Here is a 115,343-nt window from a genome sequence, read left to right on the forward strand (position 1 = left end):
TGGGACTCGAACCCACGACCTCTTGACTGCCAGTCAAACGCTCTAGCCAGCTGAGCTACATCCCCGTGCTGCAATAATAGGCTATTTTCGCGACAGCGAAAAAACTAGTATCGCTTTTATATTATTCCTGTACACGCAAAATAAGCAACGGTTTTGTCGTAAAGAAATCTCTTTTCAACACCGCATTTGCTTCCCATAGTTTTTGGAAAAAACCTCGCTTTCTACGTACAACACACAACATATCTGGATTATTTGCTTGAAAATGCTCTAAAACCCCTTGATACGTCGTTGCGTTTTTTGTTAATGTATAAGAACTACTCATCTTTTTTAATTTATCACTTATCTCTAACATATCTGGCGTGGTGTTAGGCGTCTCTACTTGTAAAAGATGTACTTCACTATCAAAATGTTTTTGAAATTTGTTAAGCGGCTCTAATGACTTCCTTTTAGAAAATTTCCCGTTTTTAAAACCGATTAAAATTCTTTTAGGTACTTTAAAAACCTCATTATCAGGAACTACAAGTACTGGAATATTGGTTTCTTTTACTAATTTTCCAGAAGTTCGTCCAAGATATACCTCTTCTCTTTGTGAGTTACTGCGTGGTGACAAGACCATTAAATCTACAGGCACATGCTTGTTAAATCGCTTGACCCCTTCTAAAATATCCCCTTTAATAGGGTGTGCAATCACAGATACATCTTTCTTGTCTACCGCCTTCAATACCGAATTGATCCGATTTTCAGACTCTTCCTTCAGTAAGGTGTTTACTTTTGACATCCCCCCTACTTTAGAAAACTCTTGAAAAACAGAAATCACATATACATTGGCATCAAGTTTTTGAGCAAGATCAATGGCATATTGTAAGGTTGATGCGGCACTACTAGAGGAACCTATAGGAACAAGTATATTTTTCATGGAATAAGACTTATTTTAGCTTTCTGTAACGCAAAAATAGGCTATATCTATGATTGTACCCTCAAAAATCTCGGAAATCCCTGAAATTCTCTTGCTCACTAAGCAGTGTGCCGCAGCAATGATCGCTAAAGGGATTTACCAATGGAATGAACAGTATCCCTCAAAACAAGCGTTTGAGAACGATATAGCGCGTCAAGAACTCTATGTGTTTAAACTAGAGGACAAGATTATAGGAACGGTGGTCATTTCTACATTTATGGATGAGGAGTATATTCCTATAAACTGGCTTTCGCCAAATGAAAATAACCTTTACATCCACAGGCTTGCCGTGCATCCCTCGTTTCAAGGACAGGGCTACGCGGTTCAATTAATGGATTTTGCAGAAGCTTTCGCGAAAGCGCATAATGCCACCTCCATACGTTTGGACACCTTTAGTCAAAACACAAGAAATCAAGCGTTTTATGAGCAAAGAGGGTATCAACGCCTCGGAAACATTTATTTTCCGAAACAAAGTGAGCATCCTTTTTATTGCTACGAACTCCTCTTAAAATAGTACCTATCACTAACCCCATAAACCCACACTTCCTATCGAATCTAACGCGACCATCAATATCTCTTTTAAACGGATTCAGCAACTAGCCATTCCCGCTATCATTGCTGGAATTGCAGAGCCTGTCCTATCTAGCACCGATGCCGCTGTGGTGGGAAATATGCCTGCCTTTAGCACAGAATCACTTGCCGCTGTCGGGATTGTAGGCGCTTTTCTGTCGATGCTTATTTGGATCTTAGGGCAAACGCGAAGTGCGATTTCGGCGATTATTTCCCAAAATCTAGGCGCAGGCAAATTAGAAGATATTAAAGTACTTCCTGCACAGGCGATCTTTTTTAATATCATCCTAAGTTTTTTTGTTTTGGGAGGAACCTACTTTTTTGTAGAAGATATTTTTACATTTCTCAATGCTGAAGGCATGGTACTCGACTTAAGTATTGATTATTACAATATCCGCGTATGGGGATTTCCACTCACCTTATTCACCTTTGCTGTTTTCGGAATTTTTAGAGGCTTGCAGAATACGTTTTGGCCCATGCTTGTAGCCATTTCGGGAGCCCTTATCAATATAGGACTTGATTTTGCCCTCGTGTATGGGATTGAGGGCATCATTGTACCTTTAGGAGTGAAAGGAGCGGCTTGGGCAAGTTTACTATCACAGGCCATCATGGCCATCATGGCACTGATCTTTTTATTGGTAAAAACCAATATCTCTTTGCGATTACGTTTTCCATTACATCCTGAAATTCGTAGGCTTGTCGGGATGAGTTTAAATCTTTTTGTGCGTTCGCTCTCGCTCAATATCGCGCTTGTTCTTGCTGTAAAAGAAGCCACAGCACTTGGAACAGCTAGCGTAGCTGCACATACTATTGCGGCCAATATATGGCTGTTTACTGCCTTTTTTATAGATGGCTATGGTGCCGCAGGAAATGTGTTGGGCGGAAGATTATTAGGAGCAAAAAATTATACAGGTTTGTGGATCCTTACCAAACGTGTCAATACTTATAACCTCATTGTAGCAGCATTACTGATGATTGCCTGTACCGTTGGGTACACCATCGCTGGGGAGTTATTTTCCAATGAGGAGATGGTGCTGACTGTGTTTTATAGCGTTTTCTACATCGTTATTCTCATACAACCCCTTAACTCCATTGCATTCACACTGGATGCGATTTTTAAAGGCTTAGGCGAAATGGCATATTTGCGCAACACCCTTCTAGTGGCTACCTTTTTAGGTTTTTTACCAGCACTCTATCTTGGTAAAGAAATGAACTGGGGACTTGAAGGTATTTGGATGGCGTTTGTGGTCTGGATGTTATTTCGCGCAAGCGCACTTTGTATAAAATACTATAAGACTTATTATAAATTGGCGAAAAAAGATTGATTCTTAAGTGTGGGTTTTATCGGTTTTATGCACTGGATTCTCTCCAATTTTATTTCTTACAAAATCAATTAATTTATGGAAATTTTCAGTTCCTATTTCAGTTTCCCCTAAGATATAAGATGAGTGATTTTCAAGATCAAGGTCAATAAACAAGTTATTATCTATTACTCTAATGCTTTTGAAAGTTTTCCACTTTATTTTTATCTCAAATTTATAGTCTTTATATCTAAAATACTCATCATTAAATTCCCATATAGAATTTTCACTCGCTTCTATGTATTCTTTTTTTTCTCTTTCAATTACCTCAAAAAACGTATTCTTACTTTTTTTGTAGAATACGTAATAATCATAAAAGTTAATCAAATTATGAATTCCAATTGCAATGAATAAAAATCCAAGATTGTTTTTTCCATAAATGATCAATCCCCCCAATAAAGTCATAGGAATTGCCCAAAACAGCCTTTTTTTATTGTTTTTAAGATTCTTATTCCAAGCAGTAATGAAATTTAGAATCATTTGCTCGTTGTATAGTTGTTCTTTAAATGGAAGTTCAAATTTCATTTATGAATTCTGCTTTTAACTTATGAAGAACAATACACAAATACCTACTCTTCTTCTACCTTTTTTAAGGAACCGATCATCGGTTTTCCAAGGTATATTACTTTACTTCCCTCAAATGATTTTAAAGGAGGTGCCTCTGCAGAAGAGCTAATAATATCAATAAATCCATTCTTTTCTTTTACAAAAAGAGGAATCATCTCTTGATCGTCTAATAATGTTTGTAATAATTCTTTGTATTCTTCTTCAGAATTGATTGCTATTTCTTGAATCACAGGATATTTTCGAGCGACTTCAGTAAGATTGATGTAGTCATCTGTCGTTGAAAAAAGCCCTTCTTTAGAAATAGTTTCAGGATGATCCATTTCTCGTTTGGAGATCAATCGAAAGGATCCATTTTCTCCAAATTGCTTACTAAATCTAGAGATAGCATACTCATTAATTTCACTACTTCCAGTGAGTGCCATAAGATATCCAACATGATTCAGTTCTATATTATCCGTAATATCGTCAGAGTATATATTGGCTTCAATGGCTTCTAGTTCTTGTTCTTGTGCCAAACGCACATTATTTCCATTGCTATCTAATAGCACCACATGCCTGTCATTACGTTGTAGATATCGAGCGATTAGTCTAGAAACCTCAGAAGCTCCTATGATAAGGATTCCGTCCGATTTTTTAAGAAAAACACCTATCACTTTAGAAAAAAGGCGTGCTGTGGTGGCGTTTAATAACACGGTTCCTAATACAATCATAAAAACCAGCGGCGTAATATATTCTGCGTAGGGTTCTCCTTTTAATAGGAGTTTTGAACCGAATAAGGAAGCAATACCAGCAGCAACAATACCTCGCGGACCTACCCAACTTATAAAAATACGTTCGTTCATTTTTAAGTCAGATCCGTAGGTACTTAGAAAAACCCCAAGGGGCCTCACCACAAAAACCACCACAGCAAATAGCGCGACTGTTTCCCAACGGTATAACAAGTATAAATCCTCCATATTGATGTTTGCAGCCAACAAAATAAAGAGTATAGAGATTAGTAAAACACTCAGCGATTCCTTAAAATAAAGCAACTCTTTGATATTCGGTAAATTCATATTTCCTAACACCATTCCCATCACCACAACAGCAAGTAGCCCCGATTCATGGGCAAAAATATCAGACTCGACAAACACGAGAAGAACAACAGAAAGGGAAACCACATTTAATAAATAATGCGGAATTAATTTTTTCTTAATCGCAAAAGCAAGTCCGTGAGCAAACGTAAACCCAAAGGTGGTTCCAAAAAGCAAAATCTTTCCAAACTCAATAAGGGCTGTTTTTGTATACTGCTGCCCCTCACCGACACTGATAAACTCAAAAACCAATACGGCTACCAGTGCACCAATAGGATCAATCAAAATCCCTTCCCACTTTAATACAGAAGAAACATCTTTTTTAAGCGGAATATTTCTAAGAATAGGAGAAATTACGGTAGGCCCTGTCACAATAATCAAGGCTGAAAATAAAAACGAAATCTTAAGACTAAGCCCAAAAATAAAATAGGCAGCAGCTCCTGCAAGGAAGAAGGTTACCGCACTTCCTATCGTAATTAGTTTTGTAATCACAGGACCAATGGTTCGTATTTCAGAACGTTTCAGAGTAAGCCCGCCTTCAAAAAGGATAATACTAATGGCGAGTGAAACAAAATAGTACAATCCCTCCCCAGGAAATAATCCTTCTTCTCCATTCCAAAGAGGTTCTATCCATTTGGTTCCATCTTCAGAAAGTAAGGTGGAAATGGGTCCAACAAAAAGTCCAATAAGGATTAATGGTAAAATTGCAGGTAATTTTAATCGCCAAGCGGCCCACTGCGCAATAATTCCTAGGATAATAATTCCTGCTAACTCTAACATATATTCTTGGTTTAAAACGTAAATCTACTTCACGAATAAGGAATATACAATTCTTTGTTAAAAAGGCACTAAGAAATCTTTGTTAAAATGCCTTTTTTGTTATTTTGCAAGGATTTCAAATATGAGAAGGGTGTGGTTGTATACGCTTTCGCGAAAGCGTACTCCTTCTCAACACAACTTTTATTCTTATCTTCAAAAATATACGAGTCACTCTTATGAAAATATATCCCATAGAAGCAGGTAATTTCAAACTAGATGGCGGTGCTATGTTTGGCGTTGTTCCTAAAAGTTTATGGAACCGCACCAATCCCGCCGATGCCAATAATATGATTGATATTGCGGCTCGCTGTATGCTTATAGAAGATGGAGACCGCCTTATCTTGATTGATACAGGGATGGGAAATAAGCAATCAGATAAATTTTATAGCTATTATTATTTATGGGGTGATGATACCTTAGACAGCTCACTCGCAGCATACGGTTTTCACAGAGACGATATCACTGATGTTTTTATGACACATCTTCACTTTGATCATTGCGGGGGTTCTGTGCAATGGAATAAAGATAAAACGGGGTACGAACCTGCTTTTAAAAATGCCACATTTTGGAGCAATGAAGATCACTGGAAATGGGCTACACAACCCAACCGAAGAGAAAAAGCTTCTTTCTTAAAAGAGAATATACTCCCTATGGAAGAGAGCGGACAATTACAATTTATCTCTCGGGAGGGAACAACTTTTCAAGAGTCATCAGAGCTAGGGTTTGGAATCTTTTTTGCAGATGGACATACCGATAAGCAAATGATTCCTCACATTACCTATCAAGATAAAACCATTGTATTCATGGCAGATTTACTTCCTACCGCGGGGCATTTACCATTGCCTTTTGTGATGGGCTATGACACACGCCCCTTGTTAACCCTTGATGAAAAAGAACTATTTTTGAATACCGCAGCAGATAAAGGATATTATCTTTGGTTAGAACATGATGCGCATAACCCTATCATTACAGTACAGCACACTGAAAAAGGAGTCCGACTTAAAGATACTTTTACACTAAACGACATTATTTAAATTCATACCCCCTAACATGCATTCTATTTTAAAAAAAGCCTTACTTACCGTTTCTCTCACTTCATTGATTCTTGGATGTGAAACGCCTGCACCTCTTGTGACGGTTGCCGTGGAAAATGTAGATAATAATCCCTTAAAAATTGCACCACTTACAGAGGCTCAAGAAAAATCATGGGCTTCAAAAGATTTAATAAAAGATACGATTCCTGGAATGAGTATCGAAAAAACATATACTGAAATTCTGCCCGGAAAATCAGGGGTGCAAACCATTGTTGCTGTCATAGATAGTGGAGTTGACATCAATCACGAAGATTTAAAAAATGTGATCTGGACCAACCCAAAAGAAATTCCAAATAACGGAAAAGATGATGACAACAACGGCTATATAGATGATATACACGGCTGGAACTTCCTAGGAAATGTAGAAACAGAACAACTCGAGCTTGCTCGAATTATAGATCGCTATGACACTGAATTTAAAGGAAAGACTGTTGCTCAAGTTCCTGCTGATAAAAGAAGCTTATTTACGATGTATCAAAAAGCGAGATCTGAACGTAACGAAAAACACGAGGAACTACAAGGGGTTCAACAAGAATACACTCAAATACTTCGACAGGTAAAAATATCGCATGGTATTGTTTCAAAGAAAATAGGTAAAGAAGGCTATACACTTAAGGAATTAAAAGCGATACCAAATCCTAATGAAGAAATGCAAAATCACATCGCATTTTTGTCACAGATGTTTCAGTATGAAGATACCATTCCAACGTTTATAAAAAACATAGAAGGAGATCTGACAGAGATTGGAAGTCAATTAAAAAACTATGCATTAGGTGTAAACTATAGAGAAGTACTAGGAGACAATCCTTATGATATTACAGACATCTCCTATGGCAATAACAATGTCATAGGTCCAAAACCAGAAGGAGCTAGACATGGAACCCATGTAAGTGGAATTATCGCAGCACAACGCGGTAATGGCATTGGTATGGATGGAGTGGCAAACAATAATATTAAAATCATGGTCATCCGAGCCGTTCCCAATGGAGACGAGTATGACAAAGATATTGCTCTTGCTATTCGTTATGCAGTAGACAACGGAGCTAAAGTTATCAACACTTCGTTTGGAAAATACTATGCTCAAAATCCAGAATGGGTCTATGATGCCATTCAATATGCAGCTAAAAATGATGTGCTTATTGTCAATGCGGCAGGTAATGAAGGACTTAATCTAGATGACCCTGCTAACAGAGTATATCCCAATGATCAGTTAGATACCACCTCAGAAATGAGTGATACTTTTTTGACTATTGGAGCCCTAGATGATACCTATGGTAGTGAGGTTGTAGCCTCTTTTTCTAATTATGGGAAATCAAATGTTGACATATTTGCTCCAGGAGAGCATATATGGTCAACAACACCCAATAACACCTATGAGTTTTTAGGAGGCACCTCTATGGCTGCTCCTAATGTGGCAGGTATTGCAGCGATGTTGCGCAGCTATTACCCTAAACTCAAAGCAAAACGAATAAAACAAATTATCATCACTAGTGGCTTATCTATCACAAATGCTGTGATTGTTGCTGGTGATCCAACAAAGCGAGCAAAATTTAACGAGCTCTCTAAGTCTGGTAAAATTGCAAACATGTATAATGCCTTTAAATTGGCAGCATTAAACAACTAATTTATGATGATCAAACCAACTCTAAAATCAATTCTCTTTGCATGTGTATGTGCTTTCCTTACAGCAAATACCACTGCGCAAAACACTTCGTATTGGCAACAACATGTTGATTACAACATGGAAGTTGATATGAATGTAAACAACTATCAATATACTGGCAAACAAGAGTTAACTTATACAAACAACTCTCCCGATACGCTTACACAGGTTTTTTATCATCTGTATTTTAATGCCTTTCAACCCGGTAGTGAGATGGATGTACGATCACGTACCATTGCAGACGCAGATCCTCGAGTAGGTGATCGCATCAGTAAATTAGCCCCTGATGAAATTGGCTTTATGAAAGTAAACAGTCTAAGCCAAGATGGTAATAAACTTTCTTACAAAGTGGCAGGAACTATCCTAGAAGTAGCGTTAACTACACCTATTCTTCCTGGCCAGAAAACAACTTTCAATATGGATTTCACAGGACAAGTGCCTGTACAAATACGCCGTAGTGGACGCAATAATAAAGAAGGAGTTGCATTATCCATGGCACAGTGGTATCCTAAACTCGCCGAATATGATTTTGAAGGATGGCATGCAGATCCATACATTGGACGTGAGTTTCACGGAGTATGGGGTGACTTTGATGTAAAAATTACAATCGATGCAGATTATACTCTAGGAGGTACTGGGTATGTTCAAAATGGTAATGAAGTAGGGCACGGGTATCAAGATAAAAATGCTTCTGCAACTCCAAAAACAAAAAGAGGGAAATATACATGGCATTTTATAGCGCCAAATGTACATGATTTTACATGGGCAGCAGACCCAAATTATCTTCACGACACTTACATTGCAGAAAATGGTGTAGAGTTACATTTCTTGTATAAAAACAATCCTGAGATCATAGAAAACTGGAAAAACCTACAACCAAAAACAGCCGCTATCTTAGCGTATTTTAATAAACATATAGGCACCTATCCATACAAACAATACTCTGTGATACAAGGGGGTGATGGCGGTATGGAATATGCTATGTGTACTTTTATTACAGGCGAGCGAAGTTTTGGAAGCCTTGTTGGAGTTACCGCACATGAATTTGCACATACCTGGTTTCAATTTTTATTAGCAACTAATGAAGCAAAGCATGAATGGATGGATGAAGGATTTACGTCTTACATCTCTGCAAAAGCCATGAACGAGGTGATGGATCAAAATAAAGAAAACCCATTTACTGGATCGTATAGAGGATATTATAGACTAGTAGAAAGTGGTCATGAACAACCACAGACTACGCATGCAGATCGCTATAATAGAAATCGTGCCTATGGAGCAACTGCATACAATAAAGGGGCTGTTTTTCTTGCGCAATTAGGATATATCATCGGAGAAGAAAATCTTGCCAAAACCTTGAAAAGGTATTTCAATGATTTTGCTTTTAAACACCCAACCCCAAATGATATCAAACGCGCTGCCGAAAAAGTATCAGGCATACAACTAGACTGGTATCTTACAGACTGGACGCAAACAACAAATACGATAGACTACGCTATTACCGAAGTAGTCGCAAATGGGAATAAAACCAATATTACGCTTTCGCGAAAAGGACTCATGCCCATGCCCATAGATTTACAGATCACGACAAACAAGGAAGCGCCGATGTACTACATACCATTACGTATGATGCGTAATGAAAAACCAAATACGACAGGCTATACGCAATTAGAAGACTGGCCTTGGACCAACCCAACATACACCTTTACAGTGGATATTCCTATGTCAAAAATAAAATCAATGACGATTGACCCTAGCCGATTAATGGCTGATATACATCAGGAAGATAATGATTGGAAAAACTAATAAGCACTTCATTACCAAAACAAAAATCCCGCTTTTTCAAGCGGGATTTTTTATAAACTCTTATGTCTTTAATATTTATCTCTTTATAAATTGAGTCACTACGCGTTCGTTATTTTGAGTAATAGCGCTTATAAAATAAACCCCATTAGTATATTTACTTACATCTACAGCTCCCTGAGAAAGGTTATCTATAGTACCTTCATCTATAACTCTACCTGTATAATCTATAATTTGATATGCAGAAATACTATTGACTCCAGAAGTTCTGAAGTTTAAGATATCACTTGTAGGATTAGGAAAAACACGAAGTATGTTCTCGGTACTATTTTCTGCGAAATCCTCTATAGAAAGTGGTGTAGCTACGGTATCATACATTCCATTACCATGTGTTCCAATAAGAAGATTATTATCAGAAGGTCGATATACGAGTCCGCTTATTAAAGCCATTCCTATTTGATCTCCTCCTTCAAGTAACCAATCTATCTGAGTAGGATCAGGACTACTATATAATCCTCTTGCAGTACCCACATAATATCCAATTTGCCCATTTACTTGCGTAATTGCTGCAGAGCGTATTGAATGTGCAGAAAGATTTCGCTCTATAACCTCCCAAGTTGGGGTATCACTCGTCGCATTATTTGTAAGGAAAATATTAGTAATGTTATAATTCCCATAAACCGCCATCACGATATCTGGATTTGTAGGATGGATAGCAAACCCTGTGACAATTGTTCCATTTGTTGTTGATGCACCTGGAGGTGTTATATTAATCGCGTCAGATAAGTCTGTAGCATTTTGAGGATCGTCAAGTCTAAAAACACCCCCATTTTGTCCACCAATCAACAAATAACTTGATGCTGGATTATACGCGCCTCTAGTCGCTGCAAATTGTCTTAAGTTTTGATTTATAGGCAAATTACCCATATCCTCCCAACTTCCTGGATTTACGCCTACGGCATCAGTAGTTCTGAACATCCTTCCGCCATCTGCATAATACAGAGCATTCGTGTTATCCTGATCAAGATAGAAGTATGTTACAAAAATACTACTATTAGCTCCTGTAGGAGTTATATCTATAAATGTATTGTTAGCTTGATTAAATCTTACTATTTGTCCATTTTGTGAGCCTAAATAGAGCCTAAGAGGATTGTTACCGTCTTCTCTTCCTATACCTACGGCAACACCATCACCTCCAAAGAAAGTCCCGTGCTCTGTATTATTAGGAAGTCCAACAGAAGTTCCTCCAAAAGTAGTTCCATTATCTTGAGCCCCTCCAAAAACAAAGTCAGAGCTCTCTTCTGGATCAAGTGCTACATGATAAAATTGATATGTTTGATAATTATTGTTAAGGTTTACCCATGCAACTGTTGTCGCGGTTATATCGTCTGTTCTGTGCACTCCTCCATCTGTTCCTGTAAAAAGAATGTTTGTGTCTGTAGGATCAAAAGCAAATGCATGCACATCTGGGTGGTGGGTGTCACCTCCTCCTAAATCATATAGTGCAAAAGAAAATCTATCGCGATATCCACCTATTCTGGTAAACATATCGTCTGTCTCTATGTTTTCTATCTTATATGCATTTGAACCACCAATAACTATAAAATTTTCATCATCTGGCTTTACTTGTATTACTTGATCATACGCTATTTGATGTGTATAAGGGTCATTTCCTGGCAAGTCTCCACCTGGTTCATCGGGTAATGTAGAAGAAAAATCTGTCCATGTATCTGTACTTAGATCATAACGCCATAAGTCGGCATCTATGTCTGATGTATTACCATTTGTATACAGCGCATATAACAAGTTATCATTTGAAGGCGCTGTGCTAATGACTATACGACTAAGACTATTGGTTGTTGCATCCCAACCTGCAGGATTTCCATTTTGAGCAATGCGTGTCCAAGAACCATTTCCTGTTTCTGACGTGTGCACACCATTCATTGAAGAATTACCGTGAAATGTGGCAAATACTCTTCCCGCTCCATTTATTGCTACATCTGTAAAACCACCGTCACCAGGCTCTTCTAACTCCGTAATAATGTTAGTACCATCATATCTATGTATTCTTCCTATAGAAGCTATAAAAAGATCTCCTGTCACTGGGCTTACAGCTAATGCGTTATTAATATCAAAAGAAGAATCAAAGTTTCCAAAAACAGAATCTGTTTCAGGTATTTGTTCCCAACTGAGTCCTCCATCTTCAGATTTCCAAACACCTTGACCAAAGAAGAAACCTCCTAAAGTTGCAGAGTTTCCACGAAGTTCCCCTGTAGCGTAATACCAGATATTCTGAAAGCCATCTCGAGGATCTTGTGCAATGGCTGTTACATTATGAATCTCTCCATTTGAGGATACTTTACTCCAGCTCTGTCCTCCGTTTGTAGTTCTGAAAACACCTCCACTTACTGCTCCTGCAATCATTGTATTTCCAGAAGGATCACTTAGGTCTATGGCTAATGCTCTTGTACGTCCTCCAAGATTAGAAGGGCCTCTATTTACATACACATTATCAGAAGACCTTGTTGCATTACGATTTCGATATGATTCTAAAGATGATTGAAGCTCTGCTATTTTTTGATCTCTTGGAATTTCACCCGTTTGTGGATCTCTTTGAAAAGCCAACTCATACTCTAAACGCTCTTGAGTAAATTGTCGTTTTTGCTCAATAGGTGTTTTTTCTGTTTTCGAGAATGTTGGTGCAATTAATGTCGTTTCACTTCTTTCTGCTGTTTCATGTGCGCTCCTATTTATTAGAAAATAGGTAAACACTCCCACAGATAAGAGTGCCAAAGCATACGTAGTTTTTTTCATTTCAATTTATTTTTTAGTATTCATGTGTGTAGGGATTATAACTTACTTACGGTAGGTCGTTTCAAGCTATAATTCATTTCATTAGTCTTTCGTTTTAGGAAATACTTTTTTATTAAATACAAGAAGAATTCCAACACCTGTACTTATGGCCATATCTGCTATATTAAATATGGCGTTAAAAAATGTAAACGTTTTTCCTCCCACAAAAGGAAGCCAACTCGGGAACGTAGCATCTTTTATAAAAGGAAAATAGAGCATATCGACTACTTTTCCATATAAGGGTTTTGCATATCCCCCTGCCTCTGGCAAAAATGTGGCTACTTGATTATCATAACTAGCATCAAAAATCACACCATACAAAAGTGAATCTATGATATTACCAACAGCTCCTGCAAATATTAAAGAGACAGAGATGACAAGTAGTTTGGGTGCATTTTCTTTAACTGACTTATACAACCAATATCCAATTAATGGTGCTATAACTAGGCGAAACAAAGAAAGCGCAATCTTTCCATACTCTCCGGGTAACTGGGCGCCCCAAGCAGCACCCTCATTTTCTACAAAGTAAATCTGAAACCAATCCAATCCAAAAACCTTAATGGATTCTGTTAAATGAAAATGTGTCTTTATATATATCTTAATGCATTGATCTACAAGAAGTATTAAAAAAACAATAAGTCCAGCTTTCTTTAGTGACATAAATTTTATTTAGGATGGTAAAAATAACGCTTTTTAGTTTGATTTTATAACCGTTATATCGCCATCAATACTCTGTAAGTGTATTGTGTCTCTTCCTGTCATCCCTTCTGAAATAACGACATTTCCATTTCGAGATTGTGCTATAATTTCCGAATTTTTAGTTTCGACGGTTATATTTCCAGATATAGTGTTAATGTATACGCTTTCGCGAAAGCGGAAACTGGACAAATAACAACCTCCTCTTCCTAAATTAATACGTACTTGGTCATAACTTCCCTGTGCGTTTACACTTGCCAATGTTGAATACACATCAATAGAAAGCCCTTCTGGTAGTATGATTTCTATGACAATAGATAAGACCTTGTGTGCAGATAGTTTATCATTAAAAGGGACAAAATCTGGTGTACGACCTGTAGTGATTTTTAACACCCCTTCTACGATCTCTGTATGAAGTAGGGTACTTTCAAAAGTTTCTCCTTCTATCTGTGTATAAATGGTGATTTTATCTGTTTGAGCTGTGGTAAATTTAATTTGAAAAATATCATCACTCTCTACAAATACGGTACGGGTGTCTCTTGCATCGTACTCTTTGAATAGTTTTTTTTGTGCAGACAGGCTTCCTGAAAAGACAAGGAACAGTATAAATACGGAATAATACTTCATAAAAAAGCGTCCCGAAGGACGCTATTATATTTTTAGCTCTGCATATTCTTAGCTTCTATGCTAAGTGTGGCATGTGGAACGAGTTTTAAACGTTCAGGGTTGATTAATTTTCCTGTAACCCGACAAATCCCGTAGGTTTTATTATTAATGCGTGTAATCGCATTTTTAAGATCCCTAATGAATTTTTCCTGTCGTATAGCAAGGGCACTGTTTGCTTCTTTACTCATCGTAGCACTTCCCTCTTCAAAAGATTTGAATTGTGGAGAGGTATCGTCTGTACCATTAGTACCATCATTGAGGTAAGCACTCTTGATAAGATCTAAATCACGTTGTGCTTTTTCAATTTTGTCTTGTATGATCTTGCGAAAATCTTCTAACGCTGCATCACTGTATCTCTGTCCTTTTGTACTTTCCATACGTTACTGTTTTGATATGGTTAAATATGTTGTTATGTTATCAAAGCTTATTTCAAGCCCGTCTGTTAATTTTTCTACGACTTCTAGAGAATCTGCTAAGGTCTCTGTTTTAATGTACTCAGCATTATCTAGTACCGTTTGCTTAATAAGCGGTTCTTCTTGCAACCTAATGTCAATACGATCTGTCACTTCAAAACCAGAATCTTTTCGTAAATTCTGGATACGATTGACCAACTCTCTTGCTACTCCTTCTTTACGAAGCTCTTCTGTGATGGTAATATCTAGAGCGACAGTCATTCCATTCTGACTAGCTACTAACCACCCATCTATATCTTGAGAAGTAATCTCTACGTCACTAGATTCTAAAGTAGTCAATTTTCCATTAATTTCTAGATCAATTTTTCCATCACGCTCAATTTTTCCAATTTCATCAGGTCCAAATCCTTGTATCTCACTAGCAATCAGTTTCATGTCCTTCCCGAATCGAGGGCCTAAAACTTTAAAATTAGGCTTAATTTGCTTTACTAGAATGTCAGAATCATCACTTATAAGCTCTATCTCCTTGACATTAACCTCTGATTTTATAAGATCTGCCACCGCAAGTATTTCTTCTCTATCTGTATCTGACAATACAGGAATCATCATACGTTGTAAAGGTTGACGCACTTTAATTTTTTCTTTTGCGCGAAGCGACAACACTAAGGAACTGGCTGTTTGTGCCTTTTCCATCTTATGCTCTAACGCAGCATCTATATACTTAGTATCACTTTTTGGAAAATGTGACAGATGTATACTCTCAAATTTTTCTTTTCCTGTGATTCCATTCAAATCTTTATACAGTTTCTCCATAAAAAACGGAGCTACAGGGGCTGCTAGTTTTGCCACTTCAAGCAAGCAGGTATACAATGTTTGATAGGCGCTTATTTTATCTGTCCCGTAAGATCCTTTCCAGAATCTTCTTCGACTTAATCTTACAAACCAATTAGATAAGTTTTCTTGGACAAAAGCATCGATGGCTCTTGTGGCTTTTGTTGGCTCATATTCAGCATAAAATGTATCCACTTTCGCGATAAGCGTATGAAGTTCAGAAAGGATCCAACGATCTATTTCTGGACGCTCTTCTAGAGGGATATCTGCTTCGGCATACGTAAAATTATCCAGGTTTGCATACAGTGCAAAGAAATTATAGGTATTGTAAAGTGTCCCAAAAAACTTACGTTTTACTTCTTCGATTCCTGCAAGATCAAATTTTAGGTTATCCCAAGGATTTGCATTGCTTATCATGTACCAACGTGTGGCGTCTGGCCCATAGGTTTCTAGCGTATCAAATGGATCTACCGCATTGCCGAGACGTTTGGACATTTTCTGCCCATTCTTGTCAAGCACCAATCCATTAGACACTACATTTTTATAGGCAACATCATCAAAAATCATGGTAGCAATCGCATGCAAGGTATAAAACCATCCTCTGGTTTGATCTACGCCTTCAGCTATAAAATCTGCTTTACGCCAAGTTTCTTCTACGAGTTCTTTATTTTCAAAAGGATAGTGCCATTGCGCATACGGCATTGATCCAGAGTCAAACCACACATCAATCAGATCACTCTCTCGCGTCATGATTTGCCCAGTCCTCGAAACTAAGGTAATGCGATCTACGACATTTTTGTGAAGATCTACAAGCGCATAGTTTTCCTCGCTCATGTCACCGGTAACAAATCCTTCAAAAGGATCGCTTTTCATGACACCTGCAGCTAGTGATTTTTGAATCTCTTCTTTTAATTCTTTTACAGATCCTATAATGATTTCTTCTTTACCATCTTCGGTTCGCCAGATTGGTAACGGAATTCCCCAGAAACGACTACGAGACAGGTTCCAATCATTTGCATTAGCAAGCCAATTCCCAAAACGTCCTTCACCAGTAGCTTTCGGTTTCCAATTGATGCCAAGATTGAGTTCGTGCATACGATCTTTAAAATCGGTTACTTTGATAAACCAAGAGTCTAATGGGTAGTATAATACAGGTTTGTCTGTACGCCAGCAGTGTGGGTAACTATGCACATACTTTTCTACCTTAAAGGCTTTATTTTCTTCCTTCAAACGAATAGCAAGTTCGACATCCATCGATTTTTCTGGCGCTTCTCCGTCTGTATAATATTCGTTTTTTATATACTTATTTCCAAATTCTTTAAGCTCAGGGCGAAATTTACCTTGTAAATCAACCAGTGGAACTAAGTTGTCATTTTCGTCTTTGATTAATAAAGGGGGTATTTCTGGAGAAGCTTGTTTTGCCACCAAAGCATCATCGGCACCAAAAGTAGGTGCGGTGTGTACAATTCCTGTCCCATCTTCTGTAGTGACAAAATCTCCTGCAATCACTCGAAAAGCATCCTGAGGGTTATCATGTGGCTGCACAAAATCAAATAATTGCTCGTAACGCAATTCAAGAAGTTCTGCCCCTTTGAATTCACGAACTATTTGATAAGGTATCTTTTTACCGACGACTTGAATATCAGCATTAATGAGGAAGCCTAACTGTTTTTCTGTAAAATTAAATCGCGCATCATTTAGAGCATTTAATTTATCCTCAAAAGAATATTTCTTGTTCGTTAAGATTTTAAATATATACGGAAATTCTTGATCATTTAATTCTCTTCCAATAATTAAGTTAGCCCTGTCGTCGCCACCAATTTTAGAGTCTAAACTTGAAAAATTAATGCTTTTAGGGACTGGAAAAAAAGTCTTTTTATCAAACTGCTTTCCTACCAATGCTTTTGCCAGAATTACTTTAACAGGCTCAAACGTATATTGATTGTACGTCTCTACCAGCACATAATCTATCTTCTTGCCAACGGTCAATGCTGTATTAGAAGGGAGTGTCCAAGGGGTGGTTGTCCAAGCTAAGAAGTAGGTTTGTCCATCTGCCAATTCTTTTGCTAGTGGGTTGGCTCCTTCTGCTGTGATTTTAAACTGAGCGACCACCGTTGTATCTGTTACATCTCGGTAACAACCCGGTTGATTGAGTTCATGAGAACTTAAGCCTGTTCCTGCTTTTGGAGAATAGGGTTGTATGGTATACCCTTTGTATAATAAATCTTTGTTATATATCTGTTTGAGTAGCCACCATACCGTCTCCATATATTTGGATTTGTAGGTCACATATGGATCTGTCATATCTACCCAATACCCCATTTTTTCGGTGAGGTCATTCCAGATATCGGTATAACGCATCACCGCTTTTTTACACGCTTCGTTATACTCCTCAACCGTGATTTTTTTACCAATATCTTCTTTAGTGATTCCGAGCTCTTTCTCAACCCCTAGCTCAACGGGAAGTCCGTGGGTGTCCCATCCTGCTTTACGTTTTACCTGAAAGCCTTTCATGGTTTTGTAACGAGGAAAAATGTCTTTGATCGCACGAGCAAGTACGTGATGTACCCCTGGTAAACCATTGGCAGATGGAGGTCCTTCAAAAAAGACATAAGGAGTCGCTCCTTCTCTTGTCGTGATACTTTTTTCAAACACCTTGTTTTCCTTCCAAAATGCAAGAACCTCATCGGCTACTTGTGGAAGGTTTAATCCTTTATATTCAGTGAACTTAGCGCTCATGGTCTATGCTTTTTAATAAGGGTGCGAATTTACGGAATTTTTAAATGAAAAATAAGAGGTTTATAGACTGTTATGATGTTCCTTAAAATCTACAGTAAAACAGCCGTTATATTACATAAAAAAGCCTCCAAAACATGAATGTTTTGGAGGCAGTATATTTTAGGTGACAAACTGGTTTTCTTGTGTAAGAAGCCCTATTTATTTCTAGTTAATTTCTCTAAGCATTTGCTGAAAACCTTCGTAATCTATATTTTCTGCGGCTCTCATAGGAACATCAAAAGGATCATCAAAACTAGAGAATCCTGAACGTCCATTCCAGAACCAAATTCCTTTTTTATTCTCTACAGCACTACATACAGCCACTGGTGGATCTGCAAAATTATTGTTATGGAAACCATGATTTTCTAACATAGGGTTAGTATCAACAGCACCACTACTTTGTCCTAACCAATAGGTTAATGTAGCATTTCCTAACTGAAATGATTGATCTTGAGCCCAAAACTCATTACGTCCGTTTGGAGTGGTCATCGGGTCTTCATGTAAAAAAATAGGTGCTATAGGTCCCGAAGGGAGAAAGAAACAAGGATAATTAAATGTCTCAAAATCAGTGTCTGAATATACAATCCCCGTGTTTGTTACTGTAATAACGACTTCCGTTAATAAAGGGAAGTTAAAAGCATCTGGATTAGGTGTGCCGTCTGTTATTAAATCCCAAGTTCCTGAAATAACTCCTAAAGGAGAATCGTCATCTGACATAAACGTTCCTAGTATAGCAGCAGCACGTTGTCCTGCTCTGTCTTTTACAACAGTTACATGTGCTTCTTTATTATCTACAATTACGTTTGTTGCTACTGGACTGTTAATATCAGTCACATCAAAGTCAAAAGAACCTCTTTCTCCAACAAAAGAAAAGGTATAGCCTTCTCTACTTGTAGGGATTCCTGCAAAGCGAAATCGATCGCCTTGATTAGAAACAACAGTAGCATTGTAATGCCCGTCGTTATTGATGTTTATCCAAATTTTTGCATGAATACCAGCATCTAATGTCACAAAAACCCCGTGATAAAGACCTTCATTTGTTTCATTAAATCTACTGTCTGGTTCTGCAGTTTCAGGACTGAAGTCTATTTGCTCAATAGCTACTTCTAAATCTATACTAGCATCACTGCTGATCGTTGTTTGTTCATCACTACATGAAGCAAAAAGTACTGAAGCAAGAATACTAAAAATTAGTAATTGTTTTGTCATTGTTTTCATATTGTTTTATTTCAAAAAAATCTTCGGTAAATATAGAACTAATAGACCTTTTACATATTCAAAAGGAACAACATTTGCTCTTTTAATGCTAATGTGTATTTTGTCCGATAAATATGCCTTTTACAGGTGTTTAAAACTATATTAAGTAAGAATTACGCACCAAACATAAGGATAAATTACGTTTTTACCACACTATGTGTGAGGTTTTTTTTCATATCGCAAAGGTTTAACCTCCTAGAAACTAACAATTAGCTATAAGATAGTGTTGCTTTTTGGGTGCTATTTGAAAGTAAAAAGAGCCATAAAGAGTCTGTTTTAGGTTTCTCTTTATGGCACAAAATGTATATTCTTTATAAGATCAAATAACGCTATTACACATGCTTTCCAACTTCAAAGCCATGTTTCCCTAAGTACTGATTTCCACTATCAATAGCATCGTCTTCTAAGGTAGTTCCCATAGAATCATTCCAGCGATTGAGATATCCAAATAATGAGATCACGCCAAGCATTTCTACAATCTCTCCTTCATCCCAATGTTCGTACAACGCTGATTTAATACTCGCGTCAACCGCATTAGGCACTTGGCTTGCTGCTAGTGAAAAATCTAGGGCTGCTCGTTCTGCATCAGAAAAAGCAGAATGTGTTCTGTATTCCCAGATATTATCTAATTGTTCTTGTTCTGCTCCATAACGCTCTGCAGCTCGTATAGCATGTGCTTGGCAATACCTGCATCCCGTTGTGTTACTTGACACCCAAGCAATCATACGTTTTAAAGCAGAGGTTACTCTACCGTGATTTGCCATCACTGCTTTATTAAGGTTTATAAATGCTCGAGAAATCTCGGGACGACGCTGCATGGTAAGTACAGAATTAGGGCAAAACCCTAGGGTCTCGTTAAAAAATTCGGCAAGCTCTTTTGTTGTTTCGTCGTGTGCTGCATCTAATGGTGTTACTAATGGCATCTTTTTCTTTTATTAGCTGTGATATTTATAATCGCTTATAAATCCTCACATGTGTTATACTTCTTGTGGTATTTCGCTTTCGCGAAAGCGTATCCATGAAAACCCACAATTACAAAATTTTTATCTGTCACAAAAACAGTATTTTTACACCGCTTTTAAGACATGCGACTATTTTTTTTCGCGAAAGCAAGATAGGCATTTCCCTATCATTTTTGTACCTTCAAATATTCAAAAATCCATAAAATAATGGCATCACATACAGTTACTACTACCTATAAAAAAGAAATGCAATTTGAAACTGATAGTCCTACAGGATATAAAACACTCATCGATACATCTCCAGAAAATGGAGGAAGAAATGAAGGAATGAGCCCAAAAGCATTGATGTTGTCATCACTTGCGGGTTGTACAGGTCTTGATATTGTTTTTGTTTTAAATAAAATGCGGGTGGCTGTTCCTGAGTTTAAAATGGAAGTAAAAGGAGAACTTACCGAAGAGCATCCTAAATATTACCACAAAGTATGGCTAGATTATCATTTTTATGGAAATGATCTAGATGAAGCAAAAATTCAAAAAGCAGTCGATTTATCTGAAAGTACGTATTGCGGTGTCATGGAAATGTTTAGACGATTTGCAACATTAGAAGTAGGTGTCCACTTTCATAAAATCAACGCCTAACTAATTATAACCCCAAATCTCATGCGTCTTTTTCTTATTCCTATAAGTTTATTATTTACTATAGTTCTTTCTGCTCAAAACAGTAAAGAGTTTACAAGAGTTAATGAATTTTATATCCACGGAAACACCCAAGTTATAGGAAACAATAATGTAAGTAAGCACCAAAATAAAGCTACAGGTGATAAAAGCGGTGTTAATGACGGAACAAAAATGAAATATGTAGATATAGATGAAAATTCATCTACATTCAATTCTAGTAGTGCCAATCTTACCATTCCTGAAGATACCACATTAAAGTATGCTGCTCTGTATTGGACCGCTACCTATCCTACAGAAAAAGGAACTAAAGTAGCCAAAGGAAGACGTTATGTGTATAAAGCAAATGGAGAGCCTACAAAAGATATTCAAGAAATTCAGTTTAAAGTTCCAGGCGGTAACTACATGCCCTTGAGGGGAGAATTGGTGTATGATGGAAAACAAGGAACCGTAAAAGGAATTACCTCCAGTAGGCCTTACACTTGCTACAAAGACATTACAGATATCATTAAAAACAATCAAACGATTAATGGCACCTACACCGTTGCAAATATTCCTGTTACTCAAGGATACATTTCTGGAGGGAGTGCTGCTGGTTGGATGCTCTATGTTATTTATGAACGAGAGCAAGATCCCCTTCAATACATCACCACTTACCAAGGTTTTAATCATATTGATAAAAAAGGCGTTGACATTGATTTTGGAAATTTTAAGGCTTCAGAAAAAGCTGAAACACAAACAGCCATTACCATAAGCGCGCTTGAAGGAGATCTTACCTTAAAAAAAGACCAAATTGCTATTTATTATCCTAAGGAGAAAAAATTTGTAACGCTAGATAATGATGTGAGAGCCTCTAATAATTTTTTTAATAGTAGTATTACCATAGACAACTTCTACTTTACAGACAGGACACCCAATAGTAAAAATACTTTAGGATTTGACATTGCTAAAATCACAATTCCCAATGCCATAAATGAAAGTATCGCAACTAGTGCTAGTGGTTTTAAATTACAGTTCAAAACACGAGAAGACAGGTATTATGTCTATTTCGCCGCTTTTCAAACAACACTTAATGAAACTTTTTACCAGGATGTAACCACGACTGCAGATCTAGATGCAAATAGTAAAGAACAAGAAGTCGCAGAAGAAACTGTTCCTGAGACTGTCACAGAAACGACTCCTAAAGAAGCTGTTGAAGATACAAGACCAGTTATTGTTAAAGAAGATCTCGTTATCCAAGAAAAGCAAATAGAAGTCAAAACAACTCCAAAAAAAGAAACGGAAATCATAGACAATACGACTGCCACTATCAGTGATAAAAAACCTACAAAAACTACTGATGTACTAAAAGGATATCATATTATATCCAATGTTTTTTCTTCTGAAGAAAATGCTGAAAAATGGGTGAAAAAATTAGAGGCCAAAAACATTAAATCTATGACTTTTAAAGGGCCCAAAAACAATCTTTATTATGTCTCTATTGGAAATAATGAAAGTCTAACGGTAGTGCGAGAGGAATTAAAACAAATAAGACAGGATGAAGATCTTAAAGATGCCTGGGTATTCAAAATAAATTCAAAGTAATTCATGCGGTGGAATCTAAAACCTATACAAAACTCAGAAAACGTCCATGCGCTTTCCCAATCGTTACAAGTTGATCCAACCATTGCGCAACTTTTGCTAGCAAGAGGTATTGATAGCTTTGACAAGGCAAAACAATTTTTCCGCCCCTCTCTAGAAGATCTTCATGATCCATTTCTGATGAAGGATATGGATAAAGCGGTTTCCCGTATTGAACATGCCATTGCCCAAGGAGAAAATATTCTTATTTATGGCGATTATGATGTAGATGGCACCACAAGTGTTGCACTCGTATCGTCCTATTTAAAGACCCTCCATCCCATGATTGCCACCTATATCCCAGATCGATATGCAGAGGGATATGGCGTTTCTTATATGGGGATAGATTATGCTTCAGATAACGATATGACACTTATCATCGCCTTAGACTGTGGTATTAAAGCCATAGACAAGGTCGCTTATGCTAAGGAAAAGGGCGTGGACTTTATTATTTGTGACCACCACCGCCCTGGGCCGCAACTTCCAGATGCTGTAGCTGTATTAGATCCCAAACGTGACGATTGTGAGTATCCCTATGATGAGTTATGTGGGTGTGGCGTAGGGTTTAAATTAATAAGTGCGCTTTCGCGAAAGCGTAACCAACCCTTTTCAGAGCTTCATCCTTATTTAGATCTTGTTGCTACCGCCATAGGAGCTGATATTGTACCTATGACAGGAGAAAACAGAATCCTTGCCTACTACGGTCTTGAAGTCATCAATACCGCCCCAAGACCTGGATTTAAAGCGATCATACAACAACTCAAAAAGGACACGCTTACCATCACCGATGTTGTTTTTATCATTGCTCCTCGCATTAATGCTGCTGGACGTATGAAACACGGAAATCATGCTGTGACCTTACTCGTAGAAAATGATGCTGATGCCGCGCATCAATACGCCACTGAAATAGAGCAATACAACGCAGACCGAAAAGATGCCGATAAATCCATCACAGAAGAAGCCCTTAAACAAATCCTAAAAAACAACGAAACCAACAGAAAAACGTCTGTTGTATACCAAGAAGATTGGCATAAAGGTGTGATTGGTATTGTGGCGTCTCGACTCATAGAAACCTACTACAGACCCACTCTCGTTTTTACCAAAAGCGGGGATAAACTAGCAGCCTCTGCGAGATCTGTAAAAGGGTTTGATGTCTATAATGCCTTACATGAGTGTGAAGACTTGATAGAGCAATTTGGAGGACATAAATATGCGGCAGGACTTACCTTAAAAGAAGAAAACTACGAGGCTTTTAAGCAACGTTTTGAAGATGTAGTAAATGCTAGCTGTGAAGAACGTTTATTGATTCCTGAAATCACCATAGATGCCAAAATTGACCTTGATGATATCACCGAAAAATTTTATCGCATCATTAAACAGTTTGCTCCTTTTGGCCCTGGCAATATGAAACCTACCTTTATGACAGAAAATCTTGTAGACACAGGATATGGTAAAAGAGTAGGCGCCGATGAAACACATCTTAAGGTCACCGTGACTCAAAATAACAAAGGAAAGAGAATTGGAGGGATCGGTTTTGGAATAGGGGATGCATATGATCTTATTAGTAATAAAAAACCATTTAGCGCAGCCTACGTTTTAGATGAAAATGCATGGAATGGAGAGGTAGATCTACAACTGCGTATAAAGGATATTAAATAACTTTCATGAAAGTAAAACATATACTTGCATTGTTCCTAATCACTTTTATCATTATGACAATAGGAACGCTATTTAAGATAATGCATTGGCCTTACGGTAATGAATTCATTATTCTTGCAACTATTATAAAAGTCATTGTAGGAATCCTTGCTATCTGGAAACTCTTTACCATGCAAGGTTTTAAAGATTTCTTGAATAAATAGAGATTTACTCGATAATCGAGGTTTAAATACTCCAAGGACTGCTCGAGGTAATTTACTTGAGAAAACTCAAGATGTTCTGCACAATTTCTTGCGGTTTTTCTTCTTGTATAAAATGTTTTGCCTCTAAGATATGTACATCTTTATCTACTATCCCTAAATCTTTTTGAAGTGCTTTCTGTTGTGGTTCTAATTGTAAGAAGGTATCATTTTTACCCCAAATAATCATAGCGGGCATTTCCATTTTTTGAATCATAGGCTGATACGCTGGAAGTGCATTACAGGTTTGTGTAAAGAAGTAATACATTGCCTTGGTCTTTCCTTCTTTAAGGGGTCGTTTATACCCTTCTACATCTGTTTTATTTAAGGTGTTTTCTGTGAGTCCCTCTTTAAAAAGACCTTTCAGCATAAGGTTTGTTGTGATCCCATTACGATAGCCCCACATGGCTGTACGCGCCATAAATCCAGGTTTAAACCGTATGGGAGGATCAAAACCTTCTTCGTAAATAATCGTATTTAAAATAACTAAATGGTTGACTTTGTTAGGTGCTAACTCTAAGAACTCCCAGGTCCACAAACCTCCTGCATCATGCATTACATGTGACCAAGAATCTATGCCTAACGCATTCATTAATTCTAATAACCGTTGTGCATGCATCTCTTCAGAATAGATCTCGTAGCCTTCTGGAGAATCACTATTTCCAAAACCGAGCATATCTGGTGCAATCACCCGATAACCAGCATTTACGAGCGGATCTATCATTTTACGATATAACCATCCTGAAGTAGGCACTCCGTGTAGTAGTAGAATTACAGGACCTTGACCTTTATCTATGTATTTTATAACCCCGTCTTTTGAGGAAAATGATTGCTGCTGACTTCTAAAATTATCATACGTAATTTGTTCAGGTCTCATCGTAACAGATTCATAGGGCTTGCAGGCTGTGAAAAAAAGAAGGATAGATACAATTGTAAGACACGTACGCATGGTTTTTTGTTTTTTATTACAATTACTTTTCTTCTTTTGAAACTTCGAATTCTTTGATTTCAAAAGTCTCTCCGTCAAAAACCCCATAGGTATAATGGTGAATCCAATCGCCTATATTAAAGTACGTAGATTGCTCTGCTACTTTAATGGTCATGGGTAAATGACGATGTCCAAAAACAAAATAGTCGTAATGTTCAGTCTCAAGCTTACGTTTAGCATATGTAGCAAGCCACTCATTTTCTTCCCCTAGAAAAATATGGTCATCATTGCCTGATATCAGTTTATTTTTAACAGAAAAATACTGAGCAATACGCATTCCAATATCGGGATGTCCCCATCTAAATACCCATTGAAAAAAGCGCCCTTTGAATATTTTTTTCATTCGCTTGTATCCTTTGTCTCCAGGACCTAAACCATCTCCGTGTCCTAAGAAAAACTTCTTGTCGTTTATGGTAAACACTTTAGGCTCGTGATAGACAGGAATGCCTAGCTCATCTTCAAAATAACCACTCATCCACAGGTCGTGATTTCCTACAAAAAAATGAATTTCTATACCGCTATCTCTAAATTCGGCTAGCTTACCGAGTGTTCTTACAAAACCTTTAGGAACGACCGTGCGATACTCAAACCAAAAATCAAAAAGATCCCCTAGCAAAAAAATAGCGTGTGCATCAGGTCGTATCTCATCTAACCATCGTAAGAATTTTTGCTCTCTAGGTCTACTCTCATTGTGTGTTGGAGCACCAAGGTGGTTATCACTAGAAAAATAAATTTTCTTTCCTTCTGGGATATTCATAATAGGCTAGTTATCGCTTGCAAACCACTCTGCGTAACTGGTACGCGTTTCTTGAAGTCTTAGTGAATGAAGTTGAATATGATCTGGAAGTAAGGATTGAATTTTTTGAGCAAAATCAATCACCATCATCTCGCTGGTAGGTTGATAATCTACGAGCAATACATTATGCCCCCTGTCTGATAGTTCTTTTGCAAGTTCTACATGAGGCGTATTTTTATTAAAAACCGTGGCGTGATCAAACACATCTACAATTTCTTTATTCACTATTTTTTTTAAATCCCCAAAATCGATGACCATTCCATATTTTACATGATTTGTATCTGAAATAGGGGTTCCAATCACCGTTACACTTAATTCGTAACTGTGTCCGTGTACATTTTTACACTTTCCGTCGTAGCCATAAAGAGCATGACCCGTTTCAAATGTAAATTGTTTTGTAATGCGAATGTTTGCCATGTTATGCTTTCGCGAAAGCGTACGCTTACCGCTTTCTATTCTTAATTTTATTGTATAAAAATACGACAATTAATACGAGTGCTAATATCAGGAACAAACCGTTTCCACTTAAAAAACTCATGAAGTCCATACTAAAAGATTGATTTTAAATATAATAACATATATTGCTTTGATTGATCGTAACAAAATTCAATTAATACCCCACTTTCTTTCGAACTCTAGTTAAGACATCATTGGCTACGCGTGTCGCTTTTTCTGCGCCAAGACTAAGGGCTTTATCCACCTCATCAAGATTTGCCATATAATAGTTATAACGCTCACGTTGGGTTGCGTACTTCTCTATGATTAACTCATAAAATGCTTGTTTTGCATGACCATATCCATAATTACCTCCTTCGTAATTTGAGCGCATCGTTGCAATCTGCTCTGGTGTTGCGATAAGTTTATAGAGTGCAAATAGATTACAGGTGTCTGGATTTTTAGGTTCTTCTAGCGGTGTACTATCGGTTTGAATGCCCATAATTTGCTTGCGGAGCTTCTTATCTGGTTGAAAAATATCAATAATATTTCCTTTGGATTTACTCATTTTCCCCCCATCAGTTCCTGGGACATACATGGTATCTTCATTGTGCTTAACGGCTGGCATAACGAAGGTTTCACCACCTGTTGCTGCATGAAAACGACTCGCTACATCTCTCGTCATCTCTAAATGCTGTGCCTGATCTTTTCCTACAGGAACAATCTCTGCGTCATATAAAAGGATATCTGCAGCCATAAGCATAGGATAGGTAAACAACCCAGCATTTACATCTTCCAGACGATCTGCTTTGTCTTTAAAACTATGGGCAAGTGTCAGTCTTTGATATGGGAAGAAACAACTTAGATACCATGAAAGTTCTGTTACTTGTGGGATATCACTTTGTCTATAAAACACCGTTTTTTCTATATCAAGCCCAAAAGCTAACCAAGTAGCAGCGGTGCTATAGGTGTTCTGTCGTAACGTATCTCCATCTTTAATTTGGGTAAGTGAATGCATGTCTGCAATAAACAGAAAAGACTCATTCCCTGGAGCATTTGCCATTTGGATCGCTGGGATGATAGCTCCTAATAAATTTCCTAAGTGAGGTGTTCCTGTGCTCTGTACACCTGTTAAAATTCTTGCCATACTCATTACCTACATACGTAGGTATCTCATTATTATTAATACTTATTCTAGACATTTCTCATACGATTATGACTAGTTTTAAGCAAAGTTACTTTTTTCTAGGCATAGGCTACTACCTTTTCCCTATTTTTGAGGTAATGAACTTTTTTAGAAAAATAGGCTTAGCATTTTGGAGAATATGGTTTTATCTTCTTATGCTCATTATTATACTTGTTTTATTTCCAATTCTTATCATAAGTATATTGAAGGAATCTTGGTACCCTCTATTTTTTAGATTATCTCAAATTTGGGCAAGAGGTATCATGTTAGGAATGGGATTTTATCCTAAAGTTACAAGAGAGCAATCTTTTAAAAAAGGAGAAAGCTATATGCTGGTGTCTAATCATACCTCTATGTTAGATATTATGTTCATGCTACACATTTCAAAAAATCCTTTTGTTTTTGTGGGAAAGGCAGAACTTGCAAAAATCCCATTATTTGGTTTTTTCTATAAACGTACCTGTATTCTCGTAGATCGCGGGAATGCTAGAAGTCGTAAAGCTGTTTTTGATCAGGCTCAAAGAAGACTTGAACAAGGATTGAGTATTTGTATTTTTCCAGAAGGAGGTGTTCCTAGCGACACTTCTTTGGTATTAGATAGTTTTAAAGATGGCGCCTTTCGTCTTGCTATTGATCATCAAATAGCGATTGTTCCTATAGTTTTTTATGACAATAAAAAATTATTTCCATACCAATTTTACAAGGGAGGACCGGGAAAAATGAGAGCCCACGTTTTTTCGTTTATCCCTACAAAAGGAATGTCTCAAGATGATAAAAAAACATTGAGAGAAGAGACTCGTGAGGTAATACTAGCCGCTTTAATAAAAGACCAAAAATCTTAAAAAACAGCATGGAAAAGGCGCCGTAACCAGCGGCGCCTTCCTGTAATTATTGCATATAGCAACAACTAACCTAACCAACTAAAAACTAACCTAACGGCAAGTGTCTTTCCTAGAAGCGATAATTCACTCCTGTATAGAGTCCAACATAATAAGGCTTAAACTCTCCTACACTATTCTTGTAGGCATTGAGTTGATACTTAAGTGATGGTTCTATATTTAATTTTACTTTTTCTGTTACTTTATAATTAAGTCCTAAACCTACGTTTGTTGTAAAACTTACATCATTAAGAGCGTTTGAAGTTCCTAAGTTTGTGCGTAACCCATTAGACTCTAAAAACACCTGATTATTATTAAGTACCAAGGTACTCATCCCTCCTATAAGCTCTACACCTAATCGCTTATCAGAAAGTACGTAAATAGCTTCCAAAGGAATCTCTATATATCCTACATTTTGCTGAATTTCTCCACTAGAAAATGTGTTCCCTCCTTGTCCCAGTCCGTCTTCAGAAACTTCTGGAGCAGCAGACGAAGGATTGACTCTATCTGTGATATCTAAAAAACTAGCATTTTGAGAAAAATCGATCCCCCGTAGTGTGCGGGCACTATTACTAGGGGCAAAAGAAATATCTTGTGTATTGTAATTGAGATCTACATTACTTACTCCTGTTCGCACTTTAAACTTAGGTGTCACCGCATAACTTACTTGTACCCCATAACTCAAGTTGACATCACTTGTTTTTGCGTTATCCTTAAATTGAGGGTCAATTCCAGAACCTCCAAAGTCTCCATAATACACAGGGGCAGCGACAGCACCAACATTCCATCTACTGGCAATCGCTTCTTTTTCTTTTAGCTCTTCATCTTGTGCGTTAGCATCTATAATACGTGCTGCTTCATCAACAAGTGATTTTTTTGAGTCTTCTTCTTCTGTAGTAGCATTTTCAGAAGCAGTTGTCGTTTCTTTTTCAGTTACCGCAACAGTGGTATCATCTATGCGCTTATCTACGGTAACAGTTGGATCAATAAGGTCTGATTGTTTCTGTGATGTTGTCTCTGTTGTATTTTTAACGATAGCATTTTCTGTATTTGATATCGTAGAATTTTTAGCATCACCTACGTACTCTTGAGATGTGGTTTCTTTATTGGCACGCTGATTAGGTACTGTTATTTTATCCTGATTAGCCACCGCTCCTTGTGTATTGCTTATGCCAAAAATAGTAGTATTCTCTTTTGTTTTTTCAGATTGTGTCTCAGTTGAAGGATCATTTTCAGAAGTGCTACTGTCTGTCACAAGTTCTGATTCTGTTGACTTAGTGATAGTAGGGTTTATCTCTTTAGGAGATATTTGATCTGTTGATGTATCTGTATTTTCTTTTTGATCAGACACTACAAGTTCAGGAGTTGTATTGGTTGTATCTGAAGTACCATTCCATAAGGTATTACCTATAGTTACAAGTAATAGCAACAATGCTGCTATACCTCCTAATCGCCACCATATAGGGATTATTTTACGATCTTCTTTTTCTTTTTTTGCTGCAACAATATTCTGCCATACCTGATCACTAGGATGCGCTTCAAAGTTTTTAAATTTCTCCTGAAAAAGCCTGTCTATATTCTTTTTCTGTTTCATTGGTTTTGAGATTGACTTAAGGCATAGTCTTGACTTACCTCAATTTTATTCTTTAATATTTTGCGAGCACGAGCCAAATTAGATTTAGACGTACCCTCCGAAATTTCTAATACCTCAGAAATCTCTCTATGTGAATATCCATCTAACACATACAGATTAAATACCATTCTGTATCTATCAGGTAATTCTTGGATAATTCTAAGTAAATAATCGAGAGGCACTCTTTCTTCTTCTACCTCTACATCTACTTCACTAATATTCTCTTCATTTATCAAATTAAGTACTCCTGTCTTTCGGTATCGTTGGAGTGCTGTATTGATGGCTATTCGTTTTAACCAACCCTCAAAGGAACCTTGTCCTTTATATTGTGATACTTTATCAAAAATGGTGATGAAAGCATCCTGCAGTATGTCTTCGGCATCTGCATAGTTAGAAGCATATTTTAAGCAAACCGAAAAAAGCGAACTAGCATACCGCTTGTATAACTCTTCTTGGGCTTTTGCATGTTTCTTTTTACAATTTTCAATGAGTCGGTCTAAACTCAAAATATCTTTATTGGTTAGTTTTCTTAATCTATTCTACAATAGGCACATTAAATGTTACAAATGTAGGATCTCCTGTTGCATTATTACCTGTAAAAAAACGTAAGTTTAACTCTCCTGCTGCTTCTGGTGTAATCACCAGAGGAGCCGTTCTTAGGTCATTTTCTAAGTCAGAACATGTTGATCTTCCTTGGACTACTTTTGTTATAATGGCTATTTCTCTCACACCATCTTCATTTGAAATGTCAAATCCATTGAATGCATGACAGGTAGACGGTCTTTTATAGGTTACTTGTATCGTGTCTGTTTGACCTACTACGAGAACATCGGGTACATTACTTACTGTATCAACAGGTGTTACTTCAAAAAAGAAGAAAGGGGCGTCATCTGTGCTACATCCTACAACGAGCAGGAGAATTATGGGTATTATGCTTAACTTTTTCATATATAATGGGGGATATATTATATACTGTAGATACATAAATGTATGAATGGTTGCGTCTAGCCATAAAAAAACCTCCTAAAATTAGGAGGTTTTTGTTTGTTTATTCGTTTGATAATTTAATCGCTGCATGAATTTTTGTTTCTAGCTCCTCCATCAGATCGGGATTATCTAGCAGTAGTGCCTTTACAGCATCCCTTCCTTGCCCTAATTTTGTGTCTTGATAACTAAACCAAGAACCACTCTTTTTTATAATCTCGTAGTTCACTCCTATATCAATAATCTCTCCTACCTTAGAGACTCCTTCACCGTACATAATATCAAATTCAGCCATTCTAAAAGGAGGTGCTACTTTATTTTTAACCACCTTAACACGGGTTTTGTTACCCATCACATTAGAGTTGCTATCTTTAATTTGAGTAGAACGTCGAATATCTAAACGTACAGAAGCATAGAACTTTAAAGCATTTCCTCCTGTAGTCGTTTCTGGGTTACCAAACATCACTCCTATCTTCTCTCGCAATTGATTAATAAATATGACGGTACAATTTGTTTTACTTATCGATCCTGTGAGCTTACGTAAGGCTTGTGACATCAATCGAGCGTGTAATCCCATTTTAGAATCTCCCATCTCTCCCTCGATCTCACTCTTAGGCGTTAATGCCGCCACAGAGTCAATCACAATAATATCTATCGCACCAGAGCGTATTAAATTGTCTGCAATTTCTAATGCTTGCTCACCATTGTCAGGTTGTGATATAATAAGGTTTTCAATATCGACATTCAATTTTTCTGCATAAAAACGATCAAATGCATGCTCTGCATCAATAAAAGCAGCAATTCCTCCTGCTTTTTGAGCTTCTGCAATAGCGTGTAAAGTCAGGGTTGTTTTTCCAGAAGATTCAGGACCATATATTTCTATCACACGCCCACGAGGATATCCCCCCACTCCTAATGCTACATCTAATCCTAAAGAACCTGTAGGAATCGAGTCTACCTCAACGACAGCCTGGTCTCCCATTTTCATAACAGCTCCCTTACCGTAGGTTTTATCAAGTTTGTCTAATGTAAGTTGTAATGCCTTTAATTTTGCGTCTTTTTCACTGCTCATTTTCTTCTCTTTTTTAATTCTAAAAATTGGTAAGTAAAAGTAGGGTTTCTAATTGAAGGGGACAAGGTACGCTTTCGCGAAAGCGGAATACTTTTTAACAAAAATCAACCATCATTAAAAAAAGACGCAACCCTTTTTCTTTTTTGAAGTCTTCTTTATGAGAAGTACTATTAAAAATGAGTTTAAAACGAATTAAAAACAATAGAATCCAACTCAAAGCAAAGCGTTATTTGATGCTGACGCATTGCCGAAAGTTGGAAGGAGGCTAGTTAAACATCTATTTCTGTGCTTGTAACACAAATAGAAATAAGTCTAACAAATGAATTAGCCGTTCAAAAAAATGCCCGCAGGATCGACCTCCGGGCATTTTTTTGTGGCATACGATCTCTCTTTTTAGAAATCTTCTATCTTTGCACCAAATTAATTCTTTTAAACTTAACATAGTATAGCATGCAACTGTACAACAAATTAAGTGCAAAAGAGAGAGCAACCCTTATTGATGAAGCCGGAGACGAGCGCTTCACACTCTCTTTTTACCAATATGCACACATAGGGAATCCAGAACTTTTTAGAAATCATCTGTTTATCGCATGGGACGATATGGACGTCTTAGGTCGTATATATGTGGCTAAAGAAGGGATTAACGCACAACTATCTGTCCCCGCTACAAATTTTAATACGTTCAAGTCTTTCTTAGACGGAATTCCTTTTTTAAAAGATGTGCGCCTCAATATTGCCATAGAACAAGACAATAAATCTTTTCTCAAACTAAAGGTAAAAGTGCGTAACAAGATCGTAGCAGATGGGCTTAATGATGCTACTTTTGATGTGACCAATAAAGGGGTTCATGTAGATGCTAAAACCTTTAATAGCCTTATAGAAGATCAAGATACCGTACTCGTTGATATGCGTAATCATTACGAAAGCGAGATTGGTCATTTTAAAAATGCCGTCACTCCTGATGTTGATACATTTAGAGATTCTCTAGATATTATTGAAGATGATTTAAAAAATCACAAAGAAGACAAAAAGCTTGTGATGTACTGTACTGGAGGCATCCGATGTGAAAAAGCAAGTGCTTATTTTAAACACAAAGGTTTTAAAAATGTATTTCAGTTAGAGGGTGGTATCATAGAATATGCCCGTCAAATTGAACAACAAAAGCTGGAAAATAAATTTATGGGCAAAAACTTTGTGTTTGATCACAGAAGAGGAGAACGTATCTCTGAAGATATTATCTCCAATTGCCATCAGTGTGGAAATCCTTGTGACACCCACGTAAACTGCGCTAATGAAGCGTGTCATCTTCTTTTTATACAATGTGAGTCATGTGCTTCTCAAATGGAAAACTGTTGTTCTCAAGAATGTGTAGAAATCACGCACCTTCCTTATGAAGAGCAAAAAAAGTTGCGAAGTGGTAAAGGAAACAGTAATAAAATATTTAAAAAGGGGCGTTCAGAAAAATTAAAGTTTCAAAACAAAGCTTAATTCTCGATCCCGTCTGTTTATTTTTTTAGAACTCTTACCGTTGTTTGTGTATCAGCATCTAACCCTTGTACAGTGACAAAGTAGATTCCTGTGGTTAAACTTGAAAAATCCATTTCTATACTAATACTGTTTAGATCTAGATATTCAAGAACTGTTCTACCTAGCGCATCTCTTACAACAATTTGTTTAAAAGCCACCGGGGCTCCTATGGTTACGATGCCACTAGTTGGATTTGGAAATACTCTAACCTCATCAAATAGTTGGTCCTCTACAGAGAGTTGTCCAACATTAAAGGTATGCGTGTGGCTTTCTCCGTTATAAGTTACGACATAGATCCATTCTCCTGTTTGGTCTGTAATCGTTCTTTGCTGTCCCCACCAAGAGGCTACAAAATCATCAGTAAAGTTGGTATTCCAACTTGAATAAAGATTTCCACTAGGGTCAAATATCTGGTTTAATGAAGAGGTTCCTGTCACTTGATCTTTGTAATACCCTATAAACCAAATAGTAGCCCCTACATCAAATTGTGTGCTTTCAAAAGTTTCTTCTATACTAGGGCAGGTTCCAAAATTAGGCAGGTTTGTATGGGTAAGTGCTGCGTTAACACCTGAGTTAAGGTATTCTTTTTGATCTGCCCACCAACTTGTATCATTCAAGTCGTTGCACGGTCCTGCATAAGGATCTATCAGGCTATTGTTTTCGTCATATACTTCAAAGTGTAAGTGTGGCCCTGTAGAATTTCCAGAACTAGCAACAACACCTAGATATTCTCCTTGTGCTACCGTATCTCCCACATTTTTTGAAGTGACACTTCCGTTTTTCATATGTCCATACCAAGCAATGCTCCCATCTGAGTGCTCTATAAAAATAGCATTCCATTGTTGATTATTAAAGGAACAGTTTCTATCAAAACTTCCATCGTTCTTAAATATAATTTGCCCTGGTGCTGCTGCAATAATCTCTGTTTGTGATTCCTCTACTTGTTTCCAAGAAAAAGGCCATAAAAAAATATCAACCCCCTGATGATTGTATCCGCTTGAAGTGTCATAGGTACGTGTACCACAATTCCAATCCTGCAACCCTCCTGTGGTTTCGTCATGATCAAAGTACACAGAAATACCCCAAGTGCTATTATACTCAAAGCCATCTGCTTGTTGGACAGGCCACGCAAAAGAAACTTGTTGTTCTGAGAAGTTACTAATGTCGTTTTGATATAATCGTAACCCTTGCTGTGTAAGCATTGCTTGATTCTGTGCTACGGCAGCATGATATAATGCATAATCTTCTTCAGAAACACACTCAATCCCCTCTGGATTAAAAACGCTTTCTCCTCCTACAACTTGTGCCATACTTACTCCAAATGTGAGAAGCATGTATGATAAAATAGATACACGTAGAATTAGTTTCATAAGGTGAACTTTAAGTCTTAAATTTGTTCGATAACTTTTTCTATTGCTAAAGGAATACGTACAGAACCTTAATAAATTGGTATCTTTAAACTTTTAGCTGGTTATCAAATCTAAATAATAAGAACGAGTAAAACATTTAAATATATTAATTAAATATTTATTTTAATTGTTTTGCCTTAAGATATATATACTATGGCGTGTGGAAATTGCGGAACAGGAGCCGATGGACAACCGAAAGGTTGTAAAAATAACGGCACCTGTGGTACCGATGGATGTAACAAACTTACTGTTTTTGATTGGCTTTCAAACATGGCTATTCCAGAAGGTCAAGAAGTATTTAAGTATGTTGAAGTTCGGTTTAAAAACGGGCGTAAAGACTATTATAAAAACACAGAAAATCTTACGTTAAGTATTGGAGATATTGTGGCAACACAAGCAGCATCTGGACATGATATTGGAATGGTCACCCTTACTGGGGAGCTTGTTCGTGTGCAAATGAAGCGTAAAAAAGTACTTGAAGATAGAGAAGACACGCTTAAGATATATCGCAAAGCCTCTCAAAAAGATATAGATATCTGGACAAAAGCAAGAGAGCGTGAAGAACCTATGAAGGTAAAAGCCCGCCAAATTGCTATTCGTCTGGATCTACAAATGAAAATTTCTGATATTGAGTTTCAGGGAGACGCATCAAAAGCAACCTTTTATTACACAGCCGAAGATCGTGTAGATTTTAGACAGCTTATTAAAGAATTTGCACAAGAGTTTAGAACTCGTATAGAAATGAAACAAATTGGACTCCGACAAGAAGCTGCTCGATTAGGAGGTATTGGTTCTTGTGGTCGTGAACTTTGTTGTTCTACCTGGCTTACAGATTTTAGATCGGTGACTACTGGGGCAGCTCGTTATCAACAATTATCCCTCAATCCTCAAAAATTAGCGGGTCAGTGCGGAAAACTCAAATGTTGTCTTAATTATGAGCTAGACTCTTACCTCGATGCCTTAAAAGCATTCCCTAAAACAGATGTCAAGCTATACACCAAAAAAGGAACCGCTGTTTGTCAAAAAATAGATATTTTTCAAGGCTTTCTCTGGTATGCCTATGAAGGTGAGTGGATGAATTGGCATAAACTTGAAGCAGCACAGGCAAACGAAATCATCAGATTAAACAAAGCAAAAGAACCTGTGGCAAGTCTAGAAGAATTTGCTTCAGAATTAATTCCAGATACTAAAATTGATTTTGGAAACGTTGTAGGACAAGATAGCCTTACGCGTTTTGACAAGCCTAAAACGCCCACCAAACGTCGTAATAATCGTAGCAGAAATAAAAAACGTGCTACTACTACAACAACTAATAAACCACAAGAACAAAAGAAAACAGATCAAAAAAGAACTGCTTCAAGACCAACTCAGAAAACAGCTCAAAAGCCAGCTCAAAAATCAAAACCAAACGCAAAACGATCTAACAATAGACGTAATAGACAAAAAAACAAACCTAATAATGATGCATAAAGTAGCATTTCTTTTACTGCTTGTCATCACTGCAGTATCGTGTGATACACATCGCGTTTACGATCAATATCAAACCGTACAAAATGGATGGAATATTCATGAGCCGATCCAATTTGAGATTTCTAACGTAGATAGTATAACACCTTACAATGTGTTCATTACATTACGCAACACAAATAGCTATAAATACAGTAATTTATTTTTGATCACACGAATGGATTTCCCTAATGGAAAGCAGCTTATAGATACACTTGAGTATCCCATGGCAACTCCAGAAGGCGCTTGGTTAGGGACTGGGTTTAATGACGTAAAAGAAAATAAATTATGGTATAAAGAAGGGGTACGCTTTCGCGAAAGCGGAACCTATCATTTCTCCATAGAACATGCCGTACGTAAAAATGGTAGTATTACCGGAGATGAACGTCTGGAAGGAATTACAGAAGTAGGATTGCGTATAGAACGCCCTCAAAATCAATAACAATGGCAAAGAAGCAACTTAATAAAAAACAGGCAACCACTACGACTCAAACTCATTTTAAAAAATTTATTAAATGGTTTTGGGGATTATTTGCTGGAGGCCTTTTAGCAATCATCTTGTTATTTTTACTCGCTAGTTGGAATGTATTTGGGAAACTTCCCACCTTTGAAGAGTTGGAAAATCCAGAAAGCAACCTAGCAACCAAAATACTCTCTGCAGACGGAAAGCTTTTAGGCACCTATTTTAACGAAAACCGTACGCCTATCAAGTACGAAGATTTACCTCAACACCTTGTAGATGCTCTTGTTGCCACCGAAGATGAGCGTTATTACGATCATTCAGGGATTGATTTTAAAGGAACTGCTAGAGCTTTTGCATACCTAGGACAAAGAGGAGGTGCCAGTACCGTAACACAGCAACTATCCAAATTGTTGTTTTCTGATCCTCCTAGCTCTACGATAGAACGTTTAATTCAAAAAGTAAAAGAATATGTTATCTCAACACGCCTAGAGCGTCAATACACCAAAGAAGAGATCATTGCCATGTATCTCAATAAGCAAGATTTTTTGTTTAGAGCGATTGGTGTAAGTTCTGCTTCTCGTATTTATTTTAATAAAAACGTGAGTGATTTATCTATAGAAGAATCTGCTGTCATTGTCGCCATGCTTAAAAATCCTAGACAATTTAATCCGCACCGTGAAATCTCTAGAGATAAGTCTAAATTACGCCGCAATCAGGTCTTAAAGCAGATGGAAAAAAACGGCTTTTTGACCACACTAGAAAAAGATTCGCTACAAGCATTACCAATGATTGTAAGATTCACACCTGAAGGACATAGAGATGGGATGGCAACCTACTTTAGAGAAAATCTAAAGAAATTCTTAGCCAAATGGATTGAGGAAAACCCAAAAGGAGTTGACAAAGATGGAAACCCAGAATACTATAATATTTATAGAGATGGGCTCACCATTACCACCACTATCGATTCTAGAATGCAGCGTATGGCAGAAGACGCTGTAAAAAAGCATATGCCAAGATTACAAGCCGAGTTTGATAAACAAAATCTAAAAAATAAAACCGCCCCTTTTAGAGATATTGATGAAGATCAAATAGACGTGATCTTTAACAATGCCATGAAAAGCTCTGAGAGATGGCGTAAATTAAAAGCCGCAGGGAAAAGTGAAAGCGAGATCAGAAAGTCCTTTGATGTGAAAACAGAGATGAGTATTTTCTCTTGGCAAGGAGATATAGACACCACAATGACTCCGCGTGACTCCATTCGTTATTATAAAAAATTCCTTCGGACAGGAATGCTATCTATGGTCCCACAAACGGGAGAAGTACGTGCATGGGTAGGAGGCATTGATATGGCTCATTTTCAATATGACCATGTCCAGACTGGAAAACGCCAAGTAGGATCTACTTTCAAGCCTTTTTTATATGCCACAGCTGTGGATCAATTGCATATTTCACCTTGTGATACCCTTCCTAATACCTTGTTTAGTATTGCCGCAGGAACACACGGAAATACCAAAGATTGGGAGCCTAAAAACTCTGATGGTAAATATGGCGGTATGATGACCATGAAAGATGCGCTCGCAGGCTCTGTGAACACCATTTCTGCTAGATTAATGAATGAAGTAGGGCCACAACCTGTTATTGATCTTGTAGAAAAACTAGGTGTAGATGTAAGCAATATCCCTCCTGTGCCCTCTATTGCATTAGGAACCCCTGATTTAAGTCTATATGAAATGGTATCTGCCTATAGCGCTTTTGCAAACCAAGGCGTCTATATAGAACCACAAATTATAACAACTATAGAAGATAAAAACGGAACTATCCTTTACCAACATGTTCCAAACCCTAAAGATGTATTAAGTGAAGAAGCTGCGTATGTGACATTAAAACTTATGGAAGGTGTGACACAATCTGGTTCGGGACGTAGATTACGCTCTGGAAAATCCAATCGTGCAGATTATAAAGACGTGGTCACTGGACACCCGTATAGTTTTACAAATCCTATTGCAGGTAAAACAGGAACGACACAAAATCAAAGTGATGGTTGGTTTATGGGCATTGTTCCTAACTTGGTGACAGGTGTCTGGGTAGGAGGTGATGATAGAGCTACACATTTTGCCTCCACTCGGTATGGACAGGGTGCCACTATGGCATTACCTATTTGGGGATTGTACATGAAAGATGTGTACAGCAATAAAGACCTAAACATCTCTGATGAAAGTTTTATAAAACCTAAAGACCTATCGATTGAAGTAGATTGTGAAAAATATAAATCACAAAACACCAATAATGATGATTATGATGAGTTAGATATTTAAATAACTTGCTTAAAAAACACGCTAATAACCCTATCTTATTTGATAGGGTTTTTTTATGCTTTCGCGAAAGCGTACTCCTCTCTAATTTTCGTATTTTTATTTCAAATTAAATAACGATGATCACAAAGAAAGTTGACGATGTCCAAGAAGCCTTACAAGGAGTAAAAAGTGGTATGACGATGATGTTTGGGGGTTTTGGGCTAAGTGGTATTCCTGAAAATGCGATTGCTGAACTCGTACGTCTTGATGTAAATACACTTACCTGTATCTCTAATAATGCAGGTGTTGACGATTTTGGCCTAGGTTTATTATTACAAAAACGTCAAATCAAAAAAATGATTTCTTCCTATGTAGGAGAGAATGCAGAATTTGAACGACAAATGTTGAGTGGAGAATTAGATGTAGAGTTGATACCGCAAGGAACACTTGCTGAGCGTTGCAGAGCTGCCCAAGGAGGGTTTCCTGCTTTTTACACCCCCGCAGGATACGGAACTGAAGTAGCAGAAGGAAAAGAAGCGCGTGAATTTAATGGCAAAATGCACATCTTAGAATACGCTTTTGATGCTGATTTTGCATTTGTAAAAGCATGGAAAGGAGATGCCGCTGGAAATCTAATTTTTAAAGGAACTGCCCGTAATTTTAATCCAAATATGTGTGGTGCCGCCAAAATAACCGTGGCAGAAGTAGAAGAACTCGTCCCAGTTGGTGAATTAGATCCTAATCAAATCCATATCCCAGGTATTTTTGTTCAACGTATTTTTCAAGGAGAACGTTATGAAAAACGTATCGAACAAAGAACTGTAAGACAAAAACCGTAAGCATATAAAATTCATTTCATCATTCATTGATGATACTATTAACTCATTGTATACATGGCACTAGATAAGAATCAAATCGCACAACGCATTGCTCAAGAAGTAAAAAATGGATACTACGTAAACTTAGGTATAGGAATTCCTACATTGGTAGCAAATTATGTGCGTAACGATATAGAGGTAGAATTTCAGAGTGAGAACGGTGTCTTAGGAATGGGACCTTTCCCATTTGAAGGAGAAGAGGACGCAGATATTATTAATGCTGGAAAACAAACTATTACTACATTGCCTGGCGCTAGTTTTTTTGATAGTGCCACTAGTTTTAGTATGATCCGTGGAAAACATGTAGATCTAACTATATTAGGTGCAATGGAGGTGGCAGATAATGGAGATATTGCCAACTGGAAAATCCCTGGCAAAATGGTTAAAGGAATGGGAGGCGCCATGGATCTTGTGGCTAGCGCAGAAAATATTATTGTCGCTATGATGCATACCAACAAAGCGGGGGAGTCAAAATTATTGCCTGCGTGTAGCTTACCACTCACGGGAGTAGGTTGTGTCAAAAAGATCGTCACCAACCTAGCTGTACTAGAAGTAACTTCTAAAGGATTTTTACTTCTAGAAAGAGCTCCTGGAGTTTCTGTAGAAACGATTAAAAATGCCACAGAAGGAAAACTCATCATTCCAGATCATGTGCCAGAAATGAACCTATAATAGGGTATGACTATTTACGATCTTCAAAATAAAGCACATGTATATAGGTATTCTGAAGATCGCGATTATGAAGCCATTCCTGATCGATTTTTACGCAATTGTTCAAAAGCACTGGACTATCTATACAAAACCAATGCGCTTACCATTGCCTACCTAGATCAAGGCATCACAGAAACTGTTGATATTATTGATATTCTTATTGCAGATACTCAAAATGATATCAAAATCATCTATTCTGAAGGTAAAAACTTTTATGATCCTGTTGATAATACAATCGGTTTTTATGATACGCACGGACTTGTCTTTAGAAAAAACCACAACAAAAGATGGTTTATAAACAACAAAGGATATAATTCTCCCATGGCAGTACTCGCCCACGAACTCATTCATTGTTATAATGAGCTCTATGAAACAGAAGCCTATCTTAGGCGCAAAAGTGACCAATCCTCTAGAGGCAAAAAACTAGACCATGTAGGTCGTGATCTTTCTTTCCCGAATAAAGAAGAAGAATTTGTGATTCAAATGACAAATCAAATCGCAAAACGACTTAAAGAAGACAAGCGTTCTAATTATGGTCGTTCTTATTATAAAGTAGCAGATGTACGTAGTGTAAGAAAACACGGAGAAAATAAAAAAGGGATAATTTCTCAAATTTTTGACTAGTCCTATTTAAAAAAAACACATTTCTACTTTAGGTAAATTTTTAATTTTTATGATTTTTAACGATTAAAAACTTAAAAAATCGATGAAATACACGAATTTTTAACATTTAAATAAAAAAATTAAGATTAAAGTTTGCACAAGTGAAAATTTATATTACTTTAGCACTCCCCAAATGCAATAATTGAAACCGATAAAGTGTATGAAAAATCAGTTGAAATGATTATCTAAACTTTATCACAACCAAATAGCTTTAAAACTCATACGAGTGTTTAATGTTATGATTTGTTAGAAATCCGCGGGGGGAGCCCTGCGGATTTTGTTTTTACCCCCTAAATGAACAAACATGTCAAAAAAAGATATACTACACCCTATCAAATCATTTTTTGAAAGCCTTAAAAATGGGATTGCCTTTATGGGTAATTGTTTATACTTAGCTAAAAAAGTATTCTTATTTATGATCTAAGGTCTAAGCTCCTTTAGGAATTGCTTCTATTAAGTTTTTAGTATATTCTTTCTGAGGGTTCTTATAAATACGATCCGCCTCACCTATCTCCTCTATTTTACCTTTATTCATCACGACAAGTTGATCTGCCATGTATTTAACAACCGCAAGATCATGAGATATAAAAATGTAGGTAAACTTAAAATCTTGTTTAAGTTCATTCAATAAATTCAATACTTGAGCTTGTACAGAAATATCTAATGCACTTACAGATTCATCACATATAATTAACTTAGGCTGTACGGCAATGGTACGCGCAATTCCAATACGCTGTCGTTGTCCCCCACTAAACTCATGTGGATATCTATTAAAATGTGAGCTTTCTAAACCAACGCGATTAAGAATCTCCAGCGCCTTTTCTTTCCGCTCTTCCTTATCTGAAAACAATTTGTGAACCTCCATGGGTTCTATAATGGCTTGTCCTACCGTGAGTCGGGGATTTAAAGAAGCGTACGGATCTTGAAATATGATTTGTATCTCTTTACGTAAAGCCCTTAAAGCTTTCCCTTTAAGTTGTGTAATATCGTTCCCTCTATAAAATATCTTGCCCGCTGTCGCTTTATCTAACTGTAAGATCGCATTTCCTAAAGTAGATTTCCCACAGCCTGATTCTCCCACAAGTCCAAGGGTTTCTCCCTCATAAAGAGAGAAAGAAACATCATCTACCGCCTTCACAACTCTAGACTTCCCAAATAATCCCGATTTGGATATATATGTTTTCTCCATATTAGATACTTCCAAAATAGGCTTTGTTTCATATAAAGCTGCTAATCTTTTTGTACGCTCTTCAGGAGCTTCAATGTCTGTTTGTAATGTATCTGTTAAATAATCTTTTATCGTGGGTAGCTTATGTAATCTGTTTTCAAGAGAAGGTCTTGCGTTTAAGAGTGCTTTTGTATAGATATGCTGCGGTGTTTTAAAAAGTGTTATCGCAGTAGCCGCTTCAACTATATCTCCTTTATACATCACCAAAACCCTATCTGCAATCTCTCGTACAAGCGATAAATCATGAGATATAAAAATAATACTCATTCCCGTTTCTTTCTGGATATCTTTGAGGAGTTGTATGATTTCTTTTTGAACTGTCACGTCGAGTGCTGTCGTAGGCTCATCAGCAATGAGAATTTCTGGTTGACATGCAATAGCTATAGCAATCATAACTCGCTGCTTTTGCCCTCCGCTTATTTGATGAGGATAGGTATCAAACAACTGACTCGGATTTGGCAATTTTACTTTTTCAAAAAGAGACAGTGTTTTCTCTTTGGCTTCTTTATTTGTAAGAGAGGTATGTTGTTTTAAAATTTCAACCACTTGATACCCGCAAGTAAGAGATGGGTTTAAAGAACTCATGGGCTCTTGAAATATCATAGAGATTACCCGCCCACGTATATCTCTATAGGCTTTTTCAGAAAAAGAAAGCAAATTTTTATCTCTAAAATGAACACTCCCCGTAACCATTGCTTTTTTATCCAGCAATCCCAACGTAGCTAGTGTTGTAATAGATTTTCCAGAACCCGACTCACCTACAATAGCGAGAATTTCATTTTTATAAAGATCAAAAGAAATTTGATGTATAACTTCTTCCATTGTTTCATTTTGAGGAAATGAAATGGATAATGCTTCTATAGAAAGTATTTTTTCCTGCTCCATAGTTTCAAAATTACACATTAATTTAGGGTATTTCATGTATAACACTTGGAATTCCTTTGAACCTAAATACGGTTACTTTCAAAAAAATAGCTATTTTTTCTTTCTACGCTTTCGCGAAAGCGTACTATACTCTAATTAAAAAGGAGTATCCGTTTTTATTCAAAAATTGAGGTAAAACCATTATTCAATTGATGGTTTTTATCCAAATTTGATGTTTCTCATGGTGTTTCATCGATAAAAACGAACAAACATTTACCTATAAAAGTGTTTTTCAGACATTTGATCGAAAAGTTTTTTTCTTTCTAATTTTTTGATTGACTTTCGCTGCCGTAGTAAAAACATTGTAATGTAATTACTTACCCCGAACCATAAACAACAACCATGAAAAAAAATTACCTAAGAGTATTATCTCTAGGACTTGCATTATGTGCCACACAGATGTATGGACAAACGCCAAGCCAGATCTCACAAATCACCAAAGAAAACAATCAAGAACGACTTGCACAGCTAGAACAACAATTTCTAGAGGTAAGTACACAACAACGCCAATTTGCAACCCAATTTGCAATTCAAAAAGGAATTCCTACGCTAGTCACATTAGAAAACGGAGGAATTGCAGAGTTGCAACGTATTCTTCCTGATGGAACCCCTATTTACTACAGCACTTTTAATACAGATGCTGCAGTTTCGACTAGAACCACACACCTCAATGCGGGAGGTTCATTAGGATTAAACCTAATGGGTCAAAACATGACAGCATACGTATGGGATGGGGGTCATGCAAGAGCATCTCACCAAGAATATGATGGTGCTGGAGGAACAAATCGTTATACCGTACAAGATCAAGCGAGTGAAGGTTTACAATTGAACTATCACTCTGCACACGTAACAGGAACTGTAATGGCATCTGGAGTGCAAGCAAACGCAAAAGGAATGGCTCCACATGCGCAAGTAAATGGATACCGCTGGAATGATGACGTTGCCGAAGCCACCGCAGCTGCAAGCAATGGTATGCTTATTTCCAATCACTCATATGGGTTGTTAGGAACTAATATTCCAGACCAATGGTTTGGATCCTACTCAAGCGAATCTCAAAGCTGGGATACTATCATGTACAACGCTCCTTTTTATCTGATGGTGGCTGCCGCGGGTAATGAAGGAAATATCAATAGCTACAATGGTGCTCCACTGGGAGGAAATGCTGCCTTTGACAAGCTTACTGGAAAAGCAATTACAAAAAATAACTTAGTGGTTGCCAATGCGCAAGATGCGAGTATTGATATAGATGGATCTTTAATAAGCGTAAACATTAATAGTGGGAGTAGTGAAGGTCCTACAGACGATTTCCGTATTAAGCCAGACATTGCTGGTAATGGAACCTCTGTATATTCAACATACGATTCTAGTGATACCGCTTATAATTCTATTTCTGGAACATCTATGGCAGCTCCAAATGTAATGGGATCTCTATTATTAATACAACAACATTATAATGATGTAAATGGCGCTTTCGCGAAAGCGGCCACCTTAAAAGGTCTCGCTTTACACACTGCTGACGACGCAGGTGCTATTGGTCCTGATGCCATCTTCGGATGGGGATTATTAAATGCAAAAAGAATGGCAGAAACCATTACTGCTAACGGAACAACCTCCACTATTAATGAACTTACCTTAAATGATGGTGGATCCTACCAAACTCAGGTAACAGTTCCTGCTGGTAAGATCTTACAAGCATCTATCTCTTGGACAGATGCACCAGGAACTCCGGTAACAGGAACCAATGATCCTACACCAGTGCTTGTGAACGATCTTGACATTCGTATTACTCAAAATACAGATACCTTCTTCCCTTGGAGATTAACAGGGGTTGATTCAAATGCACAACAAGATAATGTGGTAGATCCATATGAGCGTGTAGACGTTGCCGATGCAGATGGAACCTATACCATTACAGTAACACATAAAGGAAGTTTATTTTCTGGAAGTCAAAACTTCACGCTTATTATAACAACAATAGACACTCCAGTCATTCCAGAAAATGATTGTGTAGCACAAGTAAATACATTCCCATACAGCCAAGGCTTTAATAATACGATTGGACAGTGGTCTCAAGAGACCAATGATGACTTTAACTGGACAGTTAGAACAGGAGGAACCCCTTCTAGTGGAACAGGACCTTCAGGAGCTGCAGAAGGATCTCACTATATATATATGGAGACTTCAAATCCTAATAGCCCAGCAAAAGTGGCTATCTTAAACTCTCCTTGTTTCGATTTCACAGGAATGAGTGAAGCAGAAGCTACATTTAAATATCAAATGACTGGAAATGCTGTCGGTACAATCCGATTAGAAGTGAGTACCAATAGTGGTATCACATGGACAGAAGTATGGTCTAAATCTGGAAATCAAGGAGCAAATTGGCTTGATGCTACTGTAAATCTTGATGCATACACAGGAGAAACATTGACTTTGCGTTTTAATGGAACTTCAGGAAGTTCTTGGCAAGGAGATATTGCTATCGATGATTTTATGATTTCTGAAGGAGCATTTGTAGATACTGTTACACCATCAACACCTATAAATATAAGCGCTTCAAATATTCAAGAAACAACTTTTGATGTTACTTGGGATGCCTCTACAGACAACGTAGCTGTTACGGAGTACGATGTATATATAGATAGTGTTTTCTATAACACAACAACAATAAATGCTATAAATGTATCTGGATTAACAGAGAACACGACGTATGCAATCTCTGTAAGTGCAAAAGACGCGGCTGAAAATATTTCTGCTATAAGTGCTCCTGTAAATGTAACAACATTAGTAGCAGGATCTAATCAAATACCACCGACTGGATACTGTTCTTCAAACGGAAACATTACAAGTGATGAATACATTCAAAGGGTGCAAATAGGAACTATTGATAATAGTACAGGTGCTTCAGCTGGAGGATACGGAGATTTTACAAGCCTATCTACAACGCTAAGTGCAAATAATACCATTACAATAACACCTCTCTGGACTGGAACTGTTTATAGAGAAGGATATGCTGTATTTGTAGATTGGAATAGAGATGGCGATTTTGGAGATGCTGGCGAGACAGTATATACAAGAAGTGCAACCACAGCAACACCTATCACAGCTACCTTTGCAATCCCTGCTGGTGCATCACAAGGTGCAACCCGTATGAGAGTATCAATGAAATACAATGGAATACCTACTGCATGTGAAAGTTTCCAATATGGAGAAGTAGAGGATTATATTGTTACTATTGATACGACCACTGGTAACTTCTCTGATAGCACTAGCATACATACAATACATCCAAGCACAGCTGCTACATTTGACTTTACAGTGTTCCCTAACCCAGTGACAAGAGGACAACTTTCTATTCAAGTTACAGGATCAGACATAGAGAAATATACTATTTATAACCTATTAGGTCAAATTGTAAGCGCAGGTGACTTTAGTAATACACTAGATATCTCTAGTCTTAAAGCTGGAATCTACATCATAGAGATCGCTACTGGTAACGAAACACACGCTAAACGATTTATTAAAAAGTAATACTACTTGAGCACTCTTTAAACCAGTGTTTAAAAACCCGATGTTCTAGAACATCGGGTTTTTTGTTTCTGTTTATTTGCTCACTAGTATTCATAAAATGAGTTATTTACATTTTAAAAAACAGGAACGTTAAATTGATGTATTGTGAAAATAACAGGAGAAATACTAATAATTATACTTTTTATTCATCTTTTTAAGCCTTTTTTTTGATAATTAAGCAATTATTTTAAGATTTTTTTGTGTATTTAATCGAAAAAATTTTGGTGATCAAAAACAATTCATTTTTTTTACAAAAATGTTTAATCTTTTGTATTAAATGTTCAAAAATCACTAACCAAAATTAAACAAAATGAAGAAAATGTACTTTAAGAGATTATCTCTTATAGCAATTTTCTTGGGATCAATGCATGCATTTGGGCAAACGCCAGCACAAACTCAAGAAATTATTAAAGATTACGATCAATCGCGCCTTGCAGAATTAGAAGAAAGGTTCTCCCAATTTGATCAACAGCAAAAACAAATAGCACAACAGCAAGCTGCACAACGAGGTTTAGCTACAACGCTTATACTAGATGACGGAGGTTTTGCAGAATTACAGCGCATCTTACCAGACGGAACTCCTATCTATTACCGTACATTGAATGTAGATGCGGCTATATCTACTCGTACAAATCATCTAAATATCGGAGGTTCTTTAGGTCTTAATTTAATGGGTCAAAATATGACAGCTCATGTATGGGATGGTGGTCATGGTCGTGTCACACACCAAGAATATGACGGGCCTGGAGGAACCAATCGTTTAACCATAAGAGATGCCTCTTCTGAGGGAGGAACACAATTAAACTTCCATGCGGCTCACGTAACAGGAACCATCATGGCTTCTGGAGTACAGGCCAATGCAAAAGGAATGGCTCCATACACTAAAGTAGATGGCTACATGTGGAACAATGATATTGCCGAAGCAACTGCTGCTGCTGCCAATGGAATGCTTATATCAAATCATTCATATGGCTTTAGAAGTGACCTAGTTCCTGATCAATATTTTGGAGCTTATATTGATGAATCTCGTAATTGGGATGAAGTGATGTACAATGCACCTAACTATCTCATGGTTGTGGCTGCAGGTAATGACGGAAATCAAAATAGTTATAACGGAGCCCCTTTGGGAGGAAACTCATCTTATGATAAATTAACAGGACATTCTACTTCAAAAAACAACCTGGTTGTAGCCAATGCGCAAGATGCAAATATTGCAGCAGATGGAACCTTAATCAGTGTTACTATTAATAGTAGTAGTAGTGAAGGACCAACAGATGATTTCAGAATCAAACCAGATATTACGGGTAATGGGACTAATCTATACTCAACATACCAAAATAGTGATACCGCTTATAATTCTATTACTGGAACTTCCATGGCGTCTCCTAATGTAACAGGGACATTATTACTACTTCAGGAGCATTATAATAATACAAATGGCGCTTTCGCGAAAGCGGCAACCATCAAAGGACTTGCTTTACATACGGCAGATGATATTGGCCCCACAGGACCTGACGCTGTTCACGGCTGGGGATTATTAAATGCTAAAAAAGCTGCAGAAACCATTTCTGGGAATGGAACTTCATCTATTATAAGTGAATTAACCTTATCCAATGGAGGTTCTTATCAAATTCAAGTAGATGCAAACGGAGGACCCCTTTTGGCTTCTATCTCTTGGACAGATCTTCCAGGTACCGCAACAACAGCTACCAATTCCTCAACGGCAAGATTGGTGAACGATTTAGACATTCGTGTTACCCAAAACACAACAACTGCTACTCCTTGGAAATTAACAGGAGTGACAACCAATGGAAAAGGAGATAATACTGTTGATCCTTATGAACGTGTAGATATTGCAAATGCAACAGGAACCTACACGATTACTGTAACACATAAAGGTTCACTTTCTGGAGGGAATCAAGCATTTACATTAATTGTAACAGGAAACGGAACATCAACGCCTCCACCGCCAATAGCTTGTGACACCACAATTTCTACTATTCCTTATAACGAAGGTTTTGAAAACACATTAGGTGCTTGGTCTCAAGGATCAGGAGATGATTTTGATTGGACGCTTAGAACAGGGGGAACTCCTTCTACTGGAACAGGACCTACAGCTGCTTTTGAAGGTTCTTACTATGTATACGTAGAAGCATCTGATCCTAACTTTGGAGGAAAAACAACTATTCTAAACTCTCCGTGTTTCAACCTTGCAGGAGTCACTACCCCTACAGCTAATTTCCATTATCAAATGACAGGGACCTCTGTAGGAACTGTTAGACTTGAAGCAAGAGTAGATGGAGAAAATACATGGACAGAACTATGGTCACAAGCAGGTGATCAAGGTGCTGCTTGGATAGATCAAGACGTGAGTCTTGCTGCCTACAGTGGGGATACCGTACAATTACGCTTTAGAGCAACTACTAATACTTCGTGGGCAGGAGATATCGCTATCGATGCCTTTGGTATTGCAGGTGCACAAGCAGGAGATACACAAGCACCGACTGTACCAACAAACCTATCGGTAACAGGTGTCACAACAAGCTCGGTAGCACTAGCTTGGACAGCATCTACTGATAACGTAGCTGTAACAGCTTATGATGTATTCCAAGGAGCTAATAATCTTGGGGAAGTAACAGGTACTACTGCAAACGTAACAGGACTGGCTGAAGGAACTACCTATCAGTTCTCTGTAAGAGCAAAAGATGCGGCAGGAAATGTCTCTGCAAATAGCAACGCCGTATCGGCAACTACTAATACAACACCACCACCTTCTGGAGGATGTGTAGGCGGAGAAACAGCGCCTTATTCGGAAAGCTTTGAAGCTAATATCGGACTTTGGTCGCAAAGTGCTGATGATGATATTAACTGGACACGTGACTCAGCTGGAACCCCTTCTAGCGGAACTGGACCAACTACAGGATCTAATGGGTCTTTCTATATGTATGTAGAAGCGTCTGGAAACGGAACTGGATTCCCTAACAAACGCGCCATCTTAAACTCTCCATGTTTTGATCTAAGTGGAGAAACAGGCGCCTCTTTTATCTTTGATTACCACATGTTTGGATCTACAGATGGAGGAAGTGTAGCGCTAGAAGTAAGCACAGATAATGGTGCGTCATGGAGTAGTATATGGAGCCAAACAGGAAACCAAGGAAACCAATGGAATACGGTAACAATAGATCTTGCTGCATACCTAGGCGGAGCAATTCAATTACGTTTCAACCGTGTTACTGGAGGTACATGGCAATCTGATGTCGCTATTGATAATACACGACTGGTAGCTGATGGAGGAAATGATCCGAACCCGCCTACTGGATATTGTGCATCTAATGGACAAAGTGTCGTAGATGAGTATATTAGTAGAGTACAGATTGGAAGTATTAATAATGCGTCTGGTGCAGGGGCAAATGGATACCAAGATTTTACAAATCTATCGACCAACCTAAGTGGAAGCGCATCTATTACTATTACACCAACATGGACAGGTACTGTATATAATGAAGCTTATGCTGTATTTATAGATTGGAATAGAGATGGAGACTTTGCAGATGCAGGAGAAACAGCTTTCTCAAGAGCACCTACACAAGCAACACCTATAACAGGTACCATCACCGTACCAGCAGGAGCTGCACAAGGACCTACGCGTATGAGAGTAAGTATGAAGTATAATGCTGCGCCAACACCATGTGAAAGCTTTGCTTATGGAGAGGTAGAAGATTATATCGTTAATGTAAGTACGAGTACAACGACTTCGTTTGCGGATCTAGATATGCTTAACGAAACAGCATCTCAAGCTACATCTTTTGATTTCTCTATCTTCCCTAACCCAGTCACAAGAGGACAACTCAATGTACAAGTAACCGGTGCAGATGCACAGACACTTACCATATACAATATGTTAGGACAAGTGGTGCATAAAGGAGCCTTTACAAACACGGTAAATGTGTCTAGACTTAATGCGGGTGTCTATGTCCTAGAAATAGAAGTAGATGGCAACACAATGATCAAAAGGTTTATCAAAAAATAAGTCAATTCAAGCATTAAAAATTTAGTGTATGTAAAACCTCGATGTTGATTTAACATCGAGGTTTTTTTATTTAAATCTATGTTATCTAAATCCTATTCATTTAGTAGGTTTTTGTTTAATGTTTTTAGGTAAAAATTAAATCTTAAAAAAATCTTAAAAAAAAGTGTGCTTTTCATCGATTAAATTTCATTTATTAAAAAATAATCACGTTTTTAGATAAAAAATTGAATTATTAATAAGCAAGTTCCTAATTAACCAATAAATTATCAATTATTATGAAGAAAATGTACGCATTTTTCCTAGCAGCTTTTCTGCTAGGATCTACTGTAATTGCGCAGAACATGGATGGAATTGTCCAAAACTACCTGAGCAAACATGCAGAAAAAACGGAAACAGGCATTTCATCACAGGATGCTTCTGAATGGAGAGTCACAGATGTTGTTCCATCATTAAACCCGCAAATACAACACGTATATGTGCAACAAATGTATCAGGGAATACCTATTGAAAATGGCAGGTATAAGCTAACGGTTACAAATGGAAAAGTAACTTGGGAAATCAATCAATTTATTAATGACTTAGGAACAAAAGCTAGTGTAACACAAGCCTCTATGACACCAGAGAGTGCCATTATGAAAGTTATCAATGCACATCAAATATCAGCACCCTCAAACCTAAATTCAACTCAAAAGTCAAATGGCGTATTTGTTTATGAAAATTCTGGGGTAAGCATTGAACCTATTCACGTGGAGAAAGTGTATCTATACCAAGAAGGAACGTTACACTTAACGTGGAGAGTTTCTATTTCTCCATTAGATGGTCAACACTGGTGGAATATTCACGTAGATGCGACTTCAGGAACTATCATAAAGACAGAAGACTGGGTTGTTTCTTGTAATTTTGGAACTCCAGATCATGAAAATCATAGCCATGAAAACGCTTCAAAAGAAGCTGCTATTGAAATGGGTCCTATCGCGTATAACGCAACACCTGTAGATGCAACACTAGTTGGTGGAGGGTCTTATAATGTGTATCCATTAGGAATAGAAAGTCCTAATCATGGAAATCGTGCTATTGTAACAGATCCTGCAGATGCTAATGCATCGCCTTTTGGATGGCATGATACAAATGGTGCAGCAGGAGCAGAATTTACAAACACTAGAGGTAATAATGTTCTTGCTCAAGAAGATACGAATGGTAATAATGGAAGTGGTGCCACTCCTGATGGTGGAAGTGGTTTAAACTTTGATTTCCCATTAAATCTAAATAATGCACCTTCTACTTTTTTACCAGCTGCAACCACTAACTTATTCTACTGGAACAACATCATGCATGATGTTTGGTATCAGTATGGTTTTAATGAAGCGTCTGGAAACTTTCAGGAAAACAATTACGGAAACGGAGGTGCTGGAAGTGACTCTGTAAATGCAGATGCCCAAGATGGTAGTGGAACAAATAATGCCAACTTTGGTACACCACCAGATGGTCAAAACCCAAGAATGCAAATGTTTTTATTTACCAATCCAACAAGAGATGGGGATTTAGACAATGTTATTATAGCGCATGAGTATGGTCATGGGATTTCTACACGTCTTGTAGGAGGTCCTGGGACAAATGCTTTAGGCGGCTCTGAACAAATGGGAGAGGGTTGGTCTGACTGGTTTGGATTAGTCATGACCATTCGCCCTGGCGATACTAGAAATACCGCAAGAGGTGTAGGAACGTATGCTATCGGACAAGCTACCGATGGTCCTGGAATTCGTCCAACGAGATACTCTACAGACTTAGCGGTAAACGGCACTGATTATGGAGATATTGGAGGTCTTGCTGTACCACACGGCGTAGGATATGGTTTTGCTACTATCTTATGGGATATGACTTGGGATCTTATTGATCTTGAGGGATATGACAGTAATCAGTATACAGGAACAGGAGGAAATAACATTGCAATGGCCCTTGTTACAGAAGGACTTAAAAACACTGCCAACAATCCAGGATATGTTTCTGGACGTGACGGTATTCTTCAAGCAGATCAGGATCTTTACGGAGGACAGTACAACTGTTTAATCTGGGATGCTTTTGCTAGAAGAGGTGTAGGTGTTGATGCTGTTGAAAACTCAAATGGAGGCACAAATACAAACACAGATCAAATAACTTCATTTACAAGTGGATGTTCTGGTCCACCACCTCCAGCAACGTGTAATTCTACAGTAGCTAGTTTCCCTTATAACGAAGGTTTTGAAAACACATTAGGTGCTTGGTCTCAAGGATCAGGAGATGATTTTGATTGGACGCTTAGAACAGGGGGAACTCCTTCTACTGGAACAGGACCTACAGCTGCTTTTGAAGGTTCTTACTATGTATACGTAGAAGCATCTGATCCTAACTTTGGAGGAAAAACAACTATTCTAAACTCTCCGTGTTTCAACCTTGCAGGAGTCACTACCCCTACAGCTAATTTCCATTATCAAATGACAGGGACCTCTGTAGGAACTGTTAGACTTGAAGCAAGAGTAGATGGAGAAAATACATGGACAGAACTATGGTCACAAGCAGGTGATCAAGGTGCTGCTTGGATAGATCAAGACGTGAGTCTTGCTGCCTACAGTGGGGATACCGTACAATTACGCTTTAGAGCAACTACTAATACTTCGTGGGCAGGAGATATCGCTATCGATGCCTTTGGTATTGCAGGTGCACAAGCAGGAGATACACAAGCACCGACTGTACCAACAAACCTATCGGTAACAGGTGTCACAACAAGCTCGGTAGCACTAGCTTGGACAGCATCTACTGATAACGTAGCTGTAACAGCTTATGATGTATTCCAAGGAGCTAATAATCTTGGGGAAGTAACAGGTACTACTGCAAACGTAACAGGACTGGCTGAAGGAACTACCTATCAGTTCTCTGTAAGAGCAAAAGATGCGGCAGGAAATGTCTCTGCAAATAGCAACGCCGTATCGGCAACTACTAATACAACACCACCACCTTCTGGAGGATGTGTAGGCGGAGAAACAGCGCCTTATTCGGAAAGCTTTGAAGCTAATATCGGACTTTGGTCGCAAAGTGCTGATGATGATATTAACTGGACACGTGACTCAGCTGGAACCCCTTCTAGCGGAACTGGACCAACTACAGGATCTAATGGGTCTTTCTATATGTATGTAGAAGCGTCTGGAAACGGAACTGGATTCCCTAACAAACGCGCCATCTTAAACTCTCCATGTTTTGATCTAAGTGGAGAAACAGGCGCCTCTTTTATCTTTGATTACCACATGTTTGGATCTACAGATGGAGGAAGTGTAGCGCTAGAAGTAAGCACAGATAATGGTGCGTCATGGAGTAGTATATGGAGCCAAACAGGAAACCAAGGAAACCAATGGAATACGGTAACAATAGATCTTGCTGCATACCTAGGCGGAGCAATTCAATTACGTTTCAACCGTGTTACTGGAGGTACATGGCAATCTGATGTCGCTATTGATAATACACGACTGGTAGCTGATGGAGGAAATGATCCGAACCCGCCTACTGGATATTGTGCATCTAATGGACAAAGTGTCGTAGATGAGTATATTAGTAGAGTACAGATTGGAAGTATTAATAATGCGTCTGGTGCAGGGGCAAATGGATACCAAGATTTTACAAATCTATCGACCAACCTAAGTGGAAGCGCATCTATTACTATTACACCAACATGGACAGGTACTGTATATAATGAAGCTTATGCTGTATTTATAGATTGGAATAGAGATGGAGACTTTGCAGATGCAGGAGAAACAGCTTTCTCAAGAGCACCTACACAAGCAACACCTATAACAGGTACCATCACCGTACCAGCAGGAGCTGCACAAGGACCTACGCGTATGAGAGTAAGTATGAAGTATAATGCTGCGCCAACACCATGTGAAAGCTTTGCTTATGGAGAGGTAGAAGATTATATCGTTAATGTAAGTAGTTCTGCTAATTTTGGTGAAACTACACCTGCTGGAAATGAAGTTTCTGAAAATGCATTATTTGATTTCTCTATCTTCCCTAACCCAGTGACAAGAGGACAACTCAATGTACAAGTAACCGGTGCAGATGCACAGACACTTACCATATACAATATGTTAGGACAAGTGGTACGTAAAGGAGCATTTACAAGTACGGTAGATGTATCCAAACTTAATGCTGGTGTCTATGTCCTAGAAATAGAAGTAGATGGCAATACAATGATCAAAAGGTTCATCAAAAAATAAGTTTATTTTTTGACACTAACCATTCAATTATGAATAAAAAACCCCAGTCATTGACTGGGGTTTTTATTTTATGTGTACGACAGAATACATACAATTTTACAATAACTATGATATATGCTTTCGCGAAAGCGTAATATGCTAAAAACATCAATGTTATACATCAACTATTTTCTGCTAAACAGAAATAACTTCATGTGGTTCTAGTAATTCTTCATTGCGTAACCTAAGCAAAATTTGAGCTACCGACAATGTGTCTTTTTCGCAATACACAATAATTCTATCAATATCATTATCTTCATAAAATACGTTTCTTACTTCACTTCCATCTATATCGTCTTTTGGAGAAGGTATCCCTAAAATATGAGTAAGTAACTTAAGCGATGTATAATGTTTATAATCTCCAAATTTCCATAAATCTAGGGTATCCAAATGAGGCACTTCCCATGGCTTTTTTCCAAATAAATTCAATTTATGAGGAAGTTCAATACCTTGTATAATCATGCGCCTAGCAATGTAAGGAAAGTCAAATTCTTTCCCGTTGTGGGCACATAATATATGATGAGGTCTATTAAAATGTGTTTCTAATAAACTTTTAAATTCCATAAGAAGCATGTGCTCTTCTCCATGAAAAGAAGTTGTTCTAAACGATCTATTGTCTCCTGTTGATTTAAAATATCCTACAGATATACATACTATTTTTCCAAATTCAGCCCAGATTCCTGCCCGTTCATAATAGTCTTCTGGTGTAAACTCATCTTTACGCAAATACTTAGTTTTATCTGCATAAAGTGATTTTGTAGTATCATCTAGTGTATCAAAACTGATCGTTTGTGGTACAGTTTCAATGTCTAGGAAGAGGATGTTTTCAAGTTTTAACTTTGCTATCATGACTTTATTTAAAGCTCTAAAATAAGAAAGTGTTTTAACATATTAGTTATCAATAATTTCTATTGCTTTGTCAAGGAGTTCATCTCTTCCCTCTTTTATCCCTTGTATCGTTGGTTTTACTTCAATATCTGGCACAATTCCCACGCGCTGTGTAGGAGAACCATCTGGATAAAATACCCCAATCCCTGAGATCATTGTTCTTAATCCTCCGGGTAAAAGAATCGCAGATACATTACCGTCTGCACCTGCTGTTGTACTGCCAATAATCGTTGTATTAGGAGCCGCTCTAAAAGCCATGGCTGTGTACTCTGCTTGGCTCTGGCTTAATTCATTTACGAGCACAACCACTTTTCCTTTAAATTTTTCTTTTGCAATATTTCCTGCGCCTATCATAAGGGGAGATCCCATGAGAAATTCTCCAGGATTCTTAAGATTTGGGGTTGTAAACTTGACAAACTCCGTTCCTCTGGGAGCAATAAACTGCCCTAATGCAAACGGCATAAATGCTGAAGGATAATTTCTAATGTCGATGATCATTCCTTTACAATTCAAAAACTCTTTTGCAATTGCCTTAGGATCTTCTCTTGTCACATTTGCTAATGTTACATAGCCTATATTATTCGGCAACATTTTATAACTTTTTACATCATCGCCTGGTACCCGATACCAACTATAAATATCCAATTCTTTTCTCTCATACAGAGGCATCTTTACGTTGATATCTTCTCCATCTCTTGACACGGTCAAATCTAGAGATGCCCCATTCCCTTTAAGAATTTCTGATGAAATATCCCGCATTCTTGCTGCTTGATTAGATGCTGGATAATACGGTATTCTGTCTTCTATTATTTTTGAAGTAGAAACACCATTTATACTTGTAATCACATCTCCAAGTTCTAGATCAAGAGAAGCTTTCATTTCTGGATTATAAAAATCTACAATAACCAGGTTGTTTTCTATAAATTGTAGATGAACAGGAGGATATTTGCTTCCTTTTGTGGCTTCCCATTGATCATCTCCTCCCCACAAATTCGCATGCGTATCCTTGATGTCTCCTATGATTTGAAGTGCTGCAACCTCATACTCCAATTCATTTTTTGCAGTTATAAATCGAGGGATATATTCTTCTAGGACAGCGTTCCAGTCTTTATCCATCACATCTTTATAAGGGAAGTAATAGTGTATCATATTCCAATAACGATAGAGTGATAAGAGTCTAAAACCTGTATCCGGATACTTCATTTCTGTGTAGGGATTTTCATTGGAAAATATGGGATTTCCTATATTACGCGCTTTATTGATATAATAATGTTTTCCTTGAAATCTATTATTGTAAATATATACTAATCGCTCCTGTAGTTCTTTAGATAATCCGCTAGAGGTCATCCAAGCATTATCGGGTTTTAAATACGCTTCTGACGTTGTTTCCTTGCATTTTTTACATGCTGCAACGGGACCATAGGTATCTATCCAAGTAAGGATGCGTTGATCTCTTTCTGAGTCCGCTTTCGCGAAAGCAATCTCTTCCAAAATCCGAAACAACTCGTAATCCCAGTTAATTTCTCCTGTTGCAATAGCTAGATGATGGTATTTAAGAAACCCCCATACTTTTCCTAACACGGTTAGGTTTTTGGCCTCTTGAGGTGTGGGCGTTGACATAGTAAATCGAGATCCCGCATCAAACTCAGTGTCTTTTTGAGCTCCTGAAAGTTCTTTTTCGGGAGCTTTATCAAGCGGCTTACCATCGATGGTAACCTTTAAATTATCTATCCATATTTTTCCTTTGCCAACTAGAATGCCTCCTACCACAATATCGGTGGCTTCATTAGGTTTTAAATCAAGCTCTATCTCGTATTTTTTCCAATCTGTTGTGCCTTTGACACCTCTATTATTCATGTTATCAAAACCAACCTGCGGATCAATACGCATCCATAATCCCCCATATCCATCAGATACATTTTCTGTCTTTAAATAGCCTGTGAGTTTTACTTTTTTTCCTCCAAAAGTCACTGGAATACTAAGTCCCCATGCTTTAAAACCTTTTCCTTCTTTTATGCTTTCTAAAGAGGCGGAATATCTACCCTCCTGAACGACGGTTGAATCAATCCCTACTTTGTACTCATCTCCTCCAAAATTATTCCATTGGGAAGGCACTTGGTTAACTACTTTTTCGAAATTTAAATTGAAAATTTGTGTGTTTTGCGCAGAAATTATACTTGCCACGCAAACAGCAAGGTAAAATAAAGGTAATCTCATATTCGATGTTATTTAGATTTTAAAACTAAGCGGATTTTAGTTTATGAATCAAAACATTGCGTTAAATAACACCATTTTAAGATTTTTCAAGCATCGCATAGGCCTCGTCTACGTAGATAAAAAAGTCTTCTGTAAAAGAGGCTCCAGACACAAAATTTCCTCTCTTATGACCGAGTCTCACAATGATAAGATTGTCTTCTGGAATAGTAATGACATATTGCCCCAGAATACCTCGCATCACAAATATATCTTTATTTTTATGATCGCTAAGCCAGAAACCATATCCATACATATCGTCTTCTGGAAATCTAGGTTGTATCGATTTTGAGACAAAAGAGGCGTCTAAAATCTGTTTTCCATTCCATTTCCCATGGTCTTTATAGAGTTTTCCAAATTTTGCAAAATCTCGTGCGTTACTTGCAATACAGCAATATGTTTTTGCCAATCTGTTTTCTGAATCATCCACTTGCCAAAGTGCTGATTGCTCCATCCCTAGTGGCTTCCAAAAACTTTCTGAAAGATATACTGGTAGCTTCTTTCCTGTAGCTTTTTCTATAACCATCCCTAGTAATTGTGTATTTCCACTCAAGTATTTAAAAGAAGTTCCTGGAGTTTCTGTTACTTTTTGGTTGAGAATAGTCTCAGCAAGATCATCATCATAGTAGGCTCGTGCGGTTACACTAAAGGGACTTGTATAACTCTCTTCCCAGTCTAATCCAGATGACATAGATGATAAATCTCCTACCGTAGTTTTTGCTTCTTTATATTGTTCAAAAAAATCACCTAATGGCTGGTCTAAGCTTTCTATGTATCCCTCTTGAATCGCTTTTCCCAGTAAAGCACTAGTGATACTTTTTGCCATAGAAAAAGAATTTGTTTGAGAGGTAGGGCCATATACTATTTCGTCTTCCTCTGTATACTGCTCATGCCATATACTATCATTTTTTATGATCATAAAAGCTACGGTTCCTAGTTTATTGTGAGTTTCTTGTAGTTTAGGAGTAATCTTGGTTGTGTTGTATGCTTTATGCAAAGGCCATGGTTGCGGCGTTCCGTTTGCTACTTCTTCATTTTCAAAATAAGGATAATCATCTATATAGGCTGTTACATGGCCAGTCATATATACCACTCGAACACCTTTTAAAATGTACTCATAGTCTGTTATATATGCAATGACAACAAGAAGGATGATAATGCTAATAAATCCTTTGAAAAACTTCTTTATAAACTTCATACGAATGGTATATCGTGTTTAAATACTAATATTGATTTTTTGATTAAAAAAGAGACCCTTGCCGCATAAGGCTTTCATGCTCCAACAACCATTTTTTACGGTGCAACCCGCCTGCGTATCCTGTTAATGAGCCATCACTTCCTATCACTCGATGGCATGGGATCACAATGGCGATAGGGTTTTTTCCATTAGCACTTGCAGCTGCACGAATTACCTTAGGATCTCCAAGTGTTTTTGCCATATCTGAATAGGAAGCTGTTTTTCCAAACGGAATGTTTTGTAATGCGCTCCATACCTTTGTCTGAAAAACAGTTCCTTGAGGAGCTAGTTTTAGCTCAAAAACAGTTCTTTTTTTTGTAAAATACTCATTAAGTTGTTTCACCACTCCTTGTAAACTTTCAGGTATAACTGCTGTTGGAGATGTGTCTTTATCTAAAAATGTAATAGCGATTACACCATTATCATCTCCCTCAATTTCCAAAGTTCCTAATGGACTCTTTATGTATACTTTGTGCATACCTAAAGGTATGGTTTTCGCTAAAAAAAGAAAGCCCTTTTTATGAGAAAATCTATTTCTTGCGTATCCTATTGTTTATGAGTAATTTTGACTGCCCCATTAATCTATATAGATGAAGTATAACATATGCTATATCATCCTTTTTTGTTGTTGCATAAAAAACTCTTATGCTCAAGAAAAAACCGTTACTTTAGATAGTATTCATACGTTGAGTTTTCTAGTTTCTGATAACCTCGATAACCTTGAGTACAAAAATGCTATTGAAATTGCTACACAGATTATCGCAGAAGGCGAAAAGCAACAAAATCCTTATTATACTTTTACAGGATATGACCTAATGGGTACTATCAATAGTGAAATGAAGGATACCCTGCAAGCAAGGTTAAACCACGAAAAAGCACTTAAAATTGTAATCGAAAATAAATTAGATTCATTGCTTTCTTGGGCGTATATAAATTTAGGAAATGTAGAATCTGATGGTAAAAAAAATTATCAAAAAGGAATTGATTACTACAAAAAGAGTATTGATCTCAATACTGGAGATAATGAAATAGAAAATATAGATCCTCTTATTAATATTGCGTGGACATATCTAGATGAAAATTTACCTGATAAAGCGCTTCCTTATCTTTTACAAGTAGAAAATATATATAAAAAAGATACCATTTATCCTAGAGAAATTGCCGACACAAAGACTTTACTAGGAAGATATCATGCTCAGAAAGGAAATTACAAATTAGCTGAAGAAGCTTTCTTGGAAGTGGAGAAGGTTCTTAAAACAGAAAAATATCCTTCTGTTGCCTTAGAGTTTTACAAATATTACGGTCACCTTTCTGAAATACAAGGGGATTATAAAAAAGCATACGAGTTACTTAAAAAAGCTAAAGAGCTAGACGACAAAAAGTATGAGCGTGATAAATTAAGAGAGGTACAAGCTGCTAACGCCCGCTTCAATATTAAAGAATATGAACGGACTATTGCCTCAGCAAAAAAAGAGCAGATTATAAGCGATCAATTATTTGAAAAATCTAGAGATCTGCGTAATATATTAATTTTGGCTTCCAGCATTCTATTAATTGCTTTGATTGCTATATTTTTTGCTTTTAAATCTCGAAAAAAATATATCAAACGTCTACACGAAAAGAATAATCAATTAATGGCAGCTAAAGATAATGCTGAACGGTTATCACAACTCAAAACACAGTTTTTTTCTACTGTTAGTCACGAATTACGTACGCCGCTATATGGGGTCATTGGGCTCGCCTCTATTTTATTGGAAAATGAAACTTCAAAAAATAAAGAAGATCTTAAATCTTTAAAATTCTCAGCAGATTATTTACTAGCGCTTATTAATGATGTCCTTCTCATCAATAAAATGGATGCCAACGGGATAACATTAGAAAAAACATCCTATAGATTATCGAGTCTTGCCAGAAGTATTACACGTTCTTTTGAATTTAGTTTAGAGCAAAATAATAATAAAATCCATCTGCATATTGATAAAAATCTACCTGACAAACAAATAGGAGATTATGTACGGCTTTCTCAAATATTAATGAATCTTATCGGAAACGCGATCAAATTTAATGAAGATGGAAATATATGGGTTTCTATTAACCTTATAGAAAAAACCAAAGAAGGTTTATACAAGACAAAATTTACAGTTAAAGATGATGGTATTGGAATCCCTTTAAGTAAACAAAAATCAATTTTTGAGGAATTCTCTCAAGTCGAAAATCGAAATTATAATTATCAAGGAACAGGACTTGGTTTGCCTATCGTTAAAAAACTTTTGGCATTATACAACAGTGAAATCATCTTAGAGAGTGAAATGGGCAAAGGATCTACATTTACTTTTACTATTGATATAGAAGCAAATACCACTGATGAACCTACAGAAGAAATTGAAAATTATAAACAAGGAGATGCTATTCATATTTTTGAAAACGTCCATATCCTAGTGGTAGATGATAATCGAATTAACCAAAAAATAACCCAAAAAATCCTTGAGAAACGACAATTTAAATGTTCGCTCGCTGATGACGGCGAACAAGCTATTTCTCTTGTAAAAGAAAATAATTACGATCTTATCCTTATGGATATACACATGCCTAAGGTAGATGGCGTGCAAGCCACAAAAGCCATTAGGAAGTTTAATCAAGAAATTCCAATCGTAGCGCTTACCGCTGTAGAATTAGATGAAATGAGAGCTACAATTATGAATTCAGGCATGAATGATATCATATTAAAGCCTTACGATATCTCTCAGTTCTTGACTACGATATTACGCAACCTAAATAAAGCACTTTCAAAATCTAAGCGCTAGATGTATCTACCATCCGCTATAGTCTGGAGGTATAATGTCATTGAGATTAAGGTATACGATAATTTGTCCTCTATGATGCGTAAGATGATCTTGAAGTAAATTTAGTATTTGAAGCTTAGATTTAGGACCTGCAAAAAAGCTTACGGTTGTTTTTAGTTCTTCTACAGAAGTTTTTTCAACAAGTGCATATACCTCATCAAAAGATTTTATTAATGCATTTATAATTGCTTGTTTACCTAAGGGTACATTTTGGGAAAGTGAATTTCTATCAAAATCACTAGCAGAAAAATAAGTGTTTCCTAACCAAAGCATATTTCCTCTCATGTGTAATAACTGAGCTCCAAAATTCATTTCCCTTTCTGTAGGAGCATAAGTATATTTATCTTCAGGCATTGCCTCTGCAATGGCTATCAAATAGTTTTTTGAATTTTCCCATTTTTCAAGAAAAGCGTCTTTGGGATTATCTTGTTGCCCATAGGTAAACGTGGTTACTATATAAAAAAGCACACATAGTAATTTATTCATCTGAAACGTTATTTTCATCTAATAAGCCTAACCCTTTTGCTCTCTTTTCCCAGTTTTTTCTTGCTAGTGTCTGTAAATCTGCCACGCGATCACTCTCATCCATAATTTCCATTCCTAAGAGTGTCTCAATAACATCTTCCATCGTCACTAAGCCACTTGTACTGCCATATTCATCAACAACTAAGGCAATATGGTTTTTTGTAGAAATGAGTTCCTCAAATAAAGATGGTATTGGCAAATTACGATTTGTAATCATAATAGGACGTTGTAAATCTGCTAGTGTTTTTTGATGATTATCAAGAGCCATTTCTCTATATACTTCACTCTTGAGTACAATGCCCGTGATGTGATCTATGTTTTTATCGTAAATAGGAATTCTAGAAAAACGTAATTCTTGATTTTCCTTAAAAAAATCACTTACTGTTGTTTGAGACGCAGCCGTTTTCATGACTGTGCGAGGTGTCATCACATCTTTTGTAAGGACATCTTTAAAAGAAAGCAAGTTATTTAAAATCTTACTTTCTGATTCTTCAAAGACACCTTCATCACTTGCCATTTGTGCCATCGCTGTAAAATCCTCTCTACTTAAAATACTACCTCCATGTCCTTTTCCTCCTACAAGTTTTGTGGTGCGTTGTAACAACCAAAGAATCCCCGTCCATTTAAGCGGAAAAATAAGCACCTTCAATGCTTTTGCAGTAAAGTTAGCTAGTTGTCTCCAATAGGTCGCTCCTATGGTTTTAGGTATGATCTCTGATGCAACAAGTATAAGAAATGTCATAATCCCAGAAACAAACCCCACAAAATTGATACTCAGGAATTCAAAATCGGGATACAGATCGGCAGCGACTTTACCTACCATCATTGCCCCAACAGTGTGCGCCAGTGTATTTAAGGTTAATATCGCAATAAGAGGTTTATCTACATCTTTTTTTAATTCTTCAAAATAGGTGGCATATCCTTTACCTTCACTTTTTTTTATATTGATAAATGTAGGAGAGATGCTTAATAGCACTGCTTCTAGTATAGAGCATAAAAAAGAAAAGAAAATAGAAATGGTTGCCCAAAAAAGGAGTTGACCCATGGTATATAAAAGTATTTATGTAAAGGTAAATAAATTGTAGGAAACTCCGTGAATTGTACTTAGCCGTATTGCTTTTATTATATTTAAATTTTTCGCATAAAAAAAGGCGGAAAGATCCACCTTTTTTTGCCCCAAATCTACCATGAACTTAACCTACTTATGCTATGGCTTTGCTAATATAAGATTGATTTACAACCGTGCAACATCTTTTAGACAAACTACACGATTTTTAGACCAAATACACAAATATTTGTGTATTTGTGATTTACTTAAGACTGATCTAATAGGCTCTAGCACTATTTCCCTCCATATAATTGATAAAAGCACGATTTACAACGCGATTACCTCCATTGGTAGGATAATTACCCGTAAAATACCAATCCCCTAAATTTTTGGGACATGCTTTATGCAGGTTATCTACGGTTTGATAGATAATCTCTACTTCCGTCTGTACGGTCTCATCTACTAATAATTCTGATATTTTTGCTGATATTTCCTTGTCTATAAAAGGTGCATAAATATCCTTTACAAAATTTTGTACATTCTTATCTTTAAGCTCTACCTGAGCTTTACACTTCTCATACACTTCGGTAATAGTCGCTTCTTTCCCATTTTCTTTAAGTAATGCTATGGCCGCTCTAAAAGCAATAAAATCTTCCAACTTAGCCATATCAATACCATAGCAATCTGGATACCGTATTTGTGGTGCAGATGAGACTACGATAATCTTTTTAGGATTAAGTCGTGCTAACATTTTTATGATACTCTTTTTAAGGGTAGTTCCTCGCACAATACTATCATCTATAATAACTAGCTTATCTTCTGGCTGAATAACACCGTAAGTGATATCATATACATGAGCTACAAGATCATCACGGCTACTATCTTCTGTAATAAATGTTCTTAATTTTGCGTCTTTTATAGCAATCTTTTCTGTTCTTAGCTTTCGCGAAAGTATTCCCTCGATAGCTTCCTGATCTAGATGGTCTTTTGCTGCTAGTATTTCTGCTCCCTTTTGTTTATTAAGCTCATCTTGAGCCGCTTCTACGAGACCGTAAAAAGAAGTTTCAGCTGTATTAGGAATAAAACTGAAGACCGTATTCTTGGTATCGTGATCTATACTTTTAAGTACATCTGGCATTAATAGTCTTCCTAGTAATTTACGTTCTTTATAGATTTCAGCATCACTCCCTCTTGAAAAATAGATGCGTTCAAACGAGCATGCTTTTCGCGTAAGCGGTTCTAATACCTTTTTAATGCTAAGTAATCCGTTTTTCTTTACGATAAGTGCACAACCTGGCTCTAGTTCTTTTACATCCTTGAAACCAACATTAAATGCTGTTTGAATGACTGGACGCTCACTAGCTACCACAGCAACCTCATCATCTTCATAATAATAAGCGGGTCGGATTCCTGCAGGATCTCTCAATACAAATGCATCACCGTGACCTAAGAGTCCCACCATTGCATAGCCCCCATCCCAATCTTTTGAAGCTCTTTTTAAGATTTTTTCAACCTTTAATCGTTCAGCAATTTGAGGAGAAGCTTGTTGCTTGTTGTATCCTTCTTTCTTTAATTTCTTATATAATTTTGCCACCTCATCATCTAGGAAATGTCCTATTTTTTCCATGACAGTGATTGTATCTGCCTGCTCTTTTGGGTGTTGTCCTAACGAAACTAACTTCTTAAAAAGCGTGCTTACATTGGTCATATTAAAATTACCCGCCACGATTAGGTTACGGTGCATCCAGTTATTTTGTCTTAAAAAAGGGTGTACACTTTCTACACTATTTTTACCAAAAGTGCCGTATCTCACATGTCCTAAAAGTACTTCTCCTAAATAAGGTACATTACTTTTTTGCCAATCTACATCATCTTTACGATCAGGATTTGCTGTCATCACCTCATTGATACGACCATTGATTTGCGCAAAAATATCCTGTATAGGTTGTTGCTCAGTTGAACGCTGTCTTGAAATATAACGTTCCCCTGGATTCATATCTAATTTAATACTTGCAAAACCAGCCCCGTCTTGACCACGGTTGTGCTGCTTTTCCATCATTAAATACATTTTATTTACGCCATAAAAAGCAGTGCCATATTTTTCTTTATAAAATGCCAGTGGTTTTTTAAGTCGTATAAGGGCGATTCCACATTCATGCTTTATTGCATCACTCATAGTAGGTATACTTTATATAGTATTATATAGTAAAAGCAAATACGCCCCAAAAATTTGGAGCGCATTTATATTAATTAAGTTCTATTTCAAACTGCGTAAGTTGTTTAAACTGTTGCAAGCGTTTTCTTATTTCTTCGGTGGTTATATTTTCTAGTCGTTCAGTCCCAAATTTTTCTACGGTAAACGAAGCAAGACACGATCCATAAATCAATGCTTGTTTCATATTTTCAAAGGTAATATCTCCACTACTAGCTAGAAAACCAGCAAATCCACCTGCAAAGGTATCTCCAGCACCCGTTGGGTCAAATACTTCCTCCAGTGGTAATGCTGGAGCAAAAAACACTTCATTATCGTGAAAAAGTAATGCTCCATGTTCCCCTTTTTTGATAACCACATACTGAGGTCCCATCTCGTGTATTTTTCTTGCCGCAGTGACTAAAGAATATTCTCCACTTAATTGACGAGCTTCTTCATCATTTATAGTAATGACATCTACTTTCTTTAAGGTGGTTTTAAGTTCTTCTAGTGCAATGTCCATCCAGAAATTCATGGTGTCTAGAATAACCAACTTAGGATCACTCATCTGCTCTATCACGCTTAGTTGTACGGTAGGCTGTAAGTTACCTAACATCACGATCTCTGCATCTTGATAAGACACGGGAACTTTAGGATCAAAATCGCCCAATGTATTCAACTCTGTTACAAGCGTGTCTCGAGTATTCATATCATTATGATATTTACCACTCCAGAAAAAGGTTTTTCCTCCTTTTACTATTTCAAGTCCTTCTACATTTATATTTTTATTCGTCAATACATCTATGTATTCTTGAGGGAAATCTTCCCCTACAATAGAAACAATAGATGAGTCTACTTTAAATTGAGAGGCAGCAAGACCTATATACGTGGCAGCACCACCTAAAATTTTATCTGTTTTACCAAAAGGAGTTTCGATAGCATCAAATGCGCACGTACCAACAATAACTAATTTACTCATCTATTTTTTTTGCAAAGATATTGTTTTTAAAAAAAAGAAAAACACCAAATCGAATGTCAATTTTAAGACCCTTATCAACCTACCTCTGATTTGTAATAAATATCAAAAAAATGTGCTCTTACCACCTTTAAAGAGGTTATTTTCTGCCAAAATCTGCAGGAATCTCTCCCCACGCCTTTGTTTCCCATTTTACAATCTTCGTTGTGTATGAGTTTGTTCTAAGCCATTGTTCTGCACGACGCACTAAGTCATATACGTCTTTATTGCGAGGCGTTTCTTGAAGTTTTGTATTACATGTTTTCTTTTTTACCCATCCTATTGCAATACGAGAATCTGAATAAATGAGACGATCACTTCCTATTTTTTTCAAATACGCAAGTCCATGTACGAGTGCTAAAAACTCTCCTATATTATTAGTTCCCTGCTTAAATGGCCCTTGATGAAAAAGCTGTTTTGTGGTTTGAGTGTCTACTCCTCTATATTCCATAACCCCTGGATTACCACTACTTGCGGCATCTACAGCGATAGAATATAAATTTGGCTCTCCATATTTGACCTTTTCTTCAGGGGTGAGGACTTTCTTTTTTTTTGAAGATCCTTTTACGTCTGCATAGTCTTTATTATAGGCGGTTTTTGCTTCTGCAAAGGTGGGGAACGATTTATATTGAGCACCCGCGTAGCCGTCTATCATCGCTTTGCAATCTTTCCAGCTCAAATAGATTCCAGGTTTCTTGCCTTGCCAGACAACATAAAATTTTTCTTTCTTCTTGCTCATGGTGCTGCCCGCGAAAGCGGTATCCTTTCATTTCCGCGAACCTTCCTTTGGTAGGCAGGGGATGGAAATTTCATCATTATAATTTATCAAATAACATTTTTTCAATGACAACTGGAAAATGTTCATATTCTAGTTGATGTACTTTTTGTGCAATAGTCTCTGGGGTGTCTTCCTCAGTTACTACTACTTTTTCTTGAAAGAGATACGTTCCTTTATCATATTCTGGCGTTACTTTATGTATGGTAATTCCTGTATAGGTTTTTTTCCCTTTATGCGCTTTCGCGAAAGCGTATACAGCCTCGTGTACATGCTTTCCATACATGCCTTTGCCTCCAAAATCAGGTAATAATGCTGGATGAATGTTTATAATTTGATCTGGAAACAAATTAATAATTTTTTCTGGAAAGAGCCATAAAAAACCTGCGAGTACAATGAGATCAGGTTGAATTGCTTGTAAAAGAAGTGCTACATGGTCTGTATCATACAACGCTGATCTGTTAAAACTAAGGGCACTTATTTTGCTCTTGTTAGCGCGCTCTAAAACTTTGGCATCCTTGTTGTTAGTGAGCACCTGCACAACTTGAGCATCCGTACGACCCTTAAAATGATCAATAATACGCTGGGCATTTGTACCGTTACCCGAAGCAAAAATTACAATACGTTTCATATATGTATGATCCTGTTATAATGTGCAAAACAAACGATTATTATTAACAATTTGAAGGTTTTTTTTAGAGAAATTATTTATTATTTACGTAAATTACCTTCATATTTTTGTGCCAATAGTGATCAAACCATAAAGGTTTGTTATTTTTGCCACTTAATTAAAAATTAAATTTAGAAATTATGTCAGACATTGCATCAAGAGTAAAGGCGATCATCGTAGACAAATTAGGCGTAGATGAGAACGAAGTTGTAACCGAAGCGAGCTTCACAAACGATTTAGGTGCCGATTCACTAGACACTGTTGAACTTATCATGGAATTTGAAAAAGAATTTGATATCCAAATTCCGGACGACCAAGCAGAGAACATTGCTACGGTAGGTCAAGCAATTTCATACATAGAGGACGCAAAATAAGTCTTAAACTTATGGAGTTAAAGCGAGTAGTAGTTACTGGACTTGGTGCACTTACACCAATAGGAAATAATATTCAAGAGTACTGGGATGGATTATCCTCAGGAAAAAGTGGGTGTGCTCCTATTACCTATTTTGATGCCGAAAAGTTCAAGACAAAATTTGCTTGTGAACTTAAAAACTTTAACGCTCTAGACTTTTTTGATCGTAAAGAAGTTAGAAGGTTAGATAGATTTGCCCAGTACGCATTGGTGGCTTCAGACGAAGCCATCAATGATGCTGGTATCGATCTAGAAAAAGTTGACAAATTCAGAGTAGGAGTCATTTGGGGTGCTGGTATAGGTGGTCTAGAGACCTTCCAAGATGAAGTTATCAATTTTGCTGAAGGTGATGGTACACCAAGATTCAATCCATTTTTTATTCCTAAAATGATTGCAGATATTGCTCCTGGTAATATCTCTATCAAGCACGGTTTTATGGGACCTAACTATACAACGGTCTCTGCATGTGCTTCTTCTGCAAATGCAATGATTGATGCCATGAACTATATACGTTTAGGGCATTGTGATATTATTGTAACTGGAGGTAGTGAAGCCGCTGTAACAAAAGCCGGTGTAGGAGGATTTAATGCGATGCATGCCTTATCAACAAGAAATGAAGACCCACAAGGAGCATCAAGACCTTTTGATGCCACCCGTGACGGATTTGTCTTGGGAGAAGGTGCTGGAGCATTAATACTAGAAGAGTATGAACATGCAAAAGCTAGAGGAGCTCATATCTATGCAGAAGTTGTAGGTGGAGGTATGTCTAGTGATGCATACCACATGACTGCACCACATCCCGATGGAATTGGTGTAGAAAGAGTGATGCATAATTGTCTTAATAACGCTGGGATGAAACCAGAAGATGTAGACCATATTAATACGCATGGAACCTCTACCCCTCTAGGTGATGTAGCCGAACTAAAAGCGATCACAAAAGTTTTTGGAGATCACGCAAAAAACATCAATATCAATTCTACAAAATCAATGACTGGACACCTTTTAGGTGCTGCTGGAGCTATAGAAGCCATCGCTTCTATATTAGCTATGAAACATAGCTTAGTGCCTCCTACTATTAATCATAGTGTCGTAGATGAAAATATTGATCCTTCATTTAATCTTACTTTAAATAAGGCACAACCTAAAGAAATTAATATAGCCATGAGTAATACCTTCGGTTTTGGAGGTCATAATGCTTGTGTGTTATTTAAAAAAATTGACGCTTAATAATACTATGAGCGCCATAAAAAAAATATTTACTTCCCGTTCAAATGCGAACGGGATTTTTTTTATGCGTATGCAAAGTATTTTAGGGTTTAAGCCTAAAGATATAAGCCATTATGAAAAGGCTTTTACTCATAGATCATTAGGTCTTAAAAAAGAAGATGGTAACCCCTTAAACTATGAACGATTAGAGTTTTTAGGAGATGCTATGCTTGGAGCTGTCATCGCTGCACACCTCTTTGAAGCGGTGCAGGGAGGCAATGAAGGATATCTTACAAAGATGCGCTCAAAAGTAGTAAGTAGAAAACACTTGAATGAATTAGGGAGTGAACTTAACTTATTGCGCTATATAAAAGCGAATATCCCTAAAGAAAATTTTGGTGCAAATATTCATGGAAATCTTTTTGAAGCTCTTATTGGTGCTATTTATCTAGACCGAGGATATCCGTACTGTAAAAAGTTTATATACAAGCGTATTATTAACCCATACGTAGATATAGAAAAACTTGAAGGACGTATTATAAGCTATAAAAGTGTCCTTATTGAATGGTGTCAAAAAGAAAAAAAGACATTTAAGTTTGACACTTTTGAAGACACGGGAAAAGACACCGTAAAACACTTTGCCGTTAAATTATATATTGATGATAAAATCATAGCGAAGGCTAGGGCTACCTCTAAGAAAAAAGCTGAAGAAATTGCATCTAAACGTGCTTTTTATGTATTTCAAAGGCAAATTGAGGGAAAATAACACTCTTTGTTAAGATTTTATTTACATTTGTTATAAGTAAGGGCCCTAACTCTGTATGTATTTTCGTTTACCTAAAAAATATTATTCGGTTTTCGCACTATTTGTCATCGTAAGTAGTGTTCTTGTTTTTTGGGGTGATTCCTACATCACTGAAAAAGAAAAAATAAACAGAAAAGTACAATTAGAAAAAATAAACAAAAAAACAGCATCAGACTTTCAAAACGCGCTTAATAATTATGTGACATTGATGTCTGGAATACGATCATATGTTAAGCTTTCAGACGAATTTCCCTCACAAGAACAACTCCATACATTTGTAAATTATCAACTATCCAGTATTCCGATAGATAGTAGTTATATTATTTCTTATGTAGATACATCACATATTTTTAAATACTCTTTTACCAAAGATCAGATAAATCCAAGCAATCTTATTGGGACTTCAGTTAAAAAGCTTGTGAATGAAAAGGGTATTGAATTAATGGAAAAAAAGCTTAAAAAATATGATTATGTTGCTTTTAATCCATATAATATTATAGAAGGTCGTGTGGGGTTACCTATTGCTTTTAAGGCTAAAAAAAATCAAAACAAAAGAACTGGTTATTTTTCTATCATTAAGGATTTCAAACCTATTATCGATCGTGTATATTATAACATAGATACCTCTAAATATGTGTTTAGATTTAAAACTTCTACAGGAATTGAGTTTGACAGAGAGCGTGTATACGACGGTAAAACAATACACAATACCAGAGAAGATGATCAATATTGGAGAAACTTCGATGTTCATAATGAACATTTTATACAAACTCAAATCCCCTTTTTAAATAAAAAATTCATCATTGAAACTGCCTATAAAGAACCCTATAAGAGGAATCCTAGGTTATTATTCTTAATGATATTATGGTATACATTACTTTTAAGTTTTATGCTATTTATTATTGTTCAATTATACATCTACAAGCGTAAAAATAAAATTATAGATAGGCAAAAAAAAGAATTATCTGAAGTTGTTGCCACCAAAAATAAGTTCTTTACAATTATTGCGCATGATCTTAGAAGCCCTCTCTCTTCGGTCATTAACTTTTTAGATCTTCTCAAACAAGAACAAAATCCAAATAATCAAACGAGTCAAATTATAGACGCTTTGGAGGATTCTAGTAAAAACAGTCTTTCTCTATTAGATAATTTACTAAAATGGTCAAAAATTCAGACGGGTAAAATCCATTATAGCCCAAAAAAAATAGATGTTCTAGGAATTATAAAAGATCAAATAAAGATTCAAGAGCAACAAGCTCTCAGAAAAAACATTAATATTATTATAGAAGCGAGTACGGATAGTAAAGTAATGGCTGATAAAAATATGATCGCTACGGTTATTCGTAATTTATTATCTAATGCTATTAAATATTCTCATCAAAATGGAATTATTGTCATAGAAATAAACAAAGTGGATTCCTTTTTCTCTTTTAGTATTGAAGACAATGGTATTGGTATATTAGAAAAACACAAGGATGCTCTTTTTGATGTAACCAAAGTAACGACTCAACAAGGAACTTTACAAGAAAAAGGATCTGGACTAGGTCTCATCATTTCTAAACAATTTATCGAAATACATAATGGAACGTTGTCTATAGAAAGTGTCTATGGCAAGGGAACAATAGCTTCTTTTACAATTCCCTTGTAGAATCTTCTCTTTAATTACTTCACTCAAACGTTTGCGTATCTTATTATAGTAAGATTGTCGCATATATCCACGCTCAATAATACGGTTTTATGTATCTTTAAATTTCGTAGTCATGTTATGGGGACATTCAAATTAGTATTAGACGATGATTATGGGTATGACTTTACGCTTATTGCTATACACGGCGCTATAGAGTCTTACTACCTTGCCTATTTACTTAATCATCATCTAAAACTTAGACTTAAAAGAAGCAAAAATGATTTAGTTATAAATCACAATATTATTTCTGCCCGATTTCCTATTTATGAGTATCATAATGAGCAATTATATACAACTTATCATCTCTTTAATAACCATACCAAAATAACAAAAGAGCATGATCATAATCTTTCGGGTCTATTTGAATCTAAAACGTCTACAGAAAGGCGTTTCTTTTTAGAAGATTTACCCCGTGTGGATTATTTATTAAAAATAAAAGAAGAAGGAAGTAGCTTTCCGCAAACTAAAACACTGAAAGTACTTAACCAAATATCACAAATTGTAACCGCGTATACAGTTGACGTAAATCAACTTAAAACGAAAGAAAACTTAATTTTTGAATAATGCCAACTAGAAAAAAAACCAAAATTGTTGCTACCTTAGGTCCTGCAACTAGTACTGAAGAGGTCCTTTTAAAAATGATGCAAGAAGGGACTGATGTTTTTAGAATTAATTTTTCACATGCAGACTATCAAGATGTAACAGAACGCATCGAAATGATTAGAAAACTGAGTGAAAAACACAAGCTAAATATATCTATCCTTGCAGACCTCCAAGGCCCAAAACTAAGAGTGGGACGTATGAAAGAAGAGGTTGTTGTAAACCCTGGTGATAAAATTACCTTTTCAACAAAAGAAGAGTTTGAAGGAACTAAAGATAGAGTCTATATGAACTATCAAAAATTTCCTCAAGATGTGAAAAAAGGAGAACGTATTCTTTTAGACGATGGTAAACTGATGTTTGAAGTTTTAAAAACAGATGGTAAATATGAAGTAGAAACCAAAGTAATTCAAGGAGGACCACTTCGTTCAAAGAAGGGGGTGAACCTTCCCAATACAAATATTTCCTTACCAGCACTTACAAAAAAAGATGTAAAAGATGCCATTTTTGCTATTAGTCAAAAAGTGGATTGGATTGCTCTTTCTTTTGTTCGTCATGCTGAAGATTTAAAACAACTACAAGCTATAATTGATGAGCACTCAGATCATAAAATTCCGATTATCGCAAAAATTGAAAAGCCTGAAGCTGTCGAAAATATAGATAAAATAGTCGCTTACTGTGATGGATTGATGGTTGCCCGTGGAGATTTAGGTGTAGAGATTCCTGCTGAAGAAGTGCCTCTTATTCAAAAGAAACTTGTATTAAGAGCAAAAAAGGCGCGTATTCCAGTAATCATCGCCACTCAAATGATGGAAACTATGATCTCTAGTCTTACTCCGACTCGTGCAGAGGTAAATGATGTTGCAAACTCTGTAATGGATGGAGCAGATGCTGTAATGCTAAGTGGAGAAACTTCTGTAGGACAATATCCTGTTCAAGTGATCCAAAAAATGACATCTATTCTCAAAAATGTAGAGGATTCAGAACTTATTCAAGTACCACAAGATCCACCACATATTCGTACAAAAAGATATATCACAAAGGCGATATGTTATCATGCAGCTCATATGGCAAACGAGATCAGTGCAAAAGCAATCTCAACACTCACAAATAGTGGATATACTGCCTTTCAAATATCTGCATGGAGACCACAAGCGCACATCCTCGTATTTACATCAAACAAACGTATCTTAACACAACTCAACCTTTTATGGGGTGTGAAAGCTATTTTTTACGATAAATATGTAAGTACAGACGAAACCGTAGAAGATGTAAATCAAATGGCATTTGATATGGGGTTTGTGAAAAAAGGAGATATGCTTATTAACTTAGCAGCAATGCCTATTGTAGAAAAAGGAATGGTGAATACATTACGTGTTTCCGAAGTTTAAAAATAAGTTTCTAACATAAAAAAAGCGTTCATTCGAACGCTTTTTTTATGTTAGAAACTTATTTGCTATTTTGAAAGCTCCACCTCTTTTACAATATATCCTTTTGATTTTCTTTCTATGGTAACACTCCTACTATAATCTCTTAATTGATATGTATACACTATAGACATTATTTCTGACGCTCCGTCTTTGTTAACAGCGACTTCATCTTTAAATGTTTTCTCTCTTTTATTTGAGTTTGCAATCACTTCTGATGATTTTTTTGATACAAGATCTAATGAAATGCCTTTAGGTAGATCAAATAATTCTTTAGTAATACTATAAGCTTCTACCCAGCTTGATGCTGGTAATTCTATTTGGGTTGTCATACCGTAGGTCTCTCCTTTAGGATTTTTTGTTTTCGTTACGTTAACTGTATGTTCTTTGGTAGAAATACGTTTTGCATAGCCTTCTACCGACTCTCCGTCCTGTGGAGGAGCCAGTCGTGTAAGATAACCATCAAAAACAAAACCTTTAGCACCTTGGTACGCCACTTCAATCATATTTCCAGTAATTCCTGAGATTGTCATCGTAGTATGTGCTGGAGAACTTAGGTGTTCTACTTGTGCGCCATAAGGAAGTGTCAATATCTTTTTTGAGCGTAGATTGGTTCCAGATCGTAAGGAAAGTCCGCTTGTAGCATTTACGTAGAATAAAGAGGCTACAGGAGCTTCAATAGAAGTATCTAATTGGGCTAATAATGGTTTTGTGGAAGTAATCTCACTCGTTGTCTCTGAAGGAGTCTGAGTGTTGTTGTCTGTGGTTTCTGATTGTTTTTTTGTGCAGCTAGTAAATAAAATAGTAGCTGTGGCGATTGCTGCGATGATGATTTTCATAATAAATAGGTTTTAGTTAAACATTTTATTATGAAACACACTTAGCGTGCCATTATTTTAATTGTTTTTGTTAAAAAATTGATAATTATCTAATAATTTAACATAAAACTAATTTATTTTTAACTAAAACCGAAAACCTAAAGCAATAAACCATTCTCCTGTTTTTACTTCGGGGCTATACGTGTATTTCAATTCAAGAGGACCTAAAAAGGTATCCATTCCATATCCTAAAGCATATCCTGTGTAGTCTGGGCTTGTAAGCCATTCTTCCGATGGGAAAAGATTATACCCTGCATTAGCAATATTTACTGCCACATTAAAATGATTCTTTTTAACAAACTCATAATCCAAGGAAAAATCTGCTTTTACATACCCATCACCAGCAATACTTATAAAATCGTACCCATAAAAAGGAACTAGGTTATTAATTTTTTTATTACCGTATCCCCCTAGAAAAAAATCAAGCGAACGCACATCTTCTCCTCCTAGCTTAAACCCTCCACTGATTCCAGTAAGTAGGGTAAACTTATCACTAATACTTTTAGCATAAAGGAAATAAGCATTTGCAATAGAAAACTCCGTGAAATTTTCATTAAAATCTGAAGAAAATAGCGTCAAATCAAAGTCTCCGTCAAAATAAAAACCTGATGTAGGAAAATATTTATTGTCTAATGAGTCAAATTTCAGTTGACCATACGCTCCAAAAAAATGGCTTTTTTCAAAAACAAAACCAGTGATATTGTCGCCAGCATTAATTGTTTCTGTCTCTACATCAAGAAATTTGTGTTGTACCCCTAAATCTAGAGAAAATTGCTTTACAAAGAGCGTTTGTAAGTAGATCTGATTAGTGATATCTTGATATTCTAATGTAACCCTATTAATTCCTGTTAAATCTACAGCACCTACAGTTTCTATAAGTCGAGCGTTCACCCCTTTTTCAAAGGTATTGTACGTAGATCGTAATCCTAAACTCCAGTAATATCCTTTGTCTATGTAATAATTAAAGGCATATCGTATATTATCACCTACAATAAAATCAAAGGTGGCAATATCATTGTCAAAAAGCACGCGCTTTCTTGTGTAATTAATAAGCGCTGCACTTCGATATAAATCATCATAATGAATTCCCAACCCTATAGACTGCTTGCTTTTCGATTCTTGAATATCAAATTGTAGTAAGGTTCCCTCAGGTATTTTTTTTAACCGATACCCGATCCGATCAAAGTTTTCTGTGGCAGATAAATTATTAATCCCATTACTAAACTGCTCATAATCTATCGTTACGGGAGGATCTAATTGGAGTTTTCCTAGAATATAAGATCGCGTGTATTCTTTATTCCCTCTTAAAATAATAGCATCTATGGCAATACTATCTTTAAGTTTTGGAAGTATACGCTTTCGCGAAAGCGCACCCTGTCTCAATGCAATTTCTTTTAAGGCATCCAACTGCTTACGTGCCTCTGTCTCTCCTCGATCAATAATGGTATTTTTCTCATCAAAATCTACGACGGTAAAACCTGCGACATCAGGACGTATGTATACATCTGTGCTATCACGCTTCCCTTCCATTTCTTTGATGGTACGATAATTATTAATTTGTAGAAAGATCTCAGGAGCCGTCGTAAGTTGATCCCTTTTACGGAGGTCATCCTGTACATCAACGCCTATGATAATATCGACTCCTTTTGCTCTAAGCTCATCTATAGGATAATTATTTACAACACCCCCATCTATCAAAATCCGATCTCCCAATGTAACTGGTTTGAACAAGGTGGGTAATGCCCCACTCGCACTTATGGCCTCGGGTAAAAATCCAGTATCAAGAATTACTTGTTCTGCCTTTTCTATATCGGTTGCTACACAGAAAAAGGGAATGGGTAGTTGTGTAAAATCTTCTGTATCACTTACGTGCTCTAGGAGTCGTATTAATAAATTATAGGTGTTTTGCCCTTTTGAAATTGATTGTGGTAAGGAAAGCTTAAAGTTGTCAAAGGGCAAAGAAATCGCAAACTTCTCTGAGGCTTCTTTTTCATAAAACGTCTTTGCCTTTCTAGGTAAATCATCTTGGATTACCATGGAAAAATCTATAATTCTAAAAAGAGAATCTAGTTGTTTTGCGCTATATCCAGAAGCATACAGACCGCCTACAATGGCTCCCATGCTTGTTCCCGCTATATAGTCCACACGCACACCTGCTTCTTCCAGTACTTTTAAAACACCCACGTGCGCAAGTCCTTTGGCTCCTCCACCGCTCAGAACCACACCAACTTTTATATCTTGCTCACTAGCTACCTGAGCGCTTAAAGAAAGCACTACAAAGAGTAACAAAAAAGTAACTTTTAATTTCATTCTTTTGTATGATAGTGATTATAAATAATCGCTGCTTTTGCCGCTCCAACAACTTCTGTAAGACTCTTTTTACTCGCTGTTTTTACTTTTGATACCGACCTATAATGTTTTAATAATGTGACAATAGTTTTTTCTCCAATACCCGAAATAACCTCTAATTCTGTTCCTAACGCTGCATTACTTCTTTTATTTCGGTGAAATGTAATCCCAAAACGGTGGGCTTCATTACGCAGCTGCTGTATAATTTTAAGGCTCTCACTCTTTTTATCTAAGTATAAGGGAATGCTATCACCCGGGTAATATATTTCTTCCAATCTTTTTGCAATACCAACAATCGCTATTTTTCCTCGGAGTCCTAGGGTTTCTAGTGCTTTTAAACCACTTGAAAGCTGACCTTTTCCCCCATCTACAATAATGAGTTGCGGTAGCGGCTCATCTTCCTCAAGTAACCGTCTATACCGCCTGAAAACCACTTCCTCCATACTTGCAAAATCATCAGGGCCTTCTACGGTTTTTATATTAAATTTACGATAGTCTTTTTTACTTGGTTTTCCATTTTTGAAAACAACACAAGCCGCTACAGGATTACTCCCTTGTATGTTTGAGTTATCAAAACACTCTATGTGTCTAGGCTCTTTTGATAATCTTAAATCAGCTTTCATCTGAGCCATGATCCGGTTGGTATGACGATCTGGGTCTACAATCTTGGTTTGTTTAAAACGCTCCATTCTGTAATACTTGGCATTGCGTTCTGAAAGCTCTAAGATGCGTTTCTTATCTCCTAACTTAGGAACCGTCACTTTTAGAGCATCTCCTACCTCAACGTCAAAAGGCACATAAATCTCTTTGGATTGAGAGTCAAACCGCTGCTGAATTTCAATAATGCCTATTTCTAATAACTCCTTATCTGTCTCATCTAACCGCTTTTTAAGCTCCAACGTATGAGATCTAATAATAGCTCCATGAGCTAATTGTAAAAAATTCACATAGCCATATCCCTCGTCACTGATGATAGAAAACACATCTACATTGGTGATATTTGGGTTGACTACCGTACTTTTTGATTGATAATTCTCTAGAATATCTAATTTCTCCTTAATGCGCTGCGCTTCTTCAAACTCCATAGCCGCAGCATGTTTTTGCATCTGATCTTTAAACTTTTGCAAGGAGGTTTTAAAGTCTCCACGTACAATCTGGCGTATATGTTCAATGTGCGTATGATACTCTTTTTCCGTTTGTTTGCCTTCACAAGCTCCTTCACAATTGCCTAAGTGGTATTCAAGACATACTTTGTATTTTCCAGCGTCTATCTTTTGTTTTGATAAATCGTAATTACACGTTCTCAACTTATAAAGACTCTTAATAAGATCAAGAAGAGTCTTTACCGTTTTCATACTTGTATAAGGCCCGTAATACTCGCTCCCATCTTTAATCAAACGACGAGTTGGGAATACTCTTGGGAAGCGTTCATTTTTAATACAAATCCAAGGATAGCTTTTGTCATCTTTAAGAAGCACATTATACCGAGGTTGGTACTTCTTAATCAAATTATTTTCAAGAAGGAGTGCATCAGTCTCTGTGGCAACCACAATATGACGCACTTCATGTATTTTTTTTACCATCGTACGGATACGACCGTTATCAATGGTTTTATTAAAATATGAGAGTACCCTTTTCTTTAAATTCTTTGCTTTCCCTACGTACAGTAATTTTTCGCCCTTGTCATAATACTGGTATATTCCAGGGCTTGTGGGGAGTGTTTTTAATTGTATATCGAGTTGTGAAAGCGCCATACTCAAAGATATAGATTCTTATGGATAGAGAAGAGTTGTTGGTCATAAAAAGTACGCTTTCGCGAAAGCGTACACACAAAATTTCCCATCGTCTATAAACCCTTAGAAAAGCATCTTACATAAACGTAACAAAATACCGTAATGAAATATGTAAATTGCAACAGTGATTGTGGTACGAAGTTGTCTTCTAAAAGCTGCTTTTGCATTTTTTAAATATCTCTTTTATGAATTTAAAAATACTTTCTAGAAACGCGCACCTATATTCCACGAAACGACTTGTAGAGGCTGGTTTACAAAAAGGGCATAGTGTTGAAGTAGTAGATCCTTTACAATGTGATCTTATTATTGAAAAAAAAAATCCGACGGTTTACTACAAAGGACGTCATCTTGAAACGACTGATGCGATTATTCCTCGTATAGGGGCTTCTATTACGTATTATGGAACGGCTGTGGTGAGGCAATTTCAGATGATGGGTGCTTTTAGTACAACCTCATCAGAATCTCTTGTCATGAGCAGAGATAAATTGCGCTGTTTACAAGTACTTTCGAGGGCTAAACTAGGCCTTCCAAAAACTATTTTTACAAATTATTCAAGAGACGTGAGGGAGTCCATACGTCATGTTGGAGGGGCGCCTTTGGTGATTAAGCTTTTGGAAGGCACACAAGGATTGGGGGTTGTCTTAGCTGAAACAGAAAATGCTGCCGAGTCGGTCATAGAAGCCTTTAACGGACTTGAAGCTAGAGTCATTGTACAAGAATATATCAAAGAGGCAAAAGGGGCAGATCTAAGAGCTTTTGTGGTAGATGGTAAAATTGTAGGAGCGATGAAACGTCAGGCGAAAGAAGGCGAATTTAGATCAAATCTCCATAGAGGGGGTAGCGCAAAAATTATTACACTTTCTGATGAAGAAGAAGAAGTCGCCATTAAAGCAGTCAAAGCTATGGGGCTTGGGGTTGCGGGTGTTGATATGCTACAAAGTGCCCGAGGACCGCTTATTCTAGAAGTCAATTCGTCTCCTGGATTAGAAGGGATAGAAAGAGCCACCGGAACAGACATTGCAAAAGAGATTATTTGCTATATTGAACGAAATACATAAAAGTAAATGGCATTTATAGATTCGGATAATATATTAACCATGTTAGGGCAAAAGGTAGCTCCGGGAGAAAGTGCTACGATTAATTTTAATCTTGCAAAATTATACACCACATCTACTGTAGAGATTCCTGTTATTGTGGAACGTTCAAAAAAGCCTGGTCCTGTCATACTTATTACTTCAGGAATACATGGAGATGAAATTAATGGGGTAGAAATTGTACGCCAACTGATTGCAAAAAAAATCAACAAACCTAAAAAAGGAACAATCATTTGTATTCCTGTTCTCAATATTTTTGGGTTTTTAGATATGAAACGTGCTTTTCCAGACGGAAGAGACTTAAATCGAGTATTTCCAGGAAATCCAAGAGGATCTTTAGCAAGTCGGTTTGCGTATCAGTTTGTAAAAAAAATATTGCCTGTTGCAGATTACTGTTTGGATTTTCATACAGGAGGTGCTAGCCGATTTAATGCTGCTCAAATTCGTATAGATGCTGACAATATAGAGACAAAGCAGTTTGCCGAAGTATTTAATGCGCCCTTTACATTACACTCTAAAATCATTCCAAAATCTTATCGAGCTACCTGTGCTAGGTTAGGAATTCCTATTTTATTATTTGAAGGAGGCAAATCAAAAGTAAGTGATAAAGAGATTGCTAGAATAGGAGTACATGGAACCATCCGGTTTTTTGATTATTTAGAAATACTGAATTCAAATATAGAAGTGCCCGTAAGCAATACTCCCTCTGTTTTAGTTAAAGCAACCAAATGGATTCGACCCAATCACAGTGGTCTTATGCATGTTAAGGTGGAGTGTGGCGATTTCATAAAAAAGGGACAACATATTGCCACTATTACAGATCCTTATGGAAAATTTAGATACCCTATAAATGCTCCTGATAATGGATACGTCATCAATGTAAATGAAGCTTCACTTGTGTATCAAGGTGATGCTATCTTTAATGTTTCGGTAGATAAAATAAAAGGGAATGGAAAAGAAGAGACTGAGGAAGAAGTATAAGGAACTCCGAGCAAATTTACCTAAGGAGATTATTGATAAAAAAAGTATTGATATTGCAAATAAATCACTGGAGTTAGATATCTGGGACTATCAATACTACCACTTGTTTCTACCGATTATCAAACAAAAAGAAGTAGATACTTCTTATCTTTTGAATATCCTTCAGGGTAAAGACAAGCATATACTTGTTTCTAAAAGTGATTTTACAACAAATACCATGAAGCATTATTTACTAACAGATGCTACACGGTTTGTTGTGAATGAATATGGAATTCCTGAACCTGAAGATGGTATTGAAATTGATTCAGAAAAAATAGAGGTTGTTTTTATCCCTTTACTGGCTTATGATGTAAGAGGAAATAGAATAGGATACGGTAAAGGATTCTACGACAGATTTCTATCAAAATGTAAAGAAGGAGTTATAAAAGTTGGGGTTTCACTTTTTGAAGCAGAAACAGAAGAAATCGGTGTAGATGACACCGATATTCCTTTAAACTATTGTATTTCTGATACACGTGTATATACTTTTAACAACGCTTAATTAGAATTCTATCACTACGTTGTTTAAAAGTAAACTACCTATAGGACAAGCTTCGGAGCATTTAAATCTCGATTATTGAGTAAATATGCACTATTGAACGCACGTTATATTTTTAAGACTTATTTAAGCTATTTTGATTATCGATTTCTTTTAAATTTTACCTTACAAAGCGTAAAATCATCGTTAAAAAACACTTTTTTATCGATAATCTGTGATATTTTTTAAAAAACAAGCTATATTACAACGTTAATTAGCTTGTTGTTATGGAATTAAAATCTTTTAGAAAACGTTTACGCTCCTCCAAAGAAAGTGCTCTTGAAGAGAAGGTGAATCCTTTTGCTATTGATAATTTCTATTATGAAGAAATTTCTAACTTAACTCAAGCTGGTGGTTGGAGTGTAGACTTTGTCAACAAGAAGAGTTATTTTGACAAGCAAGCCAGAAAGATCCTAAAAGTTCCAGATACATATATTCCTACTTTAAATCAATCGTATTTGTTTTATGCAGAGGAACACATGCAAAAAGCCACCAATTTATTCTTCGCCTGTGCACAAGGAGATTCTTTTTCTGAAGAAATCAAAATGGTTACCTATACCAAAGAAGTATTTTGGGCAAAAGCATATGGAAAACCAGTTAAAAATGAGAAAGGAGAAGTTATTGGGATACGAGGGGTTTTTCAAAGTATTAATCAAGAGAAGAAAAAAGAACTTCAAATTGAGGCTTCATTAGATATTATAGAAGGTCATAACAAACGACTTTATAATTTTGCACACATTGTATCACATAATCTAAGATCTCACGTAAGTAACTTACAACTTACAACCGCCCTTTTTGAAACCAAGAATTTAGATCAAGATCAAAAAGAACTTTTTAACAATTTTTCAGAAATTGCTACAAACCTTGATATTACGCTGAAACATCTCAATGAAATTGTAACACTTCAAACAAATGTCAATAAGGCTAAAGAAATCGTAAATGTAGAGCAGGTCTATAAAAGAGTCATAGATTCTATTAGACAGATAAGTCTTCAAAATAGAGTTGTGTATTATACAGAATTTTCTGAAGTAGAAGAATTTCCTTATGTTTCTGCTTATTTAGAAAGTATCTTACACAACCTTATTACTAATGCTATTAAATACAAACACCCGGATAGAGATCCAGAAATAAATATTTTTACTTTTGAGGAAAATGATAAAAAATACCTAGTTGTAAAAGACAACGGTATAGGAATTGACCTCGAAAGTTATGGTGATCAGCTTTTTCAAATGTATAAGACCTTTCATAATAATGAAGACGCTAATGGATTAGGATTATTTCTCACAAAAAGCCAAATAGAATCTCTAGGTGGTAAAATCACTGTAGAAAGTCGTGTCGGAAAAGGCTCAAAATTTACCGTGCAATTATAAAAACAAACAAACCCATTTATTAATTTCATTACCTCCCCCTTCAATGAAATATCCAATAGAAATAGCCTGCATTATTGATGATGACGATATGTATGTAAACCTCATCACAAAAATACTAGACATTAAAAATCTTGTAAAAAACCTTCTCATATTCAAAAACGGAAAAGAAGCGTTAGATTATTTTGTTGGGGCATTAAAAAAATTAGAAGAACGCAAAATCCCTCAAGTCATACTTTTAGACTTGAATATGCCTGTTATGGATGGTTGGCAATTTCTAAGTAATCTAAGTGAATATGATTTTCCTGAATTAAAAAACACGACACTATACATCGTAAGTTCTTCTATCAATCCTTCAGATATAGAACGATCCAAAACAATTCAGCTTGTAAAAGATTTTTTAATCAAACCTGTTACTATGGATCAATTGGCTGAAATTTTTGTAGACAAATCTGCATAATAGAAGGAGTTTTTTAAACAGCTAATTCTTTAGATCATATCTGTTGTAAGCTAATACTACCCGCATTGCTTGTAAGGCTATATAATTTCAACTAGATTTATACGGTGATTCAATCTCATTCGTTTATGGCATCAAAATTGGGTATTATAAATTCTAAAAATACAACGTATGAAACTCCTTATTTCTCCTTTTGCTATTGTTTCTGTCATCATTCTTATAAGCTGTGGAGGCCAAAAAAAGCCTATGTTTGAAAAAGAAGGTACCTTAACGTTCCAAAAAGCAACTTACTCAAAATGGGTGGCTGGTGTTAAAGGGGGTGGCGCAGGATATACCGTTAATTTACAGTTAGATCCAAAAGATAAGCATATACAGCTAGATAGCCTGTATTTTGAAAAATATAGCACATCACTTGTAGGAAACGGAGCTGGTTTATATTCTGGTTTTATTGATAATGGTCAAAATAAAGAAATACTAATGCCTGTTTATGGAGAAGAACAAAAAGTAAAAGAAGTGCCTTCTCCAGAAAATATTCAAACCCTTTTTGAACTAACAGGAAATGAAGCGGTGGTTTCTTATACACAAGACGGTATTATAAAATACTACAAGCTATATCTTACGCTTGACAATACCTTAGAATTTCCAAGATAATAAGACGCTATAAAAAATATTTATACTTACGCTATTGAAATGATACAAGAGCACACATTTCCAACTAAAGAAAAACTCAAGTCCAAAAAGCTTATTGATGCTCTTTTCATAGAAGGGAATTCTGTAAAAGCGTTTCCGTTGCGTATGGTTTTTATAGAAACGGTACTCCCCTATCCAGAAATTACCCTACAAGCCGGCGTCTCTGTCTCCAAACGCAACCACAAGTTAGCAGTTACTCGTAATCGTATAAAGCGATTGATGCGAGAAGCCTATCGAACGCATAAACATATGATAGATACAAAAGGCACGACATTTGCTATACTGATTATCTATACAGGCCGTGGTGTGATTACTTATCAAGAGCTGGAGCGCTCCATGGTCAAACTCTTAAAACGATTTAATGATGCGATTACTATTACTCACCCTTAGTTTTTTATTCCTTTTTTCTTGTGATAATCAAGGCTCTGATACGTCAAATTGGGAACCTAAAAACGCAGATGGAGATTACGTCTATAATGCCAATAGCCCAACATCTTTTGGATTTACAACATCCTTTGAAGCTGAAGATAACTACGATTCTTTAGGAGACGCACAAGCAGCCCCGACTACCCAAACGACTTCTCAAAAAATCATTAAAACCGGAAATCTCCGTTTTGAAACCCAAGAACTTGAAAAAACACATCAAAAAATACTAGCGGCTATACAAAAAGCAAATGGCTATGTACAGCGTGATAATACGGGTAAAAACTACGATTCTCAATACCACAACCTCACCGTAAGAGTCCCTTCAGAAAATTTTGATACGGTCATAGCAGCCATCTCAGATGGGGTTTCTTATTTTGAAGAAAAAACCATTTCACAACGTGATGTTACCGAAGAATTTGTAGACCTCAACGCGCGTCTTAAAGCAAAACGTACTCTGGAAGCGCGTTATTTAGAACTCCTTTCTAAAGCTAAGAATGTAAAGGAAATGCTAGAGATAGAACGCGAACTCTCCAAAATACGAGAAGAAATTGAAGCACGAGAAGGACGATTACAGTATTTGCAAAGCCAGGTTTCAGAAAGCACCATTTCTATTTACTTTTATGAAACAACTACAGAGCGTGCTGTTACTGTATCTTATGGCCGTAAACTGATGAACGCCTTTAAAAATGGCTGGAGTAACATCTCCGATTTTTTCCTTGGGTTGCTACACATCTGGCCTTTTATTATCTTAGTAGTCTTTGGTGTTTTTATGATTCGTCGTTGGATAAAGAAAAGAAAGAAGAAATAGTACGCTTTCGCGAAAGCGTAAACAATATAAATACCAATGCTGGGTTTTACTTATACATGTATATAGGATGTAAGTATCCCTTGTCATATAGAAGATAGAATGAACCTATGAAAAAGAAAATTAGTATTTCCGTTATTGCTGTTGTGATCCTCTTTACGACCGTAAGTTTTAAAAGCGACTTCTTTGAGATTGCAAAGCAAATTGAAATTTTTACCACGCTTTTTAAAGAGCTCAATATGAATTATGTAGACGAGACCAACCCTGCAGAACTCATGGATGCTGCCATAGAAGGAATGCTGGAAGATTTGGATCCGTACACAAAATACTGGACCGAGCAAGAAGTAGAAGATGCCAAGATTAATAGAAGTGGGGAGTACTCTGGTATTGGATCTACGGTACGTACCAAAGACAAAGTGATGACAATTATTGAGCCTCGTAAAGGTTATCCTGCCGACAAAGCAGGGCTCAAGGCTGGAGATCAAATTATAAAAATAGGAGATATCTCAGTAACTGACTTTGAGGGTGATGCTGGTGATTTACTTAAAGGAGCCCCAGGCAGTGATATTAATATTACCTACCTAAGACAAGGTAAAACAGCACAAACCACCATAAAAAGAGCTGAAGTTGATGTAGATGCCGTTCCTTTTTACAAATTGATCAATGGTAATACAGGCTATATTGTCTTGACTAAATTCAATAAAAAGGCGTCTGCACAAGTAAAGGAAGCGCTTATTAGTCTTAAAAATGATGGTGCTGATAATATTATCCTTGATCTTCGAGGAAATGGTGGTGGTTTATTAATAGAAGCGATCCGTATTTGTAATTTATTTTTACCCAAAGGAGAAGTGATTACGACGACCAAATCTGTCGTAAAAAAGTATAATAAAACCTATAAAACACAAGAAGAGCCTGTAGATACCGAGATTCCGCTAGTGGTATTAATTAACGGAACTAGTGCCTCTGCTAGTGAAATCGTTTCTGGAGGTTTACAAGATTATGACCGAGCGGTTGTGATAGGCGCTCGTAGTTTTGGAAAAGGTCTTGTACAACGTCCTAAACCTCTTACCTATGGTACACAACTTAAAGTTACGATTTCTCGTTATTTTACCCCGAGCGGTCGTTGCATCCAAGCATTAGATTATTGGAATAGAGATGAAAAAGGAAATGCGGTGCGTACAGCCTCTCAAGATTATAAGGAGTTTAAAACCAAAAATGGCCGTAAAGTATTTGACGGAGGGGGCGTGTTTCCAGACATAGAAATCTCCTCTGCAAAAATGAGCCCGATCACAAAAGCGCTTAATAAAGACAACGCTATTTTTGAATATGCTACGGAGTATTATTACAACCATCAGTATGCAAACTTGGAGGAGTTCCGTTTTAATGATGCCGATTATGAGGATTTTAAAAAGTTCTTAAAAAAGACAAATTTTACCTTTGAAACGGAGACGGAGATCGCTTTCGCGAAAGCGTTAGAACAAGCCGAAAAAGAGGGATTGAAAAAAGACGTCTCCTCTGCGTATAGTCAGCTTCAAAAAACCATCGAAGATGCAAAAAATAAAGAACTAGACGATCGCCAAGAAGAAATCCAAAATCTACTAGTTGATGAAATTGTAAAACGTTATTTCTATCGTGATGGATTGTATGAATATCAAATAGCAAACAACAAAGAAATTGCAGAAGCTGTTAGCCTTCTTAATGATATAAATCGTTACCAAAACACTTTAAAATAAGCTTATTAAAAAGTTTTATATACATAGTATCTTTCTATTGTTTTCTGTGATCGCTATAGCGCAAGTAGATCGATCACATGAAACTTTTTTTGACACAGATCAATATGATATAACACCTGCTGAAATTGCTAAACTCAACCGTTTTATCACAAGCTTACCTAAAGATAGAATAGAAGACATCTCTATTTATGGATATTGTGATGATCGAGGAAGTGATGCGTATAATAAAAAACTTTCTCAACAACGTGCAGATGCGATTAAAGCCGTTTTTTCGGCAAAAGGAATATCCGATTCCATTATCAAAAATTCTGACGGAAAAGGCGAATTACTACTTACTCGACTAGACGATATTACCAATGAGATACAACGTAAACTCAATCGTAAAGTTGAAATTATTGTGTCTTTAAAAGAAGATCCACCTCGCGTTATAAGTCAAGAAGAAGAAGCTGAAGAAAAAGAAATTACGACAGCTGTCAAAGAGAAGCGGTATAAATCTTTTACTGATAGTATCGTTAAAGGGGATCGTATTTTACTTGATAATATTCTTTTTAAAATTAATTACAGTTACATCAAAGGGAGCTCGTATAAGAGTTTACGAGATTTGGTGAAATACCTAAAAGAAAATGAAAATATCATTTTTAAAATCCAAGGACATGTATGTTGTGTAGGAAGAGGGAGAGATGCTATTGATTTAAAAACTGGAAAACGTAATCTTTCTGTCTCTCGTGCAAAATTTGTATACGACTATTTAGCCAAAAATGGAATCTCTAAAAAACGGATGCGTTATGAAGGCTTTGGGAGTAAATATCCCTTAGGCGGCGACACAAAATTAGATAGACGTGTTGAGATTTATGTAACCTATGTAAAGAAACCTAAGAAAAAGAAAAAGTAAATGGATGCTTTCCTTCTCTTTTTTGAAACCATGCCTATCTGGCAAAAACTCATCTGGCTCGTTGCTGTGATTACGTTATTTTGGGTTTTAGAAGGACACTACCCTTTCCGAAAAGCTACGTATAAGAAATGGAAACATGCAAAGACTAACCTCACGCTTCTCTCCTTTACGATGATCATTAATACCGTGTTTGGAATCGCTACTGCAGGTATTTTTTTATGGGGACAAGAAGCGCAATTTGGAATACTTCATTGGTTTGAAGCGCCTGTATGGGTAGAGCTTGGTATTTCCTTATTGGTACTAGATCTTGTAGCGCAATACGGAGTACATTATTTTTTACACAAGAATAAATGGTTATGGCATTTACATACCGTACATCATAGCGATACACACTTGGATGTCACTTCAGGTACGAGACATCATCCTATGGACTTTATTATGCGGGAACTAGCAGCACTCTTTGCCGTTTTAATTACAGGAATGCCTATTTCTTTTTATCTTTTATATCGGATTATTACTATCTTTTTTACTTATTGGACACATACGAGTTTTGCTGTTCCAGAAAAGTTAGATAGAGTATTAAGTTATATCATTGTTACCCCAGGAATGCATCGTTTTCATCATCATAGAGAATTACCATGGACCGATACCAATTTTGGTAATATCCTTTCTATTTGGGATCGATTATTCGGTACCTTTTTATATGATGATCCTAGTAAAATACAGTTTGGTTTGGATATTATAGATGAGACACAAACAGATGCACTAAAATATCAACTAACACTCCCTTTTGATAAGCGTGTGAACTATAAAAATAAATAATACTCAGGGTAAACCCGTAATGCATTCAACGGATTGTTTTTGCTTGCTTCGCAAGCTTTTAGATTTTTGACTTGAATCTAAAATTGAGACAAGCTATCGATTCCACTAAAACAAGATTTATTTAACTAGCCATGCTAAATATATTACTTCACAACTTTTAAAAATGATGTTTCACCAATAAAGAAACTTTAGGCTGTTCGTATCATCCCAATATGAGGAATGCCATCTTCTAGATACCCCTCGCCTACTTCTTTAAATCCAAGACGATTGTAAAATGATTTCAGATATGTTTGGGCAGAAATTTTAATTGTTGTGGTTTTATAAGCTGTTTCTACAGCTTCTATAGATACGTTCATTAGATCATATCCATACTTATGTTGCCGCTCTGATGCACGCACCACTACCCTACCAATACTGGCATATTCAAAATAACTACCAGGAGGAAAAATACGTGTATACGCCACAAGGACGTTGTCTTTATATCCTAATACATGCAACGCTAAATCATCTTTACCATCTACATCTTGATACACACAATCTTGCTCTACCACAAAAACTTCAGCGCGTAATTGAAGTAGTTCATATAATTCATCTCTTGTGAGCTTCTCATAAGGTTTTACCTTGAAATGAAGTGGCTTGGTTTGCATACCATCAAATCCGCGAAGCGGGAAATTAGAAAATTAACAATGAGATATTTTATCTACGCGACGTTGATGACGGCCTCCCTCAAAATCTGTGGTTAAAAATGTTTTTACCATATCTAACGCTTGATTTTCTGAGGTATATCTAGCAGGAATACTAATGACATTAGCATCGTTGTGTTGTCTTGCTAAGGCTGCTATTTCCTTCATCCAGCAAAGAGCTGCGCGTACGTTTTTGTGTTTGTTAACACTCATAGCAATCCCATTGCCACTTCCACAGATAACAATTCCAAAATCTACAACACCGTTTTCTACGTCTTTTGCTACTAGATGTCCAAAATCTGGATAATCTACGCTATCTGTCGTATCTGTTCCATAATTTGTCACTTCATGACCTTGACTTTCTAAGTAAGCAACAATGGTATGTTTATAATCTGGACCTGCGTGATCATTTCCAATAGCAATTTTCATGAGTGTTTTATGTTTGTTTTTGCAAATTTATATAAACTATAAGGTTTGAAGGGTATGCTTTCAAGGAATTTATAACGAAGAAGTTTATACTGAGCCTGTGGAACTATGAAAGCGTATACATTTTTAATAAACAATGATCCTTTTTTATCTGACATACCTATTGTCTGTTTACAAACTGTGAATAGCTATTGTCAATAACTTTTAAAATTTAATGATAACTCAAATAGGATACTACCTGTTTTTTTACAATACAGGCTCTATACGAATCTCACAAGTTTTTATTTGATTACTTTTTATCAATTATATCCTTCTATTTTAAACACCATATTTAATAACTAACAGAAAGAGTTGTCATCAAAAAGCTGTCAATTGAGGTTTTCAACAATTGTGAATAGCTATTTATAAAATAGCTATTTTTAAGGATTTACCATATTTTACATATCTCATAAATAGTGAATAACTCATAGTAAGTGATAAATCAAAAAAAATGATTAAAAAGTTATACCGCTATTCACACCCTATTATAATCATCATTATTTTTAAATTTATTAAAGAAAAAAGAAATATAATTATATACTATGTTTATAACTGTTTTTTTGAGTAAAACGTTGTTTTGAAAAAATTGCTAACTAGGAAAATTAAAATAGGATGTTGACACTCATTTTACTCGATTATCGAGATTTAAACGCTCCTAGGCTTGCCTGAAAATTAAATAGTTTATCCTTTAAATACCTTGTAAGCTTGTTCCAAGGTACTTCACTTAAGAAAGTTAAAATAATACGTCTTTAACTATGGAGTCTACTTTTTTACGATTATTAAAAAAAATGAGTTTTTTTAACTAGCTATGGTTTCTACTTTAGAAGAAGGTGCAGATGTATGATTACCGTTTTCATTAAAAGAATTATTGATATATAATCCAATGACAAAGAGTCCTAATATGAATATTAAGATAAAAAGGAACGTCGTTTTGTTTAGTTTTTTTAGTGAAGCCATAACAAAGTCTCTTTTATAGAGACGTTACTTTTTATAAAGTGTTACACTAAATTTAAGATTTTTTTAAGAATAATACCCTTTTTGTTTAATTTATTATATTTATTTAATTGTTAAATATATTTTTTATTAAACAATTTTTTATTAATAGTAAATATTCCTTTTCTTTACAGAAACATAATGGTAAGATGAAATTTCCATTACTTTTTATTCTAATTCCTTTTGTAACCTTTGGACAAATCCAGATAGGACAGACTATTGATGGAGAAGCTGTTGGGGATTTTTCTGGAACCAATATTAGTCTTTCTTCAGACGGAAATATAGTAGCTATCGGTGCTTTTGATAATGATGGTAATGGTAATAACGCAGGTCACGTAAGAGTTTATGAAAATATAAACGGTAACTGGTCTCAAATAGGTCAAGATATTGACGGTGAAGCTATAGGAGACCTTTCAGGTATTAGTGTAAGTCTTTCTTGTGATGGAAGTATTATAGCCATCGGTGCTAGTAATAACAACAATATAGGCCATGTACGAATCTATGAAAACCATGGTGGGGTTTGGTCTCAAATTGGTGAAGATATAGATGGTATTCAACCACAATTCTTTTTTGGAAGAAGTGTAAGTCTCTCTTGTGATGGACGTGTTGTAGCCATTGGTACAAATACTGCAAATGTAAATTCTCCAGTTTCTGGTCAAGCATGTGTCTATAGAAATCAAGGAGGTATTTGGGAAAGAGTAGGTAATACTATTAACAATACATTAGGTGTTAATGTTTTAGGAACTATGGTTAGCCTTTCCAATAATGGTAATGTGATTGCTGTTGGTACTTCTTTTGATCCTGGCAACGGTATTTTATCTGGTAATGTACGTGTTTTTAAAAATCAAGGAGAATCTTGGGCTCAAATAGGACAGGATATTAATAATCAAATGGATGGTGATCAATTTGCTAGAGAAATTAGTCTCTCTGGAGATGGGAAAGTAATCGCCGTATCCTCTATGTTTATTAATTCTGATAATGAACGTATTGGTTTAGTAAATGTTTACGAAGACCAAGAAAATGAATCTTGGGCTCAAATAGGAGAAACCATAAATGGTAAAATGGATGGTGATCAATTTGGTAGAGGATTAAGTCTTTCTGATGATGGATCTGTCATTGCTATAGGAGCACGATTTAGTAATGATAATGGCTTGGGTGCAGGTCAAGTTCGTGTTTTTCAAAATGAAAATGCTGTTTGGAGACAAATAGGAGATGATATTAATGGTTCGATGCCTGGAGATCAATTTGGTGTTAGTGTAAGTCTCTCTGCAGATGGAAATACGGTCGCTATAGGCTCTAACTTAAGTAATAATAACAAAGGTCAAGTACGTATATACGACCTTACAAGCGCTTTTTTATTATCTGTAAAAGAATTGACTACATCTCGCTTTTCTTTATTTCCAAATCCAGCACCTTTTCAAGTAACAGTTGCTTTACCTCAAGAACAAGAAATTACCATTCAAGAGATTAGTATCTACAACAGTTTAGGACAACGTGTGTATACCACTAAAGAAACAAACATCAATACCTCTCAATTTCCAAAAGGCATCTATATCATTCAAATTCGTACCCAAGAAGGTACTTTTTCTAAACGGTTGATCATAGAGTAAAAACTATAAAAATTCAGTCTAAGTACGAAAGTGTATACATTCTCTAAAAAATCAAAAACGTAGCTAAAACAGCTGCATTTTTCTCTTTTATAAACTTTTAAAAACCTTCTCTTATTCTTAAAATAACACTTTAAATCATCCATTTAATATTTAAAGCGTAGCTTTGCAGTAATCTTAATGAATTTAGTATCTATGAATTCATACTTTTTTGACAGACTTCACATCACGCACACGAGTATCTTCAAGTGCATCATTAATACTTTCATTAAGCAAAAAATAAATACATTTCTATTACATAATAGAAATACAATATGATTACAATTTTAAATGACTAGAAAAAAACGCAGACGCAACAGTTCTGCAACCATCAATAACCTCACAGAAAGGATCATGAAGATCCTTAAAGAAGACCACCACAAAACATTTAACTACAAACAAATTTGCGCAAAACTGGACGTAAATGATACGAGTAGTCGTAATATGGTGATTAAAAAATTAGCTCAATTGAAAGCTAAAGATCAGATTATAGAACCTGAACGTGGTAAGTACCAACTCATCCCTAACCGAAACTATCATACAGGCATCTTAGATGTGTCTGGTAAAGGTGGTGGTTATGTTGTAGTACCTGATATGGAACAGGATATTTATGTCCCGCCACATCACTTAAACAAAGCATTAAACGGAGACGAAGTTGAAGTATATGTATACAGACAACGTCGTAATAAGAAACACGAAGGTGAAATCGTAAAGATTTTACAACGTAAAACCGATGAGTTTGTCGGTGTGATTGAGATTCAGAAAAAATTTGCTTTTGTACATACCTCAGAAGGGAATAAAATGTACACAGATGTTTTTGTACCACTTAATAAAATAGGAAAAGCAGCGCATGGCGATAAAGTAGTCGTCAAACTAGAAGATTGGCCAGAAAAAGCCGACTCTCCGTTTGGAAAAGTGACCAAAGTTCTTGGAAAACCAGGCGAACACAATACAGAAATACACTCTATTTTAGCACAATACGGACTCCCGTATGAGTTCCCAGAAGAAGTAGAAAACTATGCAAACAAGATAGATACGTCTATAAAAAAAGAAGAGATTGCTAAGCGTCGTGATATGCGTGATACCCTCACCTTTACGATAGATCCAAAGGATGCCAAAGATTTTGATGATGCCTTGAGCTTTAAAAAATTAGATAATGGAAACTACGAAATAGGAATTCACATCGCAGATGTAAGTCACTATTTGGTACCGGGAACGATTCTAGATGATGAAGCCTATGAGCGGGCAACCTCTGTATATTTGGTCGATAGAGTAGTGCCAATGCTTCCTGAAATATTGAGTAATGGCGCATGTTCCTTGAGACCCCATGAAGAGAAATATACCTTTTCTGCGGTGTTTGAAATGGATCCCGCTTCCGCGAAAATACATAACCAATGGTTCGGACGTACAGTAACATATAGTGATGCTCGTTTTGCTTATGAAGAAGCACAAGCCATTATTGAACAAAATGTCAGTTCGAGCGCAGTCGAGAACAAATTATACAACAATAGCATTCCCGCCGAAGTATCCTTAACCGGAAAGACATATCAAGTAGACGATACACTTGTTGAGGCGACTCTGGAATTAGATAGATTGGCTAAAATCATGCGTAGACAGCGTATGAAAGATGGTGCGATCTCTTTTGATAAAGTAGAAGTAAAATTTGATCTTGATGAAGATGCCAATCCAACAGGTGTATTCTTTAAAACGTCTAAAGATGCTAATAAACTGATTGAAGAGTTTATGTTACTTGCTAATCGTAAAGTATCTGAATTTATAGGTAAAAAAACACCAAAACATACGTTTGTATATCGTATTCACGATGAGCCAAATGATGAGAAACTAGCTGCTTTAGAAAAAGTCATAGGTAAGTTTGGATATAAACTAGACCTAAAAGATCGTAAAAGCACGACCAATTCAATGAATAGGCTGTTAGCAGACGTTCAAGGAAAGAAAGAACAAAACTTAGTAGATACGCTTGCGATTCGGACAATGTCAAAAGCAGTATACTCTACAGAAAACATAGGACATTACGGTCTCGCTTTTGATTATTATTCGCACTTTACATCGCCTATTCGTCGCTATCCTGATGTCATGGTACATCGGTTACTCCAACACTATTTAGATGGTGGTAAGTCGGCAAGTGAAGAAGAATACGAAGAGAAATGTAAACATTCCAGTGCAAGAGAACAGCTGGCCACCAGCTCAGAACGCGACAGCATCAAATACATGCAAGTCAAGTTTATGCAAGATCACAAAGACGAAGAATTCTTAGGCGTGATTTCTGGTGTGACTGAGTGGGGAATCTATGTAGAGATCATTTCTAATAAATGTGAAGGGATGGTACGCTTACGCGATATCAAAGGCGATCATTATGAATTTGATCAAGAAAGTTATTCGATTATTGGACAACGTACCAAACAGCAAATCACACTAGGAGATGAGGTCATTGTAAAAGTAAAAGAAGCTGATTTAGTTCGAAAACACCTTGATTTCCATTTGATAGGTGTGAAGGAGTAAATTCATTCCCTCGAAGGAGGGAACCTTATATTTTTTGAAAACCAAAATTTGTCATAGTTGTCATACAGAAATTTCTGTAGCGTATCGCGTCCGAATTGCCGAATCTAAAGCGTGGGTTTTTGTATGTGAATCTTGTTGTACTACCCACCGTACAACCCTAGGCTATACATATGGCGGTACTTGGAAAGGAAAACGACATTAAAATTCCCTCGAAGGAGGGAATCTCATTATTTTATACGAGCCTACGAAGCAGGAAATTTCATTACTTTACACTGACCCTATTAACGTATGAAAGTATATTGAAACAGGCTATTCTTTGGTAATTTCAAAGCCTTCTAGGAAAGCATCAAAACGATCTATATTGTCAACATAGGTTTCGGTGGTGGCATTAAATAAAATAATCCCGTAGTAATTTTTGGTTTCAAAAGAGACCTTTTTAGAGTGATACATACGCATATTAGTGAGCATATATTGCGTTCTGTAACTTTCTCCATTGATTGCACCCACATTCGGAAGTTTTTCCTTTAATAAGAGCGTAGATCGTCCGTCGGAGTCGCCTATTTTACCTCTAGGCATTACCTCGTCATTAAAAGCTTCAAAAGAGTCATAATTTTCTTTTTTAGTAATATTGATCACTACCGCATTCTTGATATTAGCTACATCAGGAAAGCTAGCATACCATTGAGTTTCCCTTTGAGATGTTATCACATTGAGATAGTCAGGAACAGTAAATGTAAAATTCGCACTTTCAAAATCTACAGAAATAGGGTCTTCAGAGGTATGTGTAACCCGTTGCTTTAGAAAAGGCATGGAGATGGCTGCTGGATAGATGTCCACACTTTCAGCTACCTTTTTGATATAGGTAAGTTTATCTTCCTCATTTTCTGATGAAAACAAAGGAAAACTTGTGGTAGACACCTTGTCATTGGTGATGAAACAAAGGATATAAATTTTAACTAAGTAGTCTTCGTTGGTATTGACTTTGGAGGTAGGAATTTCATAATTAAACAGATAAAATAGCTTTCCGTCTTCATTTGTAAAAAACTCCTCAGAAGAGACAACCTCTTCTTCCAACGCTTTTTTCATATTGTCTACTTCGGCTGTTTTAAAAGGAGTTAACACGGCTTTTTCTTCTTCAATCCCTTTCCCATTGTGGTACGCAGCTGTATCATAATCTGCGTTAATAATATTGATGATATAATCATTGATTTTTATAGAACCATTATCCATATACTGAAGGTCTTCACCGGGAAGCATCATGGTATAAAAAATCTCATTATTGATATACAATTGCCCCTCAGGTGCTTTCATAAAATAGATCTCCGGAAGATCTTCTTCTTGTGAAGCAGTATCTTCTTGTGCAAGAATGGTAAAGGGAAGGAATAAAAAGCAAAAAGTATAGATGATGGTACGCATAAAAAAAGATATAGATGAATTTTGGAAGATACAAAAAAGGAGGTAGCACCCATGATGGCATATAAAATTCCCTGTGAAAACACACACAAGTCATCAAAGATCATTTCTAACACAAAAGACGGTTTAAAAATAGAGTACTACTCTAAAATAGAACACTACTCTATTTTATAGCTATGTACATACGTTCATACTAAAATGAGAATAGTAAAAAACCTCTTAGCTTGGTGTGCGATTTCTCCTAATGTCGAGATGACTAGACTTCGACCTTTTGTATCCTACATTATACACTTTATTAATGTAATCATCATCAGTGACTTTGATACAATTTCTCATGCTTCGAAATCACTCAGTCACCGTTTGGCAAGGTTTAGTATTAAAGAAGAATCAAAGACGGTTGCCTGATTTTCGCGTTAAGTGAAAATTGTACCGAAACCCCAGCAAGTCCAACTCTTTTTTTAAAAACTGTAACACTTTCATATCCTTTTGGTCTCTATACCAAACAAGAGAAAAATGAAGAAGTTTATAATGACCGTAATCGCTGTGAGTATTTCAGCCATTACATTTGCACAAGACCCCATTACCAAAAACATGGGTGATTTTACAGAAGTAAAAGTATATGACCGTATTGTTGTTAACCTCGTGAAATCAGATGAGAATAAAGTTGTGATTTCTGGAGCTGATGCTAGTCAAGTAGAAGTCATTAACAAAGACGGAAAATTAAAAATCCGTATGGAATTTGACTTAATATTTGATGGAAACAACACCTTTGTTAACGTTTATTACAACAACCTAAAAGTGATTGATGGTAATGAAGGGGCAGAAATTACTTCTAATGAGCTGATTGAGCAAGATGAAATCGAAATCAAAATGCAAGAAGGCGCTCGGATCAAAGTAGGTCTTAAGGTAAGAAATGCCAATATGCGTGCTGTGACAGGTGGTATTATCGAAGTTTCAGGAATCGCAACTACACAAGACGTGACGGTGAATACAGGTGGTATTTATGAAGGCAGCGATTTTGAAACCGAAGAAACTAAAGTATTTGTCCAGGCTGGGGGAGAAGTAGAAGTATACGCTTCAAAAAAAGCAGATGTTACGATACGTGCTGGTGGAGATGTAGATATTTACGGAAAACCTTCAGAAGTCAAACGTAAAAGAACCTTTGGAGGACGTATTACAGTGATGTAAATGAAAACTGTCACTTCAAGTGCAGTTGAGAACTCTAAGACAACGTAATATTTTAATGTAGTACTCGACTGCGCTCGAACAGACAGAAATAATCCCGCTGAAAAAGCGGGATTTGTGGTTTAACACACAAATCCTTAGGTTGATTTTAGGTTCTCAGGTTTGTCTTGGAAAGTAGTATCTTATTATTACCGTAAATTCAATAAGTAAATAGCATACGTACGTATACGCTTTCGCGAAAGCGTATAAAACGAGATAGAATTTTATATTAGCTTTTTAAAATAGGTTTACGTGTATATTTTTAAAACCTTTAAACACATAGACTCCTCAACTTCTCAACTATTTTTCGCTGAAAGGAAGAGTTTTTCTGTACTATTGTTTTGTGCTCCTTGTTACGTTTTCAAGAGTGCAACGAGGTAGAAGTTTATACTGAGCTAGTCGAAGTACGAAATCGCATAGCACTCTATAAGAGGATAAAACAAAGAGTTCTTTGGAGGTTGATACGCATTCCCTAACTTTGTGTAAAAGGATGTACCACTATGTTTCAAGATTTTCCTGCTGCACTTACCGCTGGTCTTGTATTGGCTTTTATGATAGGCCCGGTATTTTTTGTGCTCCTTGAAACGGCGGCTACCAAAGGGTTTAGAGCTGCTATTACGTTTAATCTTGGCGTTTTTACAGCCGATATTATCTTTATAGGTATCGCCTATTTGAGTAGTTATCAACTATTAGAAAACCTCAGTAATGCCCCAGGATTGTATGTTTTTGGAGGTGTTATACTCATTGTATACGGTTTGATGATGTATTTAAAAAAGCCTACACGAGACATGCTAGACCCTTCTAGAGTAAAAAGTAGTAAACATGGAAATTTACAACTCTACATAAAAGGGTTTTTACTCAACTTTATAAATATTGGTGTGTTGGTTATTTGGCTAGGTGTTATCATTGTGGTAGGACCTACGGTAGATAACAATCCCGTGCGACTGTTTACCTTTCTAGGAATTATGCTCTCTACTTATTTTGTGGTCGATTTAGGAAAGATTGTACTCGCCAAACAATTAAAAAGATTCCTCACACCCAGGCGTATCTTTAAAGTTAAAAAAATGCTAGGTCTTATTCTCATTATTTGTGGACTCGTTCTGACAGTAAAAGGCTTTTTACCAAAAGACCAAATGGATATCAAAAAGGGCTTAGAAAATATACGAGATCGGCAATAAATTATTCATAAACAAGCACTGCTTCCTCGTTTTCACAGATCACATCTACGGGTTCTGCAGGAATCTCACAGGTAGAAACAATGCCATAATTTGAATTGTAAATAGCTTCTTCGGTAGTATAATTTTCAACTAGTGTCAAAAAAATTTCGACATCAATGGTAGTAGGATAGGCAATATATCCTTGAGGTCCACCACAGGCTTTAGAGCCATACGCTACAAACTCCCATTCTTCAGCATCTGTACATGGATGATTTGTCATGGTCGCAAATTCTTCAAACAGATCTTGAAGTAGCGCTAAATCTTCTTCTTGATTTCCTTCGACATCATCATCAGGTAACGAACACCCGTAAAAAAGAGAAAAAGTAGCAAACAAGAAGAGTACATATTTGTTCATAATTAGGTATAGTTTACAAAGAAGATGTACGTATGTTAAAAAGGTTGCGCAGGGATATTTTCTTTTAACACTTTCGTGAAATATAATAAGCAAAAAAAGCAACTTCATCATGAAGTTGCTTTTTGTTGAGGTATCGAGCGGATTCGAACCGCTGTAGATGGTGTTGCAGACCACTGCCTAGCCACTCGGCCACGATACCTTTTTAAGGTGATTGCAAATGTAATATTTTTTTTAAGAGTACAGAATAAAAAATGACAATCTATTCTCTGCTTTTGCTTCGTTCTACAGTGACCATTTCGACATCACCCCCAATCGGCGGATTTAATTTAGAAACCATTACGGTGGCATGTTGTATTAAAGGTTCCTGATCTATAAATCGCTGTAAAATACGTTCACAAACAGTTTCTAGCAGATGGGAAGACATGGACATTTCTTCTTTGACAATATGATTGAGTAATACATAATCTACCGTATCTCCTAGCTGATCTGTTTGTGCACTCTTTGATAAATCGGCCTCTACTTCGACATCTACACGATAATCAGACCCTATTTTTTTTTCTTCAATGAGACATCCATGATAGGCATATACTCTAATATTACTAACTCTAATTTTACCCATAATTTCTTTCCCACAAAGGTGGGAACCTTCTTTTATTTCTCTCCCTTTGATTATGCTCAGCATAAACTTCAGAGAGAATCTTTTTTAATTGAAAACAAAGTTACTATAAAACCCTTTAAATTACCCACCAGCAAACAAGTCAAATATATTACTTATCGCACTCGTTTTTGCTTTGTAGAATTCTGTATAGGTACACTTTTGACAGGTGACAGAGGTATATTTTTCGGTTTGTATATCAAATATTTTAGATAATGTTCCTCCTGTAGCTCTCATTTGCCCGACACTGTATTCTCGGTGGTTGCATTTAGGACAACTGTAATTTAAATGTTTCATGATGGATATTTTATGTATTAGTACTAGATATAAGGGTATTGTTACAGCCAATGGTTTACTTTAGGAGAGATACCTGCGTATGGAAGGAGTTTTATATCATCATTTCTTTTTGACTTCTAGCGCGGGATTTTTCCGTAATTTTATGCCTTCAATTTTAAGGGAGATGACAGAATCACATAAACCACTCAATTTTTTAGAGCAAATCATAGAAGACGATCTAGCAAATGGCTATACAAGAGACCAATTGCGTTTTCGATTTCCACCAGAACCTAATGGCTATTTACACATTGGGCATTGCAAAGCCATCTGCATTAGTTTTGGATTAGGGGAGAAGTATAATGCGCCTGTAAATTTGCGTTTTGACGATACCAATCCAGCCAAAGAAGAACAAGAATATGTAGATGCTATCAAAGAAGATGTCGCTTGGCTTGGATACCAATGGGATAAAGAATGTTATTCTAGTGATTATTTCCAAAAGCTATATGATTGGGCCGTCCAAATGATTAAAGATGGTAAAGCGTATGTAGACAGTCAGACCAGTGAAGAAATAGCAGCCCAAAAAGGAACACCCACAGAACCTGGTGTGGCAGGTCCATATCGTGACCGCTCTGTCGAAGAGAATTTAGATCTTTTCACCCGAATGAAAAATGGGGAGTTTGAAGCAGGTACGCATATCCTTCGTGCAAAGATTGATATGGAAGACCCTAATATGCTGATGCGAGATCCTATGATGTATCGTATTATGCATAAAGAACATCACCGTACAGGGAATGAATGGTGTATCTACCCTATGTATGATTGGACGCATGGAGAAAGTGATTACATAGAGCAAATCTCCCATAGTTTATGTTCGCTAGAATTTAAACCTCATAGAAAGCTATACGATTGGTTTTTGGACCAAGTGTATACGGGAGAAGATGTACGCACAAAACAACGCGAATTCGCACGCTTAAACTTGAGTTATACGATTATGAGTAAGCGTAAGTTATTACGCTTAGTAGAAGAGGGTGTTGTTTCTGGATGGGATGACCCTCGTATGCCTACCATTTCAGGACTACGCAGAAGAGGATATACCCCAGCGGCGATTCGTAAGTTTATAGACACAGTAGGCGTTGCCAAACGCGAAAATGTAATTGATGCCTCTTTGTTAGAATTTAACATTCGAGAAGACCTCAATAAGACAGCAACCCGTGTCATGGGTGTACTTGATCCTGTGAAATTAGTAATTACCAATTACCCAGAAGGAAAAGAAGAATTAGTCGCTGCCGAAAATAATCCTGAAGACCCTAATGCAGGGGAACATCAAGTGCCTTTTAGTGGTGAATTATATATTGAACGCGAAGACTTTAAAGAAGAAGCCGGAAGTAAGTTTTTCCGACTGACTCTTGGAAAGGAAGTGCGATTAAAGAATGCCTATATTATTAAAGGCGAAGATGTTGTAAAAGATGCCCACGGAACCATTACAGAAATACACTGTACCTATGATCCAGAAAGTCGATCAGGAAGTGGTACAGAGGCATCTAAACGCCATGTAAAAGGAACCTTACATTGGGTATCTATTGCGCATGCAATTCCTGCAGAGATTCGCTTATATGATCGCTTATTTAATCATGAATCTCCCGATGGAGACAAGGACACCGATTTTATGCAATACATCAACCCTGAGTCTCTAAAAGTGATTACAGGCTATGTAGAACCTTTTTTAGCGGATGCCAAGGTAGGTGATCGTTTTCAGTTCCAGCGTATGGGCTATTTTAATGTAGATTTGGATAGCAGACCAGAAAAATTAGTGTTTAACCGTACAGTAGGATTGCGTGATTCTTGGGCAAAACAAAAACCAAAGCCACAGCAAAACAATCCACAGCCTCAAAAAGCGGCACCACAGCAACAACAAGCTTCCGCATTGAGTCAAATCAATAAGTTAGGAAAAAAACTAGCCAATCTTCCGGAAGAAAAGCGTTTATCGACAATGGAGAGTATCCAAAAGTTGGCTATAAATCTTACCGAAGAGGAGGTCATAGGATTCTTTAACACTGCCGCAAAGAAGATAGGTACTCGTATGGCGGGGATTGAGAGTTTATACGCTTTCGCGAAAGCGCACTCAAAATCACTAAAAGACATTCCAGGTGCCGAAGAATTTGTTCAGAAAGCAAAAGAAGATGCAAATGAGCTGTTGCGTGAAGCAGCGAGTAAATTGTAACGATCTGTTTGAGTTCATCTTCTAAAAAAAGGGTAGAAAAGCTTAAAAATAGGGTAAAGCAAAACCCCTGAAGAAATTTCTTCAGGGGTTTCTATTTTTAGTGTACAGAAGAATTACGCTTCTCCTCTAGGTTTCTTTTTGTTAACAATACCTTTAGCTTCATTGTCTTTTTTCATTTGTTCTCCTATTTGGTTAGAAGCCACAAAAGAAGCGATCATGTCATTAAGCATATTACTTCCAGCTTGCGGAGAATTCGGCATTAAGATTAAGTTAGAGTTGGTTTGCTCTCCCATAGATTGTAGCGTGTCATAATGCTGTGTTACTACAATAAGGGCAGAAGCTTCTTGAGAATTGATTCCTACATTATTTAATACATCTACAGACTCTTCTAGACCACGCGCAATTTCACGACGTTGGTCAGCAATACCTTGTCCTTGTAAGCGTTTAGATTCTGCTTCGGCACGTGCTTTTGCTACAATTTTAATACGCTCTGCTTCTGCTTCAAACTCAGCTGCTACTTTTTCACGCTCTGCCGCATTAATACGGTTCATGGCTTCTTTTACTTGTAAATCAGGATCAATGTCTGTAACAAGGGTTTTAATGATGTCAAAACCATAGCTAGACATCGCTTCATTCAATTCTCCTTTTACAGCAATGGCAATATCATCTTTACGCTCAAAAACATCATCTAGTTTCATTTTTGGCACTTCGGCACGAACCACATCAAATACATAAGATGTAATCTGATCGTGTGGGTTTTCTAATTTATAGAAGGCATCATATACGGCATCTTTACGAACTTGAAATTGTACGGAGATTTTAAGACGTACAAATACATCATCTTTTGTTTTTGTTTCTACAACAACATCAAGTTGTTGGATACGTAAATTGACACGTCCTGCGATCTTATCAAATACTGGAATTTTAAATTGTAATCCAGAGTTACGTACTCCTATAAATTTTCCAAAACGTTCAACAATCGCCGCCGTTTGTTGTTTGACCATAAATATTCCCGAGAGGACAATCAGGATACCAAAAAATAAAAAGATATAAAGTCCAATGTTTCCCATAATGATTTTTTTAGTTAGTGATTTAAAGTGTATAAGTTATTAAAATAACTAGAGATATGTCGTCGTTATGATAAAAATGTAACAAGTCTTTTAGTATTTACTACTTTTGCGCCTTTGTTTTATATCAACCTACTATCAATTTAACCCCCTAGATCCCATGAAATCATACTTATTTATTTTCCTATTTTTTGTCAGTATGACAACAGTGATGGGGCAATCTTATCGAAACAGAGGAAGTTATAACAGAATAGGGGTGCAAGCTAAACTCTTATTTTCTTCTATAGAAACTTCTGATTTCCAAACTGATGGAAAGGAAGGTTTTCAAGGCGGTTTTACTACGAGAGGACGTTTTTATAATGATTGGGGTATTGTATACGGTATTGATTTTATCAATGCCAATGTTTCTGTACAAGGAGCAGGAGCCAGTCAGGCGATAGAGAATCAAATTGATTACGGAATTATAGGTGCACAGTTTAATCTTTTATTGAGCTATAATATTATAGGTCAGAATCTTGCTATAGATTTTGGGCCTTCCTTACTTGTTAACGGTAAAATGAAGCTTAAAGATGATAATCAGGGAAACACCAGAATAGCTGGATATACGACGCTTACAGGAAGTGATTTACAAGAAATATCAACTATTAATCCTTTTGCTGTTCTTGCTTTGACAGGAGGTTTTGAAAATGTGCGCCTTACCGTTCAATATCAATATGGACTCACTAATATTCTCAATGGTTTGAATAAACAAGAATTAGAGCTTATAGATTCTGAGGCAAGAGATTTTAAAGGAACTGCTTCTTTTATTTCTGCTGGAGTTGTTTTCTATTTGTAGCAATGATATCCCTTCGAGCGCAGTCGAGAAGTATAGCTTTTAAACTAGTTCTTGACTGCGCTCGAACAGACTTTTAAGAAATATAGGGTATTACAAAGTGTTAATTGCTTTTTGAATACGCGCAATCGTTTCTTCCTTTCCGATAGTTGCTGCGATGGCAAATACATCAGGACCTTGCATGGCTCCAACAAGACTTAATCGCAAGGGCTGCATGACTTTTCCAAAACCAAGTTCGTTACGCGTGATCCATCCTTTTACAGCGTCTTGTAGGGTAGGAGCGTCAAAGGGATCGACACCTTTAATAATAGTCGCCACTTGTTGCATAAGCTCTCCCGTATCTTCTTTCCATCCTTTTTTAGCTGCTTTTTCATCATAAGCGGTAGGCGCTTCAAAGAAATAAGAACCTAACTCCCAAAGATCAGCTACAAAAGTGGCACGCTCTTTAATAAGCGCTGTTACCGTGGTTACATAGTTAAGTGATACATTAACACCTTTTTTAATAAGAAGTTCCATAAAACTAGCCGAAACAGTTTCATTGCTCGCTTCTTGCAGATAATGTTGTTGGAACCACTTTGTTTTCTCTGGATCAAACTTAGCACCCGCTTTATTGACTCTTGTAAGGTCAAAAGCTGCTATCAATTCTTCTAATGAGAAAATTTCTTGTTCTGTCCCTGGATTCCACCCTAAAAAGGCAAGCATATTAATTACAGCTTCGGGAAGATACCCATCTTCTCTGTAGCCCGATGAGATTTCATTTGTTTTTGGATCTTTCCATTGTAAAGGGAAAACAGGAAACCCTAACTTATCCCCATCACGCTTGTTTAATTTCCCTTTTCCTACGGGTTTTAAAATTAAAGGAAGGTGTGCAAATTTTGGTGCTTCCCATTCAAAAGCACGGTATAACAACACGTGTAACGCTAGTGATGGTAACCACTCTTCGCCACGGATCACGTGGGTGATGTTCATCAAATGGTCATCCACAATATTCGCCAGATGATAGGTAGGCATCCCATCCGATTTAAAAAGGACTTTATCATCTAGGATGTTGGTGTTTATGTTGATATCTCCACGAATTTCGTCATGCAATTGTAAGATTTCATCTTGTGGTGCTTTAAAACGAATCACATAGTCTTCGCCTGCATTTATTCGTTTCTGCACTTCTTCTTCAGAAAGTACCAATGAATTATCAAGTTGCATACGATTGTGCCAATTGTAGATAAAAGTTTCTCCTTTAGCTTCAAGTTCGCTTCGTAAGGTGGATAGTTGTGCTGCGGTATCAAATGCGTAGTAGGCATTTTTGGAGTCTAATAAAGCTTTCGCGAAAGCGGCATATATCTCCTTACGCTCACTTTGTTTATATGGGCCAACATCGCCTTCACGACCGGGACCTTCATCATACGGAATCCCACACCAATCTAAACTTTCTCTGATATAATCTTCAGCACCAGGAACATATCGGTTTTGGTCGGTATCTTCAATACGAAGCACAAAGGTTCCCCCATGCTTTTTTGCAAAAAGGAAATTAAAAAGGGCGGTACGCACCCCCCCAATATGTAAAGGTCCTGTAGGACTAGGCGCAAAACGCACTCGAACTTGTTGAGACATAAATGTATGTTTTAAGGGTGCAAAGATAAATGTTTGCTTGGGGAAAGTCTTAAAAAAAACAAACTCGTTCCTCTTTTGATTGAAGCTTAGGGTGAGGGGTTTAAATTCCGTCCATTATAAAAGGTTAGGAAGTGAAAAACTTCTGATCTTCCTAAGCTTGTTTATTTTGGAGTATAGAACGGAAGATTTAAAATGAATTTGTATAAAATTTACAAATCATTTTAAATAACCACCAAGGCTATTTGGTTGTAGATCCCTTCCCTTTAGGAAGGCTAGGATGGGATAACAGGCTTTTGATCTTCTGGCACTCTCTTGTTTGGTGGTATGGTAACGGAAAATTTAAAATAGTTTGTTTTAAAAATTACAAACGATTTTAAATTACCACCAAGACTATTTGATTTTATAATCCTTTTAATTCCTCCCTAAAGGTGAGGCTAGGATGGGATAACAGGCTTTTGATCTTCTGGCACTCTCTTATTCATAATTTTAAACCAAATAGGAGGGAAGAGTGCAAGGACCATACTGGTAGGATATCCATACGGTAACTGCGGACTGATCTCATGATAATCCAATAACTGGTATTTCTTATTAGCACGATAATGATGATCGCTATGACGCGTTAATTCAAATAACATAATACGTCCAAAAACATGATTGCTGTTCCAAGAATGTACTTCGCGTACACGTTCATACCGGCCACTTTCTCTCTTCTTTCTGCGCAGTCCGTAGTGCTCTATGTAGTTAATGGTTTCTAATAAAAGAAAACCAGCAATAGCCGCAAATAAAACGACTTGAAAACCAATACTTCCAAAAAAGTAATAAGCTGAATATAAGTACAATATCTGAAAAATGGTGTACCAAAGCATATCATTTTTATAAGACAGAAAAGAATGTTTTTCTCCTTTAAGTAACCTCATTTGTATGCGCCACGCATTGGTATATTGCCTTGTAATGGATGTAAACCAAAAATGATATAAGGGTTGGTTGTATTTTGCTGTCGCAGGATCTTGTGGAGTAGCAGCATGGAGGTGATGTCCAAAATTATGTTCGATAAAAAAGTGCATATACAATGCAGGAAGTAATAATAGCTTTCCTAAAAACTGTTCTACTTTACTATTGCGATGGCCAAGTTCATGCGCTACGTTGATTCCATTAGAGCCTATCACAATACCACAAGAAAAAATCAATCCAATCATTTCATAACTGGAAAGTTTATTTGAAGTTATTGTTGTAATTGTAAAGTATATAATACCAAAGACAATGATCACATTTAGGTATAGTAGAAAATCTGTCCAATGTAGGGTTGCTTTAGATTGTTTTTCTTCATCAGAAATGTTGGTGTCATTTACTGGAAATAGAAGTTCTAAAATAGGCACCAGAACAAAGGCATACACTGGTGTCAACAAAGACCAGGGTCCTTGCAAGAATACTCCTATGATGGCACACAAAGGCACGAGATATGCCGATAAATATTTTAAATCTTTCATAAACAGGTAAACTTTAACAAGGCGTTATAAAAGTAAAGTATTTAGAAAACATAATAAAATTGTAGTTTTAGGGGTTGGTATAGAAAGAAAAATGAACACATTTAAAAACATAGAACAAAAGCTAGAGCGCTTTATACGTAAATATTACACGAATGAGCTGCTTAAAGGGGCGATTCTCTTTTTTGCATTTGGCGTATTGTATTTTTTACTTACCCTCTTAATCGAATATTTTTTCTGGTTAAGTTCTGCAGGGAGGACCGTATTATTTTGGCTTTTTATTGGTGTAGAAGTCGCGTTACTTGCGAAATTTATTATACTCCCATTAGCTAGGCTTTTTAAGCTGTCTAAAGGAATAGACTATAAAGATGCTGCACAGTTGATTGGAAATCATTTCCCAGAAGTCAGTGATAAGCTGATTAATACACTCCAATTGCATAGTGACTCTCAAGATTCTGAGTTAATGTTGGCGAGTATAGAGCAAAAAAGTGAGGAATTAGCGCCTGTTCCTTTTCGTTTAGCAATTAATTTTAAGAAAAATCTCAAATACTTAAAATATGCCGCTATTCCTGTGGTTGTTTTTTTATTAGTGAACTATGCAGGTAAAGAAGAGGTATTTTCATCTAGTTATGAGCGAGTGGTGAATTATAATGAGGCTTATGAACCTCCTGCACCTTTTCGTTTTTTTGTAGTAAATGAAAATTTACAAGCAGTAGAAAATAGAAACTATACGTTACTCGTTCGAACTGTGGGAGATGTCATTCCTGAGGAGGCATCTATTCATTTTAACGATGAGGTTTATTTCTTACAACAAGTGACGCCAGGAGAGTATAGTTATACTTTTGAGCAACCTGCAGGTGATATTTCGTTTTATTTACAAGCCAATAAAGTAACATCACAAGCGTATACACTAGAGGTACTTAAAGTTCCTGTACTCGTTAATTTTGAAATGGAATTAAACTATCCATCCCATACTCAAAAAGCAACCGAGCGCATTAAGAATACAGGAAATGCCATCATACCCGAAGGCACCAAAGTCACTTGGATGCTTGATACACGTGAAACAGACCAAGTTGATTTGGTTTTGAAGGATACAGTGTACGCTTTCGCGAAAGCGGAACAAAGCACTTCTACAAGTGTTTATAATCTGGCGCAACGTATCTACAAAAACACATCCTATGAGGTAAGCACGAGTAATAGTTCGTTAAAAAACTTTGAAAATTTAGCGTATACTTTACAAACCATCAAAGATGAATTTCCTCAAATGAATCTAGAGGTTAAGAATGATAGTATCAGCAATCAGGATACTTATTTTTATGGAAAAGTAAGTGATGACTATGGATTGACCAAATTACGTTTAGTGTATTATCCATCACAATCTGAAGCTAAAGAATTTAAAAATATTGCGATTTCTAAAGGGAATGTAGATCAATTTATTTATGCATTTCCTGATACGCTCCAACTTCAAGAAGGTGTGAATTATGAATATTATTTTGAGGTTTTTGACAATGATGCGATTCATAATTACAAGAGTACCAAAAGTAGTGTATTTAGTTTTGTGAAGTTTACAGATAGTGAATTAGAACAGCAACAATTAGAACAGCAAAACAAAGCGATTTCAGGTCTTGATAAATCATTAGAAAAACTGAAAGAGAGGGAGAAGGAGTTGGCTGAAATTTCGCGAACGCAAAAAGAAAAGAAAGAACTGAATTTTAATGATCAAAAAAAGCTAGAAAATTTTCTGAAACGACAGAAGCAACAAGAGGAGATGATGAAAGATTTTTCTAAGCAGCTTAAAGAAAATTTGGAAGAGTTTCAAAAAGAAGAAACACTTACTGATGAAGAAAAAGAGAAATTAAAAGAACGTTTAGAACGTCAAGAAAAAAAGGCAAAAGAAAATGAGAAGTTATTAGAAGAATTAGAGAAGCTTCGTGAGAAAATAAGTAAAGAAGAACTTTCAGAAAAGTTAGAAAAGCTTCAAAAGCAAAATAAAAATAATAAAAGGAATCTAGAACAAATGGTAGAACTGACCAAGCGCTATTACGTTCAGAAAAAAGCCGAAAAGATAGCTCGCGACTTAGAGAAGTTAGCTAACAAACAAGAAGAGCTAAGTAAAAAAGATACCGAAGAAAATAACAAAGTAGCCCAAGATAAACTCAACGAAGAGTTTGAAAAATTAGAAGAAGATCTCAAGAAATTAGAAGAAGAAAATCAAGGGCTTAAAAAACCCATGGAGATTCCTACTGATGAAAAAAAGCAAGAAGAAATTAAAGAAGAGCAACAAAGTGCGAGTGAAGAATTAGAAAAACAAGAGCAACAAGAAAACCAAGACGCTAAAGACGGAGAACAGGAAGAGCAAAAACCAAGTTCTCCAAGTAAAGCCGGGGCACAAAAAAAGCAGAAAAAGGCCGCTGATAAAATGAAGCAAATGAGTCAGGCGATGCAATCCAGTATGCAACAATCTGGTCAAGAAAGTATGGAAGAAGATGCTGAGATGCTTCGACAAATTCTAGACAATCTGTTAGTTTTTTCTTTTGAGGAAGAAGATGTGATGAATGATTTCAGAATAATGGATGACAAGAATCCAAATTTTGCTAATAAACTTCGACTTCAAAATGTCCTAAAACAAAACTTTAAACACATAGACGATAGTTTGTACGCACTCGCATTGCGTAGACCAGAATTAGATGAAAAAATCAATCAATCATTAACCGAAATTGATTTCAATTTAAATAAGGCTCTAGAGCGTTTGGCAGAAAATCAAATCCGACAAGGCGTCAGTAGTCAACAGTATGTAGTCACAGGCGCTAATGAACTTGCAGACTTTTTAAGTAATTCTCTTGATCAAATGAACATGCAAATGTCTGGTCAAGGACAGGGTCAAGGAAAGGGGCAAGGGCAAGGTCAAGGTCAAGGTCAGGGAAGAGGTCAACAACTCCCTGATATTATTCAAAGCCAAGAAGAGCTTAATAAAAAAATGCAAGAAGGCAGTAAGCAAGGTGAAGGCAAAAAAGGTGATAAAGGAGAGGAAGGAGAAGGAGAAAAAGGCCAAGGCAAAGAAGGTGATGGAGAAGGACAAAATGGAGAAGGAGAAGGCGAAGGCGAAGGAGATGGTGAAGGAGATGGTGAAGGAGGACAAAATGGGAAAGATAGCCGAGGAGATGGAGAGGAAAAAGGAGAAGGAAATGAAGGGGATGAATATGAACAAGGATTGCTTTATGAAATTTACAAAGAGCAACAAAAGCTTCGGCAACAGTTAGAAGACGAAATTAAAAAAAGTGGATTAGGCGAAACTGCCGATCAACTTGTCAAGGATATGAAAGATGTAGAGCAGCAATTATTAGATAAAGGATTTAATAATGAAACCTTACAAAAAATGACCGAATTAAAACATGAATTATTAAAGCTGAAAGAAGCAACCTTTCAACAAGGAGAAGAAGAAAAAAGAGAATCTAATACCAACTTAAAGGGATATGCTAATCCTGTGAATTCTTCTATTGATAAAGCCAAAAAATATTTTAATACTACAGAGATATTAAACAGGAAAACACTTCCGCTTAAAGAAGAATATAAAAAGAAAGTACAAGACTATTTCCAAAAAGACAATGATTGAATTTAATACGACACATGGTTTTCAAATAGAGAATCCTACCGTTATTTCTTCCTGGCTAGAGAGAGTAATCGACGAAGAACATAAAGAAGTAGGAGAGGTCAATTATATTTTTTGTGATGATGAATACCTACATAAAATGAATGTTGAGTTTTTAGATCATGACACCTTAACTGATGTGATTAGCTTTGATTATACCGAAGGAGTTGTGGTGAGTGGAGATGTTTATATTTCAACAGAAAGAGTGGCCGAAAATGCCATTGAGTTTGATGTGTCTTTTACTGATGAATTGCACAGAGTAATGGTTCATGGATTATTACATTATTGCGGTTATAAAGACAAAAGTGATGAGGATATTGTGACAATGAGAGCTAAAGAAAATTACTATCTCGACAAGAGATAATACGTTAATTGTTTCACGTGAAACAATTGGTTAAGGACTTTTAAAAACAAAGATAGAAAGGGCGTATATTTGCAAGCTAATTTTTAGTGTTCTTATGTTGTTAATAACGAATACTATTTTAATGTTCCACGTGAAACAATGAGTCTATTTCAAGATGTATATGATGTGATTGTCGTTGGCGCTGGCCATGCTGGATGTGAGGCGGCAGCAGCGGCAGCCAACATGGGAAGCAAGACCTTATTGGTGACCATGAATCTTCAAACCATAGCACAAATGTCATGTAACCCAGCGATGGGGGGCATTGCAAAAGGACAAATCGTTCGAGAGATTGACGCTATTGGAGGATATAGCGGCATCGTGTCTGATAAAACAGCCATACAATTTAAGATGCTCAACAAGTCAAAAGGTCCTGCGATGTGGAGCCCAAGAGTACAGAGTGATCGCATGCGTTTTGCAGAAGAATGGAGGTTGCGTTTAGAACACACACCTAATCTTGATTTTTATCAAGAGATGGTGAGCGGATTACTCGTTGATAAAAATAGAATTACAGGCGTAAGAACTTCACTTGGTATTGAAATTAAAGCAAAGTCTGTGGTCTTGACTAATGGAACTTTTCTTAATGGATTAATCCATATTGGAGATAAACAATTTGGTGGAGGTAGAGCAGGAGAAAGAGCGTCTACTGGAATCACAGAACAGCTTGTAGATTTTGGTTTTGATACAGGAAGAATGAAGACTGGAACTCCTCCTCGCGTTGATGGTAGATCGTTGGATTTTTCTAAAATGATTATCCAACCTGGAGATGAAATTCCAGAAAAGTTTAGCTATTCTAAAGAGACTTCTCCGCTGACTCATCAGCGTCCGTGTCATATGACATATACCTCTCCAGAAGTCCACGAATTATTGAAAGAAGGTTTTGATCGTTCACCTATGTTTAATGGTCGAATTAAATCTATTGGCCCTAGATATTGTCCGTCGATCGAAGATAAAATTCATCGATTTGCAGATAAAGATAGACATCAATTATTTGTCGAACCTGAAGGATGGGATACCTGTGAAATTTATGTAAATGGATTTTCAACATCCCTACCAGAAGATGTGCAATTTAAAGCATTGCGATCAGTTGTTGGTTTTGAAAATGTAAAGTTCTTTAGACCTGGATATGCGATAGAGTACGATTATTTTCCGCCTACACAATTAACACATACGTTAGAAACTAAGCTTGTTGATGGGTTATTTTTTGCAGGGCAGATTAATGGTACTACAGGATATGAAGAAGCCGCTTCTCAAGGATTAATGGCGGGAATGAATGCACATTTAAAAGTATATGAGAAAGATCCTTTCATGCTACAACGTGACGAAGCCTATATAGGCGTTTTAATAGACGATTTAATTACTAAAGGTACCGAAGAGCCGTATCGTATGTTTACGTCAAGAGCAGAGTACCGAACACTCTTACGTCAAGATAATGCTGACGAACGTTTAACACCTTTGTCTTATAAAGCAGGTTTAGCGTCTGAAGAACGCCTGATGATGATGGAAGAAAAAAGAGAGGCTTCAGATAAGTTGGTAAAATACTTTGAAGAAACTAGCATCCTTCCAGAGGAGGTAAATGACCTTTTAGAAGAAAGAGGGTCGTCACCGATGAAACAATCTGATAAGATGTTTAAGGTGTTTTCACGTCCTCAAATTCATTTGGACGATATTAAAAAGTTTAAAAAAGTAGCTGCGTATATAGAAGATAATGCGATTGAAAAAGACGTGCTAGAGCAAGCGGAAATTAAAGTCAAATATGCAGGCTATATCGAAAAAGAAAAGGCCAATGCTGATAAATTAAGTCGTTTAGAAAACATTAAGATTCCAGCTAATTTTGATTACAGCAAGTTAAAATCGCTTTCTTACGAAGCGAAAGAAAAACTTGAAAAAATACGTCCTGTCACCATTTCTCAAGCATCTCGTATCAGTGGTGTTTCTCCATCAGATATTAGTGTAATGCTGGTTTATATGGGCCGTTAATTTGATAATGTTTCACGTGGAACAGTAAAAAATAAATCCATATACACATAGCTACAATCTATTTTCTGTTGTAAATCTTCATTTAAAATCTATGAAAACCCCCATTCACGTAAAAGATCATGCTGTCTCTGGAGAGTCCTTTCGTTTGGAATATGATGAGCGTTTTCATATGTATATTACTTCGCCAAAACCATCCAGAG

The 115,343-nt window shown here is 36.6% G+C and carries 91 protein-coding genes and 2 tRNA genes (2 of these 93 only partly in view); 48 read left to right on the forward strand and 45 right to left on the reverse strand.

The features are described 5' to 3' along the window. Both ACFO3O_RS07075 and ACFO3O_RS07080 read right to left on the reverse strand, forming a co-directional pair. A tRNA-Ala gene (locus ACFO3O_RS07075) sits at nucleotides 1-65 on the reverse strand (it extends 9 nt beyond the left edge of the window). Between the two features lie 56 nt (nucleotides 66-121). After that, complete coding sequence (locus tag ACFO3O_RS07080; RefSeq protein ID WP_379977882.1) at nucleotides 122-916, reverse strand: universal stress protein; 795 nt, start codon at nucleotides 914-916, stop codon at nucleotides 122-124. Nucleotides 917-965: 49 nt separating this feature from the next. Between ACFO3O_RS07080 and ACFO3O_RS07085 the strand changes: the two genes are divergently transcribed. Then, nucleotides 966-1,469: a GNAT family N-acetyltransferase gene (locus ACFO3O_RS07085; protein ID WP_379977883.1), complete on the forward strand. Its 504-nt coding sequence runs from the start codon at nucleotides 966-968 to the stop codon at nucleotides 1,467-1,469. Nucleotides 1,470-1,503: 34 nt separating this feature from the next. Beyond that, complete coding sequence (locus ACFO3O_RS07090) at nucleotides 1,504-2,850, forward strand: MATE family efflux transporter (protein WP_379978076.1); 1,347 nt, start codon at nucleotides 1,504-1,506, stop codon at nucleotides 2,848-2,850. 3 nt (nucleotides 2,851-2,853) lie between these two features. Here the strand turns inward: ACFO3O_RS07090 and ACFO3O_RS07095 are convergent, their stop codons facing one another. Then, nucleotides 2,854-3,411: a hypothetical protein gene (locus ACFO3O_RS07095; RefSeq protein ID WP_379977884.1), complete on the reverse strand. Its 558-nt coding sequence runs from the start codon at nucleotides 3,409-3,411 to the stop codon at nucleotides 2,854-2,856. Between the two features lie 44 nt (nucleotides 3,412-3,455). Further along, nucleotides 3,456-5,306, reverse strand: coding sequence for a cation:proton antiporter (locus ACFO3O_RS07100; protein WP_379977885.1), 1,851 nt, complete (start codon nucleotides 5,304-5,306; stop codon nucleotides 3,456-3,458). A 215-nt stretch (nucleotides 5,307-5,521) separates the two neighbouring features. Between ACFO3O_RS07100 and ACFO3O_RS07105 the strand changes: the two genes are divergently transcribed. Genes ACFO3O_RS07105 through ACFO3O_RS07115 form a run of 3 tightly spaced genes read left to right on the forward strand, consistent with a single transcriptional unit; the run spans nucleotide 5,522 to nucleotide 9,908 of the window. Next, nucleotides 5,522-6,379 carry an MBL fold metallo-hydrolase gene (locus tag ACFO3O_RS07105; protein WP_379977886.1) on the forward strand — a complete coding sequence of 286 codons (858 nt, stop codon included), beginning with the start codon at nucleotides 5,522-5,524 and terminating at the stop codon, nucleotides 6,377-6,379. Between the two features lie 16 nt (nucleotides 6,380-6,395). Beyond that, complete coding sequence (locus ACFO3O_RS07110; protein ID WP_379977887.1) at nucleotides 6,396-8,063, forward strand: S8 family peptidase; 1,668 nt, start codon at nucleotides 6,396-6,398, stop codon at nucleotides 8,061-8,063. A 3-nt stretch (nucleotides 8,064-8,066) separates the two neighbouring features. Next, nucleotides 8,067-9,908, forward strand: a complete 1,842-nt coding sequence (locus tag ACFO3O_RS07115; RefSeq protein ID WP_379977888.1) for a M1 family metallopeptidase — start codon at nucleotides 8,067-8,069, stop codon at nucleotides 9,906-9,908. A gap of 75 nt (nucleotides 9,909-9,983) precedes the next feature. Here ACFO3O_RS07115 and ACFO3O_RS07120 read toward each other — a convergent pair whose 3' ends face one another. The 7 genes from ACFO3O_RS07120 to ACFO3O_RS07150 form a co-directional block, all read right to left on the reverse strand. Then, nucleotides 9,984-12,719: a T9SS type A sorting domain-containing protein gene (locus ACFO3O_RS07120; RefSeq protein ID WP_379977889.1), complete on the reverse strand. Its 2,736-nt coding sequence runs from the start codon at nucleotides 12,717-12,719 to the stop codon at nucleotides 9,984-9,986. 81 nt (nucleotides 12,720-12,800) lie between these two features. Further along, nucleotides 12,801-13,418, reverse strand: coding sequence for a lipoprotein signal peptidase (locus ACFO3O_RS07125; RefSeq protein ID WP_379977890.1), 618 nt, complete (start codon nucleotides 13,416-13,418; stop codon nucleotides 12,801-12,803). A gap of 33 nt (nucleotides 13,419-13,451) precedes the next feature. Further along, nucleotides 13,452-14,081, reverse strand: coding sequence for a DUF4097 family beta strand repeat-containing protein (locus ACFO3O_RS07130; protein ID WP_379977891.1), 630 nt, complete (start codon nucleotides 14,079-14,081; stop codon nucleotides 13,452-13,454). 32 nt (nucleotides 14,082-14,113) lie between these two features. Continuing rightward, entirely contained in the window at nucleotides 14,114-14,497 is a 384-nt protein-coding gene (locus ACFO3O_RS07135; RefSeq protein WP_379977892.1) for a TraR/DksA family transcriptional regulator, read from the reverse strand. Between the two features lie 3 nt (nucleotides 14,498-14,500). Beyond that, on the reverse strand, nucleotides 14,501-18,103 hold the full coding sequence (gene ileS, locus ACFO3O_RS07140; RefSeq protein WP_379977893.1) for an isoleucine--tRNA ligase: 3,603 nt from the start codon (nucleotides 18,101-18,103) through the stop codon (nucleotides 14,501-14,503). Between the two features lie 204 nt (nucleotides 18,104-18,307). Continuing rightward, on the reverse strand, nucleotides 18,308-19,360 hold the full coding sequence (locus ACFO3O_RS07145; protein WP_379977894.1) for a hypothetical protein: 1,053 nt from the start codon (nucleotides 19,358-19,360) through the stop codon (nucleotides 18,308-18,310). Between the two features lie 371 nt (nucleotides 19,361-19,731). Beyond that, the gene (locus ACFO3O_RS07150; RefSeq protein WP_379977895.1) at nucleotides 19,732-20,322 is read right to left on the reverse strand and encodes a carboxymuconolactone decarboxylase family protein; all 591 of its coding nucleotides are present in this window, start codon (nucleotides 20,320-20,322) and stop codon (nucleotides 19,732-19,734) included. 246 nt (nucleotides 20,323-20,568) lie between these two features. Between ACFO3O_RS07150 and ACFO3O_RS07155 the strand changes: the two genes are divergently transcribed. Genes ACFO3O_RS07155 through ACFO3O_RS07170 form a run of 4 tightly spaced genes read left to right on the forward strand, consistent with a single transcriptional unit; the run spans nucleotide 20,569 to nucleotide 24,518 of the window. Beyond that, nucleotides 20,569-21,000 (forward strand): OsmC family protein, encoded by a 432-nt coding sequence (locus ACFO3O_RS07155; protein ID WP_379977896.1) that lies wholly within the window; start codon nucleotides 20,569-20,571, stop codon nucleotides 20,998-21,000. A 21-nt stretch (nucleotides 21,001-21,021) separates the two neighbouring features. Continuing rightward, nucleotides 21,022-22,620 (forward strand): SPOR domain-containing protein, encoded by a 1,599-nt coding sequence (locus ACFO3O_RS07160; RefSeq protein WP_379977897.1) that lies wholly within the window; start codon nucleotides 21,022-21,024, stop codon nucleotides 22,618-22,620. A 3-nt stretch (nucleotides 22,621-22,623) separates the two neighbouring features. Next, nucleotides 22,624-24,315 carry a single-stranded-DNA-specific exonuclease RecJ gene (gene recJ, locus ACFO3O_RS07165; RefSeq protein WP_379977898.1) on the forward strand — a complete coding sequence of 564 codons (1,692 nt, stop codon included), beginning with the start codon at nucleotides 22,624-22,626 and terminating at the stop codon, nucleotides 24,313-24,315. 5 nt (nucleotides 24,316-24,320) lie between these two features. After that, nucleotides 24,321-24,518, forward strand: a complete 198-nt coding sequence (locus tag ACFO3O_RS07170) for a gliding motility protein GldL (RefSeq protein WP_379977899.1) — start codon at nucleotides 24,321-24,323, stop codon at nucleotides 24,516-24,518. A 52-nt stretch (nucleotides 24,519-24,570) separates the two neighbouring features. On the opposite strand, the gene ACFO3O_RS07175 is transcribed toward ACFO3O_RS07170, so the two are convergent. From ACFO3O_RS07175 to trpS, 4 genes are all read right to left on the reverse strand, one after another. Then, a complete protein-coding gene (locus ACFO3O_RS07175; protein ID WP_379977900.1) occupies nucleotides 24,571-25,503 on the reverse strand; it encodes an alpha/beta fold hydrolase in 933 nt (310 codons plus the stop codon). A gap of 22 nt (nucleotides 25,504-25,525) precedes the next feature. Then, nucleotides 25,526-26,299, reverse strand: coding sequence for a UDP-2,3-diacylglucosamine diphosphatase (locus tag ACFO3O_RS07180; protein ID WP_379977901.1), 774 nt, complete (start codon nucleotides 26,297-26,299; stop codon nucleotides 25,526-25,528). 6 nt (nucleotides 26,300-26,305) lie between these two features. Then, on the reverse strand, nucleotides 26,306-26,755 hold the full coding sequence (locus ACFO3O_RS07185; protein ID WP_379977902.1) for a 6-pyruvoyl trahydropterin synthase family protein: 450 nt from the start codon (nucleotides 26,753-26,755) through the stop codon (nucleotides 26,306-26,308). 193 nt (nucleotides 26,756-26,948) lie between these two features. Further along, on the reverse strand, nucleotides 26,949-27,920 hold the full coding sequence (gene trpS, locus ACFO3O_RS07190) for a tryptophan--tRNA ligase (protein WP_379977903.1): 972 nt from the start codon (nucleotides 27,918-27,920) through the stop codon (nucleotides 26,949-26,951). Between the two features lie 137 nt (nucleotides 27,921-28,057). On the opposite strand from trpS, the gene ACFO3O_RS07195 reads away from it, so the two are divergent. Next, nucleotides 28,058-28,801, forward strand: a complete 744-nt coding sequence (locus tag ACFO3O_RS07195) for a lysophospholipid acyltransferase family protein (RefSeq protein WP_379978077.1) — start codon at nucleotides 28,058-28,060, stop codon at nucleotides 28,799-28,801. A 109-nt stretch (nucleotides 28,802-28,910) separates the two neighbouring features. Here ACFO3O_RS07195 and ACFO3O_RS07200 read toward each other — a convergent pair whose 3' ends face one another. The 4 genes from ACFO3O_RS07200 to recA all read right to left on the reverse strand — a co-directional run bounded on the left by ACFO3O_RS07200 (nucleotide 28,911) and on the right by recA (nucleotide 32,526). Beyond that, on the reverse strand, nucleotides 28,911-30,431 hold the full coding sequence (locus ACFO3O_RS07200) for a hypothetical protein (protein ID WP_379977904.1): 1,521 nt from the start codon (nucleotides 30,429-30,431) through the stop codon (nucleotides 28,911-28,913). Then, nucleotides 30,428-30,976: an RNA polymerase sigma factor gene (locus tag ACFO3O_RS07205; protein ID WP_379977905.1), complete on the reverse strand. Its 549-nt coding sequence runs from the start codon at nucleotides 30,974-30,976 to the stop codon at nucleotides 30,428-30,430. The genes ACFO3O_RS07200 and ACFO3O_RS07205 overlap by 4 nt, the downstream gene beginning before the upstream one ends. Before the next feature lie 28 nt (nucleotides 30,977-31,004). Next, nucleotides 31,005-31,418: a hypothetical protein gene (locus ACFO3O_RS07210; protein ID WP_379977906.1), complete on the reverse strand. Its 414-nt coding sequence runs from the start codon at nucleotides 31,416-31,418 to the stop codon at nucleotides 31,005-31,007. Nucleotides 31,419-31,518: 100 nt separating this feature from the next. Further along, entirely contained in the window at nucleotides 31,519-32,526 is a 1,008-nt protein-coding gene (gene recA / locus ACFO3O_RS07215; RefSeq protein WP_379977907.1) for a recombinase RecA, read from the reverse strand. 450 nt (nucleotides 32,527-32,976) lie between these two features. Here recA and trhO point away from each other — a divergent pair, with 450 nt between their 5' ends. Further along, the gene (gene trhO / locus ACFO3O_RS07220) at nucleotides 32,977-34,014 is read left to right on the forward strand and encodes an oxygen-dependent tRNA uridine(34) hydroxylase TrhO (protein ID WP_379977908.1); all 1,038 of its coding nucleotides are present in this window, start codon (nucleotides 32,977-32,979) and stop codon (nucleotides 34,012-34,014) included. Nucleotides 34,015-34,031: 17 nt separating this feature from the next. On the opposite strand, the gene ACFO3O_RS07225 is transcribed toward trhO, so the two are convergent. Further along, complete coding sequence (locus ACFO3O_RS07225) at nucleotides 34,032-35,423, reverse strand: peptidoglycan DD-metalloendopeptidase family protein (RefSeq protein WP_379977909.1); 1,392 nt, start codon at nucleotides 35,421-35,423, stop codon at nucleotides 34,032-34,034. A 192-nt stretch (nucleotides 35,424-35,615) separates the two neighbouring features. Here ACFO3O_RS07225 and ACFO3O_RS07230 point away from each other — a divergent pair, with 192 nt between their 5' ends. The 6 genes from ACFO3O_RS07230 (at nucleotide 35,616) to ACFO3O_RS07255 (ending at nucleotide 41,938) form a co-directional block, all read left to right on the forward strand. Continuing rightward, the gene (locus tag ACFO3O_RS07230) at nucleotides 35,616-36,932 is read left to right on the forward strand and encodes a PSP1 domain-containing protein (protein WP_379977911.1); all 1,317 of its coding nucleotides are present in this window, start codon (nucleotides 35,616-35,618) and stop codon (nucleotides 36,930-36,932) included. Beyond that, entirely contained in the window at nucleotides 36,922-37,410 is a 489-nt protein-coding gene (locus tag ACFO3O_RS07235) for a gliding motility lipoprotein GldH (RefSeq protein ID WP_379977912.1), read from the forward strand. The genes ACFO3O_RS07230 and ACFO3O_RS07235 overlap by 11 nt, the downstream gene beginning before the upstream one ends. 2 nt (nucleotides 37,411-37,412) lie before the next feature. Continuing rightward, entirely contained in the window at nucleotides 37,413-39,746 is a 2,334-nt protein-coding gene (locus ACFO3O_RS07240; protein ID WP_379977913.1) for a penicillin-binding protein 1A, read from the forward strand. 116 nt (nucleotides 39,747-39,862) lie between these two features. Further along, the gene (locus tag ACFO3O_RS07245) at nucleotides 39,863-40,564 is read left to right on the forward strand and encodes a CoA transferase subunit A (protein ID WP_379977914.1); all 702 of its coding nucleotides are present in this window, start codon (nucleotides 39,863-39,865) and stop codon (nucleotides 40,562-40,564) included. Nucleotides 40,565-40,618: 54 nt separating this feature from the next. Then, a complete protein-coding gene (locus ACFO3O_RS07250; protein ID WP_379977915.1) occupies nucleotides 40,619-41,275 on the forward strand; it encodes a CoA transferase subunit B in 657 nt (218 codons plus the stop codon). A 6-nt stretch (nucleotides 41,276-41,281) separates the two neighbouring features. Continuing rightward, a complete protein-coding gene (locus tag ACFO3O_RS07255) occupies nucleotides 41,282-41,938 on the forward strand; it encodes a hypothetical protein (protein ID WP_379977916.1) in 657 nt (218 codons plus the stop codon). A 466-nt stretch (nucleotides 41,939-42,404) separates the two neighbouring features. Here the strand turns inward: ACFO3O_RS07255 and ACFO3O_RS07260 are convergent, their stop codons facing one another. Next, a complete protein-coding gene (locus ACFO3O_RS07260) occupies nucleotides 42,405-44,090 on the reverse strand; it encodes an ABC transporter ATP-binding protein (protein ID WP_379978078.1) in 1,686 nt (561 codons plus the stop codon). Nucleotides 44,091-44,471: 381 nt separating this feature from the next. Between ACFO3O_RS07260 and ACFO3O_RS07265 the strand changes: the two genes are divergently transcribed. The 3 genes from ACFO3O_RS07265 (at nucleotide 44,472) to ACFO3O_RS07275 (ending at nucleotide 55,970) form a co-directional block, all read left to right on the forward strand. Next, nucleotides 44,472-47,657 carry a S8 family serine peptidase gene (locus ACFO3O_RS07265; RefSeq protein WP_379977917.1) on the forward strand — a complete coding sequence of 1,062 codons (3,186 nt, stop codon included), beginning with the start codon at nucleotides 44,472-44,474 and terminating at the stop codon, nucleotides 47,655-47,657. 349 nt (nucleotides 47,658-48,006) lie between these two features. Then, nucleotides 48,007-51,726: a S8 family serine peptidase gene (locus ACFO3O_RS07270; RefSeq protein WP_379977918.1), complete on the forward strand. Its 3,720-nt coding sequence runs from the start codon at nucleotides 48,007-48,009 to the stop codon at nucleotides 51,724-51,726. Nucleotides 51,727-52,001: 275 nt separating this feature from the next. Continuing rightward, complete coding sequence (locus tag ACFO3O_RS07275; protein ID WP_379977919.1) at nucleotides 52,002-55,970, forward strand: M36 family metallopeptidase; 3,969 nt, start codon at nucleotides 52,002-52,004, stop codon at nucleotides 55,968-55,970. 174 nt (nucleotides 55,971-56,144) lie between these two features. Here ACFO3O_RS07275 and ACFO3O_RS07280 read toward each other — a convergent pair whose 3' ends face one another. From ACFO3O_RS07280 to ACFO3O_RS07295, 4 genes are all read right to left on the reverse strand, one after another. Continuing rightward, nucleotides 56,145-56,858 carry a 3'-5' exonuclease gene (locus ACFO3O_RS07280; RefSeq protein WP_379977920.1) on the reverse strand — a complete coding sequence of 238 codons (714 nt, stop codon included), beginning with the start codon at nucleotides 56,856-56,858 and terminating at the stop codon, nucleotides 56,145-56,147. 42 nt (nucleotides 56,859-56,900) lie between these two features. Then, entirely contained in the window at nucleotides 56,901-59,114 is a 2,214-nt protein-coding gene (locus ACFO3O_RS07285; protein ID WP_379977921.1) for a S41 family peptidase, read from the reverse strand. Between the two features lie 76 nt (nucleotides 59,115-59,190). Beyond that, the gene (locus ACFO3O_RS07290; protein ID WP_379977922.1) at nucleotides 59,191-60,348 is read right to left on the reverse strand and encodes a serine hydrolase domain-containing protein; all 1,158 of its coding nucleotides are present in this window, start codon (nucleotides 60,346-60,348) and stop codon (nucleotides 59,191-59,193) included. Between the two features lie 43 nt (nucleotides 60,349-60,391). Beyond that, nucleotides 60,392-60,865, reverse strand: a complete 474-nt coding sequence (locus tag ACFO3O_RS07295; protein ID WP_379977923.1) for a methylated-DNA--[protein]-cysteine S-methyltransferase — start codon at nucleotides 60,863-60,865, stop codon at nucleotides 60,392-60,394. Between the two features lie 112 nt (nucleotides 60,866-60,977). Here ACFO3O_RS07295 and ACFO3O_RS07300 point away from each other — a divergent pair, with 112 nt between their 5' ends. Further along, nucleotides 60,978-63,191: a tetratricopeptide repeat-containing hybrid sensor histidine kinase/response regulator gene (locus tag ACFO3O_RS07300; protein WP_379977924.1), complete on the forward strand. Its 2,214-nt coding sequence runs from the start codon at nucleotides 60,978-60,980 to the stop codon at nucleotides 63,189-63,191. Between the two features lie 6 nt (nucleotides 63,192-63,197). On the opposite strand, the gene ACFO3O_RS07305 is transcribed toward ACFO3O_RS07300, so the two are convergent. From ACFO3O_RS07305 to purN, 6 genes are all read right to left on the reverse strand, one after another. Next, nucleotides 63,198-63,716, reverse strand: a complete 519-nt coding sequence (locus ACFO3O_RS07305) for a DinB family protein (protein ID WP_379977925.1) — start codon at nucleotides 63,714-63,716, stop codon at nucleotides 63,198-63,200. Further along, entirely contained in the window at nucleotides 63,709-64,800 is a 1,092-nt protein-coding gene (locus tag ACFO3O_RS07310; protein ID WP_379977926.1) for a CNNM domain-containing protein, read from the reverse strand. Before ACFO3O_RS07310 ends, ACFO3O_RS07305 begins: the two co-directional genes overlap by 8 nt. A 280-nt stretch (nucleotides 64,801-65,080) precedes the next feature. Next, nucleotides 65,081-66,979, reverse strand: a complete 1,899-nt coding sequence (locus tag ACFO3O_RS07315) for an amidophosphoribosyltransferase (protein WP_379977928.1) — start codon at nucleotides 66,977-66,979, stop codon at nucleotides 65,081-65,083. Between the two features lie 70 nt (nucleotides 66,980-67,049). Further along, entirely contained in the window at nucleotides 67,050-67,973 is a 924-nt protein-coding gene (locus ACFO3O_RS07320) for a PfkB family carbohydrate kinase (protein WP_379977929.1), read from the reverse strand. 136 nt (nucleotides 67,974-68,109) lie between these two features. After that, the gene (locus ACFO3O_RS07325) at nucleotides 68,110-68,748 is read right to left on the reverse strand and encodes a ribonuclease H1 domain-containing protein (protein WP_379977931.1); all 639 of its coding nucleotides are present in this window, start codon (nucleotides 68,746-68,748) and stop codon (nucleotides 68,110-68,112) included. A 76-nt stretch (nucleotides 68,749-68,824) separates the two neighbouring features. Beyond that, nucleotides 68,825-69,415 carry a phosphoribosylglycinamide formyltransferase gene (gene purN, locus ACFO3O_RS07330; protein ID WP_379977932.1) on the reverse strand — a complete coding sequence of 197 codons (591 nt, stop codon included), beginning with the start codon at nucleotides 69,413-69,415 and terminating at the stop codon, nucleotides 68,825-68,827. 179 nt (nucleotides 69,416-69,594) lie between these two features. Between purN and ACFO3O_RS07335 the strand changes: the two genes are divergently transcribed. From ACFO3O_RS07335 to pyk, 6 genes are all read left to right on the forward strand, one after another. Continuing rightward, nucleotides 69,595-69,828: an acyl carrier protein gene (locus tag ACFO3O_RS07335; RefSeq protein WP_027394586.1), complete on the forward strand. Its 234-nt coding sequence runs from the start codon at nucleotides 69,595-69,597 to the stop codon at nucleotides 69,826-69,828. 11 nt (nucleotides 69,829-69,839) lie between these two features. Then, the gene (gene fabF, locus ACFO3O_RS07340; RefSeq protein ID WP_379977935.1) at nucleotides 69,840-71,093 is read left to right on the forward strand and encodes a beta-ketoacyl-ACP synthase II; all 1,254 of its coding nucleotides are present in this window, start codon (nucleotides 69,840-69,842) and stop codon (nucleotides 71,091-71,093) included. Between the two features lie 7 nt (nucleotides 71,094-71,100). Continuing rightward, nucleotides 71,101-71,838, forward strand: coding sequence for a ribonuclease III (gene rnc / locus ACFO3O_RS07345; protein WP_379977937.1), 738 nt, complete (start codon nucleotides 71,101-71,103; stop codon nucleotides 71,836-71,838). A gap of 55 nt (nucleotides 71,839-71,893) precedes the next feature. After that, nucleotides 71,894-73,525, forward strand: a complete 1,632-nt coding sequence (locus ACFO3O_RS07350; RefSeq protein WP_379977938.1) for a sensor histidine kinase — start codon at nucleotides 71,894-71,896, stop codon at nucleotides 73,523-73,525. 117 nt (nucleotides 73,526-73,642) lie between these two features. Continuing rightward, a complete protein-coding gene (locus ACFO3O_RS07355; RefSeq protein ID WP_379977939.1) occupies nucleotides 73,643-74,128 on the forward strand; it encodes an IPExxxVDY family protein in 486 nt (161 codons plus the stop codon). After that, entirely contained in the window at nucleotides 74,128-75,555 is a 1,428-nt protein-coding gene (gene pyk / locus ACFO3O_RS07360) for a pyruvate kinase (RefSeq protein ID WP_379977940.1), read from the forward strand. The genes ACFO3O_RS07355 and pyk overlap by 1 nt, the downstream gene beginning before the upstream one ends. A 65-nt stretch (nucleotides 75,556-75,620) precedes the next feature. On the opposite strand, the gene ACFO3O_RS07365 is transcribed toward pyk, so the two are convergent. The 3 genes from ACFO3O_RS07365 to uvrC form a co-directional block, all read right to left on the reverse strand. Further along, complete coding sequence (locus tag ACFO3O_RS07365) at nucleotides 75,621-76,430, reverse strand: SH3 domain-containing protein (RefSeq protein ID WP_379977941.1); 810 nt, start codon at nucleotides 76,428-76,430, stop codon at nucleotides 75,621-75,623. Between the two features lie 123 nt (nucleotides 76,431-76,553). Continuing rightward, entirely contained in the window at nucleotides 76,554-78,779 is a 2,226-nt protein-coding gene (locus ACFO3O_RS07370; protein ID WP_379977942.1) for a patatin-like phospholipase family protein, read from the reverse strand. Then, entirely contained in the window at nucleotides 78,776-80,572 is a 1,797-nt protein-coding gene (gene uvrC / locus ACFO3O_RS07375) for an excinuclease ABC subunit UvrC (protein ID WP_379977943.1), read from the reverse strand. Before uvrC ends, ACFO3O_RS07370 begins: the two co-directional genes overlap by 4 nt. Before the next feature lie 224 nt (nucleotides 80,573-80,796). Between uvrC and rimK the strand changes: the two genes are divergently transcribed. The 11 genes from rimK (at nucleotide 80,797) to ACFO3O_RS07430 (ending at nucleotide 90,455) form a co-directional block, all read left to right on the forward strand. After that, entirely contained in the window at nucleotides 80,797-81,669 is an 873-nt protein-coding gene (gene rimK / locus ACFO3O_RS07380; protein ID WP_379977944.1) for a 30S ribosomal protein S6--L-glutamate ligase, read from the forward strand. 6 nt (nucleotides 81,670-81,675) lie between these two features. After that, nucleotides 81,676-82,686: a succinylglutamate desuccinylase/aspartoacylase family protein gene (locus tag ACFO3O_RS07385; RefSeq protein WP_379977945.1), complete on the forward strand. Its 1,011-nt coding sequence runs from the start codon at nucleotides 81,676-81,678 to the stop codon at nucleotides 82,684-82,686. Further along, nucleotides 82,655-83,227, forward strand: coding sequence for a 5-formyltetrahydrofolate cyclo-ligase (locus ACFO3O_RS07390; protein ID WP_379977946.1), 573 nt, complete (start codon nucleotides 82,655-82,657; stop codon nucleotides 83,225-83,227). Before ACFO3O_RS07385 ends, ACFO3O_RS07390 begins: the two co-directional genes overlap by 32 nt. Before the next feature lie 263 nt (nucleotides 83,228-83,490). After that, entirely contained in the window at nucleotides 83,491-84,633 is a 1,143-nt protein-coding gene (locus ACFO3O_RS07395) for a PAS domain-containing sensor histidine kinase (protein WP_379977947.1), read from the forward strand. Between the two features lie 43 nt (nucleotides 84,634-84,676). Beyond that, nucleotides 84,677-85,090 (forward strand): response regulator, encoded by a 414-nt coding sequence (locus ACFO3O_RS07400; RefSeq protein ID WP_379977949.1) that lies wholly within the window; start codon nucleotides 84,677-84,679, stop codon nucleotides 85,088-85,090. 168 nt (nucleotides 85,091-85,258) lie between these two features. Beyond that, on the forward strand, nucleotides 85,259-85,738 hold the full coding sequence (locus ACFO3O_RS07405) for a hypothetical protein (RefSeq protein ID WP_379977950.1): 480 nt from the start codon (nucleotides 85,259-85,261) through the stop codon (nucleotides 85,736-85,738). A 39-nt stretch (nucleotides 85,739-85,777) separates the two neighbouring features. Continuing rightward, entirely contained in the window at nucleotides 85,778-86,167 is a 390-nt protein-coding gene (gene rnpA / locus ACFO3O_RS07410) for a ribonuclease P protein component (protein ID WP_379977951.1), read from the forward strand. Continuing rightward, complete coding sequence (locus ACFO3O_RS07415; RefSeq protein WP_379977952.1) at nucleotides 86,139-87,011, forward strand: DUF4349 domain-containing protein; 873 nt, start codon at nucleotides 86,139-86,141, stop codon at nucleotides 87,009-87,011. Before rnpA ends, ACFO3O_RS07415 begins: the two co-directional genes overlap by 29 nt. A gap of 107 nt (nucleotides 87,012-87,118) precedes the next feature. Continuing rightward, nucleotides 87,119-88,741 carry a S41 family peptidase gene (locus ACFO3O_RS07420; RefSeq protein ID WP_379977953.1) on the forward strand — a complete coding sequence of 541 codons (1,623 nt, stop codon included), beginning with the start codon at nucleotides 87,119-87,121 and terminating at the stop codon, nucleotides 88,739-88,741. A gap of 46 nt (nucleotides 88,742-88,787) precedes the next feature. After that, nucleotides 88,788-89,633, forward strand: coding sequence for an OmpA family protein (locus ACFO3O_RS07425; protein WP_379978079.1), 846 nt, complete (start codon nucleotides 88,788-88,790; stop codon nucleotides 89,631-89,633). Next, nucleotides 89,634-90,455, forward strand: coding sequence for a sterol desaturase family protein (locus ACFO3O_RS07430; RefSeq protein WP_379977954.1), 822 nt, complete (start codon nucleotides 89,634-89,636; stop codon nucleotides 90,453-90,455). Between the two features lie 188 nt (nucleotides 90,456-90,643). Here ACFO3O_RS07430 and ACFO3O_RS07435 read toward each other — a convergent pair whose 3' ends face one another. From ACFO3O_RS07435 to ACFO3O_RS07445, 3 genes are all read right to left on the reverse strand, one after another. Continuing rightward, the gene (locus tag ACFO3O_RS07435; protein WP_379977955.1) at nucleotides 90,644-91,102 is read right to left on the reverse strand and encodes a GNAT family N-acetyltransferase; all 459 of its coding nucleotides are present in this window, start codon (nucleotides 91,100-91,102) and stop codon (nucleotides 90,644-90,646) included. Nucleotides 91,103-91,135: 33 nt separating this feature from the next. Beyond that, nucleotides 91,136-91,567: a ribose 5-phosphate isomerase B gene (rpiB, locus tag ACFO3O_RS07440; protein WP_379977956.1), complete on the reverse strand. Its 432-nt coding sequence runs from the start codon at nucleotides 91,565-91,567 to the stop codon at nucleotides 91,136-91,138. Between the two features lie 834 nt (nucleotides 91,568-92,401). After that, on the reverse strand, nucleotides 92,402-92,560 hold the full coding sequence (locus ACFO3O_RS07445) for a hypothetical protein (RefSeq protein WP_379977958.1): 159 nt from the start codon (nucleotides 92,558-92,560) through the stop codon (nucleotides 92,402-92,404). Nucleotides 92,561-92,745: 185 nt separating this feature from the next. On the opposite strand from ACFO3O_RS07445, the gene ACFO3O_RS07450 reads away from it, so the two are divergent. Beyond that, a complete protein-coding gene (locus tag ACFO3O_RS07450; RefSeq protein WP_379977960.1) occupies nucleotides 92,746-94,206 on the forward strand; it encodes a T9SS type A sorting domain-containing protein in 1,461 nt (486 codons plus the stop codon). 327 nt (nucleotides 94,207-94,533) lie between these two features. Then, on the forward strand, nucleotides 94,534-96,762 hold the full coding sequence (gene rnr, locus ACFO3O_RS07455) for a ribonuclease R (RefSeq protein WP_379977962.1): 2,229 nt from the start codon (nucleotides 94,534-94,536) through the stop codon (nucleotides 96,760-96,762). Nucleotides 96,763-97,071: 309 nt separating this feature from the next. Here the strand turns inward: rnr and ACFO3O_RS07460 are convergent, their stop codons facing one another. Next, the gene (locus tag ACFO3O_RS07460; RefSeq protein WP_379977964.1) at nucleotides 97,072-98,178 is read right to left on the reverse strand and encodes a hypothetical protein; all 1,107 of its coding nucleotides are present in this window, start codon (nucleotides 98,176-98,178) and stop codon (nucleotides 97,072-97,074) included. Nucleotides 98,179-98,688: 510 nt separating this feature from the next. Between ACFO3O_RS07460 and ACFO3O_RS07465 the strand changes: the two genes are divergently transcribed. Further along, nucleotides 98,689-99,363, forward strand: coding sequence for a head GIN domain-containing protein (locus ACFO3O_RS07465; protein WP_379977966.1), 675 nt, complete (start codon nucleotides 98,689-98,691; stop codon nucleotides 99,361-99,363). Between the two features lie 536 nt (nucleotides 99,364-99,899). Beyond that, on the forward strand, nucleotides 99,900-100,577 hold the full coding sequence (locus tag ACFO3O_RS07470; RefSeq protein WP_379977967.1) for a LysE family translocator: 678 nt from the start codon (nucleotides 99,900-99,902) through the stop codon (nucleotides 100,575-100,577). A gap of 1 nt (nucleotide 100,578) precedes the next feature. On the opposite strand, the gene ACFO3O_RS07475 is transcribed toward ACFO3O_RS07470, so the two are convergent. The 4 genes from ACFO3O_RS07475 to ACFO3O_RS07490 all read right to left on the reverse strand — a co-directional run bounded on the left by ACFO3O_RS07475 (nucleotide 100,579) and on the right by ACFO3O_RS07490 (nucleotide 101,923). Next, nucleotides 100,579-100,971 (reverse strand): hypothetical protein, encoded by a 393-nt coding sequence (locus ACFO3O_RS07475; protein WP_379977968.1) that lies wholly within the window; start codon nucleotides 100,969-100,971, stop codon nucleotides 100,579-100,581. Between the two features lie 128 nt (nucleotides 100,972-101,099). Continuing rightward, nucleotides 101,100-101,170: transfer RNA gene (locus ACFO3O_RS07480), tRNA-Cys, on the reverse strand. A 60-nt stretch (nucleotides 101,171-101,230) separates the two neighbouring features. Further along, nucleotides 101,231-101,590: a dihydroneopterin aldolase gene (gene folB / locus ACFO3O_RS07485; RefSeq protein ID WP_379977969.1), complete on the reverse strand. Its 360-nt coding sequence runs from the start codon at nucleotides 101,588-101,590 to the stop codon at nucleotides 101,231-101,233. A 120-nt stretch (nucleotides 101,591-101,710) separates the two neighbouring features. Then, nucleotides 101,711-101,923, reverse strand: coding sequence for a zinc ribbon domain-containing protein (locus ACFO3O_RS07490; protein WP_379977970.1), 213 nt, complete (start codon nucleotides 101,921-101,923; stop codon nucleotides 101,711-101,713). A gap of 163 nt (nucleotides 101,924-102,086) precedes the next feature. Here ACFO3O_RS07490 and ACFO3O_RS07495 point away from each other — a divergent pair, with 163 nt between their 5' ends. After that, nucleotides 102,087-104,123, forward strand: a complete 2,037-nt coding sequence (locus tag ACFO3O_RS07495; protein WP_379977971.1) for a glutamine--tRNA ligase/YqeY domain fusion protein — start codon at nucleotides 102,087-102,089, stop codon at nucleotides 104,121-104,123. A gap of 113 nt (nucleotides 104,124-104,236) precedes the next feature. Here the strand turns inward: ACFO3O_RS07495 and ACFO3O_RS07500 are convergent, their stop codons facing one another. Further along, nucleotides 104,237-105,193 carry an SPFH domain-containing protein gene (locus ACFO3O_RS07500; RefSeq protein ID WP_379977972.1) on the reverse strand — a complete coding sequence of 319 codons (957 nt, stop codon included), beginning with the start codon at nucleotides 105,191-105,193 and terminating at the stop codon, nucleotides 104,237-104,239. 157 nt (nucleotides 105,194-105,350) lie between these two features. Here ACFO3O_RS07500 and ACFO3O_RS07505 point away from each other — a divergent pair, with 157 nt between their 5' ends. Continuing rightward, the gene (locus ACFO3O_RS07505) at nucleotides 105,351-106,025 is read left to right on the forward strand and encodes a hypothetical protein (protein ID WP_379977973.1); all 675 of its coding nucleotides are present in this window, start codon (nucleotides 105,351-105,353) and stop codon (nucleotides 106,023-106,025) included. Between the two features lie 90 nt (nucleotides 106,026-106,115). Here the strand turns inward: ACFO3O_RS07505 and gltX are convergent, their stop codons facing one another. Together gltX and ACFO3O_RS07515 are read right to left on the reverse strand one after the other, a co-directional pair. Beyond that, the gene (gene gltX, locus ACFO3O_RS07510) at nucleotides 106,116-107,630 is read right to left on the reverse strand and encodes a glutamate--tRNA ligase (RefSeq protein ID WP_379977974.1); all 1,515 of its coding nucleotides are present in this window, start codon (nucleotides 107,628-107,630) and stop codon (nucleotides 106,116-106,118) included. A 434-nt stretch (nucleotides 107,631-108,064) separates the two neighbouring features. Continuing rightward, nucleotides 108,065-109,117, reverse strand: coding sequence for an alkane 1-monooxygenase (locus tag ACFO3O_RS07515; RefSeq protein ID WP_379977975.1), 1,053 nt, complete (start codon nucleotides 109,115-109,117; stop codon nucleotides 108,065-108,067). A 91-nt stretch (nucleotides 109,118-109,208) separates the two neighbouring features. On the opposite strand from ACFO3O_RS07515, the gene ACFO3O_RS07520 reads away from it, so the two are divergent. The 4 genes from ACFO3O_RS07520 to ACFO3O_RS07535 form a co-directional block, all read left to right on the forward strand. Next, the gene (locus ACFO3O_RS07520; RefSeq protein WP_379977976.1) at nucleotides 109,209-112,727 is read left to right on the forward strand and encodes a hypothetical protein; all 3,519 of its coding nucleotides are present in this window, start codon (nucleotides 109,209-109,211) and stop codon (nucleotides 112,725-112,727) included. After that, complete coding sequence (gene ybeY / locus ACFO3O_RS07525; protein WP_379977977.1) at nucleotides 112,720-113,127, forward strand: rRNA maturation RNase YbeY; 408 nt, start codon at nucleotides 112,720-112,722, stop codon at nucleotides 113,125-113,127. The genes ACFO3O_RS07520 and ybeY overlap by 8 nt, the downstream gene beginning before the upstream one ends. Before the next feature lie 138 nt (nucleotides 113,128-113,265). Further along, nucleotides 113,266-115,143, forward strand: a complete 1,878-nt coding sequence (gene mnmG, locus ACFO3O_RS07530; protein ID WP_379977978.1) for a tRNA uridine-5-carboxymethylaminomethyl(34) synthesis enzyme MnmG — start codon at nucleotides 113,266-113,268, stop codon at nucleotides 115,141-115,143. 91 nt (nucleotides 115,144-115,234) lie between these two features. Next, on the forward strand, nucleotides 115,235-115,343 hold the beginning of the coding sequence (locus tag ACFO3O_RS07535) for a class I SAM-dependent methyltransferase (protein WP_379977979.1). It continues 725 nt past the right edge of the window; only the first 109 of its 834 coding nucleotides appear in the window; the start codon lies at nucleotides 115,235-115,237; the stop codon falls past the right edge of the window.

It is taken from the genome of Dokdonia ponticola (assembly GCF_042653865.1).
Taxonomy (GTDB): Bacteria; Bacteroidota; Bacteroidia; order Flavobacteriales; family Flavobacteriaceae; genus Dokdonia; species Dokdonia ponticola.

Bases quoted from the DNA above. Each gene is read 5' to 3' on its own strand.
- ACFO3O_RS07400 (WP_379977949.1), top strand. From the start codon at position 84,677: ATGAAATATCCAATAGAAATAGCCTGCATTATTGATGATGACGATATG.
- ACFO3O_RS07435 (WP_379977955.1), bottom strand. From the start codon at position 91,102: ATGCAAACCAAGCCACTTCATTTCAAGGTAAAACCTTATGAGAAGCTC.
- ACFO3O_RS07270 (WP_379977918.1), top strand. From the start codon at position 48,007: ATGAAGAAAATGTACTTTAAGAGATTATCTCTTATAGCAATTTTCTTG.
- ACFO3O_RS07275 (WP_379977919.1), top strand. From the start codon at position 52,002: ATGAAGAAAATGTACGCATTTTTCCTAGCAGCTTTTCTGCTAGGATCT.
- pyk (WP_379977940.1), top strand. From the start codon at position 74,128: ATGCCAACTAGAAAAAAAACCAAAATTGTTGCTACCTTAGGTCCTGCA.
- ACFO3O_RS07250 (WP_379977915.1), top strand. From the start codon at position 40,619: ATGGCACTAGATAAGAATCAAATCGCACAACGCATTGCTCAAGAAGTA.
- ACFO3O_RS07430 (WP_379977954.1), top strand. From the start codon at position 89,634: ATGGATGCTTTCCTTCTCTTTTTTGAAACCATGCCTATCTGGCAAAAA.
- ACFO3O_RS07170 (WP_379977899.1), top strand. From the start codon at position 24,321: ATGAAAGTAAAACATATACTTGCATTGTTCCTAATCACTTTTATCATT.
- ACFO3O_RS07210 (WP_379977906.1), bottom strand. From the start codon at position 31,418: ATGAAAAAGTTAAGCATAATACCCATAATTCTCCTGCTCGTTGTAGGA.
- ileS (WP_379977893.1), bottom strand. From the start codon at position 18,103: ATGAGCGCTAAGTTCACTGAATATAAAGGATTAAACCTTCCACAAGTA.
- rnc (WP_379977937.1), top strand. From the start codon at position 71,101: ATGAGCGCCATAAAAAAAATATTTACTTCCCGTTCAAATGCGAACGGG.
- rpiB (WP_379977956.1), bottom strand. From the start codon at position 91,567: ATGAAAATTGCTATTGGAAATGATCACGCAGGTCCAGATTATAAACAT.
- ACFO3O_RS07505 (WP_379977973.1), top strand. From the start codon at position 105,351: ATGAAATCATACTTATTTATTTTCCTATTTTTTGTCAGTATGACAACA.
- ACFO3O_RS07395 (WP_379977947.1), top strand. From the start codon at position 83,491: ATGGAATTAAAATCTTTTAGAAAACGTTTACGCTCCTCCAAAGAAAGT.
- ACFO3O_RS07160 (WP_379977897.1), top strand. From the start codon at position 21,022: ATGCGTCTTTTTCTTATTCCTATAAGTTTATTATTTACTATAGTTCTT.
- ACFO3O_RS07420 (WP_379977953.1), top strand. From the start codon at position 87,119: ATGAAAAAGAAAATTAGTATTTCCGTTATTGCTGTTGTGATCCTCTTT.
- ACFO3O_RS07195 (WP_379978077.1), top strand. From the start codon at position 28,058: ATGAACTTTTTTAGAAAAATAGGCTTAGCATTTTGGAGAATATGGTTT.
- ACFO3O_RS07465 (WP_379977966.1), top strand. From the start codon at position 98,689: ATGAAGAAGTTTATAATGACCGTAATCGCTGTGAGTATTTCAGCCATT.
- ACFO3O_RS07500 (WP_379977972.1), bottom strand. From the start codon at position 105,193: ATGGGAAACATTGGACTTTATATCTTTTTATTTTTTGGTATCCTGATT.
- ACFO3O_RS07175 (WP_379977900.1), bottom strand. From the start codon at position 25,503: ATGCGTACGTGTCTTACAATTGTATCTATCCTTCTTTTTTTCACAGCC.
- ACFO3O_RS07285 (WP_379977921.1), bottom strand. From the start codon at position 59,114: ATGAGATTACCTTTATTTTACCTTGCTGTTTGCGTGGCAAGTATAATT.
- ACFO3O_RS07265 (WP_379977917.1), top strand. From the start codon at position 44,472: ATGAAAAAAAATTACCTAAGAGTATTATCTCTAGGACTTGCATTATGT.
- ACFO3O_RS07225 (WP_379977909.1), bottom strand. From the start codon at position 35,423: ATGAAACTAATTCTACGTGTATCTATTTTATCATACATGCTTCTCACA.
- ACFO3O_RS07515 (WP_379977975.1), bottom strand. From the start codon at position 109,117: ATGAAAGATTTAAAATATTTATCGGCATATCTCGTGCCTTTGTGTGCC.
- rnpA (WP_379977951.1), top strand. From the start codon at position 85,778: ATGATACAAGAGCACACATTTCCAACTAAAGAAAAACTCAAGTCCAAA.
- trhO (WP_379977908.1), top strand. From the start codon at position 32,977: ATGCAACTGTACAACAAATTAAGTGCAAAAGAGAGAGCAACCCTTATT.
- ACFO3O_RS07185 (WP_379977902.1), bottom strand. From the start codon at position 26,755: ATGGCAAACATTCGCATTACAAAACAATTTACATTTGAAACGGGTCAT.
- ACFO3O_RS07390 (WP_379977946.1), top strand. From the start codon at position 82,655: ATGGAAAAGAAGAGACTGAGGAAGAAGTATAAGGAACTCCGAGCAAAT.
- ACFO3O_RS07110 (WP_379977887.1), top strand. From the start codon at position 6,396: ATGCATTCTATTTTAAAAAAAGCCTTACTTACCGTTTCTCTCACTTCA.
- ACFO3O_RS07260 (WP_379978078.1), bottom strand. From the start codon at position 44,090: ATGGAGCAGGAAAAAATACTTTCTATAGAAGCATTATCCATTTCATTT.
- ACFO3O_RS07475 (WP_379977968.1), bottom strand. From the start codon at position 100,971: ATGAACAAATATGTACTCTTCTTGTTTGCTACTTTTTCTCTTTTTTAC.
- ACFO3O_RS07310 (WP_379977926.1), bottom strand. From the start codon at position 64,800: ATGGGTCAACTCCTTTTTTGGGCAACCATTTCTATTTTCTTTTCTTTT.
- ACFO3O_RS07365 (WP_379977941.1), bottom strand. From the start codon at position 76,430: ATGAAAATCATCATCGCAGCAATCGCCACAGCTACTATTTTATTTACT.
- recA (WP_379977907.1), bottom strand. From the start codon at position 32,526: ATGAGCAGTGAAAAAGACGCAAAATTAAAGGCATTACAACTTACATTA.
- ACFO3O_RS07415 (WP_379977952.1), top strand. From the start codon at position 86,139: ATGATGCGATTACTATTACTCACCCTTAGTTTTTTATTCCTTTTTTCT.
- ACFO3O_RS07145 (WP_379977894.1), bottom strand. From the start codon at position 19,360: ATGAAAACAATGACAAAACAATTACTAATTTTTAGTATTCTTGCTTCA.
- ACFO3O_RS07115 (WP_379977888.1), top strand. From the start codon at position 8,067: ATGATGATCAAACCAACTCTAAAATCAATTCTCTTTGCATGTGTATGT.
- ACFO3O_RS07105 (WP_379977886.1), top strand. From the start codon at position 5,522: ATGAAAATATATCCCATAGAAGCAGGTAATTTCAAACTAGATGGCGGT.
- ACFO3O_RS07315 (WP_379977928.1), bottom strand. From the start codon at position 66,979: ATGAGTGATGCAATAAAGCATGAATGTGGAATCGCCCTTATACGACTT.
- ACFO3O_RS07240 (WP_379977913.1), top strand. From the start codon at position 37,413: ATGGCAAAGAAGCAACTTAATAAAAAACAGGCAACCACTACGACTCAA.
- ACFO3O_RS07230 (WP_379977911.1), top strand. From the start codon at position 35,616: ATGGCGTGTGGAAATTGCGGAACAGGAGCCGATGGACAACCGAAAGGT.
- ACFO3O_RS07200 (WP_379977904.1), bottom strand. From the start codon at position 30,431: ATGAAACAGAAAAAGAATATAGACAGGCTTTTTCAGGAGAAATTTAAA.
- ACFO3O_RS07355 (WP_379977939.1), top strand. From the start codon at position 73,643: ATGGGGACATTCAAATTAGTATTAGACGATGATTATGGGTATGACTTT.
- ACFO3O_RS07295 (WP_379977923.1), bottom strand. From the start codon at position 60,865: ATGCACAAAGTATACATAAAGAGTCCATTAGGAACTTTGGAAATTGAG.
- ACFO3O_RS07155 (WP_379977896.1), top strand. From the start codon at position 20,569: ATGGCATCACATACAGTTACTACTACCTATAAAAAAGAAATGCAATTT.
- ACFO3O_RS07255 (WP_379977916.1), top strand. From the start codon at position 41,282: ATGACTATTTACGATCTTCAAAATAAAGCACATGTATATAGGTATTCT.
- uvrC (WP_379977943.1), bottom strand. From the start codon at position 80,572: ATGGCGCTTTCACAACTCGATATACAATTAAAAACACTCCCCACAAGC.
- ACFO3O_RS07350 (WP_379977938.1), top strand. From the start codon at position 71,894: ATGTATTTTCGTTTACCTAAAAAATATTATTCGGTTTTCGCACTATTT.
- ACFO3O_RS07095 (WP_379977884.1), bottom strand. From the start codon at position 3,411: ATGAAATTTGAACTTCCATTTAAAGAACAACTATACAACGAGCAAATG.
- ACFO3O_RS07460 (WP_379977964.1), bottom strand. From the start codon at position 98,178: ATGCGTACCATCATCTATACTTTTTGCTTTTTATTCCTTCCCTTTACC.
- mnmG (WP_379977978.1), top strand. From the start codon at position 113,266: ATGAGTCTATTTCAAGATGTATATGATGTGATTGTCGTTGGCGCTGGC.
- rimK (WP_379977944.1), top strand. From the start codon at position 80,797: ATGAATTTAAAAATACTTTCTAGAAACGCGCACCTATATTCCACGAAA.
- ACFO3O_RS07235 (WP_379977912.1), top strand. From the start codon at position 36,922: ATGATGCATAAAGTAGCATTTCTTTTACTGCTTGTCATCACTGCAGTA.
- ACFO3O_RS07405 (WP_379977950.1), top strand. From the start codon at position 85,259: ATGAAACTCCTTATTTCTCCTTTTGCTATTGTTTCTGTCATCATTCTT.
- folB (WP_379977969.1), bottom strand. From the start codon at position 101,590: ATGGGTAAAATTAGAGTTAGTAATATTAGAGTATATGCCTATCATGGA.
- ACFO3O_RS07450 (WP_379977960.1), top strand. From the start codon at position 92,746: ATGAAATTTCCATTACTTTTTATTCTAATTCCTTTTGTAACCTTTGGA.
- ACFO3O_RS07445 (WP_379977958.1), bottom strand. From the start codon at position 92,560: ATGGCTTCACTAAAAAAACTAAACAAAACGACGTTCCTTTTTATCTTA.
- ACFO3O_RS07100 (WP_379977885.1), bottom strand. From the start codon at position 5,306: ATGTTAGAGTTAGCAGGAATTATTATCCTAGGAATTATTGCGCAGTGG.
- ACFO3O_RS07385 (WP_379977945.1), top strand. From the start codon at position 81,676: ATGGCATTTATAGATTCGGATAATATATTAACCATGTTAGGGCAAAAG.
- ACFO3O_RS07280 (WP_379977920.1), bottom strand. From the start codon at position 56,858: ATGATAGCAAAGTTAAAACTTGAAAACATCCTCTTCCTAGACATTGAA.
- fabF (WP_379977935.1), top strand. From the start codon at position 69,840: ATGGAGTTAAAGCGAGTAGTAGTTACTGGACTTGGTGCACTTACACCA.
- ACFO3O_RS07470 (WP_379977967.1), top strand. From the start codon at position 99,900: ATGTTTCAAGATTTTCCTGCTGCACTTACCGCTGGTCTTGTATTGGCT.
- ACFO3O_RS07325 (WP_379977931.1), bottom strand. From the start codon at position 68,748: ATGAGCAAGAAGAAAGAAAAATTTTATGTTGTCTGGCAAGGCAAGAAA.
- ACFO3O_RS07335 (WP_027394586.1), top strand. From the start codon at position 69,595: ATGTCAGACATTGCATCAAGAGTAAAGGCGATCATCGTAGACAAATTA.
- ACFO3O_RS07370 (WP_379977942.1), bottom strand. From the start codon at position 78,779: ATGAAATTAAAAGTTACTTTTTTGTTACTCTTTGTAGTGCTTTCTTTA.
- ACFO3O_RS07085 (WP_379977883.1), top strand. From the start codon at position 966: ATGATTGTACCCTCAAAAATCTCGGAAATCCCTGAAATTCTCTTGCTC.
- ACFO3O_RS07520 (WP_379977976.1), top strand. From the start codon at position 109,209: ATGAACACATTTAAAAACATAGAACAAAAGCTAGAGCGCTTTATACGT.
- ACFO3O_RS07305 (WP_379977925.1), bottom strand. From the start codon at position 63,716: ATGAATAAATTACTATGTGTGCTTTTTTATATAGTAACCACGTTTACC.
- ACFO3O_RS07135 (WP_379977892.1), bottom strand. From the start codon at position 14,497: ATGGAAAGTACAAAAGGACAGAGATACAGTGATGCAGCGTTAGAAGAT.
- gltX (WP_379977974.1), bottom strand. From the start codon at position 107,630: ATGTCTCAACAAGTTCGAGTGCGTTTTGCGCCTAGTCCTACAGGACCT.
- ACFO3O_RS07150 (WP_379977895.1), bottom strand. From the start codon at position 20,322: ATGCCATTAGTAACACCATTAGATGCAGCACACGACGAAACAACAAAA.
- ACFO3O_RS07495 (WP_379977971.1), top strand. From the start codon at position 102,087: ATGACAGAATCACATAAACCACTCAATTTTTTAGAGCAAATCATAGAA.
- ACFO3O_RS07080 (WP_379977882.1), bottom strand. From the start codon at position 916: ATGAAAAATATACTTGTTCCTATAGGTTCCTCTAGTAGTGCCGCATCA.
- rnr (WP_379977962.1), top strand. From the start codon at position 94,534: ATGACTAGAAAAAAACGCAGACGCAACAGTTCTGCAACCATCAATAAC.
- ACFO3O_RS07300 (WP_379977924.1), top strand. From the start codon at position 60,978: ATGAAGTATAACATATGCTATATCATCCTTTTTTGTTGTTGCATAAAA.
- ACFO3O_RS07130 (WP_379977891.1), bottom strand. From the start codon at position 14,081: ATGAAGTATTATTCCGTATTTATACTGTTCCTTGTCTTTTCAGGAAGC.
- ACFO3O_RS07120 (WP_379977889.1), bottom strand. From the start codon at position 12,719: ATGAAAAAAACTACGTATGCTTTGGCACTCTTATCTGTGGGAGTGTTT.
- recJ (WP_379977898.1), top strand. From the start codon at position 22,624: ATGCGGTGGAATCTAAAACCTATACAAAACTCAGAAAACGTCCATGCG.
- ybeY (WP_379977977.1), top strand. From the start codon at position 112,720: ATGATTGAATTTAATACGACACATGGTTTTCAAATAGAGAATCCTACC.
- ACFO3O_RS07245 (WP_379977914.1), top strand. From the start codon at position 39,863: ATGATCACAAAGAAAGTTGACGATGTCCAAGAAGCCTTACAAGGAGTA.
- ACFO3O_RS07320 (WP_379977929.1), bottom strand. From the start codon at position 67,973: ATGAGTAAATTAGTTATTGTTGGTACGTGCGCATTTGATGCTATCGAA.
- ACFO3O_RS07125 (WP_379977890.1), bottom strand. From the start codon at position 13,418: ATGTCACTAAAGAAAGCTGGACTTATTGTTTTTTTAATACTTCTTGTA.
- trpS (WP_379977903.1), bottom strand. From the start codon at position 27,920: ATGGCAAGAATTTTAACAGGTGTACAGAGCACAGGAACACCTCACTTA.
- purN (WP_379977932.1), bottom strand. From the start codon at position 69,415: ATGAAACGTATTGTAATTTTTGCTTCGGGTAACGGTACAAATGCCCAG.
- ACFO3O_RS07490 (WP_379977970.1), bottom strand. From the start codon at position 101,923: ATGAAACATTTAAATTACAGTTGTCCTAAATGCAACCACCGAGAATAC.
- ACFO3O_RS07180 (WP_379977901.1), bottom strand. From the start codon at position 26,299: ATGAATATCCCAGAAGGAAAGAAAATTTATTTTTCTAGTGATAACCAC.
- ACFO3O_RS07290 (WP_379977922.1), bottom strand. From the start codon at position 60,348: ATGAAGTTTATAAAGAAGTTTTTCAAAGGATTTATTAGCATTATCATC.